We start from the raw sequence: 115343 nt of genomic DNA, 5'->3' as shown, positions 1-115343 counted from the left end.
GTCAGCGGCCCGGCTTGTTCTTCCGGCGCCGAGGGGCGGGTATCGGCGGGCGCGCGGGCGAGCAGCCGCAGCAGGTCCCATTCGGTTTCGGAGACCCGCCGGCCGATGGTCGCCAGCTCCACCGAGCGGGTCTGCCCGCTCAGGTGCCGTTCGGCCTGGTAGCGGCAGATGATTCCCCAGCGCAGCGTGCCCAGCACCAGCCACCAGTCGAACCGCCGGCGGTCGACCACCGTGCCGGAGGCGTGCTGGTAGGCGGTCAAAAACTCCTCGATGGCGCCCAGCCCGCCGGCGGCACGCTCGGGCGGGGCGCCGAAACGCCAGGCGCGTTGGCAGAACCAGGCCAGGTCCTCGCAGCCGTCGCCGAGATGCACCAGCTCCCAGTCCAGCACCGCCGCCAGGTCGGCACCATCGACGATCAGGTTGCCCATCCGGAAGTCGCCGTGCACCAGCTGTGGCTGCGCCGGCGGTGGACGGTGGGCGGCCAGCCACCGAAACGCCCACTCGAACACGGCGGTGGTGTCGTGCATGGCGTCCAGCTGGGCGCGGCAGGCGGCGAGTTGGTCCTCGTCGCTCAGCGCCATATCGGCCGGATCGGCGCGATGGATGGCGGCCAGCGCCTGCGCGCATTGCCGCAACAGGGCGTCACGCCCGGGGTCATCGAGCTGACGTTCGATGCGTCGGACCACCGTCTCGCCCGCGATCTCATCGCAGATCAGGAACGGATTACCCAGTGCCGCCGGAGAATTATCGGCGATAAGGACGGTCGGTACCGGAGCCCCGGCGGTGCGCGCGGCGCGCTGGGCGTGGGCTTCCAGCTCCATGCTGGCGTGGACCTCATCGGGGGGGCCGGTACGCAGGATCAGCGGGCGGCGCCCCGAGCCGCCGACGGCGTCGAACGCCCAGGTGACCCGGCTGGCCCCGCCGGTCAGCGCGCGCAGGCCCTCGACGGTCACCGGACCCAGCACCGGGGCCAGCACCGCCGAAAGCCGGTCGGCCAGTTGGTCGGCGGTCATCGGCGACGGTCGAATCCGAACAGTCGCTGCGCGACTCGTCGGATCTGGATCTCCTCGGCGCCTTCGGTGATCCGGTAGCGGCGGTGATGCCGGTAGATGTGCTCGAACGGTTCGTGGCGGGTGTATCCGATCCCGCCGAAGGTCTGGATGGCACGGTCGGCGGCCTCGCACACCAGTCGGTTGGCACGGTAGTTGGCCATCGACACCTTGTCGGAGACCTCCAGGTGGTGGTCGCGGTCGAGGTGCCAGGCCGCGTAGTTCACCAGCAGCCGAACCATCTGCGCCTCGGTCTGCAATTCGGCCAGCGGCCACTGGACAGCCTGGTTGACCGAGAGCGGCTTGCCGAACACCACGCGTTTGGTGGCGTATTCGGCAGCCCGGTCGATGCAGTACTGGGCGGCACCCAGACTGGAGGCCGCCTGGCGGATCCGGTTCTCGTGCAGGAAGGTCTGGGCGACCTCCAGGCCGCGGTCCACCTCGCCGAGCACCGCATCGGCGGGCACCCGCACGTCGGTGAGTTCGACCTCGCCGTGGTCGCTGGGCATGTTGAACGTCCACCAGTAGAACGGGACGCGGAATCCCGGTGTATCGGTGGGAACCAGGAAAGCGGTGATGCCACGCGCCGAGCCGGCCTCGCCGGAGGTGCGTGCGAAGATCAGGTCATGGGTGGCGCGATGCACCCCGGTGTTGAACCGTTTGGCACCGTTGATCACCCAACCGCCGTCGGCGGGTTCGGCGCGGGTCTCCAGCCAGGTCGCATCCGAGCCGTGGTCCGGTTCGGTCAGCCCGAACGCCATCGACCGCTCACCGGTGATCAGGGCCTCCGACCAATCGCGGCGCTGCTCATCGGTGCCGAACCGCTCCATCATGATGACCTGCGGAAAGTTGCCGACGATCGAGGACTCGTCCTGCAGGTCGTTGTGCAAACCGAGCCCTTTGTGCGCCAAGTGCTCCCGGATCACCGCCATATCGACGTTGCTGCCGCCCCGGCCGCCCAGCGACGAGGGCAGCCCATAGCGCAGCCAGCCGGCGGCGTCGGCGCGGCGGCGCATCTCGGCCAGTAGGTCCTCCCAGTCCCGGTTCGGGATGCCGCCGTTCTCCACGTCGGTGCGGGCGAACTCCCGGCGGTGGTCGAAGTACTGCATGTTCGCGGCCTGCAGCGGCGCGATCTCGCGCTCGATGAAGTCGTCCATTTCGGCGAGCAGCGCCGGAAGGTGTTCGGGCAATGTGAAATCCATGGCAAGTCCTCCGTGTTCAGCGGCCGTACAGGGTCTTCCTCCAGATCGTCGACAGCGTCGCGATGGCATCGCTGTCGCTGATTCGCCAGCCCGGTCCGGAGGGGCCGACGAAGACGACGGTGAAGTTCTCGAACAACAGCGCGATCGCCGCCGCGATGTGGTCGGGTTCGAGGTCGAGGCCGTGCCCCTGTTGCTGGGCGCGCCGAACCGAGGCGGCGACGATCTCCATGCCGAATCGGCGGAATTCGTTCTGCAGCACCGCGAATCGTTGGCTGGTGGCCGCGAGCTGGGCGACGGCGATCATGATCCCGATGTTCTGCTTGAACATGGACCAGTAGGCGCCGACCACCGAGGTGAAGAATTCGGTGTCCTGCGGGGAGTCGGGCAACCGCATCTTCAGCCGGGAAGGCTCGACGACGTCGGACAGGAATGACTCCGCCAGCGCTGCCAGCAGATCCTCTTTGTCCTGGAAGTACCGGTAGAGCACCGCTGTGGACTTGCCGGCCGCCGACGTGATGTCGGCAAGCGTGGTGCCGTGAAAGCCGCGCTCTGCGAACAGCTCCCGGGCGGCCTGCTCGATGGCCTGGCGCGTCTGGCGGCCCTTGGAGCTGAGCTCACGCTGGCTGGACATCGTGGTGGTCAGTTCCGTTTCCGGTCTCCGGCGGCCAACAGCGCGCTGGGCAGACCATGGCCGACGACCGAGCTGGCCACGCCTGCGGCGGCGATGGCGGCCTCGAGGTCGATGCCGGTGTCGATCCCGCAGTCGCCCAGCAGGTAGACCAGATCTTCGGTGGCGATGTTGCCGGTGGCGCCGGGTGCGAACGGGCAGCCCCCCAGGCCGCCGGCCGACGCGTCGAGCCGGGTGATGCCCGCCTGAACCGCAGCGTAGGCGCATGCCAGACCGGCGCCACGGGTGTTGTGGAAGTGCGCCCCCAGCGGTGTGGCGCCGACGATCGGCCGCACCGCGGCGATCAGGTCGGTGACCCGACGCGGGGTGGCGGTGCCTATGGTGTCGGCGATCGCCAGCCGGTCGATGCCGACCGCGACCGCCGATTCGGCGATGTCGGTGACGCGCCGCGCCGGCGTCGGTCCGTCGAACGGGCAGTCCCACGCGGTGGCGATGATGACCTCGATGGACCCGCCGGCGTCATGGGCGATGCCGGCGATGTCGCCGATCGCCGCCGCGGCGTCGGCGGTCGGGCGGCCCACGTTGGCCGAACTGAACGAATCCGAGGCGCACACCACGTACTCGATCGAGGTCAGGCCCGCGGCGACTGCGCGGGCGGCGCCACCCGGGCTGGCGACCAGTGCGGAGAACTCCAGGTCGGGGTAGCGCCACAGCTCGGCGGCGAGTTCGGCGGCATCAGCCAGTGCGGGGACCTTGGTGGGGGACACGAACGAGGTCACCTCTACCTCGCGCACTCCGGTCGCCGCGACCGCGGTGAGCAGTTCGAGCTTGGCGCGCAACGGGATCGGCTGCTCGATCTGCAGCCCGTCGCGCAGCGCCACCTCGCGAATCTCGACCTTGTCGGGTATCACAACACCCCCTCGGCGCGTAGGGCATCCAGTTCGGCGGCGGTCTTGCCCAACAGTTCGCCGTAGACCTCGTCGTTGTGTTGCCCCGGCCGAGCCGACCCGGCAGTACGGATCCGGCCCGGGGTGTCCGAGAGCACCGGAACGATGCCGGGGCCCAGCACCGTACGCTCGGCGCCTTCGTCCCAGTGCTCGGCGAGCATGCCGCGGGCCCGCAGTTGCGGGTCGTTGACCACCTCGGCGACGGTGTTGATCGGCCCGGAGATCACCCCGGCGTCGCTCAGCGTCGCGATGATGTCGTCGGGCTTACGCTGTGCGGCCCATTCGCCGATGATCGCGTCCAGCTCGTCCTGATTGCGGCCGCGGGCCACGTGGTCGGCGAACCGCGGGTCGGTCGCCAGTTCGGACCGGCCCATCGCCTGACACAGTCGGGCGAACACACTGTCCTGGTTGGCGGCGATCACCACCCAGCTGCCGTCGGCCGACTGATAGATGTTCGACGGCGCGATGCCCTCCAGGCGGGTGCCGGACGGCCCGCGCACCACGCCGCCGACGTCGTAGTCGGGGATGGTGGATTCCTGGATGGCCAAGCAGGATTCGGTCAGGGCCACATCGACCACCTGGCCTTCGCCGGTGACCGTGCGCCGGTAGAGGGCGGCGAGTGCGCCTTGGGCGGCGAACATGCCGGCCAGGCTGTCGCCCAGTGAGAGCGCCAGCCGCGGCGGGGGACCACCCGGGAAGCCGTTCATGTGCCGCAGCCCGCTGGCCGCCTCGGCGACCGAGGCGTACCCGGCCTTGTGGGCGTCCGGCCCGGTCTGTCCGTAGCCGGAGACCCGCACCAGGATGATGCCGTTGTTGCGCTGACGCAGCACGTCAAAGCCCAGACCCCAGCGTTCCAGCGTGCCGGGACGGAAGTTCTCCACGACGATGTCGGCGTTGTCGATCAGCTCCAGGAACAGCTCGCGCCCGCGGTCGGTGCGCAGGTCCAGCGTGACGGCCTTCTTGTTGCGGGCGTGCACGGTCCAGAAGAAGTGGCGCCCGTCGAGTTCGGCCTGCCCCCAGGTGCGCAGCGGGTCGGGCTTGCCGGGCAGCTCGACCTTGATGACCTCGGCGCCCATGTCGCCGAGCAGGCGCCCGGCGAACGGCCCGGAGATCAGCGTGCCGAGCTCGATGACCCGGATGCCGTCAAGTGCGCCTGCGGGTGTGGTCATGCCGACGAGCCTACGAAGTCATGCCGGCTCAGCCAATCGGTGACGATGTCCACCGCCCGACGCAGCGCGTCGCGCTGGTCCGGGCCGGCGTAGTAATGGTTGGCACCGGCGATTTCGTGGATCTCCTTGTCCGGGTGCCCGATGGCCTCGAACAGCCGGCGGGTGTGGCTGGGGGTGCAGGCGTCATCGGCGGAGTTGCCGATCACCAGCGCGGGCACCGCGATGTCACGGCCGCAGTCCAGGCCGTCACCGTTGGCGTCGTCGTAGCTCCACTGCGACAGCCAGCTGCGCAGCGTACAGAACCGCGCCAGACCGACCGGGCTCATGTTCACCACCTGCGGATCGCCCAGATAGCAGCTGCCGGGGGTGCGGTCGTTGGGGTCCACCGCCGGATCCAGCCAGCGCGGGTCGGCCATGGTGCCGTGCACCACGAACGCGAACTCGTCGTCGGGGCGGCCGCTGCTTTGAAGTCCGGCCAGTTTCGCCTTGACCCAGGCGGTGATCCGGCGGTTCCGCTCGATCTGGGCCTGGCGGTAGCGGTCCAGGAATTCTCCGGTGTAGGGCGGCTGGTTGGGATTGTCCGGGTTGTAGAGATCCAGCTCCGGATCACGCTTGGTGGGGTCGGATTCGTCGAGGATCGAGGCGTCGAGCCATTCGGTCATGGTGCCGTGCCGGCTGATGTGGGCGGCCAGCAGCATGATCCCGTCGGCGGGGATCAGGCCGAGCCTGGTCAGGTCGGGGCCGTCGCCGGACGGGCTGGCGGTCACCGTCGGATGCTGCGCCTGCTGTTGGTAGAACAGCGACAGTGAGCCGCCGCCGCTCCACCCGGCCAGCACCACCTTGGAATAGCCGAGCCGGTTCTTGGCGTCTTTGAGGCATTCGCCGAGATCCTCGACCACCTTCTCCATCAGCAGTGCCGAGTCGGTGCCGCGGAATCGGCTGTTGCAGTAGATGACGTGGTGTCCGGCGCGCGCGAGTGCGTTGACCATCGGCAGGTAGGCGCCACCGCCGATGGGGTGCATGAACACCAGCACGGTGTCACTCGGGCTTTCTTTGGGGCGCAGCAGGTAGCTCTCCAGCACCACCAGTTCGGCCACGCCGCCGTAGACGTCACGGACACCGGAATTATTCTGGTAGGCAATGAGATACGGGATGCGTTCGTAGTCGTGCTTGGCGGTCATGCGTGCTGTCCTAGGTCGGCGGCGAGAACTTGCGGTGACGGGGTGAGGCGGCGCCGGGTGTCGATGGCGATGACCTGCCAGTCGACACGCTGGTAGTCGTCGAATTTGCGCCGAGCGCGCTCGCGGGCTTTTTCTGGGGCACCGTGGTGCACGCCTTGCGGCGCGTGACTGATCAGTCCTGGCGGCATCGGAATCCCGTAGAGCGATCCGCCGTGGAAGAAGGCGATCTCGTCGTAGTCGACGTTGCGGTGATACCAGGGGGTGCGCTCGGTGCCCGGTACACCCTCGGCGGGCTTGGGCAGGAAGTTCATCACGTACACCCCGGTGGCCTGCATGAACAGGTGCACCGTCGGGGGCAGGTGGAGGCTGTCGGAGGTGACGACGTTGTAATCGGCGATGTTGAAGGTGAACGCGAAATTGTCGCCGCGCCAGCCCGCCACATCGATCGGATTGTGTTGGTAGTACAGCGTTGTCGGACCGCCCTCGTGGATCAGCCGGACTTCGTACTCGTCGCGTCCGTCTCGGAAGGGGTCGGGGTCGATGGGGGCCGGTTCGGGGATGACTGCCTGGGACGGGTCGAATGGGAAGTGCCGGCCCAGCGGACCAGGCGGTGGCACCCGGAACTCGTCGGAGGCCTGAATCATCAGCAGTGTGGTCTCGGTGGCGGGCAGCTGGCGCCAGGTGGTCGCCTTCGGCAGATAAACCCAGTCGCCCTCGCGGTAGTCCAGCGGTCCGAACTCGGTCTCCAGCCGTCCGGAGCCGGCGTGCACGAAGCACAGCAGGTCGCCGTCGACGTAGCGGACATGAAACGGCATCTCGGCGGAGCGCCGCGACAGCGAGATGGCGCAGTCGTCATTGTGGAACAGCCGCAGCGGCCCTCCGGCGGGGTCGGCGGCGTCGGCCGGTTCGAGTTGGGGGGCCAGCACGTCGACGGGCCGCAGCGGGCCCTCGGCGCGATAGGCGGTCGGATCATGGCGCCGGTACATGTTGGCGGTGCGGCCGGTGAAGCCGCCGCGGCCGAGCTCGTCGTCCTTCAACCCATCCAGATCAGCGTGGACCCGCTTGGGCGTGACGCCTTTGCGCAGGTGAACAAAGGATTCCATCGGCGGCCCCAATCCGTCGCGCAAAAAGTAAAAGCAACATTACTTTTTGTTCTGAGCCGAGGCAAGGGCCGTCTTGACGTCGCGAGCAGACGCGAAAGCCCCCAAATCCGGGTGGAAATGGGGGCCTTGGCGTCTGCTCGCCGTAGGGCTACTTCAGCTCAGACGATGACAGGCCCAGCAGGCGACGGGCCACCACCAGCAGCTGGATCTGCTGGGTGCCCTCGAAGATGTCGAGGATCTTCGAGTCGCGGCTCCACTTCTCGAGCAGGGTCTGCTCGGAGTAGCCCACCGTGCCGGCCAGCTCGACGACCTTCAGCGTGATCTCGGTGGCCATCCGGCCGGCCTTTGCCTTGGCCATCGACGCCTCTTTGGAGTTCGGGATCGAGTTGTCGGCCTGCCAGGCCGCCCGTAGCGTCAGCAGGTTCGCCGATTCCCAGTCGGCCTCCATGCGCAAGAACTCCGCAGCGGCGGCGTGCTGGACGTGGGCGGGCTTGTCGTAGTCGATCTCCACCCCGGCCTTGGTCAGGATGTTGCGCAGTTCCTCCAGCGCGGCACGGGCCACCCCGACGGCCATCGCCGCCACCACCGGTCGGGTGTTGTCGAAGGTCTCCATGACCCCCGAGAAGCTCTTCTCGGTGTTGATCTCCGGGCTGCCGAGCAGGTTTCCGGCCGGAATCCGGGCATTGTCGAACCGGATCACCGCGGTGTCGGAACCCTTGATGCCGAGCTTGTGCTCGAGGCGCTCGACGATGACGCCGGGGTGCTCACGCGGCACGATGAACGACTTGATCGCCGCGCGGCCCTGGCTTTTGTCCAGCGTCGCCCACACCACGATGTGGCTGGCCCGGGATCCGGCGGTCACGAAGATCTTCTCGCCGTTGAGCACGTACTCGTCACCATCCAGCTTGGCCGTGGTCGTCACCGCCGCCGAGTCCGAGCCGAAGCTCGGTTCGGTGATCGCCATCGCCGCCCACACCTTGCCGAGCCGCTTGAGCTGCTCGTCGGTGGCCACTCCGGAGATCGCCGCATTGCCCAGGCCCTGGTAGGGGATGGACAGCATCAACGCGACATCGCCCCAGCTCATCTCCAGCACCTGCAGCAGCGCCGCCATGTTGGCGCCGTTGCGGTTCCCGGCCGCCTCATCGCCGCTGCGGAAAGCCTCGGTGGCACTGGCCATCCCGGAGTTGTCCACCGAGGAGACGCCGTCGAACAGCGTCTCCAGGGTGTCCAGCTCCACCGGGTAGGCGTGCTCGGCCAGGTCGTACTTGCGCGAGATCGGGCGCAGCATCTCCGCGGCGCCGGCGTGCGTCATCTCGACGATCGCCTGCAACTTCTTGGGGAGTTCCAAATTGATTGCCATGACAAGTCTTTCGGATCGGTAGTCGAAGTATTGGGGCTAGATGACCAGGACGCCTTCGGCGACACCGAGTGCGCGTAGGTCGCGGTACCACCGTTCGACCGGGTGCTCCTTGGTGTAACCGTGGCCGCCGAGTAGCTGCACGCCGTCGGAGCCGATCTGCATGCCCTTGTCGGCGGCGATCCGCTTGGCCAGCGCGGCCTCCCGGATGAACGGCAGCCCCTGTTCGGCACGGGCAGCGCCGCGCCAGGTGATCAGCCGCAGCCCGTCGAGTTCGATGGCGATGTTGGCGCACATGAACGCCACAGACTGACGGCGGGCGATCGGCTCGCCGAACGCCTCGCGCTCCTTGATGTAGGGCATCACGTAGTCGAGCACCGCGTGGCTGGTGCCGACCGCCAGCGCCGCCCAGCCCAACCGCGACAGCGCGATCGCCTCTGAATAGTCCTGCGCGTACTCGGCCTCGGCTCGGTCCTCGTCGCCCAGCCGGGCGCTCAGCGGCACCGACACGTTCTTCAGCTCGATCTGGCCCAGCGCGGCGGCCCGCACACCCATGCCCGGGTCGGGCTTGACGCTCAGGCCGTTGGCGGACGACTCCACCAGGAACAGCGCCGGCTTGCCGTTGAGCTGGGCGCCGATGATGAACAGTTCGGCGTTGGCGGCCGCCGGCACCAGCGACTTGACGCCGTCGAGCCGGTAGCCGCTGGGGGTGCGCACCGCCGTCGTCTTCAGCGCGGTGGGGTCGAACAACGGCTGCGGCTCGGCGATCGCCACACAGGCCTGCGGCACGTTCTCACCTGCGAACTCCGGCAGGTAGGTGGCCTGCTGGCTGGCGCTGCCCCAATGGGTCAATGCCGCGGCCACGCCGCCCGGCGCCAGGATCGGCAGCGCCAAACCCATGTCGCCGTAGGCCAGCGCCTCGGCGACCAGCACATTGGTGACCGCAGAACGGTGCGCGGCGATGCCGTCGAAGTCCTCCGGGATGTTGATCGCGGTGATGCCCAGTTCGGCGGCCTTGCCGATCAGCTCACGCGGGTAGTCCACGGCCTCGTCGGCGTCGTGGGCGGCCGGGCGCAGGATCTCGGCGGCGAACTCGCCGACCGTGTCGACGATCATCTGCTGCTCGTCGTCGGGAGTCAGATCGAAGTAGTCGGCGCCGCTGGCCTTGAGCCGCACCGGCGACTTGCCCAAGTGTTGCACCGCCTTGAACTGGCGGGTGGCCGCGCCGGCCGTCGAGAACACCGCCTTGACGCCGTAGTTCAGGCTGCGGTTGAGCGGGTCGCGCAGGTTGTGCCGGTCCAGAAAGGGCTGGCTGACCAGCGGAGTGACCAGGGCCAGGGCGGCGGCGATCGGGGTGCGCTTCGGCTTGTCCAGTCCGATGGCACTCGATCGTCCGGACCGCTTGCTCTTCGAGCCGGGCGCGGCGGATGCAGTGTCAGTCATGTCAGAGCCTCACTGAAAAGGGAAGAATCGATAACACCACCTTACTCCGAAGTAAGATGACTCGACAGTAAGGTGTGACGAAGTCCTCAATGGCCCCGGCGGGGCGCGGGCTATCCGGGGGTCAAGGCGGCCAGCACCTGCGCGTGCAGGGCAGGGTTGGCCGCCACGGCGCAGTTGCCGTGCGGTCCCGGGTTGCCCGACAGGTCGGTGAACACCCCACCCGCCTCGCGCACCAGGATGTCGACGGCGGCCAGATCCCACACCGACACCGCGGGCTCGACGGCGACGTCCACAGCCCCCTCGGCGACCAGGCAGTACGCCCAGAAATCGCCGTAGGAGCGGGCCCGCCACACCGACTCGGTAAGACCCAGGAACTGCTCCCGCAGGCCGCGCGCCGCCCACAGGTTCAGCCCGGCGAACGTCAGGCTCGCCGAGTCCACATCGGTTACCGAGGACACCGATAGCCGTCGCTGCGGGCCGCCGGCCACCGACCCGAATGCGCCCCGGCCGCTGGTGGCCCACCACCGCCGTTGCAGCGCCGGAGCGCTGACGACGCCCAGGACCGGCACGCCGTCGGTGAGCAACGCGATCAGGGTGGCCCATATCGGCACCCCGCGCACGAAGTTCTTGGTGCCGTCGATCGGGTCGATGATCCATTGACGTCCCGCGAACGAAGCGCTGCCGCCGAACTCCTCGCCGAGGATCTCGTCGTCGGGGCGCTCGGCGGCGAGCACCTCGCGCAGCGCCGTCTCGGCCGCCTGATCGGCATCGGTCACCGGGGTGAGGTCCGGCTTGGTGTCGACGCGAAGGTCGAGCGCACCGAACCGCGCCAGGGTGATCGCATCCGCCCGGTCTGCCAGGGTCAGTGCCAGAGTCAGGTCGTCGTGGAGCCGGGAGTCGAGATTGTCGTTGATCTGCGCCATGGCGAAAGTCCTACCATGAGCTGATGTGGGAGATCTGGGCGCTGCTGTTGCTGCTGGCGATCTTGGCGGTTTTCGTGGCGCCGCGGTTCTTCCGGCCGGGCCCCGGCAGCGAAGCGCAACAGGGGACCTTGCTGATCACCGGCGTCAGCCCCCGGCCTGACGCCGTCGGGATGCAGTACGTCACGATCACCGGCGTCATCACCGGACCCACGGTGGCCGAGCACGAGGTCTACCAGCGCCGCGCCGTCGACGTCGACAACTGGCCGACGGTGGGCGAGCTGCTGCCGGTGGTGTACTCGCCACGCAATCCCGACAACTGGAATCTGACCGAACCGGCCAGCTGATTCCGGCGAGGCGCCGCGGTCGGCTCAGCGGTGGCCGACCCGCAGCATCTCGGCGACGTCGACCAGCTTGATGCGGGGCCGGCCGTGCGGCTCACCGGTGGACCGCTCGTGGGCGTCGATCAGTTGCCAGTGCTCGTCGGTGACCAGCGCGGGCTGGCGCGACAGCAGCCACTGCTGAAGCTGCACGTCGTAGTCGGCATCGACCTCGGGAAGCTCGGCGGCCGCGACCCGGGAGGCCAGGTCCGCGGCGAGGGTGTCGACGGTGGCCTGCGAGTCGCTCTTGTTCGAACCGATCACCCCCGACGGCCCGCGTTTGATCCACCCGACCACGTACTGATTGCGGGTGCCCTCGATACGGCCGTCGGTGTGCGGAATGGTGCAGCTGCGCTCGTCGAACGGCAGCCCCGCCGTGGGCACCCCGCGGTAGCCGACCGCCCGCACCACCAGGTCCACCGGCAGCACCTCGCGCTCCCCGGTGTCGCGGGCACTGACTCTGCCCGTCTCGTCGGTGACGAGCTCGTTGCGGCCCAATACGATCTCCTGGACCCGGCCCTCGCCGCGAATCTCGATCGGCGACGTGCAGAACCGGAATACGATGCGGCGATTACCCGCATGCTGCTCGCGGCCGACGTAGCCACTGAGCACCTTGAAGTTCGCCCTGGGATGCTTGGCTGCCGCTTCGACGTCGGCATCGGTGATCCCGGCCAGCTCTTCGGGAGCGATCACCACATCGACGTTCGTCAGGCTCTTCATCTCGCCCAGTTCACGTAGTTCCGGACTGGTGAAGGTGGCCTGCAGTACGCCGCGCCGGCCGATGATCACCACCTCCTCGACACCGCGCGGGTCGAGCAACTCCAGCGCATGGTCGGCGATGTCGGTGCCGCGCAGTTCTGCCGGATCGCTGACCAGGATCCGGGCCACGTCCAGTGCCACATTGCCGTTGCCGATCACCACCGCGCGCTTACCGGTCAGGTCCGGCGTCACGTCTTTGAAGTGCGGGTGGCAGTTGTACCAGCCGACGAAGTCGACGGCCGCGACGCTGCCGGGCAGGTCTTCGCCCGGAATGCCCAGGTGCCGATCGGACTGGGCGCCCACGGCGTAGATCACCGCGTCGTAGCGTTCGGCGAGTTCCGCGGGCTGTACGTGCTCGCCGACGGTGATGTTGCCGAAGAACCGGAAGCGCGGATCGGCCGCCGTCTTCTCGAACTGCGCGCTGATCGATTTGATCTTCGGATGATCCGGCGCGACACCGGAGCGCACCAGACCCCATGGCGTGGGCAGCATCTCCAGCATGTCGATGCGCACGTCGACCTCACCGCCCGACGCCAGTTTGAGCAGGGATGCCGCGGCGAAATACCCGGATGGCCCAGAGCCGACGATCGCGACGTGGTAGGGCCGCATCCTCGAACCTTCTTTCCTGTCGGGAAAACATGCACGCAGGCGCGTATCCCCGATGCTAGAGGTCGACTCGCAACGGGCGCCGGTAACCTCGATAAACGTGGAACCCGACCGCCAGCCCGACATCGCCGCCCTGGAAGCCACCTTGACCACGGTGGAGCGGGTGCTAGACGTCGATGGCCTGCGCAGCCGCATCGACAAACTCGAACACGAGGCGTCCGACCCCAATCTCTGGGACGACCAGACCCGCGCCCAGCGGGTGACCAGTGAGCTGTCGCATGCTCAGGGCGAGTTGCGGCGGGTGGAGGGGCTGCGCAGCCGCCTCGATGATCTGCCGGTGCTCTACGAGCTGGCGGCCGAGGAGGAGGGCCAGGCCGCCGCGGACGCGCAGGCCGAGGCCGACGCCGAGCTGGTGTCGCTGCGGGCGGACATCGAGGCGATGGAGGTCCGCACACTGCTGTCCGGCGAGTACGACGAACGCGAGGCGTTGGTCACCATCCGCTCCGGAGCGGGCGGGGTGGATGCTGCCGACTGGGCCGAGATGCTGATGCGGATGTACATCCGGTGGGCCGAGCAGCACAACTACGGCGTCGAGGTGTTCGACACCTCCTACGCCGAAGAGGCCGGGATCAAGAGTGCGACCTTCGCCGTGCACGCCCCGTTCGCCTACGGCACGCTGTCGGTGGAGCAGGGTACCCACCGGCTGGTGCGGATCAGCCCGTTCGACAATCAGAGCCGCCGGCAGACGTCGTTCGCCGAGGTCGAGGTGCTGCCGGTGGTGGAGACCACCGACCACATCGACATTCCCGAAGGTGATGTCCGCGTCGACGTGTATCGCTCCAGCGGGCCGGGCGGGCAGTCGGTCAACACCACCGACTCCGCGGTCCGCCTGACCCACGTGCCCACCGGCATCGTCGTCACCTGCCAGAACGAGAAGTCGCAGCTGCAGAACAAGGTGGCTGCGATGCGGGTGCTGCAGGCAAAGCTGTTGGAACGCAAGCGTTCCGAGGAGCGCGCCGAGATGGATGCGCTCAAGGGCGACGGCGGCAGTTCGTGGGGCAACCAGATGCGGTCCTACGTGCTGCACCCCTACCAGATGGTCAAGGACCTGCGCACCGAATATGAGGTCGGCAACCCGGCCGCGGTGCTCGACGGCGACATCGATGGGTTCCTGGAGGCCGGAATCCGGTGGCGCAACTCCCCGGATGGCGACTGAACCGATGGTTTCGGCCTTCTCCCCGGGACAGCGCTGGCACGACGCGTGGAGCGGTGAGATCGGCCAGTGGGTCATCGACAAGGGGTTGCGGATCGTCCTGCTGCTGATCGGGGCGGTGCTGGCATCGCGGTTGATCACCTGGGCGGCGCGCCGGGTCACCCGACGGCTGGAACTGGGCTTCCAGACCAGTGACGCGCTGGTGCGCTCGGAGGCATCCAAGCATCGCCAGGCGGTGGCCTCGGTGATCTCCTGGGTGTCGGTGGTGATGCTGTGCGTGGTGGTGGCCGTACAGATCACCGGGATACTCGACATCCCGATCGGATCGCTGGTGGGGCCGGCCGCGGTGATCGGCGGCGCGATCGGTTTCGGCGCCCAGAAACTGGTGCAGGACCTGCTCAGCGGATTTTTCATCATCACCGAGCGGCAGTACGGGTTCGGTGACCTGGTGCAGCTGAGCATGATCGGGGCGTCGGTGGAGGCGCTGGGCACCGTCGAGGACGTGACGCTGCGGGTGACCAAACTGCGCACCGCCGACGGCGAGGTGTTCACGGTGCCCAACGGCAATATCGTCCGGTCGCTGAACCTGTCCAAGGACTGGGCGCGCGCCGTCGTCGACATTCCGGTGCCCACCAGCGCCGACCTGAACCGGGTCAACGAGGTGCTGCACCAGGTCTGTGAGAACGCCATGGAGGCCGACGCGCCGCTGCGAGACCTGCTGTTGGACACGCCGTCGATCATGGGGGTGGAGAGCATCGAACTCGGTGTCGTCAATCTGCGGATGGTGGCTCGCACGCTGCCCGGCAAACAGTTCGAGGTGGGTCGCCGGCTGCGCATCCAGGTGGTGCGGGCGCTCGCCTCGGCCGGTGTCGTCACGGCCGGTGAGGTGCAGCCGGTGGAGACGCCGTGACGGCCCGCCAGTCCGAACCGCAGGCCGCCCAGCCCGACGGCCGGCGGTGGCGCTGGCCGGCGCAGCTGTTCAATGGCCGCGTCCGCACCTCCACCGTGCTGTTGATCATCGCGTTCGTGGCGGTGTGGTGGGTGTATGACACCTACCGCCCGCAGCCGACGCCGCCGGCCGCCCCCCAGGTGGTGCCGCCCGGCTTCATCCCCGACCCGGCATACACCTGGGTGCCGCGCACCAGGGTGCAGCAACCGACGACGACCGTCAGCGAGACCCCGGCGCCGACCACCGAGACGCCCACTCCGACCGAACCGCCCGGCGAACCGCCCGGCGAACCGCCCGGCGAACCGCCCACCCCGACGCCGGAACCCGGGTTCCCGTTCTGCCCGCCGCTGTGTCCGCCGCCGGCGCCGACCCCGCCGGAGCCACCCGGTCAGAGTCCGCCACCGGGATCACCGCCGGCTCCGGTGACGCCCGGCGTGCCCACGCCCTCGGCTTCGCCCGGGCCGGCGACCTCGCAGCCGGCGGCGCCCTAGCACGTGGCCTGACCGGGGACACCGCACCGCACGGCTACACTGCGTGCCGTGATGATCACGCTCGACCATGTCACCAAGCAGTACAAATCGTCGGCCCGTCCGGCACTGGACAATGTCAGCGTCAAGATCGACAAGGGTGAGTTCGTCTTCCTGATCGGACCGTCCGGTTCGGGCAAGTCGACGTTCATGCGGCTGCTGCTGGCCGAGGAGACCCCCACCAAGGGCGACATTCAGGTGTCGAAGTTCCACGTCAACAAACTGCCCGGCCGCCACATCCCGAGCCTGCGGCAGGTGCTCGGCTGTGTGTTCCAGGATTTCCGGCTGCTGCAACAGAAGACGGTGTTCGAGAACGTCGCGTTCGCGCTCGAGGTGATCGGCAAGAAGCCGGAGATGATCAACCGGGTGGTCCCCGAGGTGTTGGAGATGGTCGGATTGTCCGGCAAGGCCAACCGACTGCCCGGCGAGCTGTCCGGCGGTGAGCAGCAGCGGGTGGCGATCGCCCGCGCGTTCGTCAACCGGCCGCTGGTGCTGCTGGCCGACGAGCCGACCGGCAACCTCGACCCGGAGACCAGTGAGGACATCATGGATCTGCTGGAGCGCATCAACCGAACCGGGACGACGGTGCTGATGGCGACCCACGACCACCACATCGTCGACTCGATGCGCCAGCGCGTCGTCGAGCTGTCACTGGGCCGGCTGGTCCGCGACGAACAGCGCGGTGTCTACGGGATGGATCGCTGACGTGCGCTTCGGGTTTCTCTTCAATGAGGTCCTGACCGGCCTGCGCCGCAACGTCACCATGACGGTCGCGATGATCCTGACCACGGCGATCTCGATCGGGCTGTTCGGCGGCGGCCTGCTGGTGGTGCGGCTGGCCGACCAGTCCCGCAACATCTACCTGGACCGGGTCGAATCGCAGGTGTTCTTGAACGCCGACGTCGCTGCCGACGACCCGAACTGCGAAGCGCAGGCCTGCAAGGCGCTGCGGGAGCGGATCGAGAACCGCGACGACGTGAAGTCGGTGCGCTATCTGAACTCCGACGACGCCTACGCCGACGCGATCCGCAAGTTCCCGGAGTTCAAGGATGTGGCGAGCAAGGACTCCTTCCCGGCGTCGTTCATCGTCAAGCTGGAAAACCCCGAGCAGAGCACGGATTTCGACGCCGCGATGACCGACCAGCCGGGTGTGCTCAGCGTGCTCAACCAGAAGAAGCTGATCGACCGGTTGTTCGCCGTGCTGGACGGGCTGTCCAGCGCGGCGTTCGCCATCGCCCTGGTGCAGGCGGTGGGGGCGGTGCTGCTGATCGCGAATATGGTTCAGGTCGCCGCCTACACCCGGCGTACCGAGGTGTCGATCATGCGTCTGGTGGGGGCCAGTCGCTGGTACACGCAGTTGCCGTTCCTGCTGGAGGCGGTGCTGGCTGCCACCGTGGGCGTGATCATCGCGGTGGTCGGATTGATCGTGGTGCGGGCGCTGTTCCTCGACAGCGCGCTCAGCCAGTTCTATCAAGCGCATCTGATCGCCCGTATCGACTACGCCGACATCCTCTACATCTCACCGATCCTGCTGTTGCTGGGAGCGGCGATGGCCGGGGCGACCGCGTACGTGACGCTGCGCCTGTACGTCCGGCGGTAGCCCGTGGCCAAGAAGCCGGGGGGCAAGGACGCCAAGAAGCAGGCCGCCAAACAGATCGTTGCCTCGAACCGCAAAGCGCGGCACAACTATTCGATTCTCGACGTGTACGAGGCCGGGGTGGTGCTGCTGGGAACCGAGGTGAAGAGTCTGCGGGCCGGCCAGGCGTCGCTGGTCGACGCCTTCGCCACCGTCGACGACGGTGAGGTTTGGCTGCGCAACATGCACATCCCGGAGTATCGGCACGGCAGCTGGACCAACCACGACCCCCGCCGCACCCGCAAACTGCTGTTGCACCGACGCCAGATCGACATGCTGATCGGCAAGATCCGTGACGGAAACCTCACGCTGGTGCCGCTGTCGGTGTACTTCTCCGAAGGCAAGGTGAAAGTCGAACTGGCGCTGGCGCGCGGTAAGCAGGCCCACGACAAGCGGCAGGACCTGGCCCGCCGCGACGCCCAGCGCGAGGTGACCCGGGCGCTGGGCCGCCGCGCCAAGGGTATGACCTGATCGGTTCGGCGCTGGCGCTGGTAGCGGCGGCCGGCTTCGGGATGGGCGACTTCGTCGGCGGCCTCGCGTCGCGGCGGGTCTCGCCGCTGCGGGTGCTGCTGGTCTCCACCCCGCTGGCGTTGGTAGGACTGACGGCGATCGCGGTTGTGACCGGTGGACCGATCCATCCGGGCGCTGTCGGCTGGGGTGCGGCCTGCGGTCTGGCGCTGGGCGTGGCCAGTTGGTGGTTCTACGCGGCACTGAGATCCGGTCCCATTTCGGTGGTTTCGCCGCTGTCCGCCGTGGTGACAGCCGGGGTACCGGTCACGGTGGGCCTGATCCGAGGTGAGCGGCCCGGTGCGGTCGCCGGCGTCGGCATCGTGCTGGCGCTGGTGGCGGTGGTCCTGGTGAGCCGGGAAGTCACCGACGAGGACGTACGACCGCACCGGTTCACCCCAAAGGTGGCGTGGCTGACCATCGGCGCCGGCGTGGGATTCGGGCTGAACTTCGTGTTCATCGAGAAGGCGCCGGTCGAGTCGGTGCTGTGGCCACTGATGTTCGCCAGGTTGGCGGCCACGGTGGTCGTCGTCATCATCGCGACAGGCGCCGGCGAACTGCGGCTGCCCTCCGGCGGGACGCTGAAGCTTGCGCTGCTGGCGGGGCTGGCCGATACCGGTGCCAACGTCGCTATGCTGCTCGCCCTGCGCGGCTCGCAATTGTCGCTGGCCAGCGTGCTGATCTCGCTGTTCCCGGCGGTGACGGTGATGCTAGCCATCGTGGTACTGCGCGAGCGGGTGCATCTTTGGCAGGTGGTCGGCATGGTGGCGGCCGTCGTCGCGGTAGCGATGATCACCGCGGGATGACGTGCCGGCAGCGGGGAATGAACGGGGGCCCGTTCGTCGTTGCAACCGCGTACTATGAAGTGTCCGCCGAGCGTCGGCGGAAAATACCCAGGACAGGGGGCTGAAAGGTTTCGACTGCGTGTGTCGAATCAAGGGAAGCGTGCCGGTGCAGGCAGGAGACCACCGTTAAGCGTCGCTGTAACCAAGTAAGCGCCAAGGTTGCACTTACTCCGGCTAAGGTCGCTCTTCAGAGCGACTTCGCTCTCGCTGCCTAAGCGATAGCGGGCCTGTCAGACCGGGAAAGCCCTCGGCCCGGACCCTGGCATCGACTAGAGGGATCCACCGATACGTCCGGTCGCGGGATTTATCGGGACACCAACAGCGACTGGGATCGTCATCTCGGCTAGTTCGCGTGACCGGGAGATCCGAGTAGAGGCATAGCGAACTGCGCACGGAGAAGCCTTGAGGGAATGCCGTAGGACCCGGGTTCGATTCCCGGCAGCTCCACACCTAGGTAGCCGGCCAGAGCGACAAGCTCTGGCCGGCTTTCCTTTTCCAGGCTCGAGTAGCGCTCAGTCTTGGACCTTCTCCTCGACACGATCCCAGGTCTCGGGCAGCAGCGGCATCACCGGGCCGGCCCCGAACCCGTCGTCGCGCAACCGGATCAGTCCCGTCGACCGGGTAACGGCGCGCTCAGCGGTTCCGGTGAAGCCCAGCGGACCGGCGCCGGTTGCGGAGCTGCCGCTGGCCGGATCGACGGGCGGCGCCGCGAACTCGGGGTCCACCACCATGGTGGCGTCGGCGTACTCCGTCATCGCCGCCCGCCGGCGCTTCCGCGACCGCAACGGCGCCCGCGCCGACGGTGCCTTGGCCGCACTGACGGCCGAAAGGCCGGCGGCCGGTGCGGTGGACTGGTCCCGGTCGATCAGGGTGGGGCCGAAGCCTTCGGAGTGGTTGCCGCCGACCAGATAGCCCAGCATCTCGGCGCCGCTGACCGGCATCGCCGGCGCGGTGGTGGCCGGCGCCGGCGCACCGGACGACGTCCCCGCCGATCCGGCGATACCGGGACCGATGCCGACCGCGACAGCGACCGGGTGGTCGACCGGGCGGGTTGCGACGATGTGGTGCGGCATGGGGGCGGGGCCGGGCTCAGCTGCGGGCTCCTCGACCACCGGTTCGGATTCCACCTGCATGGCCGCGATGAAGTCGTTGATCGCCATGATCATCAGCGGCAGCACGATCGGTATCCGAACCGGGATGGTCACGATGAACAGAAACGTCGACCAGAAGACGATGTTCCAAAAGATGAACCAGAACCAGCGGTTGGCCTCCTCGACCGGATCCGTCGGCTCATCGCCGCCGTCGGGTTCGGTCGGGCCGGTATCGGAGGTCAGTATCGGCGGTGCCGGGTCGGTAGCCGGCATTGACGCCAGCGCCGCGTCCGACACTGCGTCATAGGTCGCCATTACGGTGGCGGCCTGGACCCACATTCGCACGTAGTCGGCCTCGTTGAGTGCGATCGGGATGGTGTTGATGCCGAAGAAATTCGTTGCGGTCAGTACGCCGTGGACGGTGTGGTTGAGCGCCAACTCCGCCAGGGTGGGCATGGTCGCCAGGGCGGTGCTGTAGGCGGCCGCGGCGACCTCGTGTTGGGCGGCGGCGCGGGCGCTGTCGGCGCTGGCCCGGGCCAGCCAGTCCAGGTACGGCGCGTGCGCCGCGACGTAGCTGTCGGCGCTCAGACCCTGCCAGGCCGCCGACCGGGCGGCGCCGAGCACGGTGACGAGCTCCGTTGCCACGGCAGAGTATTCGGCACTCAGCGCCGACCAGGCGCCCGCAGCGGTCAACAGCACGCCCGGGCCGGGCCCGTTGGCCAGCAGCGCGGAATGCACCTCCGGTGGCGCTGCGATCCAGATCGAGGGCATCGGCGGCTAACGTCGCGGCGCGACTAGCGAACCTATCCGGTCGCTGTCCGCGGGACGGCACCGCAGTCCGCGAACCGGGACTTGACACATGTTCTCAAGGTAGCATTGCCTAATCTAACTTTGGAACCCTGCGCCGAGCTTGGTGACCGGCCGCACAGCTGCCCGAAAGTCTCCTCCGACGCAGGCCAGAGCCGCATGGTAAGAGCCGCTGACCGGCGATAACCTGGGGTATGGCCGCAAAAACCACCGTCCGCGTGGCCCGCGTCTACGACGAACCCCGGGCCGAAGACGGGCAACGGATTCTCGTCGACCGGGTCTGGCCCCGCGGATTCCGCAAGAATGACCCCCGCGTCGGGCGCTGGTTCAAAGATGCTGCGCCCTCTCGGGAACTGCGCAGCTGGTACGACCACCGGCCGGAGCGCTTCGATGAATTCGTCGCCCGCTACAAAGATGAACTGACTTCCCCGCAGGGCGCGGCCGCACTCGAAGAATTGCGCGAGCTGACCCGAGGCGCGAAGACCGTCACGCTGGTCACCGCGACCCGCGATGTGGACGGCAGTCAAGCGGCGGTACTGGCCGAGCTGCTCGCGTCGCGGTGACGCCGGGCCCGAACCGGGGAGCTAGCCCCGGCCTGCGGTGGTGATCAGCATCCCGATCGGGATACTTACGATCAGCGCTGCGATGAACAGCCGGTAGGCGAGCAACACCCAGCCGCGTCGTGCGGGGCGTCGCACACCGTAGAGCAGCCACGCCAGCACGGCCAACAGCAGCGCGGAGCCGAGGTCGAACACCACGATGTGGTCGGTGACGACACCGAGCACGATCGCGGCTCCGGAGACGTTGAACGCCACCGCCGTGGCCACCGCCGCGGTCGGTGTCAGCGGTTCGGCCGCCAACACGGCCCGACCCGCCCCCAGCACCAATTGGCCGACGCCGAGCACCAGCACCAGGTAGGCGACCGCCCAGACGCCATGGCGGGTCGGGGAGGGCGCTGCGATCGCGGCGGCCAGCACGCCGCCGCCCACCACCGCAGCGGCGCCGGCCACGCCGAACGGTGTGAACGCGGCCCGCTGTTCCCACAGCTGCAGCAGCCCCGGCTGTTGCGAGGGGTGGTTCGGGCTCGTGGTACGGGCCGTGCCGGCGACGTCGTTCATCGCCAGTCCCCGTCACCGTCGCGGTAATTCGTCATGATCAGGCCTCCGGGCCTGAGATTACCGGGGCGGTGGCCATGGCCCGGCCCACAGCGCTCCCTCACGTGGCGTGCAGGCCTGGTTGGGCCGATGACTAAAGTTATCGGGTGCCTTCCGACTCTTCAGCTGCCCGGACGCGGCTGCCGCGAGAGGTCGGGGTATTGCTCGGCGCGAACTTCCTGATCGCGCTCGGCTACGGCGTGGTGTCGCCGGTATTGCCGGTTTATGCCCGGCATTTCGGGGTGAGCATCTCCGCGACGACCTTCCTCATCACCGCGTTCGCGCTGATGCGATTGTGCTTCGCGCCGGTGAGCGGGCTGCTGGTCCAGCGGATCGGGGAGCGCCGGGTCTATGTGACCGGGCTGTTGATCGTCTCGGTGTCCACCACGGCGTGTGCGTTCGTTCAGACTTACTGGCAGCTCTTGTTTTTCCGAGCGCTCGGCGGCGTCGGGTCGACGATGTTCTTCATCGCCGCCGTGGGCCTGATGATCCGGGTCAGTCCGGCGGATGCTCGGGGGCGGGTGGCCGGGATGTTCGCGACGGCGTTTCTGCTGGGCACCGTCGGCGGGCCGGTACTGGGCAGTCTGACAGCGGGTTTCGGTCTGAGTGCGCCGTTTTTGTTCTACGGTTCGGTGCTGTTGGTAGCGGCCACCGGCGTGTTCGTCAGCCTGCGCAATTCGCATCTGGCCGAACCGGCCGGCTCGACGGGGCCGACGGTATCGGTACGGGCGGCGCTGGGCCATCGTGCCTACCGGTCGGCGCTGCTGTCGAACTTCGCCACCGGCTGGTCGGTGTTCGGTCTGCGAGTGGCGTTGGTGCCGCTGTTCATCACCGAAGTCCTGGAGCGCGGGCCCGCGGTCGCCGGTCTGGCGCTGGCCACGATCGGCATCGGCAACGTGTGCGCGGTGCTGCCCAGCGGCCACATGTCCGACCGGATCGGCCGACGCGGCCCGCTGATCATCGGGCTCGCGGTGGCCGGGGTCGCCACGATCTTGCTCGGCGCGAGCGGGTCGCTGGCGGTGTTCCTGATCGCCGCGTACCTGGCCGGGTTGGCCTCGGGCATGTACGGGGCGCCGCAGCAGGCCGTCATCGCCGACCTGGTCGGCAACCAGGCCCGGGCCGGGACCGCGGTGGCCGCCTACCAGATGATGGCCGATTTCGGGTCGATCGTGGGATCACTGGCGGTCGGGCAGATCGCCCAACGGCTGTCGTTCGAGTGGGGCTTCGCGATCAGCGGCGGCGTGCTGCTGGTCGCGGCCGTCGCCTGGGTGCTGGCGCCGGAGACCCGCGCGCGGGCCCCGATCGGCGAGATCACCGGTGCGACGTGGCTAGGCTCGGTTGATGGTGACGCTGGACCGGCTGGTCAACGTAGTGGGGAGCTACGGGGTTCGCCTGCGGTTCTGTTCCGTCCCGCGGACGACGACGCTGAGCAGCGTCGTGATGCACGAGGTGACCGGTGAGCGCACCGCCGTCGGCGATGTCCTGCTGGCTGTCGGCGCCCGCTCGGTAAAGGAGGCGGTGCGCTGGGCGGTGGCCGTCAAGGCCGTCGCCGTACTGGTGCGCGACGCCGAGGACAAGACCGCGTTCGCCGGCGAGGGCGAGTCGCTGGCGGTGCTGGTGGTGGATCCCGCGGTGTCCTGGAGCGAGCTGGCCGCGGTGGTCTACGGGTTGGTGCTCGAAGGCCGGGAAACCGAATCGGGTCGCGGCCCCACCGATCTGTTCGCGGTGGCCGACAGCCTCGCCGATGCCGTCGGCGGGGCGGTCACCGTCGAGGATCAGCTGGGTCGCGTGCTGGCCTACTCGCGCGGTCAGCGGCACGCCGATCCGGCGCGTTCGGCGACGATTCTGAACCGGCAGGAAGCCGAGCCGCTGCGGGAGTTGTTCGAGAAGCGGGGCGTCCTGGCGCATCTGGAAGGCCACGATGAACCGCTGTTCGTCGCCGCCGCCCCCGAGCACGGACTGACCGGCCGGATGGTGGCGGCGGTGCGGGTCGGCCGAGAGCTGCTGGGGGCGGTGTGGGTGGCCTGCCCCGCCCCGTTGAACGGCACCCGGCTGACGGCACTGGCCGACGGCGCCCGCACGGTGGCGCTGCACGTGTTGCGGTCGCGGGCCAGTGCGGATCTGGAACGCCAGGTCGAATCCGACTGGGTGAACCGGTTGCTGGACGGCCGGACCGACGCGGCCGAGGCCGCCGCCCTGGTCGCCAGGCTGGGTCTGCCGCAGGCGCCGCTGCGGGTGGTCGCCGTGCACACCCGGATCGCCACCCAACCGCACGCGGGCCTGTTGCTGGCGTTCGAGGCCGTCACCACCGGTTTCGGCTGGTCGCGGCCGGGCCGCAGTGCGCTGGCGGCCAACACCGTGTACACGGTGCTGCCCGCGCAGGATGCGGCGCAGGCCCGGCAATGGGTGCACGGACTGCGCTCGGTCCTGCCGCAACAGGCCAGCGTGCTGGCAGGGATCAGCGCCGTGGCAGGCGTGGCCGAGCTGCCCACGGCCCGCCGGGAGGCCGAGGAGTGCCTGGCGCTGCACGAAGCCGGGCCGCACGACATCGCGCCGCCGGCCTACGACGAGGCCTGGGACGAGATCGTGTTGCGACGGCTCTACACCGCGGCACGGTCCGGCCGGATACCGGCCCGCGGCCCCGTCGCCGAACTGCGTAACCACGACGCGGTGCACGGCACGCCCTATGTGGCCACGCTGCGGGCCTGGCTCGACGCCCAGGGCGATCTGGCGCGAGCCGCCGAGCGGCTGAGCGTGCATGAGAACACCATGCGGTACCGGCTGCGCAAGATGGCCGAGGTGACTCCGCTGGGTCTCGACGATGCCCGCGCCCGGCTCGCGGCGATGATCGAGCTGGCAGCCGGTGACCTGTCGGCTTTCGACAAACCCTGACGTCGTCGTTGTGCGAACCGGTTAAACCGCAGGTCGGGTGAGCGCCGCATCATGGACTAATGGGTGCCGACAACCGGATCGACGGCGCGCCACGGTCGGTGATCGTGGTGGGCGCCGGCATTGTCGGGTTGTCGACCGCGTGGTTCCTGCAGGAGCGCGGTGTCGAGGTCACGGTCGTCGACCGTGTCGGCGTCGCGGCCGGTTCCTCGTGGGCCAATGCCGGCTGGATTTCCCCGGCGCTGGCCATACCGCTCAACGAGCCCGCCAATCTGCGCTTCGGGCTGCGGTCGCTGTTCAGCCGGGCCGCGCCGCTGCAGGTTCCGCTCAACGCCGGGCCGGCGCTCTGGTCGTTTCTGGCGCGTTTCGCCGCCAACAGCCGGCCGTCGGCGTGGCGCCGCGCGGTGCGGGCCAACGCGCCGCTGAGCGCCGAGTGCATCGAGGCCTACGACGTACTGGTGGCCAACGGCGTCGACGCCCCGGTCACCGATGCCCCGATCACCGCGATCTTCCGCACCTCCGCCGACGCCGAGCGTCTGCTCGATGAGCTGCGGCGATTTTCTGAAGCAGGCCGGCCGGTGTTCTGCACCGAACTGACCGGTGCGGCGCTGCGCGAGCGCGTGCCGCTGGCGTCCTCGGCCGTCGCCGCTGCGGTGCAGATCGACGGCCAGCGGTTCCTCGACCCCGGCCGGTTCGTCACCGCGCTGGGTCGCGCGGTGGTCGAGCGCGGTGCCGCGCTGCACACCATGGACGTGACCGATGTGGCGCCGACGGGAGACGGCGCGGTGGTGACGGGCCGCGACGGTACGACGCTGACGGCGGCGGCCGCGGTGATCGCCAGCGGCGCCTGGCTGTCGCAGCTGACAACGCGCTGGATTCGGGTCCCGGTGCGGGCCGGCCGCGGCTACTCCTTCACGGTGCCGGTCGACGGGCCGGTCACCGGTCCGATCTACCTGCCGGATGCCCGGGTGGCCTGCACTCCGTTGAACGCCAAGCTGCGGGTCGCCGGGACCATGGAGTTCGGCGATCCGGACGCCCCGATAGTCCCTGCCCGCGTCGAGGCCATCGTCGCGGCAACACGCCCGCTGCTCGACGGCGTGCGCTGGGCGGAGCGCACCGATGTCTGGGTGGGCCCGCGTCCGGTCAGCCCGGACGGGCGCCCCTTGGTGGGGGAGGTGAGCCCGCGTACCGTCTACGTGGCGGGTGGCCACGGTATGTGGGGCCTGACGCACGGCCCGGTGACGGGCCGGCTGCTGGCGGAGCAGATCACCACCGGCAAGCAGTCCGCGGTATTGCGTGAACTCGATCCGTTGCGCTGAGCCCGGTAGTACTCCAAGCTGATTCCGTTCGTAAAGGAGATCGTCGATGACCGATTCGCAAGGTGTCTGGATGACACAGGAGACCAAGGACCGGCTGTTGGCCGAGTTGGCCGAGTTGTCCGAGCCACACATCGGTTCGGGCACCGCCGACATCAGCGAGCAACAGTCGCGCCAGGCGCGGATCCACCAGATCCACGACCTGTTGGCGGTCGCGGTCGTCGGCGAGGATCCGCCGGACGACGGGGTGGCCGAGCCGGGCATGGTGCTCACGGTCCGCTACGACGACGGCGACACCGAGACCTTCCTGCTGGGGGTTCGTGACGACGACCAGAGTGGGCTGGAGGTCTATTCCCCGCAGTCACCGCTCGGTAAGGCCATCACCGGCGCACGGCGCGGTGAGGAGCGCAGCTACCAGGTGCCCAGCGGTGCCAGCGTGACGGTCACCCTGCTCGACGCGGTGCCCTTCGGGCTGCATAAGACGCAGCACCCGGCCTGACCGGGTGGGTGATCGGCCAGGTGTTTTGAGCCTGGGCATGGCGGTGGTGTAGCTTCGATGAGCACGACATCGCGGGGCTATGGCGCAGCTGGTAGCGCACCACACTGGCAGTGTGGGGGTCAGGGGTTCGAGTCCCCTTAGCTCCACTCATTTGTTGAGTATTCTGTCCCGTCCGCGGTGACCGCACCAAAATGCGAAGCAGTTATCTGGGCCGACACCCAGCCAATGCGGCTGCCGATCCGCATCGGTACGGTAACGGATTAAATTGGGCGGCCGGGCAACTTACACCGTTGTGATACGGTTCGTTTGCAGTCATCAGATTGCGTGTCCGGGGGGCTGGATACTAACAATCGGAGTTCACGTTGAAGAGCCTCGGGAGACCCGGTATCGCGTTATTCGCCGGTATTGGCTTGTGTGCAAGTGCACTTATCTTCAGTGCCGGTGCGGCGGCTGCGCCATCGTCAGTGGCGCCGTTGCCGGTGGGTGGTCCGGTGTGTGCGGGCGGCGTGGTCGCTCTCACCTCCGGCGAGGCGGCGCCGGTTGCCGGTGCGGCCGATGCGGCGGTGCTGGCCGGCGCGGGGGTGCCCTGTGGTCCTGCTGCGGCTGACCTGACGACTCTCGCGGGGCCCGTGCCGATGGGGCTTCCCGGTCCGGTGCCTCCGGTGCCGATCGCCCCGATCCCGGTGCTGCCGGGAGCGCCCCCGCCGGTGCCCTTCGTCGCACCGGGGCCGGCCGGCGCCGCCGCGGCGAGCCCTATCGCGGCCGCGGCGACCGAAGCTATCGGTGCCCCCATCGGCCTGGCCGGCGGCACTAAATAGACGCATTTCGGTAAAGGGGCCTGCGACCGCCTGGTCGTAGGCCCCTTTCTGCCTACAAATATCGCGAATACCACCCGCGGAATATTTTGTCGAATTGTTATTACGAAGCGACTCATCTGTTACAGAATTATGTTGACCGTAGCTGAATAAAGAGTGTCTTTCAAATGGCCACAAGCCGTCGCGGAGTGCCCGCGCAGTAACCCGCGATGTCATCAACAATATCGCGGTAGAACAGGTCCATGCATTTCTCTGTGACATAACCCAGGTGCGGGGTGAGCACGGTGTTCTCCAGCGTCGTCAGGGGGTGTCCGGCCGGTAGCGGCTCCTGGGCGTAGACGTCGAGCCCTGCACCGCGAATCCGGTTCCCGCGTAGTGCCTCGATCAACGCCGCCTCGTCGATCAGCCCGCCGCGTGAGGTGTTGACCAGGATCGCGCTGGATTTCATCGCGGCGAGCTCGTCGCGGCCGATGACACCGCGGGTGGTCGCGGAGAGCACCAGGTGAATCGACACGACGTCGGCGGTCTCGAACAGGCTGCGCCGATCGAGCAGTTCGGCCTGCGCTTCGGCGGCGCGCTCCGCGGTCAGGTTCGGACTCCAGGCCACCACCCGCATACCGAAAGCGTGGCCCACCGCGGCGACCAGCCGGCCGATGCGGCCCAGCCCGACAAGTCCCAGCGTCGCCCCCGCGAGATCGGCGCCGACGGTCTGTTGCCAGTGGCCGGCACGCAGTGCCCGATCTTCCACGACCAGGTGGCGCTGCAGGGCGTGGATCAGCGCCCAGGTGAGTTCGACCGTCGGGGTGATGATGCCGCCGGTGCCACACACGGTGATCCCCAGCCGGTGGGCTGCCACGGTGTCGATAGCGGCGTTGAACGGCCCGGTGGTGACCAGCAGCCTCAGTGACGGCAGTCGGGCCAGCAGGTCGGCGCCGATGACGGTGCGCTCGCGCATCGCCACCACCACCTCGCGGTCGGCCAGCCGCGCGACGAGTTCGTCGCCGGGGGCGATGTGTTCGCGCAGTGCCAGCAGGTCGACGGGTCGCGGGATGGCCGACCAGTCCACGGTTTCGGCGATGCCCTGGTAGTCGTCGAGCACCGCGATTCGCAGCGGGGACGTGGTGGCGGCCATCAGAACGCGTCCGGGTCGCGCTGGACCGCTTCGGGAACCGGATGCTGATACAACCGAGAGGCGTTCTCCCAGGTCAACTTCCGGATCACGTCCGGGGCAAGATCGCCGATCTGCTCGTGGATGACCCGCTGGGTGTGCGGCCACGTCGAGTCGCAGTGCGGGTAGTCGGCTTCGAGCATGATGTGGTCGGTGCCGATGCGCTCATGCTGGCAGAACGACGACTGGTCTTCGACGGCACAGAACCAGAAGTTGCGCTGAAGCACTTCGGCGGGCGTCAGGGTCTCGCCGAGCGTCTTCCAGGTTCCGTACATCTCGTGATAGCTCAGCATGTGGTCGAGCCGGTCCAGCAGTCCGGCAACCCAGCCGATCCCGCCCTCGGACAGACAGATCTTCAGCTCGGGGAACCGGCTGGGCAGCCCGGAGTAGAGCCAATCGACCGCGGCGGAGATGGCGTAGGCGAAGAACAGCACGCCGGCGACATCGGGCGGCGCGTCGTCGGTGGTGGACGGCGCCGATCCGGACGATCCGATGTGCAGGTTGACCACGGTGCCGGTCTCGGCGCACGCGGCGATCATCGGATCCCAATGTCCGGAGTGGATGGTCGGCAACCCCAGCATGGCCGGGTTCTCGCTGAAAGTGACCGCGCGAAAACCTCTTCCGGCGTTCTCGTAGATCATGGCCGCCCCGAGCTCCGGGTCCAGCAGCCAGGGCAACTGGCAACCGATGATCCGGTCGGGGTACGAGCCGGCCCACACCTCGTGGTGCCAGTCGTTCCATGCCCGCACCGAGGCCAGCGCCAGCTCACCGTCATCGGTGGTCAGTTGTAGCCGCTGCCCGGCGAAACCGGGCAGGAATGACGGGAAGTTCAGTGAGGCGTAGACGCCGTTGAGGTCCATGTCCTTGACGCGTTCGTGGATGTCCCACGCGCCGCGGCGCATCTCGTCGAATCGGGCGGGCTCGAAACCGTACTCCGACACCGGCCGGCCGACGACGGCATTGAATCCCACATTGGGTAGTGACTGGCCGTCGTAGATCCAGGTCTGGCCGCCGTTCTCGGTCTCAACCACCTTGGGCGCCCGGTCGGCTAGTTTGCGCGGGACGCGGCCTTCGAAGGTGTCGGGCGGTTCGACGATGTGATCGTCGACCGAGATCACCGTGTAACGCCGCTGTGCGCGTGGCGGTTCCGGGAGGAAGGTCACGATGCGCTCGGCGCCGGCCTTGGCGGTGGTGAAGTTCGGGTCGGAGCTCAGTTCATCGATAGATTTCACTGACGGCCCTCTCGATTCCTTCTCAGTCCAGCACGTGTCAGTCCAGCACCTGGCGGTCGGCCTTGATGGTCATGCGCGCCGCTCCAGCCCAGTACACATCGGCGGCGCGCTCGATCAGCGATGCCCGCATGCCGGCCATGTCCGAACGCCTCATCGGTGAGGGCGTTCGGCCGGTCAGCATGACGTGGTAGGCCAGCTTGCAGACCCGTTCGATGGTCGCGGACCGATAGACCGCCTCGGCCAGGGTGCGTCCGGTGGCTACCACCCCGTGCGAAGCCAGGATCGCCAGATTCGCGCCGCCGATGCGCTCGACCAGCTCCGCAGCCCGGTCGGCGGAGTCGATTTCGCCGTCGTAGCTGTCGACGAAGCACAGGTCGTCGAGGAACAGCGACCCGGTCTGGTGGACGAGTTCGGGCGATGTCTGCAGCGAAGCCAGCAGGCTGACGTAGTACGGGTGGTTGTGGATCACCACGCGGGCGTCGGGACGGGCTCGGTGCAGTTCGGTGTGGATATGGATTGCCGGGGTGACATCCCAGCGGCCCGCGACGACACGAGCGTCCTCGTCCACGGTGCAGATATCGGACGCGGTCAGTTCGGCCCACCACAGGCCCCACGGGTTGACCAGCATCTCGGTCCGGCCGTCGGGCTGCCAGGTGATGTGGCCGGCCATGTTCTCCGCGAAGCCGATCTCGGCGAGGTGCCGGAACGCCACGGCCAGCGCCTGGGCATCGGTCAGCTCGACACCGATCGGCGGGACCACCGAGGGCGACCAGATCGCAGCGCCGCCGGGCCGGTGCTGCACGTCGACGGACTCCGTCATGAACAAATCATATGGAAATAAGGGCGGGGGTCAATGTGGTCGGCGGGCGGGTCAGGCGTCGTCGTCACGGAACGGGGACAGCCCGCGCGGACGGATCATGGCGGGATCGACCACACCCGACCGGCCCGGGTAGTGCTGGACATGCATCAGGTGCGCCGCGGCCAGGTCGCGGGCCCGCTGGGCATCGCCGACGTCGATCGCGTCGATCACCTGCCGATGGTCCTCCAGGACCGCGCGCCGTTCGGGCACCGGCACGGTCGAGTGATCGGTGACTTGGCTCGACCAACTTTGCTCGTGGGCCGACCACAAGGTTTCGAGTGCACCCGCCATCACGAGCATGGTGGTGTTGCCGCAGTGCGTGACGAGCGCCTCGTGGTAGCGGCGACTGGCCGAGGTTGCCTGCGGCAAGTCGTCGACCGCGGCTACCGATTCCTCGTGCAATCGTCGCAGAATGGGCACCACCGTACTCTTGCGGTCCGGCCGCCCCGCGCACAGCGCGGCGCAGGCCGGTTCAACCTGTAGTAGTGCGGTCGCGACGTCGGCGAGGCTGACCTGCCGCGAGCCCAGCACCAGGCCCATGGTGTAGGCGACGTTTGCTGGCGTGGGGCGATGGATGACCGCGCCACCGCGTTTGCCGCGGCGCACGGTCAGCAGCCCCTCGGCCTCCAGGATGCGCATGGCCTCACGCAGCGACGGCTTGCTGATGGCGAATTCGACCAGGAGTTCGTCCTCTTTGGGGAGCACGCTGTCATCGGTGAGCTCCCCGGCGAGAATGCGTCGGCGGAGCTCCTCGGCGACCTGTTCGGCGAGCCGGCGAAAACGGACGGTAGGTGCTGCCACGGATCGAGTGTGCCAGACCGATCCGCATTCATCCGGTTCGACGAATCAGTGAATTCCAAATGATTTGTGGCATACGATCCCCCTGCGAGAAGGGGACCACGGGCGTGCAGCACTGGACTGTCGGCGACGTTGACATCCATGCGGTCCTGCAGGCGATCATCCCGATCCCGGCATCGCGACTGTTCGCAGCGGCACCCGAACGCTTCGCGGACGACTCGCTGACGGACTATTGCGACGCCTCGGGCAACATCCTGATGGCGATCCAGTCCTTCCTGATCGTGTCCGGGCAGGACCGCGTTCTCGTCGACACCTGCTTCGGTGACAGCTTCCTGCGGTCCCGGCAGATACCGGACCGCTTTGCCGAGTCCCTGGCCGCCACCGGATTTCGCCCCGACGACATCACCGCGGTGGTATGCACCCACCTGCACCGCGACCACGCCGGGGGCAACACGGTGCAGCGGGCAGGGCAGTGGGTGCCCGCGTTCGCAGGTGCCGACTACCTGGTGACCGCGGTCGAGCACGAGCACTGGTGTGACTTCACCGGGGAGGACCGGGTGGCGCCGGAATGCGTTGCGCCGCTGCAACAATACGGCAGACTGCGGCTGATCGAGCCGGATCACCGGGTGACCGGCGACATCCGGCTGGTGCCGACCGCCGGACACACCCCGGGGCACGTGTCGGTGCGCATTGAGTCCGGCGGTTCAGCGAGGCTCGACGGAGGAGAGGTGAAGCTGGGACCGCCGCATGAGCGGGCCGGCGCTGTCGCCTACATCAGCGGCGACGTCATACATCACCCGGCGCAGATCGGCGATCCCGGAATCTGCGCGTTGCCCGACGCCGACCCGACCGCGGCTCGCGCCAGCCGACTCCAACTGCTGCGCCGTGTCGCCGACGAGCGGGCGCTGCTGCTCGGATCGCATTTCGCCGCCCCGTCCGGCGGCTACGTCAACAGCGCCGATGACCGACTGGCGTGGCAACCGCTGGTAGAGCGAGAGGGAGCACGATGACCGAGACACCGCACCTGCTGCCGGAGGGGTTCGACTTCACCGACCCCGCACTCATCGGGGAGCGGATCCCGCACGAGGAGTTCGCACTGCTGCGCAGAACCGAGCCGATCTGGTGGAACGCCCAGCCGTTCGGCGTCTCCGGCTACCCCGACGAGGGCTACTGGGTGGTGACCAAACACGCCGACGTACGGGCCGTGTCGCTGCAGGACGACGTGTTCTCCTCACACGAGAACACCTCGCTGATCCGGACGAACACCACCAGCAACCAAGACCTCCACGAGGCCAGCCGCGACAACATCATGCTGTTCCTCGACGGACCCAAGCACGCCAAGCTGCGCCGGATCGTCTCACGCGGATTCACCCCCCGTGTCGTTGCCGGCATGCGGGACTCACTCGACCGCCAGGCCCGCGAGATCGTCGCGGCCGCCGCCGAACACGACACCGGCGACTTCGTCACCGAGGTCGCCTCCCGCCTGCCGCTGGCGACCATCTGCGAGCTGATCGGTGTGCCGGCAGCTGAGCGCCAGCAGGTCTTCGACTGGAGCAATCGATTGGTGGGCGGCGGCAACGGCGATCCGCAGGCCGCCGCCGACGGGATGCAGGCCTCCGCTGAGCTGTTGGGCTACGCCTATCAGATGGCCGAAGACCGCAAGGCCCGCCCGCGCGACGACATCGCAACGGCCCTGGTCACCGCGACGATCGATGGAGAAGCGCTGACCGCGCTGGAGTTCGGCTACTACGTGATGATGCTGATGGTCGCCGGCAACGAGACCACCCGCAACGCCACCTCGCAGGGGATGGTGGCCTTCTTCGACCACCCCGACCAATGGCGGTTGTTCGTGGCAGAACGCCCGGCGACCATGGTCGACGAGGTGGTCCGGTGGGCCACGCCGGTGATCTCGTTTCAGCGCACCGCGTTGCGCGACGTCGAACTCGGTGGGGTGCACATCGCCAAGGGGCAGCGGGTCGGGATGTTCTACGGTTCGGCCAACTACGACGAAGAGGTGTTCGACGAGCCGTTCACCTTCGATATCCGGCGAAGCCCCAACCCGCATTTGGGATTCGGGGCGCCCGGCGCGCACTACTGCATCGGGGCGAATCTCGCCCGTATGCAGATCAACCTGATCTTCGGGGCGCTGGCGGACATCATGCCCGATATTCGCCGGCTGGACCGCGCCTCCCGATCCGTGCTGCCCTGGATCAACGGGATCGACGCGATGCCGGTGGAATTCGGTGGCGCTGCGATGTCTACGGGGTCGCGCTGACGCGCGGCGTCACTCCTTGATGATCACCGGGTCACCGATATTGACCCGGTCGAAGTACCATTCGGCGTCCGTCGGGCTCAGACCGATACAGCCGTGGCTGACGTTCTCCAGGCCCAGGGAGTGAAGCGCCCACGGCGCCGAGTGGACGTAGAGGCCCCGCCGGCTGATACGCACGGCCTGTTCGACGTCGAAGCGGTAACCTTCGGGGTCGTCGACCGGGATCCCGACGCTGCTGGAGTCCATCAGGACCTTCTTCTCCTTGGCCAGAACGGTGTAATGGCCTGTCGGCGTGGGGAATGCGGACTTGCCCATGGTGGCGGGCATCACCCCGTTCTCGCCCCAGTACGGGCGGTGGTGCGGTGCCGGCAGCGGGTCGGCTTCTACGTCGTCGACGCTCACGGTGAAGGTGTGCGCCGCTACGCTGGCGACCCCGACCACCTTCGCTCCGGTGCTGAAGTCGGCGGAGAGCTTGCCCACCGACAGCGCCACGGTGCTGTGCGACGGCCAGTAACGGTCGGGGACCCAGTGGACTTCGGTGTCGTCGAACCACTCATAGGTGCCGGTCATGGGCGGGTCCGTCCGCACCGGGATGGCGCGTTCGGCGGCCCGGCGGTCGAGCACCGGTGCGGCGAATCTCACCACCACGGGGTGCGCCACGCCGACGACGGCACCCGACGTCGGTTGGATCGACGCGATGCCCGAGGGTTGGCTGGCGGCAGCCGAACTCGTTCCCGGTGGCATCACCACCGTTGTCAGAGCCACTCCCACCACCACGACTGCAGTGCGTACCGATGTCCACATCTCCGGCGTACCTTCCCGACCAAAACTACCGGTGTTTACGAGGTTGATCGTAGGTAGACCGCACCCCCGATCCCGGGCGCACATGCGCACGAACGGGTCAAGGCTTCATCAAGTTTTGGCCACGGCCGGGTGCGGGCGCGCGAGCCTAGCCGGCGAAACCGGGCAGCAGTTCCAGCGCGAGCGCCCGAACCGGTACGTGTGCGTCCAACTGGGCCAGGATGCCGGCCGTCGTACCGATGACCCGCCCCAGCATCGCCAGGTTGGGCGGCAGGTCCAGTTGGCGGGCGGTCTTGATCTGGTGAATCGACTGGTCCAGTTGCGCGGCGGCCAGCGTCTGCAGCCAGTCGCGGCTGAAGTGGAAGACCTCGGGCGCCATCGGCTCGACGTAGCGGCGCAGCATGTCGTCGACGTCCTCGATCGAGATCTGTTCGCCGGGCTGGATGAAGCCGGCCTTCTCCAACGTGGGCAGCAGCAGATCGTAGTTGGCCTGGCCGGCGAACCGCAGCGCCATGCCCAGCTCCACCGGGAGGCCGTCGGGCAGTGGCGCCACCGCGCCGAAGTCGATGACGCCCATCCGGCCGTCGGCCAGCAGCATGAAATTACCGGGGTGGGCGTCACCGTGCAGCATGCCGACCCGGGCCGGCGCGTCGCCGATCAACTCGACCAGCCGGGTGCCCAGCAGGTCGCGCTGCGCGGCGGTGCCGTCGGCGATGATCTGCGACATCGCGATGCCGTCGAGCCACTCCTGGATCACCACCTTGGGGGCGCTGGCCACCACGTGCGGCACCGCGAAATGCGGGTGCCCGGTGTAGGCCTTGGCGAATGCGCGCTGGTTGTCGGCCTCGCGCCGGTAGTCCAGTTCCATATCGGCGCGCTCGATGAGCTCGTCGACGATGCCCTGCACATCGGCCCCGGGCGCCAGCGGCTTGAGCACCCCGGTCAGCCGCCGCAGCGTCTTCAGGTCGGCGCGCAGCGCCTCGTCGGCGCCGGGATACTGGATCTTGACGGCCACCGGGCGGCCGTCGGCCCACACCGCCTGGTGCACCTGGCCGATGCTGGCCGCAGCGACCGGATCGTCGTCAAAGGAGCTGAACCGCTCCCGCCACCGCGTGCCCAGTTGGGCGTCGAGCACCCGGTGCACCCTGGCCGCAGGCAGCGGCGGGGCGTCCTTCTGCAACTTGGTCAGTGCCTCGCGGTAGGGCTCGCCGAACTCCGCGGGCACCGCCGCCTCCAGGACCGAGAGCACCTGGCCGACCTTCATGGCGCCACCCTTGAGCTCGCCGAGGACGGTGAACATCTGCTCGGCCGCCTGCTCCATGAGCTCGGCGGTCACCTCGTCCTTGGACCTGCCGGCCAGCCGTTTGCCCAACCCGAGCGCGGCCCGGCCGGCGAAGCTCAGCGGCAGGCCCACCAGCTTGGCATTGCGCGCCGCCCCCCTGCGGGTGATGTCAGCCACCTGTCGATCATGCCCGATGAATGGCCTCAGCAGCACCGTCCGCCGGGATCGGCGTCGTAACGCCGCCGCCAGTAGTCCCGCTCGGAGAGCACCGGTTCGCCCGGATGAGCCCGGCGGCGGTATTCCAGATAACGGCGGTAGTGGTTGTCACCGAGCAGGGTCGCCCAGTACCAGCCGAACCGGCGAGCCGCCCGGGCTAGCCGGCTTGCCGAGCGTCCCACTGCGCCTGTACCTTTCGCTCGACCGCCGACGGGACCAGTCCGGCCGGTGCGAACCGGCGCGACAGCACCGGCGGCGGCTCGGTGGTCGACACGGCACCGCGAATCGCCGTGAACGACACCAGCACCCCGGTCACGAACACCACCGCGACCAGGGTGGCGAACACGATCGACAGGCTGCCCTGGATGAAGGTGTTGCGAACGACATCGTGCAACTGCGCCGCGTCGACCGCCGATCCGAACGAGGTCGCACCGGCCCGCTCGGCGGCCCGGTAGGCGAAGTGCTGCGTCCAGTAGCCCACTCGCGGATCGGACGAGAAGATCTTCTGCCACGACGCCGTCATGGTGACCGTCAGATCCCACAGCAGCGGAATGCCCGGTACCAGTGCCCATTTCAAGTCGGATCGGCGCCGGCTGCGCTTGATCACGATCACGGTCACCACGGTCAACGCGATCGCGGCCAGCAACTGGTTGGCGATGCCGAACAGCGGGTAGAGGGTGTTGATCCCGCCGAGCGGATCGGTCACCCCCATCAACAGAATCGAACCCCATCCGGCGACCACCGCCACGCTGCACGCCCACGCTCCGATTCGCCACCCCGGGTTGGCCAGCCGGTGCAACGGCCCGCCCAGGTTGCTCAACGCGTCGGAGAGCATGAAGCGGGCCACCCGGGTGCCGGCGTCGACGGTGGTCAAGATGAACAGCGCCTCGAACATGATCGCGAAGTGATACCAGAACGCCTTCAGGGCCGGCCCACCGAACACCTGTCCCAGCACCTCGGCCATGCCGAATGCCAGCGTGGGCGCCCCACCGGTGCGCGACACAATCGACTGTTCGCCGACGGCGGCGGCGGCCTCGGTGATCTGCTCACCGGTTACCGGTGACCCGCCCAGCCCGAGCCCGTTGACGTAGGCGGCGGCGGTTTCGGCGGTGCCGCCGGTCGCGGCGACCGGCACGTTGAGGGCGAAGAACAGGTGCTGGTCCAGAATCGATGCGGTGATCAGCGCCATCACCGCCACGAACGACTCAGTGAGCATGCCGCCGTAGCCGATCAGCCGCATCTGGCTCTCTTTTTCCAGCAGCTTCGGGGTGGTGCCCGAGGCGATCAGCGAATGGAATCCCGACAGCGCCCCGCAGGCGATGGTGATGAACAGGAAGGGGAACAGCGACCCGGCGAACACCGGCCCGTCGCCGGTGTGGGCGAAGGTCGAGACGGCGGGAGCCGCCATCAGCGGCTGGGCGATCACGATACCGACGGCCAGCAGGGCGATGGTGCCGACCTTCATGAACGTCGACAGATAGTCGCGCGGCGCCAGCAGCAGCCACACCGGCAGCACCGAGGCGGCGAAACCGTAGCCGATGACACACCACGACAGCGCCAGCGGCGAGAGCGTGAACCAGGACGCTCCCCAGGATGTCTCGGCGACCCACCGGCCCGAGGCGACGGCTGCCAGCAGCGCGACCACGCCGATCAGGGAGACCTCCGAAACCCGGCCCGGACGCAGATAACGCAGATAGACGCCCATGAACAGCGCGATCGGGATCGTCATCGCGATGGAGAACACCCCCCACGGGCTGACCGCCAGCGCCCGCACCACGATCAGCGCCAGCACCGCGATCAGGATGACCATGATCACCAGCACCCCGATGATCGCGGCGGCGCCGCCGACCGCGCCGAGTTCCTCGCGGGCCATCTGCCCCAAGGAGCGGCCCCGTCGCCGCACCGAACACCACAGCACCAGGTAGTCCTGCACGCAGCCGGCGAACACCGCGCCGATCACGATCCAGATGGTGCCCGGCAGATAACCCATCTGGGTGGCCAACACCGGTCCGACCAGCGGACCCGCGCCGGCGATCGCGGCGAAGTGGTGACCGAACAGCACCCGGCGATCGGTCGGCAGGTAGTCGGTGCCGTCTTCGAAGATCTCCGCGGGAGTGGCGTGCTCGTCGCGGGGCTTGACGACCTTGAGCTCGATAAGCCTTGCATAGCAACGGAACCCGATGATGTAGGTGCACAGCGCGGCGACCACGAACCACACCGCGTTCACCGACTCGCCGCGGACGAAGGCGATCAGTGCCCACGCCACCGCACCGGCGACGGCGAGCGCACCGAGCACCAGTTTCTGGCGCACCGAGATGGGGGAGCGGTCCACGACGGCGACCGGGGGCAGCGCGGCGTCGGTGTGCAGGTAGGTCACCGGACCGTCGCGTCGCTCGATCAGCTGCGGCGCGGTCGGTGCGGCCACGGGGTACCTCCTTGGGGCCTGCCGGATGCCCGAGTGGTAGCGGTTTCCGAGCGGAACGATAACTTGTTCCTGATACTCAAGTACTTGCTTAAGGGAGTTCGCATGGAGATCAGTGGCAAGAAGGTCGTCGTCGTCGGTGGCGCCTCGGGGATGGGTCGGGCAACCGCGGAGCTGCTCGCCGAAGGTGGCGCAGCAGTGGCGGTGCTCGACCGGGAGGGGTCGGAGGGCAAGGAGGTGGCGGCCAGTTTCGGGGGCGCCTTCCACCCGGTGGACATCACCGACTTCGCCGCCGCCGAGAAGACCCTGGCCGCAGCGGTCGAGGGCCTCGGTGGTCTGCACGTCATCGTCACCACCGCGGGCGGCGGCATCGCCAAGCGCACTTTGAGCAAGTCCGGGCCGCATGACCTGGAGTCGTTCCGCTCGGTGATCGACCTGAACCTGATCGCCACCTTCAACCTCAACCGGCTGGCCGCGGCGCAGATGAGCACCAACGAGCCCGAGGACGAGGAGCGCGGGGTCATCATCAACACCGCCTCGATCGCGGCGTTCGAGGGCCAGATCGGCCAGGTGGCCTACACCGCCGCCAAGGCCGGTGTCGCCGGCATGTGCCTGACCATGGCACGCGACCTCGGCTCGGTGGGCATCCGGGTGCTGGCGATCGCGCCGAGCCTGTTCGCCACCGGCCTGACCAAGGGCATCCCGGAGGAGTTCGCCAGTGCCCTGACCAAGGATGCCGCGTTCCCCAAGCGCCTCGGCCGGCCCGAGGAGTTCGCCAAGCTGGTCGCCGCCGTGGTCGACAACCCGATGCTCAACGGGCAGTGCCTGCGGTTGGACGCCGGGCAGCGGTTCGCCCCCAAGTAGTTACCGAACAGGAGACCTGCCATGGGCATCGCAGTAACCGACGACCACCGCGAACTGGCCGAGGTGGCCCGCGGATTCTTGACCGCGCAGCAGGCCCGCGCGGCGTCCCGTGCGCTGCTGGACGCCACCGAGGAGGGCCGGCCGCCGTTCTGGGGTGAGCTGGCATCGCTGGGCTGGCTGGGGCTGCATATCGCCGAGGAGCACGGCGGCTCGGGCTTCGGGCTGCCCGAATTGGTGGTGGTGGTCGAGGAACTGGGCCGTGCGGTGGCGCCGGGACCTTTCCTGCCGACGGTCATCGCCTCGGCGGTGATCGCCGCCGCCGGGACCCCCGAACAGCAGGCCCGGCTACTGCCCGGCCTGATCGACGGTTCGGTGACCGCCGGGGTGGGGATGGCCGGCGGCGTGGCCCTCGACGGCGGCGTGGCCTCCGGCGACGCCGGGATCGTGCTGGGCGCCGGGCTGGCCGATCTGCTGCTGCTGGCCGCCGGCGAGGACGTGCTGGTGCTCGAGCGAGATCGCGCCGGGGTCAACGTCGACGTACCCGGCAACCTCGACCCGACCCGGCGCTCCGGGCGGGTCACGCTGACCGGCGTCGGGATCAGCGCGGACGACACGCTGGCCGGTGGGCGTGAGTCGGCGCTGGCGCGGGCTCGGGTGCTGCTGGCCGCCGAAGCCGTCGGTGGGGCGGCCGACTGCACCGACTCGGCTGTCGAGTATGCCAAGGTGCGCGAACAGTTCGGCCGGACCATCGCGACCTTCCAGGCCATCAAGCACCACTGCGCCAACATGCTCGTCGGCGCGGAGTCGGCCACCGCGGCGGTGTGGGACGCCGCGCGCGCCGACGGTGAGGACGAGTACGCCTTCCGGCTGGCTGCCGCGGTCGCCGCCACCCTGGCGTTCCCCGCCTACGTGCGTAACGCCGAGCTGAACATCCAGGTGCACGGCGGCATCGGCTACACCTGGGAACACGACGCTCACCTGCAGTTGCGCCGGGCCCTGACGGTGCAGGCGCTGTTCGGCGGCGACGCACCGGCGCTGGCCGTGTTCGAGAGTGCCGCGGCCGGCATCACCAGGACCAACAGTCTGGATCTGCCGCCCGAAGCCGAGGAGCTGCGCACCCAGATCCACGCCGACGCGCTCGAGATCGCCGCGTTGAGCGGCGAGGAGCAGCTGGACCGGCTGATCGCGACCGGCTATGTGATGCCGCACTGGCCCAAGCCGTGGGGCCGAGCCGCCGACGCTGTCGAGCAACTGGTGATCGAGCAGGAGTTCAGCGCCGCCGGGGTGCAGCGACCCGACTACTCGATCACCGGCTGGGTGATCCTGACGCTGATCCAGCAGGGCACCGACTGGCAGATCGAGCGGTTCGTGGAGAAGGCGTTGCGCCAGGAGGAGATCTGGTGCCAGCTGTTCTCCGAGCCGGCTGCCGGCTCGGATGCGGCCGCGGTCAAGACCAAGGCGACCCGGGTCGATGGCGGCTGGAAGATCAACGGCCAGAAGGTGTGGACGTCCGGTGCGCACCTGTGCCGGCGTGGGCTGGCCACCGTTCGCACCGACTTCGACGTTCCCAAGCACGCCGGCATCACCATGGTGATCGTCGACATGGAGGCACCCGGTGTCGAGGTCCGGCCGCTGCGTCAGATCACCGGCGGTTCGGAGTTCAACGAGGTGTTCTTCAACGATGTCTTCGTGCCGGACGATGACGTCGTCGGCGAGGTCAACGAAGGCTGGAAGGTCGCCCGCGCGACGCTGGGCAACGAGCGGGTCAGCATCGGCGGCGGTGGTTCCTTCACCGCCGGCATCGACCAGAAGCTGATCGCGCTGACCCAGCAGCACCGGCAGTCGGTGGCCGACGCCGCGGTGCGGGTGGGCCGCTTCATCGCCGACGAGCACGCGTTGCGGCTGCTGAACCTGCGCCGGGTGGCGCGCAGCATCGCCGGCGCCGGGCCCGGACCGGAGGGCAACGTCACCAAGCTCAAGCTCGCCGAGCACATGGGCGACGGCGCGGCCATCGGGGCGGCGCTGCTGGGCCCGGACGTCGCACTCGACGACGGGCCGGGCGCGATGGCCGGCCGGATGGTGATGGGTGCGCGCGGCATCGCGATCGCCGGCGGCACCTCGGAGGTGACCCGTAACCAGATCGCCGAGCGCATTCTGGGGATGCCCCGCGACCCGCTGATCAAGTAGCGTCTCCTTCACCGCACTTTTTGCGCGAGCGTGCGCGTCCCCGGTCGACACGCCGAGGTCGGAACCGTTTTTGCGCACGCTCGCGCCGGGAAGGGGAGCGCGAAATGGCAACCGTCGCCGACCATGTCATCGCCGCCCTGAAACGGAGCGGCGTGCACCGGGTCTACGGGATACCCGGCGACAGCCTCAACGGCTTCACCGACGCGATCCGCCGGGCCGGCGACTTCGGCTGGGAACAGGTGCGTCACGAGGAGACCGCGGCCTTCGCCGCCGCCGCCGAGGCCGCGATGACCGGCCGCCTGGCGGTGTGCGCCGGCAGTTGCGGGCCCGGCAACCTGCACCTGATCAACGGCCTGTTCGACGCGCACCGCAGCCGGGTGCCGGTGTTGGCGATCGCCGCCCACATCCCGCTGGCCGAGATCGGCTCCGACTACTTCCAGGAAACCCACCCGCAGAACCTGTTTCGCGAGTGCAGTGTCTACTGCGAACTGGTCAGCACCGCCGAACAGGCGCCCCGCATCCTGGAGATGGCGATGCGCACCGCGGTCGAGGAGAACGGTGTCGCCGTCGTCGTCGTGCCGGGCGAGATCTTGTCCGACCGCGTCGACGCCACCGACTGGGGATCGCGACCGGTGACAGCCGCCGGGGTGGTGTGCCGCCCCGATGAACGCGGTCTGGCCGCGGCGGCGGGCATGCTCAACGACGCCTCCCGGGTCACCATCCTGGCCGGGGCGGGTGTGGCCGGCGCCCACGGTCAGGTCATCGAACTCGCGGGCACACTGGCGGCCCCGATCGTGCATGCGTTGCGCGGCAAGGAGTACATCGAGCACGACAACCCCCACGACGTCGGTATGACGGGGCTGCTCGGCTTCGCATCCGGTTACAAGGCGATCGCCGAAGCCGATGTGCTGCTGATGCTCGGCACCGATTTCCCCTACCAGCAGTTCTATCCCGAGCGCGCGCAGATCATCCAGGTCGACATCCGGGGCCGAAACCTGGGCCGGCGCGCCCCGATCGATCTCGGACTCGTGGGCACGGTGGCCGACACCCTCGCCGCGTTGCGTCCGATGTTGACCGCCAAGGACGACCGCACCCATCTGGAGCGGTCGCTGAAGCACTATCGCAAGACCCGCAAGCGGCTGGATTCGCTGGCCTCCAATGATCGCGACCGGACTCCGATTCGCCCCGAATACGTTGCCGCGGTAGCGAATCAGCTGGCTGCCGACGACGCGGTGTTCACCGTCGACGTCGGATCCCCAGTGGTGTGGGCGGCGCGCTACCTGACGATGAACGGGCGGCGACGGCTAATCGGGTCGTTCAACCACGGCACCATGGCGTGCGCGCTGCCGCACGCGATCGGCGCCCAGACCGTCGACCGGGAGCGTCAAGTCGTCGCCTTCGCCGGCGACGGCGGGCTGGCGATGCTGTTCGGCGAGCTGTTGACGCTGACGCAGAATCGGTTGCCGGTCAAGGTGATCGTGTTCAACAATTCGTCGCTGAACTTCGTCGAACTGGAGATGAAGGCCGCCGGCATCGTCAACTTCGGCACCGAGTTGCAGAACCCGGACTTCGGCGCCGTCGCGGCCGCGCTGGGGATGTTCGGGCGGCGGGTGGAGCGGCCCGGTGACCTGGAACCGGCCCTGACCGCGGCGTTCGACCATGACGGGCCGGCCGTGATCGACGTCGTCACCGCCCGCCAGGAACTGTCGATCCCGCCGGCGATCACCGCCGAACAGGCCAAGGGATTCTCGCTCTACGCGATCAGGACCATCCTCGCCGGCCGCGCCGACGAACTGCTCGACCTGGTGACCACCAACGTGGCCCGGCGCATCCTGGATTGACGCAAATAATCGCTTGCACACCGACCGGAGCGGGATTAACCTGGCTGAATCATGCGTCATCTGCTTGTAGTAGCGGTCACCCGCAGCGGGGTCTGATCCAGACCGACCCCCGCTGTGGGTCGGAAGCTACTACCCGTCGGTCGCTCCCCTCGAGCAGAAGAGACCGAGACATGACCAACACCTCGTTTCAAGACCGATTCGACACCACCCGGTTGCCGCGTGAGCTGCGTGACGTGGCCGCACAGTTGACCTGGGATCGCTTCGTGGCCACCTACGGGCGAGCCGCCGGACCGCTGCGGGTCGGTCGGTGGCGTTGTCTGGACCCCGACCGGCCCGCCGCACGGCTGGGGCCGCAGGGCCGGAGGTATCAGGCGACGATCGCCGTCGGCGAGCGGAAGGGCACCTGCACCGCGGCGGCGCACGGGCCGCTGGCCGCGCTCACCACCATGCTCCACGACTGCGGAATCACCTTGGAAATTCTGGGTTTCCACCAGCTTCGGTGCGGCGACGAGACCGCCACGTTCATCCACGGTTCCAACGGCCGCACCACGGCGTGGGCGGTCGGCTTTTCCGTCGACGCCGGACGGTCCGCGGTGCAGGCGGTCACCACCTGTGCCAACCGGCTGCTGATGGCAGAGTGACCTGCGGGCGCGAGCGTGCGCGAAAACGGTGCGTCCCCCGGCGTGTTGGCCGGCGACGCGCACGCTCGCGGGAGAAGCACGGGCTAGAGCGGGCGCAGCACGATCGGCATGCCGTCCATCGGAATCGGCATGCCGCCGTAGTCCCAGCGCGTCCGGTAGCCCGGGTGAGGCAACTCCAACCGGTACCGGCGTAGCAACCGGTGCAGGATCGCCTTGACTTCGAGGCGGCCGAACGTCATCCCGATGCACTTGTGCGCCCCGCCGCCGAACGGATTGAACGCATACCGGTGCCGCTTGTGCTCATTACGCGGTTCGGTGAACCGTTCTGGGTCGAATTTCATTGGATCCGTCCACAATTCGGGAAGACGGTGATTCACCCCGGGGTAGGCGATGACATTGGTGCCCTTGGGGATGTAGTAGCCCAGCAGGTCGGTGTCGCGGACCGTCTGGCGCATCGCCCACTGTACCGGCGTCACCAGGCGGATCGATTCGTCCATGACCAGATCGAGCGATTCCAGCTTCTCCAGCGATTCGATATCGAGCGGTCCGTCGCCCAAGCGATCCGATTCGTCGCGGCAGCGCTGCTGCCATTCCGAATTGCCCGCGAGGTTGTAGGCCATCGATGTGGCCGTCGACGTCGACGTGTCGTGGGCGGCCATCATCAAAAAGATCATGTGGTTGACGATGTCAGCGTCGGTGAACCGGTTGCCGTCCTCGTCCTCGGCGTAGCACAGCGCTGTGAGCAGGTCGTTGCCCTCCTTGCCGCGGTGCTCCCGGACCCGGGCGGTGAAGTAGCTCTCCAGCAGCTCACGCGCCTTGAGGCCACGCCACCAGGTGAAGGGCGGCACGCTGGTGCGGATCACTGCGTTGCCGGCGCGGGTCGTCGTGGTGAACGCCTTATTGACCTTTGTGACCAGCTCGCGATCGGTGCCGGGTTCGTGCCCCATGAACACCAGCGCGGCGATGTCGAGGGTGAGTTCCTTCATCGCGGGGTAGAGCAAAAAGCGCGGGTCGTTGCTGACCCAGTCGTTGGCGATCACCTGGGACGCGACCAAGTCGATCTGCTCGACGTAGCCGACGAGGCGGGGCCGTACGAACGCCTGCTGCATGATCCTGCGGTGGAACATGTGTTCCTCGAAATCCAGCAGCATCAAGCCGCGTTTGAAGAACGGCCCGATCACCGGGACCCAGCCCTGCTGCGAGTAGTCCTTGTCGCGGTTGGCGTAGATGACCTGCGTCGCATCGGGGCCCAGCGCCGCGACGGCGGGCAGCACGGGCGAATCCCCGAATAGCACCGGGCCGTGGGTGTGGTACATGCGCATCAGATAGTCCGGCCCGCCGCGCAGCATCTCGATCATGTGCCCGAGGATCGGTAGCCCGGCGTCGCCGAGGACCGGCTTGAGTCCACTGCCCGGGGGCGGCTCGGCGAGTTGCTTCTCGGGGAACTCCATGGTCAGCAGGCGCTTTTCCAGGGCCGCCATGCCCGGAAAGTTGTTGAACGACGGGGTGAACCGGCGTTTGGCCTGGTCGATCAGGTAGCGCGGGGTGCTGATCGTGGTCACGGACGCTCCTTTGACAGGCCGGGCAAGCAGTGACGGACGTCACTTGATCCCAATACTTGGGCCAAGTTTGACGCCTGTCAACCAGGCCTGGTGCTGGGTTCCGCGGTGCGCGCCGAGGGCGGTGAGTGAATCAGATCGGGCGCAACACGATCGGCATGCCGTCCATCGGCAGCGGCATGCCGGCGTAGTCCCACTTCGGTCGGTAGCCGGGCCGCGACAGCTCCAGCCGGTAGCGGCGCAGCAGCCGGTGCATGACGGTCTTGACTTCCAGCCGCCCATAGACCATCCCGATGCACTTGTGCGCCCCGCCGCCGAACGGTGCGAACGCATAGCGGTGCTTCTTGTGCTCCGAACGCGGCTCCAGGAACCGTTCGGGGTCGAACTGGCGGGGGTTGGTGTACAACTCGGGAAGCCAGTGGTTCATCCCCGGCCACAGCGTGACGTTCGTCCCGGCCGGAACGTAGTGCCCGAGCAACTCGGTGTCGCGCACGGCTTGACGCATGTTGAACGGCAGCGGGGTGACCAGCCGCAGCGACTCGTCCATCACCAGGTCGAGGGTCTCCAGCTTTTCCAGCGCCTCGATGTCCAGCGGGCTGTCGCCGAGCCGCGCCGACTCTTCGCGCGCCCGTTCCTGCCATTCCGGATTGGCCGCCAGGTGGTAGGCCATGGTGGTCAGGGTCGAGGTCGTGGTGTCGTGGGCGGCCATCATCAAGAAGATCATGTGGTTGACGATGTCGGCGTCGCTGAAGGTGTTGCCATCCTCGTCGGCGGTGTGGCACAACACCGTCAGCATGTCGGTGCCCTCGACGTTGCGGCGCTCGCGCACCCGCTGGGTGAAGTAGTCCTCGAGCACCTGGCGGCCCTGCAGACCGCGCCACCACTTGAACGGTGGCACCGACGTGCGGATGATCGCGCCACCGGCCCGGGTGGTCTGCTCGAATGCGTGGTTGACCTTCGCCACGGTCTTCTGGTCGTCGCGCAGGTCCATGCCCATGAACACCACCGAGGCCACATCCAGCGTCAATTCCTTGACCGCCGGGTAGAACAGGAATCGGGGGTCGTTGGTGGGCCATTTCGCCACCAGCGCGCTGGCGACCCGGTCCATGTCCTCGACGTAGCTGGCCAGCCGCGGGCGGGTGAACGCACCCTGCATGATCCGCTTGTGCGCCAAGTGCTCCTCGAAGTCCAGCAGCATCAGCCCGCGGTTGAAGAACGGGCCGATCACCGGGATCCACCCGGTGGTGGAGTAGTCCTTCTTGCGGTTGGCGAAGACGGTCTCGGTGGCGTCGGGACCCAGCGCGACGACCGAGGACAGGATCGGCGATTCGGCGAAGTACACCGGACCGTGCTTACGGTAGATGTGCATCGCAAAGTCCGGGCCGCCCCGGAACATCTCGACGATGTGGCCCAACACCGGCAGCCCGGAGTCGCCGACGATCGGCTTGAGCCCGCTACCGGCCGGGGGCTCCGCCAGCGTCTTTTGCTTCCAGTCCACGGTGAGCAGCCGCTTCTCGATGGCGCCCATCCCGGGGATGGTGTTCAGCGTCGGGGTGAACCGGCGCCGGGCCTGGTCGAGGAGATACTGCGGGGTGGTCATGGTGGTCATCGGATGACTACCTCTCGTTCGCGGACGTCAGGTGCGCAGCGGCTATGACGGTCTGTGGCGACCGTCACGTAACCACATCTTCAGATCAAAATTGACGGGTGTCAAGTTTGAATACGGCGCGGCGTGGTGCAAGGTGCAAGGGTGAGCACCCAGCACGACCCGGCCGGCCCGACTCCCGACGATCTGCCGCTGCGGCGGGGGGACAAGCAACGCCAGGCGATCGTGCAGGCAGTGCGGGAGTTACTGGAGGAAAAACCGTTCGCGGAGCTGTCCGTCAGCACCATCAGCGACCGGGCCGGGGTTGCACGGTCGGGCTTCTATTTCTACTTCGATTCCAAATACGCCGTACTGGCGCACATCCTCGCCGAGGCGAGCCAGGAGCTCGAAGAACTGACCCAGTACTTCGCGCCGCGCGGCGCCGAGGAATCGCCGGCGGCATTCGCCGAACGCATGGTGGGCAGCGCGGCGGCGGTCTTTGCCCACAACGATCCGGTGATGTCGGCGTGCAACATGGCACGCAACAGCGACGCCGAGATCCGGGAACTGCTCGACGCCCAGATCGACGCGGTGATCCACCAGATCGTCGGCGTGGTCAACGACGAGATCGCCGCGGGCACTGCGGATCCGATCAGCGAAGACATCCCCGCCCTGGTGCGGACACTGGCTGCCACCACGGGCTACATGCTGTCCGGGGACACCGCCTTCCTGGGGACCGACGGTGACGTGGGGCGCGGGGTACGGGTGCTCGAGGCGCTGTGGCTCACCGCGCTGTGGGGCGGGGACGCAGCGCGGGGTTGAATCATCGGCCGCCGGTGCCGCGACCCGGACGGTAGGGTCTGCACCCATGACACGCGTGGCGCAGTACTACCGGGGCAAGCGGTGCTTCATCACCGGAGCGGCGAGCGGCATCGGCCGGGCCACCGCGTTACGGCTCGCCGAGGCCGGCGCCGAGCTGTATCTGACCGACCGCAACGCCGAAGGACTGGCCGAAACCGTCGCCGACGCGCGCGCCCTGGGAGCCCAGGTCCCCGAACATCGGGTGATCGACATCGCCGACTACGACGACGTCGCCGCGTTCGCCGCCGACATCCATTCCCGGCACGAGCCGATGGACGTCGTGATGAACATCGCGGGCGTGTCGGCCTGGGGGACCGTCGACCGGTTGACCCACGAGCAGTGGCGCAAGATGGTCGACATCAACCTGATGGGCCCCATCCACGTCATCGAGACGTTCCTGCCGCCGATGGTCGCCGCGGGCCGCGGCGGGCACCTGGTCAACGTGTCCTCGGCCGCCGGGTTGGTCGCGCTGCCCTGGCATGCCGCCTACAGCGCCAGCAAGTACGGGCTGCGCGGGGTATCGGAAGTGCTGCGCTTCGACCTGGCCCGGCACCGCATCGGGGTGTCGGTGGTGGTGCCCGGTGCGGTCAAGACCGGGCTGGTCAACACCGTCGAGATCGCCGGCGTCGACCGCGAGGACCCGCAGGTGGAGAAATGGGTGGGCCGGTTCGCCGGCCACGCCGTGTCGCCGGAGAAGGCCGCGGAGAAGATCCTGGCCGGGGTGGCCCGCAACCGCTACCTGGTCTACACCTCCGGTGACATCCGGGCGCTGTACGCGTTCAAGCGGCTGGCCTGGCTGCCCTACAGCGCGGCGATGCGCCAGGCCAACCGGCTATTCAGCCGGGCCCTGTTGCCCTCGCAAAAATCCCTGACGAGGTGAGCCGCGAGATCACGGTATTGGCGTTGGTCGGCAGCCTGCGCACGGCATCGGTCAACCGCCAGATCGCGCAGTTGGCGGCCGAGGCCGCCCCGGCAGGGGTTCGCGTGGCGATCTGCGAGGGGCTCGGCGAGCTGCCGTTCTACAACGAGGACCTCGACACGCCCGCGACCGTGCCGGCGGGGGTGACCGCCCTGCGGGCGGTGGCCGCCGACGCCGACGCGACCCTGGTGGTCACCCCGGAGTACAACGGCACCATCCCCGGCGTGCTCAAGAACGCCATCGACTGGCTGTCGCGCCCGTTCGGCGACAGTGCGCTCAAGGGGAAGCCGCTGGCGGTGATCGGTGCGGCGCTGGGCCGGTATGGCGGAGTGTGGGCCCACGACGAGACCCGCAAGTCCTTCGGCCTCGCCGGGCCGCGCGTGGTCGATGAGATCAAGTTGTCGGTGCCGATAGGCACGCTGGAGGGAAAGCATCCCCGCGAGCACGCGCAGCTGGTGTCCGCCGTGCGCGATGTCGTAGCCAAACTGGCGGTCGAGGCGGGCTGAGCGCCACCGGCGAAGTCTTTGCTGGAAACCGGACGCGGGTCCGGTGTCGGGGCGTGGTCGTCGGTGATCGGTGGTAGACCTGTCGCCATGGGGCACCGCGGGAATTTTTGTGACGTGCGACACGCCGAGGCGGCAACGGCGACAGGCTTACAACCTGCGAATTTCAAGAATGTTGTTCGGAACATCTTGTATGGCTTCTCAAGGCGACCCACTAGGTGTAGTGTTTCAAGCACCGCCAGACCCCGGATCATCGGGCTGACCGAACTGCGGCGAAGGGTATCGAATCATTGCCCGGAGCTGCGGTGGAGACCGGAGATTCAAGGCCTTGGCGGCCCGCTGAGAGTAGTACCTGATCCGTCATCTGTTCGTTGTCGACGATTCGCTGAGGAGTCTGCGCCCATGAGCATCACCGTCTACACCAAGCCCGCATGCGTGCAGTGCAACGCCACCTACAAGGCGCTGGACAACCAAGGCATCGCCTACGAGGTCGTGGACATCAGCCTCGACTCCGATGCGCGGGACTACGTGATGGCGCTGGGTTACCTGCAGGCCCCGGTCGTCGTCGCCGGCGACGAGCACTGGTCGGGTTTCCGTCCGGACCGCATCAAGGCGCTGGCGCAGACCGCGCTGAGCGCGTAAGCGGCCGCCGCATCGGGTACGGGTGGAGTCTGACTGAGAGCTGAAGGGGGTCGCCGTGTCTGCGGATGTCGAGTGCAGCCTGGTGTATTTCTCCTCGGTGTCGGAGAACACCCACCGCTTCGTGCAGAAGCTGCAGCTGCCGGCCATCCGGATTCCGCTGCACGGGCGCATCGAGGTGGACCACCCCTACGTGCTGGTGCTGCCGACCTACGGCGGTGGCCGCGGCACCCCCAACATCACCGATGACACCGCGGGCGGCTACGTGCCCAAGCAGGTCATCGCCTTTTTGAACAACGAACACAATCGGAACCTGCTGCGCGGCGTGATCGCCGCCGGCAACACCAACTTCGGTGCGGAGTTCTGCTACGCGGGCGACGTGGTCGCCCGCAAGTGCGGGGTGCCGTACCTGTACCGATTCGAATTGATGGGAACCGACGAGGACGTGAAAGCCGTCCGCGCGGGCTTAGCCGATTTCTGGAAGGACGAGGCATGCCACCTACCGCTGCAACTGCAGAGCAGGTAACAGCAACCACCCGCAGCGCTCCGGTGGGCGAGCTGGACTTCCACGCGCTCAACGCGATGCTCAACTTGTACGACAGCGACGGCAAGATCCAGTTCGACAAGGATGTGCTGGCGGCCCGTCAGTACTTCTTGGAGCACGTCAACCAGAACACGGTGTTCTTCCACAATCAGGACGAGAAGCTCGACTACCTGATCCAGAAGGACTACTACGAGCGCGAGGTGCTCGACCAGTACTCGCGCAACTTCGTCAAGTCGCTGCTGGATCGCGCCTACGCCAAGAAGTTCCGGTTCCCGACATTTTTGGGCGCGTTCAAGTACTACACCTCCTACACGCTGAAGACCTTCGACGGCAAGCGCTATCTGGAACGCTTCGAGGACCGGGTGTGCATGGTGGCGCTGACGCTGGCCGCCGGCGACACCAAGCTGGCGGAGCAACTGGTCGACGAGATCATCGACGGCCGTTTTCAACCCGCCACCCCGACGTTCCTGAACTCCGGTAAGAAGCAGCGCGGCGAGGCGGTCAGCTGCTTTTTGCTGCGCATCGAGGACAACATGGAGTCGATCGGCCGCTCGATCAACTCCGCGCTGCAGCTGTCCAAGCGTGGCGGCGGAGTGGCGTTGCTGCTGACCAACATTCGTGAACACGGCGCCCCGATCAAGAACATCGAGAATCAGTCCTCCGGGGTCATCCCGATCATGAAGCTGCTGGAGGACTCGTTCTCCTACGCCAATCAGCTCGGCGCCCGCCAGGGAGCCGGCGCGGTCTACCTGCACGCCCACCACCCCGACATCTACCGGTTCCTGGACACCAAGCGGGAGAACGCCGACGAGAAGATCCGGATCAAGACGCTGAGCCTGGGCGTGGTGATTCCCGACATCACCTTCGAGCTGGCCAAGAAGAACGAGGACATGTACCTGTTCTCGCCGTATGACGTCGAACGGGTCTACGGCGTCCCGTTCGCCGACATCTCGGTCAGCGAGAAGTACTACGAGATGGTCGACAACTCGGCCATCCGCAAGACCAAGATCAAGGCACGCGAGTTCTTCCAGACCGTGGCCGAGCTGCAGTTCGAGTCCGGTTACCCGTACGTGATGTTCGAAGATACGGTCAATCGAGCTAATCCCATCGCCGGCAAGATCACCCACTCGAACCTGTGCTCGGAGATCCTGCAGGTCTCCACCCCGTCGGAGTACAACGACGACTTGAGCTACGCCAAGGTGGGCAAGGACATCTCCTGCAACCTGGGCTCGCTCAACATCGCCAAGGCGATGGACTCCCCGGACTTCGGCCAGACCATCGAGGTCGCCATCCGGGCGCTGACCGCAGTGAGCGATCAGACCCACATCAACTCGGTGCCCTCGATCGAGCACGGCAACAACGAGTCGCACGCCATCGGGCTGGGCCAGATGAACCTGCACGGCTACCTGGCCCGAGAGAGCATCCACTACGGCTCCGAAGAGGGCATCGACTTCACCAACATCTACTTCTATACCGTGCTGTATCACGCGCTGCGGGCATCGAATCGTCTTGCGCTGGAACGAGGTAGATCCTTCGTAGGTTTCGAGAAGTCCAAGTACGCGTCCGGGGAGTTCTTCGACAAGTACATCAACCAGGTGTGGGAGCCCAAGACCGTCAGGGTGCGGCAGCTCTTCGCCGACGCCGGTATCCGGATCCCGGAACAAAGCGACTGGCAGCGGCTGAAGGAATCCGTTGCCGCCCACGGTATCTACAACCAGAACCTGCAGGCGGTTCCGCCGACCGGGTCGATCTCCTACATCAACCACTCGACGTCGTCGATCCACCCGATCGTGTCGAAGATCGAGATCCGCAAGGAAGGCAAGATCGGCCGGGTCTACTATCCGGCGCCGTACATGACCAACGACAACCTGGAGTACTACTCCGACGCCTACGAGATCGGCTACGAGAAGATCATCGACACCTACGCCGCGGCCACCCAACACGTGGACCAGGGGCTGAGCCTGACGCTGTTCTTCAAGGACACCGCCACCACCCGCGACGTGAACCGCGCGCAGATCTATGCCTGGCGCAAGGGAATCAAGACGCTGTACTACATCCGGCTACGCCAGATGGCGCTGGAGGGCACTGAGGTGGAGGGCTGCGTCAGCTGCATGTTGTAGCGCCGCGGACGCGCGCCCTGACCCGACGTCAGCCGGCGTTGGCTGCGGATCCGGTGATCAGGTCCGTGTCGGGCAGCAGGATCGACGGCACCGCGATCGATCCTGCCGCCGGGGTGCGGAGCACGGTGAGCGTGCCCGTGCGTCGAATCGACCGGAGTCCCGAACGCGAGATCAGCATCGTCACCGCCGGTGTGTCGATCCGGATCGCGTGATCGTTGATGCCGGACGCCCACTGTGCCCCCGCCGCGAGTACCCGCCGGTTGGTCAGGTGCACCACGGCCAGCATGATTCCGATCGCCAGCGCCGTGTAGCCGATGAGCAGGATCCCGAACATCGTCAGGGCGGCCACCCAGTAATCGCCCTTGGCCTGAACCACGGTGACAACCGCCGCCGTGACCAACGCGATGGCCGTAACGCCGAGCCACACCTTCGCCGACTTCAAGCTCGACAGCGTTGCTCGGCGGGCGTCACCCCGCTGTGCGGTCCATTCGATGGTCGTCTCGGGGATCGGGTGTACGTCTCGACTCAACTTGGCTCCTCGCTTCTGGCGGGGCGTCGCCCGCCGATCGGATGGGATCGCGCGGTCAGCTCTCGCCGGCGCGCTCCGCGCGCAACGCTTTCAAGCGCCGCTCTTCGCGAAGCACCGCCTGGTAGCTCTCCCGTTCGGCGACCAGCCACGGCGGGTTCTCCTCGAGAAGCTGTTGGATCTGCTCGGTGGTGAGCGCGTTCTCGACGCCGCCCCGCGCCAGCGCCGCGATTGAGACGCCCAGCTTGGCCGCCACCAGATTCTTCGGGTGCGGTCCGTTCTTGCGAAGGTCCTTGAGCCACTGCGGCGGATCGGCCTGCAAGGCGGTGATCTCGTCGCGGGTGATCGGGTTCTGCTGGAACTCCGCCGGCGTGGCGGGCAGGTACACATCCAGCTTCTTTGCCGCGGTGGCGGGTTTCATGGACTGCGCGTTCGGCCTGCTCATTCCGATGACCTTATCGGTAGCCTGATGCGGTGACCCGGCCTTCCCTGACCCTCGGGTACGTCCCTGGCGGGACGCCGGCGAAGTGGGCTCGGATCTGGGCGCAGCGCCGTCCCGACGTCCCGCTGCAGCTGCGCAGCGTGGCCGCGGCAGACGCGGTCGCAGCGGTGCGGGCCGGCGCCGTCGACGTGGCGTTGCTGCGGCCGCCGACCGACACCTCCGGGTTGGCCGTCATTCCGCTCTACGACGAGACGACCGTGGCCGTGGTGCCGACGGACCACGTGCTGTCCGCCGCCGACGAGATCACCGCCGCCGACCTGCGCGGCGAGCCGATCCTGCTCCCACTCGACGACGTGGTCGCCTGGGCGGAAGCACCCGGCGACCCGATCGATCACCGGCCCGAAACCACCAAGGATGCAATAGAACTCGTCGCCGCAGGACTGGGCGTGCTGATCGTTCCTCAATCCTTGGCCCGGCTCTATCACCGCAAGGACCTCACCTACCGCCCGATCACCGATGCGCCCACCTGCCCGGTGGCACTCGCCTTCCTCGAAAGCCGGCAGCCGCAGCTGGTCGAAGAGTTCGTCGGTATCGTGCGGGGCCGCAAGCCCGGTTCCTCACGCGGCCAAGCGGAACCGCCGCCGAAACGCACCGCGCGGGAGAAGACCCTGGCCAAGCAGGCCGCGCGGGCCGCCGCGGGCAAAGTCGCCCGCAAACCGCGCCGCGCCGAGCGCGGTCGACGCTGACACCGGCTCAGTGCTTGTGGTCCGGGCGCCCCTCGGATTTGGCGTACAAGCGGTTGAGCATCAGCTCGCGGAAGCGCGCATTGTCGAGCAGTTTGAGGCCGGCATTGGCCAGCGCGGGCCGACCTGCCAATTTGTGAAAGAACCGGCCGCGCTTGTACTCCCGGCCCCAGGCCGCTTGCATCCGCTGGGCGTAGTTGGTGAAGTCATCGGGCCCACCGTTGGTCAGCGCCGCGACGGCGCACTCACCGGCGGCCAACCCCGATTCCAGCGCCTTGGAGATCCCGGCGCCGGAGGTCGGCCGGCCCGCACCCAGCGAGTCGCCGACGAACAACACACCGGGACGCCACGGCGGCCACGCGGTGAAGCCCATCGGCAGCCGCCAGGCCCGCACCGTCTTGGACTGCTTCAGCTCGGTGATCGACGGCAGCTCCCACTCGCGCGGGAGGGTCTCCAGGAATTCGCCGAGGAAGTGTGTGGCGTTGATGGCCTGCCAGTTCTTATAACTGTTGACATAGCCCAGCCCGATGTTGACCCGCCCGTCGCCCAGTGGGAATACCCAGCCGTAGCCGGGCAGCTGGTCGCCTTCGAACACCAGCTTCAGGTAGATGTCGAGTGAATCGACGTCGGGACGCACCGCCGGCATCTCGGCGCGGATCGCGATCGCGGAGTAGCCGTTGTAGTCCGAGTCCAGTTTCAGTGCGCGTTTGATCGGTGAGTAGGCGCCGTCGGCGGCGATCACCGCGTCGGCCAGCACCTGCTCGCCGCTCTTGAGTAACACCCCGGTGACCCGGCCGGAATCGTCGAGAATCGGCGCGCTGGCCTCGGCCGATTGACGGACTTCGGCGCCGGCGGACTCGGCGTGCTTGAGCAGCAGGGTGTCCAGCTCGGGCCGGCGCGCGACGTAGCCGTGGTCGGGCATTCCGGGGCGGCGCGGAAATGACAGTTCCCACTCGCTGGGGCTGAACACCTTCACCCGGTTGACCTGGTGGAACCTGTCGACCTGTTCGGCCAGCCCCATCTTCTGCAGATAGCTGACCGCGCGCGCGGTCAGCCCATCGCCGCAGGGCTTGTCACGGGGGAAATCGGCCTTGTCCACGATGACGACGCTCGCGCCGGCCTGACGTGCCTGCCAGGCCGCTGCCGATCCCGCCGGGCCGCCGCCGACGATGGCCAGGTCGAATCGTTGGGTCACTACATCTCGTCTCAAATATGCGCGTTATCGCGCCGCGGGAACTGTCTATCGATGCTAACGGACCAGGTCACCGCGCGGTCTCCCCAGGTCAGCCGCGGCAACGCGGTAAGGTGCTTGACGTGCGCGGAACGAGCAGGTCCAAGCCGGCCGACAACGGCGGGCAGAAGGTCGATGCGCGCAGTGAGCGGTGGCGCGAACACCGCAAGAAGGTCCGCGGCGAGATCGTCGAGGCCGCCTTCCGCGCGATCGACCGGCTCGGGCCCGATCTGAGCGTGCGGCAGATCGCGGAGGAAGCCGGCACGGCCAAGCCCAAGATCTACCGGCACTTCACCGACAAGGACGACCTGTTCGAGGCGGTCGGGACCCGGTTGCGCGACGATCTGTGGGCGGCGATCTTCGCCTCCATCGACGTCGCCACCAATTCGCTGCGCGAGATCGTGCAGCGCAGTGTCGACGAGTACGTCGCCCTGGTCGACGAGCACCCCAATGTGTTGCGGTTCTTCATCCAGGGACGGGTGCGCGCACAGTCCGAGTCGACGATGCGGACGCTCAACGAAGGCCGGACGATCACGCTCGCCATGGCCGAGATGTTCCGCAACGAACTGCGGGATCTCGACCTCAACGGCGGCACGCTGGAACTGGCGGCCTTCGCGGCGTTCGGTACGGCGACGTCGGCCACCGACTGGTGGCTGGGGCCGGAACTGGACAGCCCGCGGCGGATGCCCCGCGACACCTTCGTGGGCTACCTGACGACCATCATGATCAGCGTCGTCGAAGGCACCGCGGAGAGCCTCGGGATCGCGATGGACCCCGATCAGCCCATCCATGACGCTGTGCGACGCCGGCCGGTCGCCTGACCGTCGACCCGGGTGCGTTGACACCTACCCCTACCGTGGCGACACTGGAAAATACCCAGTACCGGCGTTCCCGGAAAAGTGGTGTGACATGTCCGTTGTCAAGCAGGAAGCCGATCGTCGGGCGCGTGAAGCCGTCGGCGACAAGCCCGTGCACACCCGGGCGCTCATCATCGGAACCGGGTTCTCCGGCTTGGGCATGGGCATTGCGCTGCAGAAGCAGGGCGTGGAGTTCCTCATTCTGGAGAAGGCTGACGACATCGGCGGGACGTGGCGGGACAACACCTACCCCGGCTGCGCCTGCGACGTCCCGTCGCACCTGTACTCCTTCTCCTTCGCGCCGAAGGCGACCTGGAGCAAACTGTTCTCGCCGCAGCCGGAGATCCTGGATTACCTGCGGGGCGTCGCTGACAAGCACGGACTGCTCCGCCACATCCGGTTCGGTTCGCAGGTCGACCGGGCGCACTGGGACGACGACGAGTTCCGCTGGCATGTGTTCACCACCGCCGGCCAGGAGTTCGTCGCCCAGTTCTTGATCTCCGGGGCCGGAGCCCTGCATATCCCGCGGTTGCCCGACATCGACGGTATGGACGAATTCGCCGGGGCGGCTTTCCATTCCGCGCAGTGGGATCACGGCGTCGACCTGACCGGCAAGCGAGTCGCGGTGATCGGCACCGGTGCCAGCGCCATCCAGATCGTGCCCGAGCTGGTTCGCGATGACGCGAAAGTGGCCCAGCTGCAGTTGTACCAGCGCACCCCGCCGTGGGTGGTGCCGCGGCCCAACAGCCCGTTTCCCAAGGCGCTGCTGACCGCGTTCGCGACCGTCCCGGGCCTGCGACGTGCGGTGCGCGCCGGGATCTACTGCTGGCTGGAGGGGCTGGGCTATGCCATGACCAGGCGACCCGGCCTGTTGCGGGCGGTCGAGCTGGTCGGCCGCTGGAACATCCGCCGCAACGTCGGCGACGAGGAACTGCGCCGCAAGCTCACCCCGAGCTATCGGGCAGGCTGTAAACGAATCCTCTATGCGCCCAACTATTACCAGGCGGTCGCCAACCCGAAGGCGAAGCTGATCACCGAGCGCATCGAGAAGATCACCGCCGACGGCATCGTCACCGCCGGCGGCGTCGAGCACCGCTGTGACGTCATCGTCTACGCCACCGGCTTCCACGTCACCGACTCCTACACCTACGTCGACATCAAGGGACCGGGCGGCGAGGATCTGGTGGACCGCTGGAACACCGAAGGGGTGGTGGCGCATCGGGGCATCGCGGTCGCCGACATGCCCAACCTGTTCTTTCTGCTGGGCCCCAACACCGGCCTGGGGCACACCTCGGTGGTGATCATGATCGAGTCGCAGATCCACTATGTCGCCGAAGCGATCGCGGCGGTGGACGCCGTCGGGGCGCAGGCGCTGGCGCCGACCCGCGCCGCCCAGGACCGTTTCAACGACGAGCTGCAGCAGCAGTTGGGCGGGTCGGTGTGGAACACCGGCGGCTGCCGCAGCTGGTACCTCGACGAGCACGGCGTCAACCGGACGTTGTGGAGCGGCATGACATGGCAATATCGCCGGGCCACCCGCAAGCTGCGCCCGGATGAGTACCGCTTCTCCGGGGCCGGCTGACGCGACACGCAGACACAAGTTCTTGTGTTGCCACCGGTTGTCGGCCCCCAGGGGTAGTGTCAGTGGCCTATAGCGGCCTAGCTTTCCGAGGGTGAAATGGGGTTCTGGTGAGCGAAAAACTGAAGCTGATCGACCGGGTGTCAGCGATCAACTGGAACCGGGTGCAAGACGACAAGGACATCGAGGTCTGGGATCGCTTGACCGGAAACTTCTGGCTACCTGAAAAGGTGCCGGTCTCCAACGACCTGCCCTCCTGGGGGACGCTCACCGACGAGGAGAAGCAGCTCACCATGCGGGTCTTCACCGGCCTGACGCTGCTGGACACCATCCAGGGCACCGTCGGTGCCGTCAGCCTGATCCCCGACGCGCTGACCCCGCACGAGGAAGCGGTCTACACCAACATCGCGTTCATGGAGTCGGTGCACGCCAAGAGCTACAGCCAGATCTTCTCCACGCTGTGCTCGACCAATGAGATCGACGAGGCGTTCCGCTGGTCGGAGGAGAACGGCAACCTGCAGCGCAAGGCCGCCATCGTCATGCAGTACTACCGCGGCGACGAGCCGCTGAAACGCAAGGTGGCCTCCACGCTGCTGGAAAGCTTCTTGTTCTACTCCGGCTTCTACCTGCCGATGTACTGGTCGAGCCGGGGCAAGCTGACCAACACCGCCGACGTGATCCGGCTGATCATCCGCGACGAGGCGGTGCACGGCTACTACATCGGCTACAAGTTCCAGCGGGGGCTGGCCATGCAGGACGAGGCCAAGCGCGCCGAGCTCAAGGACTACACCTACGAGCTGCTCTTCGAGCTCTACGACAACGAGGTCGAATACACCCAGGATCTCTACGACGGGGTGGGTTTGACCGAGGACGTCAAGAAGTTCTTGCGCTACAACGCCAACAAGGCGCTGATGAACCTCGGCTACGAGGCGCTGTTCCCGCGCGACGAGACCGACGTCAACCCGGCGATCCTGTCGGCGCTGAGCCCCAACGGCGACGAGAACCACGACTTCTTCTCCGGGTCGGGCTCGTCGTACGTGATCGGCAAGGCGGTCATCACCGAAGACGAGGACTGGGAGTTCTAGTCCGCTGGTGGCGAGGCGAAGGCAGTTCATCAACCTGCTCCTGGCCACCTGGGTGTCGGTGATCTGCTTCTGGGCGTGGAACCTGGTCGGACCGCTCTCGACGCAGTACGCCACCCGGATGTCGTTGAGCTCCAACCAGCAGGCGCTGCTGGTGGCGACACCGATCCTGATCGGGGCGCTGGGCCGGATCGTCACCGGGCCGATGACCGACCGCTTCGGGGGCCGCACCATGTTCGTCGCGGTGTCGCTGGCCTCGATTCCGCCGGTGCTCGTGGTCGGCTATGCGGCACACATCGGCTCGTATCCGCTGATGCTTGCCGCCGCGTTCTTCCTCGGAGTGGCCGGAACGGTGTTCGCCATCGGAATCCCGTTCGCCAACAACTGGTTTGCTCCGCAGCGCCGCGGCTTCGCCACCGGAGTGTTCGGCATGGGGATGGTCGGAACCGCGGTGTCGGCGTTCGTCACCCCGCGGTTGGTGGCGTCGGTCGGCCTGTTCGCCACCCACCTGATCGTCGCTGCGGCCCTGGCGATCTCGGTGCTGCTGTGCGTGGTGCTGATGCGCAACGGCCCGCGTTTCGTGCCCAACACCACCGCGGTGCTGCCGAAGCTCAAAGCGGCGGCCCGGTTGCGGATGACCTGGGAGATGTCGCTGCTCTACGGCCTGGTGTTCGGCGGCTTCGTGGCGTTCTCCAGCTACCTGCCCATCTACATCAAGGCGGTCTACCAGTTCTCGCAGGTCGGGGCGGGGGAGCGCACCGCGGCGTTCGCGCTGGCCGCCGTGCTGGCCCGGTTGCTCGGCGGGACACTGGCCGACCGCATCGCACCCAAGTATGTGGTGCTGGCCTCGCTGGCCGGTATCGCGGTGCAGACCCTGATCTCGGTGTTCAAGCCACCGGCCGACATCTGGTCGGGCCTGACGTTCCTGCCGTTGGCGGTGGCGCTGGGCATCGGCACCGGCGGGGTGTTCGCCTGGGTGTCCCGCCGGGCCCCGGCCGGCTCGGTCGGTTCGGTGACCGGGATCGTCGCGGCGTTCGGGGGGCTGGGCGGCTATTTCCCGCCGCTGGTGATGGGCGCGACCTACGACCCGGTTCGAAACAGTTACGCGGTGGGGTTGATGCTGCTGGTCGCCACCGCGGTGCTGCTGTTCATCTACACCGCGGTGTTCCTGCGCGCCCGCGAACCCACCGCCGCGACAACCGCTTAGCCTGACGGTAGTCACCTTCAACGTCAGGGGTTTCACGATGACGACAGACATCGATGGCACTACACGTCCCCGCACCTGGATGGCCGGAGCCGTGCTCACGGCGTTGCTCGGGTTGTTCTTCGCCTTCGACGCCATTCCCAAGATCCTCGGCGTGCCCTTCGCCCGCGAAGGCACCGAAGCGCTCGGTTTCTCCCCGGACAAGACCGCGGTCATCGGCTGGGTGCTGCTGGTGTGCCTGGCCGTCTTCTTGCTCCCTCGCACCGCGGTGCTGGGCGCCCTGGGCTTGACCGCCTACCTGGGTGGGGCCGTGACCATGAACCTGCACGCCGACAAGCCCCTGGCCGGTTTCGTGCTGTCCGGCGTGTACGTCGGCGTGCTGGTCTGGATCGCTCTCATCCTGCGCCGGCCGGAACTGCTACGGGTGCTGGGAGTTCGGCGCCGTTGACGGGTTCGGTCTTCGCGGCTAATTGTCGCGCAGCGACGCGGTGTCGATGACGAAGCGGTAGCGCACGTCCGAGGCCAGCACCCGCTCGTAGGCGGTGTTGACGTACTCGGGTTCGATCACCTCGATCTCGGGCCGCACGCCGTGTTCGGCGCAGAAGTCCAGCATCTCCTGGGTCTCGGCGATCCCGCCGATCAGCGACCCGGACACACTGCGCCGCATCCGGACCAGCGGACCCGGCGGCACCGCCAGGGATTTCTCGGGCATGCCCAACTCGACCAGGGTGCCGTCGAGGGCGAGCAGGCCCAGGTAGGCGCCCAGGTCCAGGCTCGCCGAGACGGTGTTGAGGATGACGTCGAAGTTGCCGCGCAGTTTCTTGAACGTCTCGGGGTCGCTGGTGGCGTAGTAGTGTTCGGCGCCCAACCGCAGTCCGTCCTCCATCTTCTTCAGGGATTGGGACAACACGGTCACCTCGGCGCCCATCGCGGTCCCCAGCTTCACGGCCATATGACCCAGGCCGCCCAGTCCGACGACCGCAATCCGCTTGCCCGGACCGACCTTCCAGTGGCGCAGCGGTGAGTAGGTGGTGACCCCGGCGCACAGCAGCGGGGCGGCGGCATCCAGCGGGATCTCATCGGGGATGCGCAGCACGTAGTTCTCGTCGACGACGATCGCGCCGCTGTAGCCGCCCTGGGTGGGCTGGCCGTCGCGGCCGACACCGGCATACGTGCCCACCATGCCGCCACCGGTGCAGTACTGCTCGTGGCCGGCCTGACAGCTGGGGCATTCGCGGCAGGAGTCGACGAAGCAGCCGACGCCGACGCGGTCACCGACGGTGAACTTGGTCACCTGCGCGCCGACCGCGGTGACCACGCCGGCGATCTCATGACCCGGCACCAGGGGGTAGGGCGGGCGGCCCCACTCGGCTTTGACGGTGTGGATGTCGGAGTGGCAGATGCCGGCGAACGCGATGTCGAAGGCGACGTCGTGCGGGCCGGGCTCGCGGCGGGTGATGGTGGTCTTGGTCAGTGGATCGGTCGGCGACGTGGCGGCGTAGGCGGAAACGGTGCTCATCGGGGATATCTCTCTTCGCAACTCGGCGTTTTTATATAGTCTAGCGAAGTAAATTGTGTGTGGTCGTCCGCTGCTCAGCCCAAGTGCGATAGCGACGCTTGTTTGCCCAGCGTGACGGCGGCACCGGGGCCGCTACGTAATCCTTGACACATTCATGTGCGGCGGGTGGTCAGCGCGATGCGAGCGGCCGCGCGAAGGAGCCATGGTGTCTGCCGTGCCATCACGGCGACGGCACGGTCCGAGCGGCGCATCGAGGCCTGCGGGCCGGGGGTCGGCGTCGACGCCAGCTCAGCCTCGGCCGATCCGGCCGGCGGGCCGTTGCGATTGACCGCCAAAAGTTGCCAGTGGCCGGGAACGCCGCGGAGTTCGACGCTGCCGCGGTCCTCGAAGCCGGTGCCCGATCCGACGACCAGGTCGCGCACCGTGCGCGAGACCAGGATTTCGCCGGGGCCCGCCTGGCCGACGATCCGCGCCGCGATGTGCACGGCCATGCCGGCGATGTCGTTGTCGATCAGTTCGCATTCACCGGTGTGGATGCCGACCCGGATCTCGATGCCCAGTGCGTCGGCGTCGGACTGCAATGCCTCGGCACAGCGGATCGCCTGGGTCGGGCCGTCGAACGTGGCGAGGTGGCCGTCGCCGGTGCTCTTCACCACCGCGCCGCTGAAACGATTCGTGAGTTCGGCGGTGACTTCACCGAAGCGCTGCAACACTGCTCGCCACCGCTCGTCGCCAGTCACCGCGGCGTGCTGCGTGGACGCGACGATGTCGGTGAACAACACGGTGCGCAGGGCGCGATGCGACTGCGCCGGCGCCGCATGGCTGCCGGTGAGGAATTCCTCGATCTCCGTCAGGATCTTGTCGGGCTCGGTCAGAAAGGGTGCGTGGTCCCTACCTTCGACTTCCAGGTATCGCGCTCCGGGGATATGCGCGGCGAGGTACCGGCCGCCCTGCACCGGCACCGCGTGGTCGTCGCGGGCATGGATGACCAGGGTTGGCGCGGTGAGCGTCGGCAAGATCGGCCGCACATCGATCAGAAACGCCGCTTCAAACGACGCCCGCGCCATACCCGGGCTCGCACTCATGCGCTCGCACGTCGCGAGCTGGCGTAGCGACCGGACCGATGGGGCACTGATGCTGGCGGTCTCGCCGCTGCCCCACTCGGAGCGCACCGTGCGGCCGGCTTGCTGGAAGCGGGCGAGCTGCTCGATCGACGGTGTGTAGTCCTCACCCAGTTCGGCGAGGAAGCGCCCCCGCAGCTCGGCCGGGTCGCGATCCAGGTCGTCCCAGCCCTCGAAGCCCCAATACGCAACGGTGCCGGAAAGGATCAGCGCCCGCGTTCGCGTCGGCTGGGTGGTCGCGAACATGATGGCGACCGGCCCGCCGTCACTCAGACCGCACACCACGGCCTGTCCGAAACCGACGGTGTCCATGACCGCTTCGATCTCGGTCGCTCGTTCCTCCAGCGTGCGAACTTTCGGCACCGGGTCCGACAGCCCGACACCGGCCTTGTCGAACCAGGCGACGCGACAGAACGTGCCGAGCTGGTCGACGAACGCCTTGAATTGGGGGAGGGTCCAGGCCAGCTCGATGTGGCTGACGAACGGTCCCACGACGACCAGCTCGATCGGCCCATCACCGAATAGCTGATAGGCCAGGCTGAGGTCGCCACACTTGGCGTATGACGTTTCCGGCACGGAATGAGCGTACTGCCGCCGGGGTTTGCCGTCGCCGAAAACGGAGTGGCCCGATGCCAGCCGATCACACCGGCAACCACCGGGGCCCCGACGAGAAACGTCAGCCGAAGGAAAGACTTGCGATGCAGCAGGTTTCCGTTGCCGCGAACCCGAAGAGACGAGTGCGTCAGCGGATGCGTGCGACTAATCGCTGTGAAGTTCAGCGGAAAGGCTGAGAGTTCGCTGCAATGTTGACGATGGTGCAATTTCCGATTGTCCGCTTACACCTTGCAAAGCGATGTCGGTGCCGCGCGCTACGGTGCGCCAATGGTTACTCGCCCCAAAGTTGATCGGCTCGTCCTCTACAAACACGGGGTGGCCTTCGTCAGTCGCAGCGGCCCGGTCGACGGCGACTTCGAACTGACATTCCGTCGCGACGATATGAAGGACGTACTGAAGTCGCTGACTGTCCACGCCGCCGCGGGCGGTGCATCGGCGGGTGCCGTGTGCTTCGACACCCCGGCCGATCCACGCACCGAGTTGGCCGATCGCAACCTGCTGCTGGACTCCGGCGAGGCACTGGTCGACCTGCTCGACGCGCTGCGCGGCCGCGCCGTCGAGGTGCTCGCCGGCGAACAGACGCACCGCGGTGAGGTGATCGGCGTGGATGACCTCGCCGGTGAGCCGGCCCGGCGGCTGCTGGTGCTTCGGGCCGATGCCGGTGCGGTCAGCCTGGTCGACCTGAGCGACGCCCGTCGCATCGAACTGCTGGAGGCAACGTCCAAAGACGACCTGGAATACCTCATCGACCGGTCCCGCACCGCCACCGCGGGCCGCAACTGCGACGTCACGGTGCAGATCCGTGGCGCCGCCGAGGACGTGCGGGTGTCCTACATCGTCGCTGCGCCGATGTGGCGGGTGTCTTATCGGGCGATCCGCGACGGCGACACGGTGACGCTGATCGCGACCGGCATCATCCACAACCCGATCGATGAGGATCTGGCCGACGTCGCGGTGACTTTGACCACCGGCCAGCCGATCTCGTTCGACATCGATCTCTACCACGGCCGCCAGGTGCAGCGGGTGATCGTGGCCGAAAGTGAGCGCGCGGCGGCGCCGCGACAGCTGCGCAGCGCCATGCCGTTCGACTCAGCGATGCCCGACGGAATGCTGTTGCCGACGGGCGCCTACGACGCGGCCGCGGCCGACGTCGAAACCGGCGACCGCGGTGAGTATTTCGAATACCGGCTGGCCGCGCCGCTGTCGCTGAAACGGGGCGGGGCGGCGATGGTGCCGTTGGCGGCGGCACCCGTCGATGCGGTGCGTCGGGAGGTGGTGTGGCGCGAGGACCGCGGACCCGCCCCCGACATCGTGCTGGCGTTCACCAATACCACCGGCCTGGTGCTCGAAGAGGGCCCGGCCGTCGTCTACGAGCAGGGCGGCTATGCCGGAGAAGCCATGCTGGACTTCACCGCTCGCGGCGCCGACGTGCGGCTTGCCTTCGCCAAAGATCTCGCGGTGCGCTGCCGCAGCGAAACGGCCGCCCAGAACGTCACCACCCGGATCCGGCTGACGGCCGACGCCGTTGTCGAGGAGCAGCGCTGCGAGCGGTGGCATACCTTGAGCGCCGAGAACGACCACGACGACCCGGTCGACGTCGTCTTCGAGTTGGGGGTGTCGCCGGACCACACCGTGACCGCGCAGAATGGTGCGACCGAAGTCGGCCGAGATGGCTGGTGGCGCCGGTTCAGCGTCACGGTTGGCGGGCACCAGACAGCCGAGGCGACGGTGCTGGAGACCTGGCCGATCTGGTCGGAGATCGACTACGAGGACCTGGAACCGGGCCGGCTGGAGGACTGGCTGGCGGGCCGCTCCCTGGGCGGCGAGACGGTCGAGGCGCTCGGGCGGGTCTTGGCGCATCAGAACACCGCTCGCCGACTCGACGAGCAGTGCGACGAGGCCGAAGAGCAGCGCGACGCGCTCTACACCGCGCAGAGCCGCATCGCCGAACAGTTGCGGGTGCTGGGCACCGACGGCGCCGAAGGCGAGCTGCGGGCCCGGCACGTGCGTGAGCTGGACGCCCTGGCGGACCGGGCCGGTGCGCTCGATGCGGAGGTGCGCCGCCTCCGCGACGAAGCAGCCGACGCCCGCCGGCAGGCGGCGGCCGAACTGCGGCGGGTGATCGGGGAGCGGCCGCTTAATTGATGGGGGCATTCAACCAGCGCAGGTCGTCGACCACGCCGAGGGCGGCGATCGGTCCCTGCCCGGTCTGCCACACCTCGTTGTTGACCACGAACACCCGGCTGTCACGGTTGGCCGCCAGCCGGCGCCAGGACACGCTGTCGAACACCGCGGCGGCCCGTGCCTTGGCCGCCGGCGAGGCGAACGAGACGTAGACGATGTCACCGTCGGCCGCCGACAAGTCCGCCCGGCCGGCCAGGTCGGCGTCGCTCGCCGCGATCTCGACGTAGGGCTGGTCGGTGAACCGCTGTGACGGCGGCCGGTCCACACCGACGGCCTTGAGCACACTGGCAGCGAAGTTGGCCGCCCCGTACACCCGCACACCGGCGTCGGTGAGCGCAACGACCGAAGCCTGGAAGTGGGTGGCGTCGGCGGCCTCGCCGGTTTCAGCGGCGGCCCGGCCGAACTTGTCGAGCACCACGTCGGTCGCGCCGCTGCGCGCGGTGGCGGCGCCGACGCCACGCAGGTTGTCCTCCCACGCTGCGCCCGGTGCCCCGGTGAAAACGGTCGGGGCGATCGACGCCAGCTCCGAATAGCCGGGCGTCAGGCCCTGGGCACCCAAGATCAGGTCCGGGTGCAGCGCGGCGATCGCGTCGATGTCCGGCGTGCTGCGGCTGCCCACCGCCGGCAGGCCGTGCACCACGGCGCCCAGGTATGACGGCTGGTGCTTCGAGTCATCCGGCAGCGCGGCTCCGACGACGCGGGACTGCAGTCCCAGGGCGCACAGCGCATCGAGCTGATCACCGGAGAGCACCACGATGCGTTCCGGCTCCTCGGGGACCTCGACGCCGGGTGGTTCCACGCCTTCCGCGTTGTGAACCGAGCGCATCGCTGGTCCCGGATCCGCGCGGGCCGGCTCCGGCGCGCACGACTCATCGGGCCGGCGGTCGTTGCCGAGCACGCCGGCACCGGCGACCATGGTCGTGGTGGTGGACGTCGGGGCCGTCTCGGCGCTCTTGCCGGCGCACCCCGAGGCCGCGACCAGCAGCATGGCCAGTGCTGCCGCCGCCGCCCGCCGGTCCGCCCTCATCACGCGGTGACGGTAACACCGACCGGCGCCGCCCCGTCGGTGAGACGAATACGACGTTTTGTAGGAGGCCTATACCGGCGGGGCGACGCTCGGGGTTAGGATTCGACCCAAGTCCCCGGGATGCCCATGTTTGGAGGAATCTTGACCGCAGAAGCACCCCCGCGCGCAGAACTCGAGCCCAGTCGGCCGTTCCCGCCGCGGCTGGGCCCCAAGGGCAGCCTGCTGTACAAGATGGTCACGACCACCGATCACAAGCTGATCGGCATCATGTACTGCGTCGCCTGCATGGTCTTCTTCTTCATCGGCGGCCTGCTGGCGCTGCTGATGCGCACCGAGCTGGTGGCGCCGGGCCTGCAGTTCCTGTCCAACGAGCAGTTCAACCAGCTGTTCACCATGCACGGCACGATCATGCTGCTGTTCTACGCCACCCCGATCGTGTTCGGCTTCGCCAACCTGGTGCTGCCGCTGCAGATCGGTGCGCCGGACGTGGCGTTCCCGCGGCTCAACGCGTTCTCGTTCTGGCTGTTCGTGTTCGGCGCGACGATCGCGCTGGCCGGTTTCATCACCCCTGGCGGTGCGGCCGATTTCGGCTGGACCGGCTACACCCCGTTGAGCAACGCGGTGCACTCACCGGGCGCCGGAGCTGACCTGTGGATCATGGGCCTGGCCGTCGCCGGTCTGGGCACCATCCTGGGCGGGGTCAACATGATCACCACGGTGGCCTGCATGCGGGCCCCCGGGATGACGATGTTCCGGATGCCGATCTTCACCTGGAACATCCTGGTCACCTCGATCATGGTGCTGATCGTCTTCCCGCTGCTGACCGCGGCGCTGCTGGGCCTGGCCGTCGACCGGCACCTGGGTGGGCATATCTATGACTCCGCCAACGGCGGCGAGTTGCTATGGCAACACCTGTTCTGGTTCTTCGGCCATCCGGAGGTCTATATCATCGCGCTGCCGTTCTTCGGCATCGTCAGCGAAGTCATCCCGGTGTTCGCCCGCAAGCCGATCTTCGGGTACGTCACCCTGGTGTACGCGACGATGAGCATCGCCGGGCTGTCGACGGCGGTGTGGGCGCACCACATGTACGCCACCGGGGCCGTGCTGCTGCCGTTCTTCGCGCTGCTGACCCTGATGATCGCCATCCCGACCGGACTGAAGTTCTTCAACTGGATCGGCACCATGTGGCGGGGTCAGATGACGTTCGAGACGCCGATGCTGTTCTCGCTCGGCTTCATCGTCACCTTCCTGGCCGGTGGCCTGACCGGTGTGATGCTGGCCAGCCCGCCGATCGACTTCCACGTCAGCGACAGCTACTTCTTGATCGCGCACTTCCACTACGTGCTGTTCGGCACCATCGTGTTCGCCACGTTCGCCGGCATCTACTTCTGGTTCCCGAAGATGACCGGCCGGCTGCTCGACGAGCGGCTGGGCAGGCTGCACTTCTGGCTGACGTTCATCGGCTTCCACACCACGTTCTTGATCCAGCACTGGCTGGGCAACATGGGGATGCCGCGCCGCTACGCCGACTACCTGCCCACCGACGGGTTCCAGCCGTTCAACATCGTCTCCACCGTCGGGGCGTTCATCCTGGGTGCCTCGATGCTCGCCTTCACCTGGAACGTGTTCAAGAGCTGGCGTTACGGCGAGGTCGTCACCGTCGATGACCCGTGGGGCTACGGCAACTCGCTGGAGTGGGCGACCAGCTGCCCGCCGCCGCGGCACAACTTCACCGAACTGCCCCGAATCCGTTCGGAGCGGCCGGCATTCGAACTGCACTACCCGCACATGATCGATCGGCTCCGCGCCGAGGCGCACGTCGGCCGTCACCCGGGCGACGAGCTGTACGAGCCCACGCCGGTCTGATGCGCCCGCTGGGGGTGAGGCGGCGCCGGGTCCGGTCGGCCAGCCGCCGCGGGTGAGCGTGCCCAAGGTGCCGGTGTTGATCACCGTCACAGGCGTGGATCAGCCGGGCGTGACGTCAGCGCTCTTCGAGGTGCTCTCGCAGTACCCGGTCGAGCTGCTCAATGTCGAACAGGTCGTGGTCCGCGGCCGGCTGACGCTGGGTGTGCTGGTGTCGGCGCCATCGGAGGTGGCTGACGGAACGAGGCTGGCCGCCGAGGTCACCGCAGCCATCCACGGCGTCGGCCTGGATGTCACGATCCAACGCGGCGACGACGCCCCGATCATCGCCGTGCCGTCCACGCACCGGATCGTGGTGCTGGGACGGCCGGTAGGGCCCGCTGCGCTGGGAGCACTCGCCCGTGAGATCGCCGAGATCGATGCCAATATCGACATGATCCGGGGCGTCTCGGACTACCCGGTGACCGGCCTGGAACTGCGGGTATCGGTGCCGGTCGGCGCCGCGGGCCGGTTGCAGTCGGCGCTGAGCCAGGTCGCCGCGCAGCAGCGGGTCGACGTGGCATTCCAAGATGCCAGCCTGTCGCGCCGGACCAAACGGCTGATCGTCTTCGACGTCGACTCCACCCTGATCCAGGGCGAGGTCATCGAAATGCTCGCCGCCCGCGCCGGCGCCGGCGATGCGGTCGCGGCGATCACCGAGGCCGCGATGCGCGGCGAACTCGATTTCGCCGAGTCGCTGCATCACCGGGTGGCCACCCTGGCGGGCCTGCCCGCCGATGTCATCGACGAGGTGTCCGAGCAGATCGAGCTCACCCCGGGCGCACGCACCACGTTGCGCACGCTGCGCCGGCTCGGTTTCAAATGTGGGGTCGTCTCCGGTGGCTTCCGGCAGGTGATCGCACCCCTGGCCGACGAACTGAAGCTGGACTTCGTGGCCGCCAACGAGTTGGAGATCGTCGACGGCACACTCACCGGCCGGGTGATCGGGCCGGTGGTGGATCGGGCCGGCAAGGCCGATGCGCTGCGGGAGTTCGCCGAGAAGGCCGGCGTGCCGCTGGAGCAGACCGTCGCGGTCGGCGACGGCGCCAACGACATCGACATGCTGGCCGCCGCCGGGTTGGGTGTGGCGTTCAACGCCAAACCGGCGTTGCGCGAGGTCGCCGATGCCTCGTTGAGCTACCCGTATCTGGACACCGTGCTGTTCCTGTTGGGCGTCACCCGCGCCGAGATCGAGGCGGCCGACGCGCACGACGGCGTGTTGCGCCGCGTTGAGATCCCGCCCGCGTAGCCGACCGGCTCAGAACAACGCGCCGACGATGATCAGCGGCAGCAGCCCGAGGTCGGCGGCCAGCGGAATGCCGATGGCGTCGAGCAGGTTGCCGTCGGCGAGTTCGGCGGCGAAGATCTCGTAGTTGTACTCGGGCAGGGTGAACAACACTGCGCTGAGCATGTCCAGCGGCGGAATGCCGGTGTGCGGCGGGAAGGTCTCGAAGAGATCCTGCCAGGTGGTGGGAACCATGGACAGCACCGAGAATTGGCTGCCCGCAATGAACTCCGCCTCGTTGAGCAGTTGCTGGGCCCAAGCCGGCAGCGAGTAGACATAGTTGTCCGGGTCGGCCAACCGGGCGAAGAAGTCGGTGATCCCCTGTTGCACACCGTCGGCGAGCGCTTGCGGAACCTGTTGCAGCACATGTGCGTCCGGCAGGAAACCCAGTCCGGTGGGGACATCGGCAAAGCCTGGACTCCAGCCGTTCTCGATGTTGCCGTAGCCCAGGTTCACCAGCACCCGCAGTGCCGGCTGCAGCAGGTCCACCAGCGGGTCGCCGATGAACGGCAACAGCTGTAGCGGGGCCAGCAGGGGAAGTGTCTCCGCCGGGATCATGTAGTAGTCGGTCAGCACGTCCGGGCCCGAGACCGGCAGCAACACCGCGTCGGCGATCTGCTCGGGGGTGAGCCCCAGGTAGGTGCTGTGCTGGAAGAGGATCCCCATCACGGCGTTGAGCACCGACAGGAAGTTGATCGGGTACTGCGGGAAGGAGGCGAACCCGTCGTACTCGTGGGTGTAGACGTCGGCCGGGAACAGCGTCGTCGGTTGGGCGCCGCTGAACGTCAGGCCCAGGCTGGGGATGGTCGGATTCGTCCCGAGCGGCAGATCGAAGCGGGCCAGCATGCCGCCGTTGGGAACGGTCTCATCACCGAGCAGCACGAAGTGGACGTAGTCGCTCGGTACACCCTGGTCGGCCAGTTGCTGCATGAGCTGTGCGGACATCACCGCGCTTTGCGACCACCCGAACACCACCACCGGGTTGTCGGCATCGACGTGGCCACCGGCGATCTGTTCGAGGATCGCCGCTTCGAGGACCTCGTTGCCCTGTACCAGTGATCGGTCCAGGGTCTCGCCGAACGGGCCCAGGAACGGGTACAGCCCCTGGGGTGTGGTCAGGATCTCGGTGGTGCCGGTGAAGCCGTGCGGTGCCAGATACAACTCGTTGACGAGATCGGCGTAGGCCTGGCTCGGCGTCGAGATGCCGCTGGGCCCCAGGATCAGCGCCGTACCGCCGCCCAGCGAGGAGGCGAGCCGAACCGGCTGCAGCTCGGCGGCGGTCGCCGGCGGGGCGGGGGAGCTGAGCAGGCAGGCGCCGGTGAGGACGACCGCGACCGCGCCGGAACCACGAACCATGGGGGCCCCCTGAACGATAGCCGAGACATGAATATGTGCTTACTGTGATGCAAGTTACAACATCTCACGCCGCTTCCTGCCAAGCCGGCCTTTTGCGTGCTCCCGGGCCCATCGGCACCCCGGTCGGTCGCCGAGGGAGCCGGGTACGGCACCATAGGGCCGTGCCCGACACCGGACGCCCCGGCCCCCGCGCAGCGGCCGATCAAGACCTGTTGATCCACTTCGAGGGGATTTCGCTGCGCCGTGACGGCCGAACCATGGTGGGTCCGCTGGACTGGTCGGTCGAACTCGACGAACGCTGGGTGGTCATCGGGCCGAACGGGGCCGGCAAGACGTCGCTGCTGCGGATCGCCGCTGCCACCGAACATCCGTCCTCCGGCGTCGCCTTCGTGCTCGGTGAACAGCTCGGGCGGGTCGACACCACCGAGCTGCGCGCCCGGGTCGGGTTGAGCTCCGCGGCGCTGGCCCAGCGGATACCGGACAATGAAACGGTCCTCGACCTGGTCATCTCGGCGGGCTACGCGGTGCTGGGGCGGTGGCGGGAGCGTTACGACGCCGTCGACCACGACCGCGCGATCGACCTGCTGGAAAGTCTCGGCGCCGAGCACTTGGCCGACCGCACCTACGGCACGTTGAGCGAAGGTGAGCGCAAGCGGGTGCTGATCGCCCGCGCGCTGATGACCGATCCGGAGCTGCTGCTGCTCGACGAACCGGCGGCGGGCCTCGACCTGGGCGGTCGCGAGGAACTGGTCGCCCGGCTGGCGGATCTGGCCGCGGACCCCGACGCCCCGGCGATCGTGCTGGTCACCCATCACGTCGAGGAGATCCCGATCGGATTCAGCCACTGCCTGCTGCTGGCCGAAGGCCGCACCGTCGCCGCCGGCCTGCTCAGCGATGTGCTGACCGCCGAGAATCTGTCGGCCGCGTTCGGCCAGTCGATCTCCCTGGACGTCATCGACGGGCGGTACTTCGCCCGCCGGACCCGCAGCCGGGCGGCGCATCGGAGGCGCGCATGAGCGCTCCGCAGCCGCCGCCGCTGCCGACGCGACCAGCCGCCACGGTGATGTTGGTGCGCAACGGGGAGAGCGGGCGCGGACCCCTGGACGTGTTCTTGATGCGCCGCCATGCCGCGATGGAGTTCGCCGCGGGCGTGATGGTGTTTCCCGGCGGCGGGGTCGACGAGCGGGATCGCAGTGCCGAGGTCGCCTGGTTCGGGCCGGAGCCGGCCTGGTGGGCGCAGCGCTTCGGCGTCGAGATCGATTTGGCCGCGGCGCTGGTGTGCGCGGCGGTGCGGGAGACGTTCGAGGAATCCGGTGTGCTGTTCGCCGGACCCGCCGACGACTCGCGGCGCGTGGTCGCCGATGCGTCGGTGTACGCCGACGCCCGTCGCGCACTGTCCGTCGGCGAGTTGTCGTTCGCCGACTTCCTGCGCACCGAGAACCTGGTGCTGCACGCCGAGTTGTTGCGGCCGTGGGCGAACTGGGTGACACCGGAGGCCGAGCGCACCCGGCGCTACGACACCTACTTCTTCGTGGCAGCACTGCCGGTCGGGCAGCGCGCCGACGGTGAGAACACCGAGTCCGACCGAGCCGGCTGGCTCACCCCGGAAGCCGCGATCGAAGATTTCGCGGCCGGTCGCAGCTTCCTGCTGCCGCCGACCTGGACTCAACTCGATTCGCTGGCGGGCCGCAGCGTCGAGGATGTGCTGGCGCTGGAACGCGAGATCGTGGTGACGCAGCCGGGGCTGGCTCGTGTCGGCGACAACTGGCAGATCGAATTCTTCAACTCGGAGCGATACAACGCGGCGCGCGGCAAACGGTGGCCCGGATGAGCGAATTCGTTTCCGTCCACACCGCATCGGATGCCCCCGGGATTGCCACCCTGGTGCTGTCGCGGCCGCCGACCAACGCCTTGACCCGGCAGGTCTACCGGGAGATCACCGAGGCCGCCGTGGCGGTGTCGACCCGTGACGATATCGCCGCGGTGGTGTTGTTCGGCGGGCACGAGATCTTCTGTGCCGGCGACGACGTGCCCGAGCTGCGCACCCTGATCGCCGCCGAGACCGAGCAGTTCGGCCGCGTCCGCCAGGAGGCCGTACAGGCCGTGGCGGCCATCGGCAAGCCGACGGTCGCGGCGGTCACCGGCTACGCGCTGGGCAGCGGCTTGGCGCTGGCACTGGCCGCGGACTGGCGGATCAGCGGCGACAACGCCAAGTTCGGCGCGACCGAGATTCTGGCCGGCCTCGTCCCCGAGGTGGCCGGGCTGGACCGGCTGGCCCACACCATCGGCGCGAGCCGCGCCAAGGAACTGGCGTACAGCGGACGGTTCTTCGATGCCGAAGAGGCGCTGGCGCTGGGCGTGGTCGAGGACATGGTGGCCCCCGATGGCGTCTATGACGCGGCGGTCAAATGGGCCGGACGCTTCGTCGACACCCCGTCGCAGGCATTGGCCGCGATCAAATCCGCGATCGACGGCCGCATCGGTCCGTCCTAGCCGCCGGAGCACCCGATGTGAGCTGGCTCACATCTAGTACGGGGCTGGGCGGCTGTGTGGCTCAAATTCCGGACCGGTTCGCCGGGCTCTTCACGCTTCGACGCTCACTGTGCGCCTTCGCGGAAAATGGTCTGCTTTCATGTTACTATCAGCCAACGTTTAAGTTGCGCGGACCCGTCCGCGGTGTCGCCGATAGGAAGACGTCAATGCAGCAAGGTGTCACCCGTCCCTGGATCGCCGGCGCCGTCGCGCTCGTCAGCGCGAGCGCCGTCGCGGCGGGTCCGGTGGTCAACCCGGTCGCGGTGCCGCTGACCATCCCCACCGCGGCCGAGATCCTGCTCGCCGCCCAGGACATCACGCTCGATCTGGTGCGCCACGGTGAGTCGGTGGACAACGCCGAGGACGTCCTGGGCACCATCCCGCCCGGCGCAGCACTGACGGCGCTCGGGCAGCAGCAGGCGGTCGACGTCGCACCCGGGATTCAGGCGGCGTTCCCGGACGGGATCGACGGCATCTACGCCTCGGAGTTTCTCCGTGCCCAGGACACCGCACAGCCGCTGGCGGACCTGCTGAACATGGACATCACCACGTTGGCCGGGCTCAACGAACTTCACGGCGGCTTTCTGGAAGGCGAGCCGCTCAACATCCTCACCCAGATCGGCTACATCTTCGCTCCGGTCATGTGGATCATGGGGCAGTACTGGATGCCGCAACTGGGGTCGACGATCGATGTCAACGGCGTGGTGTTCAACGACCGCGTCAGTGACGCGATCGAGGCCATCTACGGCAACACCATCGCCGACCCGGAGAGCCCGACGACGAGCGTGGCGTTCGCGCACGCCGGGACCATTGCGATCTGGACGCTGATGAACGTCAAGAACCCGGATCTGTGGCTGGTCATCAACGAGGGGATCAAGACCCTCAGTCCGTTGGCCAACGCCGCCCAGGTGGTCATCGAGGGCAACCCGACTGACGGCTGGACGCTGGTCAGCTGGGATGGCCACGAGGTGTCGGCGACCCCGGACCTGCTCACCGGCTTGTTCGTCGACTGGCGGGATCTGACCACGGCGCCGCAGATCGCTACCTGGCACATCCTGGAGGCGATCCAAGGCGGCGATCAAGCCGAGATCGCCGCCGCGCTGGAGACCGGGTTCGAACAGGTCGTCGCTGCTATCAGCGCGTTCCCGCAGGCAGTGGTCGACACCTTCACCGACGCCTTCGGCGGCTAGCTGCACCGTGCGGAAATTTCGAACCTCTTAAGCATTGACATAGGTAAATCGACGGGTTAACTTCAGCAACAGCATTGCGCTACGCGCCGGAGCGTAACGGATCTGATGGACTCGCTGAAGGAGAAGATCATCATGCGCCAAACCCGCCCGTGGATCACCGCCGGAGTCGCGCTCGTCGGCGCCGGCATGGTGGCCGCCGCCCCGGTCGTCCCGATCGCTGGACCGCTGCCGGACATCGCCGTGACCGACATCGAGCTGACCGCCGTCGACATGGTGCTCGACCTGGTGCGGCACGGCCAGTCCGAAGACAATGTGGAAGGCATCATCGGGACACTGCCCCCGGGGGCGCCGATCACGGCCGAAGGCGCCGAGCAGGCCGCCTTCCTCGCCGACCCCGACAACCCGCAGCACCTGGCCGACCCGGGCTTCTACGACGGGGTCTACGCCTCGGAGTTCATCCGAACCCAGCAGACCGCCGCCGACTGGCTGGCGGCAGCCGGTGCGCCGGACCACCCGCTGTCGATCCTGTCGGGGCTCAACGAACTCAACGCCGGGATCCTCGAGGGCACCTCGCAGGACAATCAGCTGATGGCGCTGCTGTACCTGGTGGGCCCGCTGTCGTGGATGTTCGGCCAGTACTGGGTGCCGCAGCTGGGCTCGACGATCGACCCCAACGGCATGGCGTTCCAGGACCGGTTCGGTGACGCCGTCGAGCAGATCTACAACAACGGCGCCACCGACGCCGACGGCGGCTTCAGCAGCGTGGCGTTCTCGCATGCCGCGTCGATCTCCACCTGGGTCATGATGAACGTCAAGAATCCGGACTTCGAGCTCTACTTCCAGTCGCTGCTGCAAGGCATTCTGCCCAACACCGGCCAGGTCGTGATCGAGGGCAACCCGACCGACGGCTGGACGCTGGTCAGCTGGAACGGAACCGAGGTGGCGGAGAACCCGGGCCTGCTCACCGGGCTGTTCGTGGACTTCCGCGACCTGATGGTCGCGCCGCAGATGGCCGGCTGGCACATCTGGGAGGCCATCCTGGGCGGCGACCCCGCCGACATCACCGCCGCGCTGCAGACCGGCTTCAACGATGTGTTAGCCGCGGTCACGGCGTTCCCGCAGGCGGTGATCGACACCATCACCGGAGCCATGGACGACACCGCCGGTAGCAGCGCAGCCGACGCGCTGGGCGACGCGCTGGCAGCCTTGGCGGGCTGAGGCACCCGAGAGTCCGGGCGCAGCGGTAACCCCGCTGCGCCCGGCTTCGTATCAGGACGGGCTGAACCGGAGCTGTCGAATTCGCCGAGAACAGGCATTGCTCAGCTGATCGCAACGTGAGTACCGTGAGAGCGGTCACATCGCTTCACTCCGGGGGGAGGCTGAGCATGCAGCGACTTATCAGCTATCGGTGGATCGGTGTGGGCATCGCATTGGCTGGTGCCGGGATCGTCACCGCGATACCGGTGGCGCCGCCGCCGTCCGCACGCGCCTTCGACATCGCGCTGGCCGCCGAGGACATCACGCTGGATCTGGTGCGGCACGGGCAATCGACCGACGATCTCAACAACATTCTCGGCACGCTGCCGCCCGGTGCTCACCTCACCGCGCTGGGCGAGCAGCAGGCGCACGACGTCGCCGCCGCCATCCAAAACGAGTTCCCCGGCGGTATCGCCGGCATCTACGCCTCAGAACTCGTCCGGACCCAGGAGTCCGCAGCCGCGCTGGCCCTGTTGCCGGGGATGCCGGATGTGCAGGTGCTCTCGGACCTCAACGAGATCCCCGCCGGGCTGTTCGAGGACCAGCCCCGCAATCTGATCACCGAAGCCTCCTTTTTCTTGCCGATGGCGTCGTGGATTCTGGGCAACCTCTTCGTCTCGGAGCCCGGCACCGCATACAACGGGGTGGTGTTCCAGGATCAGATCTCCAGCGCCGTCGACACGATCTACAACAACACCATTGCCGGCGATGGGCCGATGACCGACGTGGCATATTCCAGTGGCGGTGTTATCGCCATCTGGATTCTGATGAACGTCAAGAACCCGGATGTCTGGCCGATCATTCAGACGGTGCTCGAAAACGGCGGGCCGCCGCCCAACGGTGGCCAGGCCGTCCTCGAGGGCAACCCCACCGACGGTTGGACGCTGGTCAGCTGGGACGGCATAGCGGTGTCTGCGACCCCGGACCTGTTCACCGGGTTGTTCGTCGACTTCCGCGACCTGATCACCGCGCCGCAGATCGCGCTGTGGCACCTGTGGGAGGCCATCCAGGGCGGCGACTCGGCCGACATCACCGCCGCACTGCAGACCGGCTTCACCGACGTGGTCGCGGCGTTCACCGGGTTCCCACAGGCGGTGATCGACACCGTCACCGCAGCCATGGGCGACGCCACCGGCGGCAGCGCCGCGGACACCGGTGACGTCATCGGCGACGCGCTGGCGACCCTGGCGGGCTGAACCGCAGGCGGCGGGCCCCGGCGTGGCGGTGACCTCGCTGCGCCCGACTTCGCCGGTCCGGCAATCAGGCTTTAGGCTGACCGATCATGAGTACGGAACCGACGCCGAACCCGCACGCGACCGCCGAAGAGGTGGAGGCCGCCCGGCACGACAGCAAGCTCGCCCAGGTGCTCTACCACGACTGGGAAGCCGAGCAGTACGACGATAAGTGGTCGATCTCCTACGACGAGCGTTGCATCGACTACGCGCGCGGCCGCTTCGACGTGATCGTGCCCGCATCCGAGCGGTCGCGGCCGGAGCCGCTGTACGACCGGGCGCTGGAATTGGGTTGTGGCACCGGGTTCTTCCTGCTCAACCTGATGCAGTCCGGTGTGGCGCGGCGCGGATCGGTGACCGACCTGTCGCCGGGCATGGTCAAGGTCGCCACCCGCAACGGCAAGAACCTCGGCCTGGACGTCGACGGCCGAGTCGCCGACGCCGAGGGTATTCCCTACGAGGACAACACCTTCGACCTGGTGGTCGGCCACGCGGTGCTGCACCACATTCCCGACGTGGAGCTGTCGCTGCGCGAGGTGGTCCGGGTGCTCAAGCCCGGCGGCCGATTCGTCTTCGCCGGCGAGCCCACCACGGTCGGCAACTTCTACGCGCGCCGGCTGGCCGACCTGACCTGGAAGACCACGGTCGCCGCGATGAAGCTGCCCGGGATGGGCTCCTGGCGCCGGCCGCAGGAAGAACTCGACGAGAACTCGCGCGCGGCGGCCCTGGAATGGATCGTGGACCTGCACACCTTCGAACCGCGGGATTTGGAGCGGATGGCGGCCAATGCCGGAGCGGTGCAGGTGAGCACCGCCAGCGAAGAGTTCACCGCCGCCATGCTGGGCTGGCCGGTTCGAACCTTCGAGTCGACCGTCCCCCCGGGCAAGCTCGGCTGGGGCTGGGCGAGGTTCGCGTTCCGCAGCTGGACGACGCTGAGCTGGGTGGACGCCAACCTGCTGCGCCGGGTGGTGCCGAAGGGCTGGTTCTACAACGTGATGGTCACCGGGGTCAAACCGTCCTGAGTGCCGGCTTCTGCTTCGAAGCCGACGACGTCGGTTACCTCAGCTCGGCGGCCGGCAACGCCGACCTGGCCGAGGTCGCCGGGTTCGCGCTGACCGACGCCACCCGCGTCGCCGACACGGCCGCGCTGCGGTCCCGGTTCGGCGACCGCACCCCCGCCCTGGTCGAGACCACCCTGCTGCGCCGCCGGGCGGCGGCCAAGCTGGCCGAGCTGCCGGCGACGTCGCAGTGGCTGTTCAGTGACGAGGCGCTGCAGCAGGCCAGCGCCGCAGCGGTGGCGCGGCACCGGGCGCACCGGATCAACACCGTGGCGCCGGATGCCGTCGTGCACGACGTGACCTGTTCGATCGGCACCGAACTGGCAGCGCTGACCGAGCTGACCGATCGGGTGCTGGGCGGCGATCTCGATCCGGTGCGGCTGGCGATGGCGCGGCACAACCTCGGCGGTTCAGCGAGGCTCGACGGGGGAGAGGCGAAGCTGGGACCGCCGCATGGACTCGGCGGGATAGCCCTGGTTCGCGCCGACGCCCTGACGCCGGTCACCCGCGACGCGGTGGTGCTGGCCGACCCGGGCCGTCGCGGCGGCGGGCGCCGCCGCTTCGACCCGGCCGACTATCAGCCCGCCCTGGATCGATTGCTGGAGGTCTACGCCGGCCGGGACCTGGTTGTAAAGACTGCTCCCGGAATCGATTTCGACAAAATCAGGATGCTCGGGTTTCAGGGCGAAATCGAAGTCACCTCGTGGCGGGACTCGGTACGCGAGGCCTGCCTGTGGTCGCCCGGGCTGGCCGCGCCCGGCGTTCGTCGCCGCGCCACGATCCTGGACCGCGGCGAGCAGCTCACCGACGCCGACCCGGACGACTGCGACGTGCGGCCGGCGGGCCGCTGGATCATCGACCCGGACGGCGCGGTGGTGCGGGCCGGGCTGGTCCGCCAGTACGCAACCCGCCACGGGCTGTGGCAGCTCGATCCCGACATCGCCTACCTGTCCGGCGACCGGTTGCCGGACGGGATACGCGGGTTCGAGGTGCTCGAGGAACTGCCCTACAGCGAGAAACGTCTTCGTCAGACGCTGGTCGCACACGGCTGCGGCGCACTGGAGATCCTGGTGCGCGGCGTCCGTGACGTGCAAGCCGATCCCGATGGGCTACGGCGCCGGCTGCGGTTGCGCGGCCGGCTGCGGCTATCGGTCGTGATCACCCGGATCGGGTCGGGGACTGCGGCTCGGCCGATTGCGTTCGTCTGCCAGCCGTCCCGCTGACTGGCCCGGTAGGCTATCGACTTCGGGCCATTCCTGCTTGCCGCGGCAAGTCGACACAAAGCGAGACGAACCGAACAATGCGCATTCTGGTGGCCGCCCTATTGGCGGGCGGGGCGGTGGGCGGTTGGCTGGGCATGGCGAATATGCCGTCGGCGCTGGCGACCTCGTCCTGTGCCGAACTGGGCGGGTCGGTGGAGTCCGGGCAGCTGTGCCACGTCCACGCCTCGACCGCCAACTACACGCTGGACATGAAGTTTCCGATCGACTACCCCGATCAGCAGACGCTGACCGACTACCTGGTGCAGAACCGCGACGGGTTCCTGACGGTGGCCAAGTCGCCCGGCGGGCGCGACATGCCGTACGAGATGGACGCCATCTCCGAACAGCACCGTTCCGGCCAGCCGCCCAAGGGCACGCAGAGCGTCGTGCTGAAGATCTTCCAGGATCTCGGCGGCCCACAGCCTTCCACCTGGTATCAGTCCTTCAACTACGACCTGGCGGCGCGCAAGCCGATCACCTTCGACACGCTGTTCGCGCCGGGCAGCAAGCCGCTGGACACGATTTTTCCGGTGGTGCAACGAGACCTCGAGCGCCAGACCGGGGTGCCGGCGATCCTGATCTCCTCGGGTTCGGGGATGGACCCCGCGCACTACCAGAACTTCGCCATCACCAACGACGAGGTGATCTTCTACTTCGCGCCCGGCGAACTGCTGCCGATGAGCGCCGGCGCCACCTCGGTGAAGGTGCCGCGCACCGCGTTACCGGCGCTGGCGATCTGAGCGGCCGCTACACCGGGGCGAAGCTGAAGACCTGACCGGCACTGGTGGTAACCACCACCCGTTGGTCGCGGCCCACCGACACCCCGAGCGGGAAGCCGCGCGATTCGGGCAGCGGATAGCTGTTGACGCTGTGGCCGTCGTCGGGATCGAACACCAGCAGTGACAAGCCGGCCGGGCCGACGCTGGTGCCGGCGGCAACGGTGTACCCGACCTTTCCGGCCAGGCTCGACGACGACAGCGGCGTGACATCGTCACGGCGCCACACCTGCTCGGCGTAGTCACCGCGATCGGCGAAGGCGACCAGTTCGGTCTCCGGCCCGCCGCCCGCCACGATCAGCCCACCGGGGGTCACCGCCGGCGGTGTCTGGGCCAGGAACTTCAGCGGCACCGACCATTTCGCCTTGCCGTCGGCCGCGTTGATCGCCCACAGCCGCTGGTCGCGTCCGTTGATGTAGGCGGTGGCACCGTCGGCGGACAGCACCGGGCTGGCCAGCACCCCGGCGGCGACCGCATCGCTGGTCCACTCCTGGGTGAGCAATGGGGTGCCGCCCGGGTGGTACTTGATGCCCACCAGTCCGGACTCGTCGGCGCCCGGCTGCCACAGGCTCACCACCACGGTGTTGCTCGCCGCCGAGAAGGCGGGTGCGGCCGCGACCGGGCAGTCCGGCCGGGCGGCGTCGCAGTCCGACAGACCCCGGCGGAAGTCGGTGGGGTCAACGCCGTCCACCAGGTCCAGTGGCGTGCCGACGACGGCTCCGCGGTGGGCGTCGAACACCAACACCTGACCCAGGTGGGTCACCACCAGCAACAGACCGTCGCCGAGAATCCGCGGCGTCGAGGGCATCCCGATCACCGGGGCACGCCAGCGAATCCACTGGGTCGGCGGAAACGACAACATCGCCCCCGGCTGGCCGACGTAGACGTTGTCGAAGCCGTCGATGAGCGGACCGAAGAATCCGCCGCCCTGATGCAGCCGGGTGCACCAGCGCTGCCTGCCGTGCTCGGCGTTCTCCCACTGCATCAGCGAACAACCGTCCTCAGTCTGCGCGTTGAGCACCAGCCAGCCGTGAGCACCCACCGCGGGCCCGGCGCCCAACTCGCCCTTGACCGAGCGGGTCCAGTCCAGTTGCAGGTCGGTCGCCCCCGCGGTGGCGGTGTTGCTGCTGTTGGCGGCGTCGGCGTACTGGGCGGGCCAGCCCGCTGCCGGAGCAGCCTCCACCCACGAGTCGGTATTGGCGCAACCACCCAGCGCCGGTGTTGCCGCCGTCACCGCTGCCAGCATGGTCGCCAGGACACCACGTCGCCGCAACACAGTGGCAATCCCCAATCCCTGGTGAACGAGTCCAGGTGAGGGTAGCGCGTGAGCGGAACCACCTCGCGTAGGCTTTCCGGCCATGACGACCATGTGGGGTGCTCCGATCCACAAACGCTGGCGCGGTTCGCGCCTGCGGGATCCGCGTCAGGCCAAGTTCCTGACGCTGGCCTCGCTGCGCTGGGTGCTGGCCAACCGGGCCTACACGCCGTGGTATCTGGTGCGCTACTGGCGGTTGCTGAAGTTCAAGCTCGCCAACCCGCACATCATCACCCGCGGCATGGTCTTCCTCGGCAAGGGCGTGGAGATCCAGGCCACCCCGGAGATGTCGTACATGGAGATCGGCCGCTGGGTGCACATCGGCGACAAGAACACCATCCGCGCCCACGAAGGCTCGCTGCGCTTCGGTGACAAGGTGGTGCTGGGCCGCGACAACGTCATCAACACCTATCTGGACATCGAGCTCGGGGACTCGGTGCTGATGGCCGACTGGTGCTACGTCTGCGACTTCGACCACAAGATGGACGACATCAACGTGCCGATCAAGGACCAGGGCATCGTCAAGAGCCCGGTGCGGATCGGGCCGGACACCTGGATCGCCGCCAAGGTCACCATCCTGCGTGAGACCAGCATCGGCCGCGGCTGCGTGCTCGGTGCCCACGCGGTGGTCAAGGGTGTCATCCCGGACTACTCGATCGCGGTGGGAGCGCCGGCCAAGGTGGTCAAGAACCGCAAGCTGGCGTGGGAGACCTCGGCCGCCGAGCGGGCCGAGCTGGCCGCCGCGCTGGCCGACATCGAACGCAAGAAAGCGGCGCGCTGACGCTCGGCTGATCCGGCGGGATCGCCGGGATCGCCACCGTTTGGCGGCCGTCGGAGCTCGCCCGTGGTCGGCCGCGGGGCTCCGGGGCCCGCTGCCGGGGCGGGTGCGTACCCTCGCCCGGCAGGTACCGTGGATGCGAAAGCGCACGCAGCAAACCCGAAGTAATGGAGGGATTTTGCAGACTTCCGCGACGATCTCAGCTGAGCGGACCTCGGAAAAGCGCCGGAATCCGGACAAGGGCTATATCGCGTTACTCGGTTGGAGTTTGAACGCCATCGACGCGGTGGACCGTTTTGACCGTCGATACGTGGTCGTGGCGCCGGATTGGGCCGAAGAATACTGCCGACAACACGAGATTCCGTATATCGCCTGGAATTTCGAGCGGCTCAATGAGCGATCGATGGAGATCGCCGAAACGCTCAAGGAGCGCGGCGTCGACGTCGCGATCCCGCTCTTCGAGGAGACCGTCGAATGGGCGGGGGCCATCAACTCCGTCCTGCTGGACAATCCGCGACTGCTCGGCCAAGCCATGCTGTTGCGAGATAAATCGCTGATGAAGCGCCGTGCTCAACTGGGCGGGATCCGGGTCGGCATCTTCGAGGAGGCCCACGACCGCGATGACGTCATCCGGTTCCTCAAGCGGGTCAACCAGACGTTGCTCAAACTCGACGGCGACCCCAATGATCCCATCCATTTCAAGGCCTTCGACAAGGCCGGCTGCCTCGGGCACCGGGTGATTCGCGCCCCCGACGACATCGACTCGATTCCGGACGAGGAGTTCCCGGCGCTGATGGAATCGCATCTCGACGGCTGGGAATTCGCCGTCGAAGCGTGGGTGCACAATGGAAAGATCCGCTTTCTCAACATTTCGGAATATGTCACGCTCGGCTATTCGGTGTTTGTGCCGGCATCGCCGGAATTGGAACGCTACCGTCCCCAGATCACCGCTCAGATCGAGAAATTGATCAAGACGTTCGACATCGATTTCGGCTTCGTCCACCCCGAGTACTTCGTGACCAGTGACGGGGAGATGTACTTCGGTGAGGTCGCCTACCGGCCGCCGGGCTTCAAGGTCTTCGAACTGTTGGAGCGCGTCTACGGGTTCAACGGCTACCAGGCCCTGGTGCTGACGTTTGACCCGAAGACCACCGAGGACGAACTCGAGCAGTTCTTCCCGCGCGAAATCGTCGACGCCGACGGGCACGCGGGCTGTTTCGGGGTGTATCCGCGCCGCCGCGTGGTCAGCACGCTCGCGATCCCCGAGGAGACCGAGGATCACCAATACTTCGAATCGCACGAACTCACCGCACCGCTCGAAGAGACTGTCACCAAGCGCACCGCATTCGGCACCCACTGGGGTCTGGTCTACTTCTTCGGTGAGGATCCGTATGAGATGCGGCGGTTGCTCAAGCGACAAGAAGAGCTCGACTTCTACGTCTGACGCGGCGGCACGCACGTGAGGAACCCGTTGTGACTGGGAATTCACCCGAGGGCCGGACGAACGGCGAGGCAGCGACCCTGCAAAGCCGCCTGAGCAGGCTCGACGACGCGACCAGGGCGTTGGCGGAGGCCGGCACGGTGGGCAAGCCCGAGCGACTGCGCCGCGTCCTGGATGGGCTTCGGCTGGTGCTGTTGCAACCGGGCGGTTACGCCGCGGTACGGGCCCGTAGCGCGGCCCTGGAGGAGGCCGGGGTGTTCCTCGGCACGGACTGGGCGTCGCCGCGCACCCTGCTGCCGGTGCTGACCACCGGTTCGTTGCGTAGTACCAACCCGGACACCGTGGTGCTGGAGGCGGTCAACGAACTGCGCCTGCTGGCGGTCGCCAACGACGAATACGTTCATCCGCTGATCACCGCGGAACAGGCGCGCCATCATCTCGCGCAGGTGTTGGCGATCAACCTGTCGCTGCTGCTGACCCCGCCGACCGAAGCGGAGCGCGAACTGCAGGGCCGGATGGCGGGGCTGACCCGGGGACTGTTCGGTTATCTGGTCGACGAGATCGGTTATGAGGGCGTGCTCGACCGGCTGGTCGACGAGATCTGGCGGATCCTGCGGCAGCGGCCCATCCAGGTCGACCAGATCAAGGCGATGATCACCCAGATCTCGATCGTGCGCGCCGATCCGGGCATCGACCTCGGCAGCGGTGCGGTGGGAACCGACCGGCTGATCACCAGCTTGTACGGCACCACCGACGGCTGCCGCGAGGACCCCGGGGTGCAGGTGTATCGCAGCCGGCTGGAATCGATGGACGAACCGACCCTGCAGTACGAGGCCGCCGGCTTCGCGCGGTCGATGCACGACACCGGGTTGGTGTCGTCCTACCACGCGGTGCTGCTGCGTTTCCTGCTGGAGAAGAGCGACTACCTGATCGCCGAGGCCTTGGGCCTGTCCAGCACCGGCCGCGACAGCCTGCTGTGCTTCCACGACCTGGTGCACAGCCTGATCTCGGGCGCCGTGCATGTCGAGACCGCGCAGTGCATCTACGGGCTGGCACTGCTGCTGGAACGCGGCATCCTCTACCAGCCGCCGGTAGCACCGTCGCTGTGGCGCCAACTGGCGCTGCCGATCTCCAAACAGTCCCGGCAGCGGCTCACCCAGGTGTTCGGGCCGGCGCAGGATCCGCATACCTGGCTGCTGGCCGGGACGTTGTCGATGCTCGGGCTGCCGCTGGGTGTCGGGCAGGGCGACAACCCGACCTGCCAAGCGGCGCGTGCCCTGTCGATGTGGTCCTACAACGATCCCGATTATCTGCTGCAGACCATCGCATGGGCGGCGCGCGACGACGAGATCGTCATGCACTTCGAGGGACAGTCGATCTCGTCGAGCGACAGCGGTGAGGGAGTGGCCCCGCATCTTCCCGTCGACCTCGACCCGGTGTCGTTGCTGGTGGTGCCGCACCTGGACCGCATCTATGCGGAGATGTTCCGGCGCTGCGTCGGTCGCGACGGCGACCCGCACCGGTGGGTCAACCCGGAGTTCCACGGCTGGTGGTCGGGGCGGGGCTTTCGCATCAACGTCGATGTCGAGACCGGCAATCTGGTTGACCTGGACGGGTTTCTGCGGCACTTCTACGCCGCTTACCACCCGTTCTACAACGGCAACCAACCGCTGATCCACCCGCAGCCGGCCGGCATCGCCGTGACCGACAGCTCCGCACGCTTCGTGGGATGGCATGCGATCACCGTGCTGCGGGTGAGCCTGGACCCCGAGGGCACCATGCGCGTCTACTTCTACAACCCCAACAACGACAGCGGACAGGACTGGGGCGACGGCGTGGTGGTGAGCACCGCCGGACATGGTGAACGCTTCGGCGAGGCGTCGCTGCCGTTCGACCAGTTCGCGTCGCGGCTCTACATCTTCCACTTCGATCCGCTGGAACCCGGCGAGCGGGCCGCCGTCACCCAGACCGAATTGGATCGGGTACTGGGATATATCCAGCGCAGCTGGGGTGCTGACCGGCTCGGGGTGGCTGCACCCCAGGCCTGAGGCTCAGGACTCAGATATCAGCGTTGCAGCTCGGGCAGCACCTGCTCGACCAGCAGCCGCAGGCTCTCCCATCCCTCCTCGAGCGGCAGGCCGCCGATCAGCGGATGCAGGGTCACCCCTGGGCGTCCGTCGCGGCACTGCGCGATGAGTTCCTCCGGTGTCAACACCTCCACCGTGCCGGCCGCGCGCAACTCGGCGACGGTACCCGCCGGACTTTCGTTGGGGCGCGGCACTTCCGGCACGGCCCAGGAGCTGTATTCACGTGCTTCGTAGAGGAAGAAGTCACCGCAGCGGGCCCACGTCCGGTCCGGATCGGTGCTCAGATGCGTGACGGTGTTGCCGTTCTGGGGGCTGAAGACGAACCCCTGCTTGCCGTTTCGCGCCAACTCGGCCTGATAGACCGCGTCGAGCTCGGGCATCGGCATCGGCGGTGAGAACGGCAATCCGAACCGGGCCGCGCGCCGGGCAGCCGCGACGCTCATGCCGCCGACGAACAACACCGGGTGCGGCCGGGTGTACGGCTTGGGTGTCACATCGATCAGTCGGCCGTTGAACGGGAACGGATCGTCGCCCCACGCTTGTAACAGCACCGCCAAGCACTCGTCCATCAGCCGTCCGCGTCGCCGGAAATCCTTTCCGACGGCATGGTATTCGGCTGGGCGATAGCCGACTCCGGTCACGTAACTGACGCGTCCGGTGGACAGCTGGTCGAGGACCGCGATGTCCTCGGCGAGGCGGACCGGGTCGTACAGCGGCACCAGCAGTGCTCCGACGCTGATCCGGATCCGCTGTGTGCAACCGGCGACGGCGGCGGCCATCAGCAGCGGGGAGGGCAACCAGCCGGTTGCCGCGAGGTGATGCTCTTCGCAGCCGACCGCGGTCACCCCGTGGGCATCGGCGTAGGACGCCATCTCCAGTGCCGCCCGGTAGCGCTGGGCGTGCCCGGCGCCGGGGATATTGGTCATGTTCAGGCGCAGGGCGCTCAATAGCGGCATGGGACGGACCGGTCACCTCCTCGGCGTTACGGTAGCGCACGACATGATCACTCAATGGATTGCGCCGCTGCCGACTTCGATCGCCGTTCGCCGGGCGGTGCGCTGATGGGCGGGCCCCCCGACCCGCAGGTGCTCGCGGCGTTGCTGGCCCTGCGCGAAGACGCGCCCGATGTGCCGCCGCCGGCGGTCGGCGACGTCATGACCCGCCGGCGCAACGCGGGCCACATGTTCAACCAGGTGCTGGCGTCGCGGCCGCCGATCACCGGCGTCGTGACGCAAGAGTTCTCGGTGGATCACGATGGCACCGCGATCGGGCTGCGCTGGTATCGGCGGACCGGCGCCGACCAGCCGGGCAGTGCGGCGCTTTACCTGCATGGCGGCGGGATGATCCTGGACTGGGAGCGCCTCGGTGGGCTCTATGACGCGGTGGTGCGTGGCTACGTCGCCGCCTCCGGAGTACCGATGCTGGTCGTCGATTACCGGGTCGCCCCGGAATTCCCGCATCCGGTGCCGTTACAGGACTGCTATGCGGCACTGCGTTGGCTGACCGGCCACGCCGACGAACTGGGCGTCGATGCGTCCCGGTTGGCCGTGATGGGCGACAGTGCCGGTGGGGGGCTGGCGACGGGGGTGTGCCTGCTGGCGCGCGACCGCGGCGGGCCGTCGATCGCCGCCCAGCTGCTGATCTACCCGATGCTCGACGACCGGACCGGTGATGGCGGCTCGGCCGACGGCGCGCTGCTGACATGGAGCTACGACGACAACGCGACCGGCTGGAGTGCACTGCTGGCCGGTGGGGCCGCGGACGGCTATGCCGCGCCGGCTCGCGCCGATGATCTGACCGGTCTGCCGCCGGCCTACCTCGACGTCGGCGGGCTGGACATCTTCGCGCGGGAGGACGTCAGATACGCACAGCGGTTGCTGGCCGCAGGAGTGCCCGTCGAGTTGCACGTGTACCCGGGCTGCCCGCACGCGTTCGATCTGCTGGCACCCGATACCGATGTGTCGCAACGGGTTATCGCGGACCGGGTGCGGTATCTGGCGTCTTTGTAGACGCTGCGGGCATCGACGGCCACCAGATGCGGTCGCCGATCAGGCTGAACAGCGCCGGGATGACCAGGGTGCGGACCACGAAGGTGTCCAGCAGGATGCCGACGCCCACGATGATGCCCAACTGGGTCAGCACGATCAGCGGCAGCACACCGAGCACGCAGAACACCGCGGCCAGCACGATTCCCGCGCTGGTGATCACCCCACCGGTGGCGGCGACCGCGGCCACCATGCCCTCGCGGGTGCCCTGTCCGTCGGTCTCCTCCCGGGCGCGGGTCACCAGGAAGATGGTGTAGTCGACACCGAGTGCGACCAGGAACAGAAACGCGAACAGCGGGGTGCCGTTGTCGAGCGCGGGGAAGCCGAACAGGTGAATACCGGCCCAGCCGCCCAGGCCCAGTGCGGCCAGCGCGCTGAGCACGGTCGCGGCGACCAGGACCGGTGGGGCGAGCGCGGCCCGCAGCAGTACGTAGAGCACCACCAGCACCACCGTCAGGATCGCCGGGATCAGCACCCGACGGTCGCGGTCGGCGGCGTCGCGGATGTCGAGCGCCTGGGCGTCGGCGCCGCCGACCAGTGCCCCGGGGTCGGCGGCGCGGACCGAATCCCGCAGCGCCGTAACGGTGTCGAATGCCCGGGCGGTGGACGGTGCGGCGTCGATCACCACCGACCACCGGGTCAAACCGGCCGGCGACAGCCCGGTGGGAGCCGCCGACGTCACCCCGGCCACCCTGGTGATGGCCTCTCGCAGCGGTGCGGTGCGGGCGGTGGAACCGATGACGACCGTGGGGTCCGAGGCGCCGCCGGGGAAATGCTCCGCCAGCGTCTGAAAGCCGGTCACCGAGTCGGCGCGAACCCGGAACTGCTCGGTCTGCGACAGGCCGATCCGGGTACCGAGCAGCCCGGTGGTCAAGACCGCCAGCGCCACCACCGCGACCGCGCAGACCGGGACCGGCCGGCGGCCCACCGCCTCGGCGATCCGCCGCCAGCCGGTGGTGGCCGGGCCGTCGCCGATGCGGGGAATGAACGGCCAGAAGACGTTGCGCCCGCACAACGCCAGCAGCGGGGGAAGCACGAGCAGCACGAACACCGCCGCCACCACCAGCCCGCAGGCCGCGCAGATCCCCAGGCTGCGGGTGCTGGGAATGCTCGCCGCGATCAGGGTCAGCAGCGCCAGTACCACGGTGGCGTTGCTGGCAACGATCGCCGGGCCGGCGGCACGCACCGCGGCGCGCAGCGCAACACGGTGATCGGGTGCCAGCCGCAGCTCTTCGCGATACCGCGAGATCAGCAACAGCGCGTAGTTGGTACCGGCGCCGAACACCAGCACGCTGGTGATCCCGGACGTCGAGCCGTCGAAGCTCACCCTCGCCGCCTCGGCGATCACCCCGCCCGCTACGGTGGCGACCCGATCGGCGAACGCGACGGCCAGCAGCGGCAACAGCCACAGCACCGGTGAGCGGTAGGTGACGATCAACAGCACGGCGACCACCAGGGCGGTCACCGCCAGCAGTGTGACGTTGGCGCCGGAGAAGGCGTCGGCGATATCGGCGCCGAAGGCCGGACCACCGGTGACGTGGGCGGTGAGCTGACCGGGCAGTCCGTCGCTCACCGCCGACCGCAGCGCCTGCACTGCGTCGCGTAACTCGAAGCCCGACAGCGAGCTGCTGAGTTGCACGGTGGCGATCGCGGCGTGGCCGTCGGCGGAGACCGGCACCGGGGCGGCCCCGCCGGGCAGTGCCTGCGGGACCCGCTGCATCCGGTCGCGGGCCTGTCCGACGGCTGCCAGGTCGGCCGGTGTCAGGGCTGAACCGTCTTGGCGGGTGACAACAAGGATCGCGGCGGCCTGCTCGCCCTGCGGAAAGTCGTGCTGCGCCGCGGCGACGGCGGCGGACTCCGAGGAGCCGGGCAGCAGTTCCGGCGACGCGGTGGCGTCGGCGCTGTGGCCGCCCACCGCCATCAGCGCGGCCGATGCCGTGAGGATGACCAGCGCCAGCAGCCACGAACCACGGTGCGTGACTCCGGCCGAGATGCGGTCCCACACGCCGAGGGTTACCTGTCGGGGAGCGCGTGCTCGATGATCGGTCGGCGCGGCTGCGGCTCGCGCTCGCGGCGTTTGGCGGCCAGGTACACCTGTGCGGTCTCGTCGGCGACGGTGTGCCAGTCGAAGTCGGCGCTGAGGCGGTCGCGGGCGGCCATGGCGCGCTGCTGGGCCGCGGCCGGGTCATCGAGCACCGCGCACACCGCCGCCGCCAGCGCGGGCACGTCGCGCGGCGGGCACGACATCCCGGTGTCGCCGTCGATGACGGCCTCACCCAGCCCGCCGACGTTCGATGCGACCAGCGGGGTCCCGGCGGCCGCGGCCTCGAGCGCGGCCAGGCCGAACGGCTCGTAGTGGCTGGGCAGCACGGCTGCGTCGGCCCGGTGCAGCATGGCCAGCAATTCGTCGTGGTCCAACCGCCCCACGAACCGGGTTGCCTTGAGTACCCGATGTTTCCGGGCGCACTCGGTCAGCCAGTCCTGCTGGGTGCCGTCACCGGCGACGGTCAGCGTGGTGCCCGGGTGGGCCCGGCGGATCCGCGGCAGCGCCGCGATCGCGTCGTGTACGCCCTTCTCGTATTCGAGCCGCCCGACGAACAGCAGTTCCGGTGGTCTGGTGCGCGGCTCGCGGCGGGCGAACGGCCACCGCGCGGCGTCGATCCCGTTGCGGATCACGGTGGTTTCGGCTAGCCCGGGGCCGAACAGGTCGGTGATCTCGTCGCGCATCGAGGCCGAACAGGTGATCAGCGAGTCGGATTCACGGACCAGCCACGATTCCACCGCGTGCACCTGACGGCTCAGCGGACCGGACACCCAGCCGGAGTGGCGCCCGGCCTCCGTGGCGTGGATCGTGGAAACCAAAGGCACATCATAGAATTCCGCCAGCGCGATCGCGGGGTGGGCCACCAGCCAGTCGTGGGCATGCACCAGATCGGGTCGCCACAATGTTTGGCCGCCGTCGACCTTCAACGACAATCCGGCACGCACCATCGAATGCCCCATTGCCAGGGTCCAGGCCATCATGTCGTCGCCGAAGGAGAACTCGTGCGGGTCCTGGGCCGCGGCGACGACCCGTACGCCCTCGCTGATCTCGTCCGACGAGGGGTGGGTGCTCGGGTCGGTGTCCGACGGGCGCCTGGCCAGCACGACGACGTCGTGCCCGGCGGCGGCCAGCGCGGTGGACAGGTGGTGGACGTGCCGGCCCAGCCCGCCGATCACGACCGGCGGGTATTCCCACGACACCATCAGGATCTTCACGTGGCTTGTCCTCGTCGTTGAGGTCGGCGCGAGCGTGCGCAAAAACGGTCGTCTCGTGGCGTGTCGGGCCGGGGACACGCACGCGCGCGCGGGAGGGGGGTCACCGTGGCAGCCTACGGGCATCCAGCGCGCCGAACAGACCGTCGGCCCGATTCCAGCCCTCGGCCAGCCGTTCGGCCACGTCGCGGTGCCCGGATGCCAGCGCGTCGGCGATCTCCCGGGTGGCGTGGGCGTGCAACTGCGCGCGGTAGCGGGCGTACTCGGCGGCGGAGTCCTTGCTCACCATGAACGGCCAGTCGCTGGACACCGTCAGCAACGCCTCCCGCAGAATCTGGTCGGCGACGCGGTCGCGCGGACTCGGCCCCGACGGCGTGGCGGCAGCCGCCATGGCCTTGTCGACGGCGCCCAGCGCGGTCTCGACCACCTCGCTGTTGAGCTGCACCAGGTCGGCGACCTTCTCCCCGGACCACACCTGCCAGTCCTTGCCTGAGCCCCACGAGCTCGGCGGCAGCTCGACCGAGTCCCCGACGAACCCGGCGTCGATCGCGTCCGACAGTGTGCCGACGCGAATCCCGGCCTCCGGCAGCGCCCGCAACACCCGGGCCAGCCACTGCGGTCCCTCGTGCCACCAGTGGCCGAACAGCTCGGTGTCGAAGGCGGCGATCACATGGGCGGGCCGGCCGATTCGTTCCGATTCGTCCTGCAGCCGGGTGCGGACCACCTTGACGAAATCGGCGACGTGGGTGTCGACGGCGGCCTCGGCCCGCTGCGGGTCGTAGGGCGCCTTGTGTTCCGGGTCGACGTTGCGGCCGGTGACCCGTGACGGCTTCAGCCCGGTGCGATGGTCGTAGGTGTGGAAATCCCGGTAGGCGCCGTGGCCCGGATAGCCCGACTTGGGCGACCAGACCCGGTAGCTGACCTGCAGGTCGCGGCCGAACGCGATCACTCCCGAGTCACCGACCGGTCGGCCCAGCGCGGTGTCGCCGTGCAGCGACGGCCCGTCGACCATAAAGTGCGTCACTCCGGCCGCCGCGTAACCGGCCTCCATGCCGGGGGCATAGGCGCACTCCGGCGCCCAGATCCCGGTGGGGCGCTGCGCCAGCCGCGCCCGGGTGTCGGCCAAGCCCTCCCGCAGCGCGAACTCCCGCAACCGCGGCGCCAGCAGCGGCTGGAACGGGTGGGCCAGCGGGCCGCCCAGCATCTCGACGGTGCCGGCCTGGGTCAGCTCGCGCAGCAAGGGGCTGGCGCCGTGGCGCCACAGCAGCGCGAAATCGTCGAGCGCCTGCTCGGCCTTGGCGCACTCGTGCCGGCCGAAGTCACGCAGATCCGGCAGCGTCGTGGCCTGGGTGGCGCGCAGCTGCCAGTTCGCCAGCCAATGGTGCATGCCGTCGAGGCAGTACGGGTCGTCGAGCTGGGCCGCGACCACCGGCGTCACCCCGAGGGTGAGCAGGTTGCGGCGGCCTTCGGCGGCCAGCGTCCGCAGCACCCGCATCAGCGGCAGGTAGGCCGCCGACCAGGACTGGTAGAGCCACTCCTCGCCGACCGGCCAGCGGCCGTGGTGGGCCAGCCAGGGTAGATGGGTGTGCAGCACCAGGGTGAACAGACCCGGCACCGAAGGCTTTTCGGTCACGGCCTCACCGCGATCGCGACCAGATCCAGGCTGTCATCGATCTCGCGTTCGGTGGCGTTGAGGATGTCGAAGTCTGCGCTGGTGACGCTGGCGACATCGGCCAGCAGCCCGGCCGGCCAGGGCGCGCCTGCGACGGCGCGCTCGATCTGGGCGTCGATGATCGAACCGCCGTGGCGGGCGTCCATCTGCTGCAGCGCCGGCCCGTGAAACACACCGAACATCCCGTCCATCACGAACCCGCCGTCGACCAGCAGTTCGGTCAGCTCGGCGGCGTTGAGCTCGCGGGTGTGGAACGGATTGATCGGGGTGTCGCGACCGGGGGAGAAGGTGATCCGGTTGGGCGTCGAGATCATCAACAGCCCGCCGGGCCGCAGCACCCGCGCACATTCGGCGATGAACTGCGCCTGGTCCCACAGGTGCTCGATGACCTGAAAGTTGACGACGACGTCCACGGCGGCGTCGGGCAACGGCAACTCGGCGAGGTTGCCCTGCACCGCTTCCACCCGCGGGTACCGGGCGGTTACGTGCGCCACCGCCGCGTCGTCGTAGTCCAGTCCGATCACCCGCTTGGCCAGCTGCGCGATCAGGTCGGCGCCGTACCCCTCGCCGCACCCGGCCTCGAGTACCTCGCGGCGGGTGCAGCGCGGCGCCAGCTGCTCATAGACCACCTCGTGGCGGCGAAACCAGTAGTTCTCGATGTCGAGCCCGGGGATGGTGCGTTCGCCGGTCAACATCAACGTGGCGTCGCCGGACGGGGTGCCGGCAGGGTCCCCGGCGGGTTTCGTGGATTTCATCGCACAGGCAGGCTAACGCGAACGCCACGGTCCGCGAACCGGCTACCCCGCAGTGGCCCTATCACGACCCGCTACTCTGTACAGGCGAACCGCATTAAGTTACCCATGAGTAACTCATCTGTGCGGCTGCGTGAATCGTGACCCAAGTCTTGTGGCCCGCCGCCGCAGGACCCCTTCGAGGAGGACGAACCACACTCATGACGAACATCGTGGTCCTGATCAAACAGGTCCCAGACACCTGGTCGGAGCGCAAGCTCAGCGACGGTGACTTCACGCTGGACCGTGACGCCGCCGACGCCGTGCTGGACGAGATCAACGAGCGGGCCGTCGAAGAGGCGCTGCTGCTCCGCGAGAAGGAAGGCGCCGAAGGCACCGTGACCGTGCTGACCGCCGGCCCCGAGCGGGCCACCGAGGCGATCCGCAAGGCGCTGTCGATGGGGGCCGACAAGGCCGTGCACATCCTCGACGACGGCATGAAGGGCTCCGACGTCTTGCAGACCGCCTGGGCGCTGGCCCGGGCACTGGGTCAGATCGAAGGCACCGAGCTGGTCATCGCCGGCAACGAGTCCACCGACGGTGTCGGCGGCGCGGTTCCGGCGATCATCGCCGAGTACCTGGGATTGCCGCAGCTGACCCACCTGCGCAAGCTGACCGTCGCCGACGGCAAGGTCACCGGCGAGCGCGAGACCGACGACGGCGTGTTCACCCTGGAGGCCTCGCTGCCGGCGGTGGTGAGCGTCAACGAGAAGATCAACGAGCCGCGCTTCCCGTCCTTCAAGGGCATCATGGCCGCCAAGAAGAAGGAAGTCACCGTTTACACGCTGGCCGAGATCGGGGTCGAGCCCGACGAGGTCGGTGTCGCCAACGCCGGTTCCAAGGTCACCGCGACGACGCCGAAGCCGCCGAAGACCGCCGGTGAGAAGGTGACCGACGAGGGCGATGGCGGCACCAAGATCGCCGAGTACCTGGTTGCCCAGAAGCTGATCTAGCGACATCGAAGACTTAGAGGGAAGACAAACATGGCTGAAGTACTGGTGCTCGTTGAGCACGCCGACGGAGCGCTGAAGAAGGTCAGCTCCGAATTGATCACCGCCGCGCGGGTGCTCGGCGAACCGTCCGCGGTCGTGGTGGGCGCCCCCGGCGCCGCCGCGCCGCTGGTCGACGGACTGAAGGAAGCCGGCGCCGCCAAGATCTACGTCGCCGAATCCGACGTGGTGGAGGGCTACCTGCTCACCCCGACGGTCGACGTGCTGGCCGCGCTGACCGAGTCGGCCGCCCCGGCGGCGGTGCTGATCGCCGCCAACGCCGACGGCAAAGAGGTGGCCGGCCGGCTGGCCGCCCGGATCGGATCCGGTCTGCTGGTCGACGTGGTCGAGGTCAAAGAAGGCGCCAAGGTGGTGCACTCCATCTTCGGTGGCGCCTACACCGTCGACGCCGAGCCCACCGGCGACACCCCGGTGATCACCGTGCGGGCGGGTGCCGTGGAGCCGGCGCCGGCCGCCGGAGCGGGCGAGCAGGTCACCGTGGAGGTGCCCGCCGCCGAGGAGAACGCCACCAAGGTCACCTCGCGGGAGCCGGCGGTGGCCGGTGACCGTCCGGAGCTCACCGAGGCCCCCATCGTGGTGGCCGGCGGTCGTGGCGTCGGCAGCGCGGAGAGCTTCTCGGTGGTCGAAGAGCTGGCCGACTCGCTCGGTGCCGCCGTGGGCGCCTCGCGTGCCGCGGTGGACTCGGGCTACTACCCGGGCCAGTTCCAGATCGGCCAGACCGGTAAGACCGTCTCGCCGCAGCTGTACATCGCGCTGGGCATCTCCGGCGCGATCCAGCACCGCGCCGGGATGCAGACCTCCAAGACCATCGTTGTGGTCAACAAGGACGAGGAAGCGCCGATCTTCGAGATCGCCGATTACGGCATCGTCGGGGACCTGTTCAAGGTCGCCCCGCAGTTGACCGAGGCGGTCAAGGCCCGCAAGGGTTAATTTCTTCTGCGTGAGCAGTCCCGGCAACGGCCCCCGCACGCCTGGCGTGTCGGGGGCTTTTGCGTCGGGTGACGGGCTGGTCGGCCGGGACGGCGAGCAGACACAGCTTCGGGACCTAATAGCGCGGGCCCGCAACGGCGACAGCCAGGTGCTGGTGCTGCGGGGCGAGGCCGGTATCGGCAAGACCGCGCTGCTGGATTATCTGGCCGGCAGTGCGACCGGCTTCCGGGTGATCGGCACCGCCGGGGTGGAGTCGGATATGGAGCTGGCCTTCGCCGGCCTGCAGCAGGTGTGCGCCCCGCTGATGAATTTCGCCGGCGCGCTCCCTGATCCGCAACGCGAGGCGCTGCATATCGCCTTCGGGCTGAGTTCGGGACCGGCCCCCGACCGCTTTCTGGTCGGGCTCGCGGTGCTGGGCCTGCTGGCCGCGGCCGCCGCCGAGCACCCGGTGCTGTGCCTGGTGGACGACGCCCAGTGGCTGGACCGGGTAACGGCGCAGACGCTGGGTTTTGTGGCGCGCCGCCTGGTGGCCGAACCGGTGGCCCTGGTGTTCGCGCTGCGGGAGCCGGTCGACGGATTGACCGGTCTGCCGAGGCTGGTGTTGCGGGGACTGGGCGACGCCGACGCCCGCGAACTGCTGGCCTCCGCCGTCGCCGGGCGCATCGACACCCAGGTGCGGGACCGCATCGTCGCCGAGACGCACGGCAACCCGCTGGCGCTGCTGGAGCTGCCCCGGGGGTTGTCGCCCGCCGAACTGGCCGGCGGCTACTACCGGCCCGACGTCCGGCCGGTCGCCGGCCAGCTCGAACGACACTTTCTCGCCCGGGTCCGGCTGCTGCCCGACGACACCCAGCGGCTGCTGCTGCTGGCCGCGGCCGAGCCGGTGGGGGACCCGACCTTGCTGCTGTCCGCGGCGCAACTGCTCGGTCTGCCCGCCGAGGCGTTGGCGCCGGCCGAGGCGGCCGGCCTTGCCGAGACCGGTCAGCGGGTGCGGTTCCGGCATCCGCTGGTGCGTTCGGCGGTATACCGCGCCGCGGACCCGGCGCAGCGCCGGCAGGCCCATCGCGCGCTGGCCGAAGCCACCGATGCGGCGCATGACCCCGACCGCCGCGCCTGGCATGCCGCCCACGCCGCGGCCGCCCCGGATGAAGCGGTGGCAGCCGAATTGGAGCACTCCGCCGGGCGGGCCCAGCTTCGCGGCGGAACCGCCGCGGCGGCGGCGTTTCTGGCGCGGGCCACCGAGCTGACTCCGGACGCCGCCCGTCGCGGTGGCCGCGCCCTGGATGCGGCCGAGGCGATGCGAGCGGCCGCCGAGCTCGACGCGGCCGACGCACTGTTGGACACCGCGGAGATGGCACCGCTGGACGCCGTGCAGCGTGCCAGGGCGGCGCGGACCCGCGCGATGTTGATGTTCACCCGGGGCCGCGGCAGCGGAGACGCTCCGACCCTGAACCTGTCGGTACGGCAATTGTTCGACGCCGCAGCGGCTTTGGAGCGCCACGACACCGACCTGGGCCAGGACGCACTGTTGGAGGCGGTCAGCGCGGCGATGTACACCGGGCGCCTGTTCGGTCAGGATGCGCGCTTCGCCACCGCGGTGTCGCTCGCGGATCGGGTGCGGGCGGACCCGAGCCGGCCCGCCGGTCTGCTGCTGCACGGCCTGGTCAGCCGGGTGCTCGGCGGGTGCGCCGCCGCGGCGGACCCACTGCGGGCCGCGATCGCGGCGATCACCCCGGAAGCCTGGTCGTGGCAGGCCTTTCCGATCGCCCACGAGGCGGTGGTGCACGAATTGTGGGACGACCAATCGTGGTATCGGATCGCCACCGACGCGGTGCGGGTCGCCACCGATACGGGTGCGCTGGCGGTGTTGCCGATGGCGTTGACGACGCTGGCCGGCGTGCACGTCCAGGCCGGCGAATTCGCCTCGGCCCGGGCATTGATCGCCGACGCCGGCACCCTGTCGGCCGCCGCCGGCCAGACACCGGTGCGTTATCACGAGTTGGTGCTGGCCGCCTGGGTGGGCGACGAAGCCGAGGCGACCGGGCTGCTCGACGCGGCGGTGCGCTACGGAACGGCGCGCGGCGAGGGACGGCTGAGCGCGCTGGCAGGGTACGCCGGTGCGGTGCTGAACAACGGCCTGGGGCGCTATCAGGCGGCCTGTGACGTGCTCGGCCGGGCCTGCGAATACGAGGACCTGGGGCTCTACGGGTGGAACCTGGCGGAACTGGTGGAGGCCGCCGCGCGAACCGACCAACGCGCCTGGGCCACCGACGCCCTGGCGCAGCTCGACGACCGGACCCGGGCCGCCGGAACCGACTGGGCGCTGGGGGTGCGGGCCAGGTCGGCGGCGCTGCTCAGCGACGGCGACACCGCGGAAAGCGGGTACACCGAGGCGATCGAACGACTGACGAGAACCCGGATCGCCGTGCAACTGGCGCGCAGCCACCTGCTCTACGGGGAGTGGCTGCGCCGGGAGAACCGCCGCAGTGACGCACGGACCCAACTGCGGCTCGCCCACGCGATGTTCAGCGACTTCGGGGCCCGGGCGTTCGCCGCGCGCAGTCACCGCGAGCTGCAGGCGACCGGGGAGAAGGTCCGCAGGCGGCCGGTCGCCACCGGTGACGCGCTGACCGCGCAGGAAGAGCAGATCGCCGAGCTGGCCGGCGCGGGCCTGACCAATGCCGAGATCGGTGTGCAGTTGTTCATCAGCGCCCACACCGTCGAATGGCACCTGCGCAAGGTCTTCGCCAAGCTGGGCGTCCGGTCGCGCCGCGAGCTGCGCGATCGCCCATGGCGCCGCTCCGCCCCGGGGTGAGACCACGGACTTTCCGGGGTTCGGCCCTGCCTTGCGCGGTGGCAGTGTCGATAGCGGACACGCAGCCGGCAAATGGGAGGTCGAGCGAGATGAAAATCACCGTGATGGGTGCCAGCGGACAGATCGGTTCGAAGGTGGTCGCGTTGCTGGCCGCCGCCGGGCATGAGCCGGTGGCGGCCTCGCGCGACACCGGCGCCGACGTGCTCACCGGCCGGGGGCTGGCCGAGGCGCTCTCCGGCGCCGACGTGCTCGTCGACGTGGTCAACTCACCGGACTTCGGCGACGACCCGGTCATGGACTTCTTCACCCGCTCGACGACCAACCAGGTGGCGGCGGCCGAAAAAGCCGACGTCAGCCACTACGTGGTGTTGTCGATCGTGGGTTGCGACGGGTTGCCCGACAGCGGCTACATGCGGGCCAAGGTGGCTCAGGAGCGGATCATCACCGAGTCGGGGCTGCCCTACACCATCGTGCGTGCCACCCAGTTCCACGAGTTCGCCGACGCGATCACCGCCTCACTGACCGTCGACGGTGTGGTGCGGGTTCCCGAGGGGCTCATCCAGCCGATCGCCGGCGCCGACGTCGCCGCCGCGGTGGCCAAAGCCGCGCAGGCGGCGCCGGTCGACGGGATCATCGACATCGGCGGCCCGCAGAAGATGACCTTCGCCGAACTGGCGGCCGCGGCGCTGGCGCACCGCGGTGAAACCCTGCCGATCGTCGTCGACCCGGCGGCGGTGTACTTCGGCACCAAGGTCGGCGACACCGGACTGGTCACCGGTGCCGACGCGACGTTGTCTCAGACCCGCCTGACGGATTGGCTGGCGACCCGGTGAACGAGCTGAGGGGCCAGACCGCGCTGGTGACCGGCGGGACCGCCGGCATCGGACTGGAATCCGCGCGGCTGTTGGCGCGCCATGGCGCCGCGGTGATCATCACCGGCCGGTCGGCCGACCGCGGCGCCGCCGCGGTCGCCGACATCGGGGCCGGGGTACGGTTCGTGGCCGCCGACCTGTCCGACCTCGACTCGGTGAAATCCCTTGTCCGGCAATGCGGCGAAGCCGGTGTCGATATCGTGGTCAACAACGCCGCCAGCTTCCCGGGCGCGCTGACGGTCGACCAGGACGTGTCGTCGTTCGAGTCGACGTTCGACACCAACGTGCGCGGCGCCTACTTCCTGGTCGCGGCGCTGGCGCCGAAGATGATGCGGCGCGGACACGGCAGCATCGTCAACGTCACCAGCATGGTCGCCTTCAAGGGTGTCCCGGGAGCGTCGAGCTACAGCGCGTCCAAGGCCGCACTGGAATCGCTGACGCGTACCTGGGCAGCCGAATTCTCCCCGCACGGGGTGCGGGTGAACAGCGTGGCGCCCGGCCCCACGGCCACGGCGGGGGTGGCTGCCGAATGGGGCGACGTAAACGATGAACTGGGCAAGGCGCTTCCGCTGGGCCGCACCGCACAGGCAGCCGAGATCGCCGAAGCCGTACTGTTTCTCGCCTCACCGCGTTCGAGCTTCATCACCGGCTCGACATTGCACGCCGACGGCGGCGGTGCTGCCGCCTGAGGTTGGCATATCGGGGCGTCATCAGGTCAGCCCGGCGCTGATCAGCCAGATGTGTTCGCACGTCTTCGATGCCCGTTGGAGTTCCTCGCGAGATTCGTGCGATGTGTGGTAAAAGGTGCGCTCGATCATCCAACACAACGTGCGCGCTATTGCAGGCGCCTGTTCGGGTTGCGTGCCGGTCTCAACGCCGGCTCGCTCCAGCACGGCGGTGATGGCCGCGATGAACAAGTCAGCGGTATGGCTCCACAGGCGGCCGATCTCCGGCACCGTCAACGACAGGTCGATCGCTGTGCGCATTACCAGGCCGTGCTCGTTCCACAGCTCGACTGTGCGCTGCATGGCCGCCGCGATCGCCTGGCGCGGGTCGTCGGTGGCTGCCGTGGCTCGGGACCGCTCCCACAAGTGTTCGACGGTGCGGGCGACGAGTGCGGTGACCACGTCTTGCTTCGACCCGAAGTAGAAGTACAAGGCGCCGCGGGTGATACCGGCGCCCTGGGCGACATCGGCGACCGTCATGGCATCGTAGCCCTTTTGCGCCAGCAGAGCCTCGCAGGTGTCCAATATGGCCTGCTCCCGGACATCGCCCTTGCGCAAGGTAGGGCGTCGGCTGCGTGCGGGGTGGTGACGGGGCATCAGAGGGCGGCGCCCTCTGCAAAATCGGTTGTACGGGAGAGGGTTTCCCATGCCCGAATCTCCTCGTCTACGGACATGCGCGCGGCGGTGATCAGCCGCAGCGCATCCGAGCCCAGGACGAGGTGGGCCGGCGGCCGGGCGAGCGACGCGATGTGCACGACAGCGTCCCCAGCTTTCGCCGGGTTGCCCAGCTGCCTGCCGCTGGCCTGCTTTCGATTCTCGCGGATGGGACCGAACAACTCGTCGTAGTCGGCGATGCTCCGCGCGGCACGTGTCATGGATCGTCCGGCCCAGTCGGTGCGGAAGGAGCCGGGTTCGATCGCTGTTACGTGGATCCCGAACTGTGCAACCTCTTTGCCGAGTGCTTCCAGGATGCCTTCGACAGCGAACTTGCTGCCGCAGTAGGCGGACATGCCGGGGACGGCCATGAGCCCGCCCATGGAGGTGACGGCCATCAGGTGTCCGCGGCGGCGCCGGCGCATCGGGGGCAGTGCGGCCTGCAGCGTGGCCACGGTCCCGAACACGTTGACCGCGAACTGTCGCCGCACCTCGGCCAGGGGTGTTTCCTCGAAGGTGCCCTCCAGGCCGTAGCCGGCATTGGCGACGACGACATCCAATGGGCCGATGCACTGCTCTACCTCGGTGAGCAGACTCGAAACGGCGTCATCGTCAGTCACATCCACGATGCGGCCGTGGGCGTACCCGGGTTTGAGCGCGCGGAAGGCCGCTAGGTCATCTGCGGACCGCACCGTCCCGACGACGGTGTGCCCGGCGGCCAAAGCCGCTTGGGCGAAGGCACGGCCCAGACCCGTGCTGACGCCGGTGATGAGCCACTGCTGTGTCGGCATTTGCACCCCCGTTGGGACCGAGAAAACGCGATCGAGCACTTTGCAGACAAAGTCTACACAACGTTGATTTTTATCGTCAGAATGTCGATTTCTCTCGAGTTGCCGCTGGCAGCGCGCGGACCGCCTGGAGGCTGCAACTCGTCACCGAGCGTGCATCGACATGTCACGCGGTGATTGCCTGGGCGTCGCATCACTGCGCGACTGTGCTCAGCGTGAGCACCGGTTCTGTACTCATCGCCCCCGAGCCCGCCACCACGACCGACACCCCCCGCTACTCGCTGCTGCTATCACGCGAGCCCGCGCTGATCGAAGCCGCCCAGCGGCTGCGCTACGAAGTGTTCAGTGCCGAGCCGGGATTCACCATGACCTACGCCCCCGATGGCCGCGACGCGGACAGCTTCGACGAATTCTGTGATCACCTGCTGGTGCGTGACGACACCTCCGGAGCGCTGGTCGGCTGCTACCGGATGCTGCCCCCGACCGGTGCCATCGCCGCCGGCGGCCTCTACAGCGCAGCCGAATTCGACGTCGCCGCACTCGATCCGTTGCGCCCGTCGCTGGTCGAGATGGGCCGCGCGGTGGTACGCCCGGGGCACCGCAACGGTGCCGTCGTGCTGTTGATGTGGGCCGGGATCCTGGCCTACCTGGATCGCTACCAATACGACTACATCACCGGCTGCGTCTCAGTGCCCATCCACGGCGAGGGCGCGCCCGGCAGCCAGCTCCGCGGCGTCCGCGACTTCGTGCGGCACCGTCACGCCTCACCGCACTGGGTGGTCCCGTATCGGCCGGTGGTGCTCGACGGTAAGAGCCTCGATGAGATCGTGCCGCCGGCCCGCCCGACACTGCCGCCGTTGTTGCGCGGCTACCTGCGGCTGGGTGCGCGGGTCTGCGGCGAACCGGCGCACGACCCGGCTTTCGGGGTCGGCGACTTCCCGGCGCTGCTGTGCCGAGGTGATGCCGACACGCGCTACCTGCACCGGCTGCGTTCGGTGGCGGCGGCGGCTGCGGTGTCGCCGGCGGCCAACGGCACCGCGGAAGCGTGAACGGTGCGGCCTCGCACCCCTGGGCGCCCCGCGGCTTCTGCACGCCGGCGTGCGTGCACGGCGGGGTCGAGCGGGTGCCGATAGCGGTGGTGGCACTGCGGTTGGCCCTGGCGGTGCTGCTGGTGCCGGTGTTACCACTGCTGGCGGTGCCGATACCCGCGCGCCTGCAGCGTGGGTGCTGCCGGTTGCTGCTGCGCTGCTTCGGGGTGCGGGTGGCGATCACGGGCGGGCCGGTGCGCAATCTGCGCGGCATGCTGGTGGTCAGCACGCATGCATCCTGGCTGGACGTGTTCGTCGTCGGCGCGGTGTCGCCGGGAACGTTCGTGGCGCGCGCCGACCTGATCAGCTGGCCCGGGATCGGGGCGCTGGCCCGGCTGATGCGGGTCATTCCGATCGATCGGGACAGCCTGCTCGGGCTGCCGTCGGTGGTCGAGGCGGTCGCGGCCCGGCTGCGGGCCGGGCGCACCGTGGTGGCCTTCCCGGAGGGCACCACCTGGTGCGGGCGGGCCCACGGCCGGTTCTACCCGGCGATGTTCCAGGCCGCGGTCGACGCGTCGCGGCCGGTGCAGCCGCTGCGGGTCGGCTATCGCCATCCCGATGGGTCGCGCTCGACGTTGCCGGCCTTCGTCGGCGACGACACCCTGGTGGCCTCGATGGGGCGCCTGATCACCGCGCGGCACACCGTCGCGCAGGTGCACGTCGCGTCGCTGCAGCTGCCGGGAAGCGATCGGCGCGAACTGGCCGCGCGTTGTCAGGCCGCGGTGGGGTGCCGGGCGCTGCCGAGCCGACCAGCCTGCATCTTCTGTTGAACCCGGCTGCTCGCCGCACCGCCGGGCCGCCCCGAGCTGCCCGGTATCCTGGGCGGGTCATGGTCTATCTGGATCACGCTGCCACCACCCCGATGCACCCCGAGGCCATCGAGGCGATGACGGCCGTGATGGGCACCGTCGGCAACGCCTCGTCGCTGCATTCCGCCGGCCGCGCCGCCAGACGCCGGATGGAGGAGTCCCGGGAGTCGATCGCCGCACGGCTGGGTGCACGACCGTCCGAGGTGGTATTCACCGCCGGTGGCACCGACGGCGACAACCTGGCGGTCAAGGGCATCTACTGGGCCCGCCGCGACGTCGACCCGCGCCGGCGCCGGATCATCACCACCGAGATCGAGCACCACGCGGTGCTCGATTCGGTCAGCTGGCTCGCCGACCATGAAGGCGCCGAGATCACCTGGCTGCCCACCGAGCCCGACGGTTCGGTGTCGCCGGCGGCGCTGCGTGAGGAACTGGATGCCGGCCGCGCTGACGATGTGGCGCTGGTATCGGTGATGTGGGCCAACAACGAAGTCGGCACCGTCCTGCCGATCGCCGAACTGGCCGCGGTCGCCGCGGAGTTCGGGGTGCCGATGCACTCCGATGCGGTGCAGGCCGTCGGGCAGTTGCCGGTCGACTTCGCCGCCAGCAAACTGTCGGCGCTGAGCCTGACCGCCCACAAGTTCGGTGGACCATGCGGCGTCGGCGCACTGCTGGTGCGCCGCGACGTGACGTGTGTTCCGCTCACACACGGCGGGGGACAGGAGCGCGATATTCGCTCCGGCACCCTCGATGTCGCGGGCGCGGTCGGCATGGCCACCGCGCTGCAGATCGCCGTCGGGTCACTGCAGGCCACCTCGGGCCGGGTCGCGGCGCTGCGCGACCGGCTCATCGACGGCGTGCTCGCCGCGATCGAGGACAGTTGCGTCAACGGCTCACGCACCGACCGGCTGCCGGGCAACGCGCACTTCACATTCGCCGACTGCGAAGGCGATTCCTTGCTGATGTTGTTGGACGCCAACGGCATCGAATGCTCCACCGGTTCGGCCTGCACCGCCGGGGTGGCACGGCCTTCGCATGTGCTGACCGCGATGGGCGCCGACCCGGTCGTCGCTCGTGGTTCGTTGCGACTGTCGTTGGGGCACACCAGCGTCGATGACGACGTCGATGCGGTGCTGGCGGTGCTTCCCGGCGCGGTGGAGCGGGCGCGCCACGCCATGCTGGCCGCCGCCGGGGCCGGCGCGATGAAGGTGGCCCGGTGAAGGTCGTAGCGGCCATGAGCGGCGGGGTGGACTCGTCGGTCGCGGCGGCCCGCATGGTCGACGCCGGACACGACGTGGTCGGCGTGCATCTGGCGCTGTCGCGCAATCCGGGCACGCTGCGCACCGGTTCGCGGGGGTGCTGCTCGCGGGAGGACTCCGACGACGCGCGGCGGGTCGCCGACGTGCTGGGCATCCCGTTTTATGTGTGGGACTTCTCCGAGCAGTTCCAAGCAGAGGTGATCGACGACTTCGTCGAGTCCTACGCGCGCGGCGAGACCCCGAACCCGTGCGTGCGCTGCAACGAGAAGATCAAGTTCTCCGCGGTGGCCGCCCGGGCTCTGGCGCTCGGCTTCGACATGGTGGCCACCGGCCACTACGCCCGGCTGGCCGACGGCCGGCTACGGCGGGCGGTCGACGCCGACAAGGACCAGTCCTACGTGCTGGCGGTGCTGACCGCCGAACAGCTGAGCCACGCGGCGTTCCCGGTCGGTGACACCCCCAAGCCGGCGATCCGCGCCGAAGCCGCCGAACGCGGGCTGGCGGTGGCGAGCAAACCCGACAGCCACGACATCTGCTTCATTCCGACCGGCGACACCCGCACCTTCCTGGGCAGCCACATCGGCGTCCGGCCCGGCGCCGTCGTCGACGCCGGTGGCGAGGTGCTGGCCGAACACGACGGCGTGCACGGCTTCACCATCGGCCAGCGCAAGGGCCTGGGCATCGCCGGTCCCGGACCGGACGGCCGACCCCGCTACGTGACCGGCATCGACGCCGCCACCGCTACCGTCACCGTGGGAACCGTCGCCGACCTGGACGTGCTGGAGTTGACCGGCCGGGCGCCGGTGTTCACCTCGGGTGGGGCCTGGCACGGGCCCGTCGAGTGCGAGATCCAGGTACGGGCCCACAGCGAGACCGTCGGCGCGGTCGCCGAACTGGTCGGCGAGGAACTACGGGTACGGCTGCGTGAACCGCTGCGCGGTGTGGCCCGCGGCCAGACCCTGGCCTGCTACCGCCCGGACCCCGCCGGCGACGAGGTGATCGCCAGCGCCACGATCGCCGGCACCGGGGTGTAGCGGCGGCCCGCAGCGCCGAACGTGGGAGCGCCGGTAACCAGAAGTACCACGCGAGGCCGAAGGTTCCACCGTCAGCGGCGAGGCACTTCGGGAACAGTTCGGGCTGCCACCGCGGTGACCAGATCCGTCGGCCCATATCGCGTCGAAGTCGACGGACCCGCCCAGCGTGACCTGCAGCGGCTCCCGCACAAGACTGCCGCCGCAATTGTGGAGTTCATCACCGGTGCGCTGGCTGATAACCCTGCTCGGCTCAGCAAGCCATTGCGTGCAGAACTGGCGAGATACCGAAGCGCTCGTCGTGGCGACTACCGAGTTTTGCTACGCATCGACGAAGACCGGCGGGTGGTCCTCGTTGTCGGGATCAAACACCGCGCCCACGCGTATCGCCCTCAGCCTTAACCGGGTATCCCCGCGGCCAGATTCGTCAGCACCAGATCGGCGATCGACTCCGAGAAGCCGCAGTGGGTGACCTCCAACAGCACCACCGACTTCAGCTGGTAGCCGCGACCGCAATCGCCGGCACGGGTGTGCAGGAACTGCTCGTCGGCCGTCTGATCGCCGACCAAACCCGGTCCGGCGGGGCTGTCGGCGCATTCGGCGACGGCCGCCACCACCGCGTCGAAGGCCCGCCGGGCCGACTCCGGGTCCGGGTAGGCCGCGGCAGCCTCGGAGATCAAGGCGCCCCGCGGCGGGTATTGGTAGGTGGTCTTGTGGAACTGCGTGTGCTCGGTGCCGAACACCGTGGTCTCGGCATAGATGAAGCGGCACGGTGGTGGCACGGTTGCGGCGAGCCCGTCGATGTCCACCGGGCCGGTGGAGTCCATGGTGGGAATGATCGTCAGCTCCTCGCCGGTGCCGGTGATGGCGCGCATCCGGGGGGTGTCGAGCATGAGCCTGCCGACGTGCACGGCGCCGTCGGGCACCAGCGGCGCGAGCGGCGGCAGAGCCGAACCGTCGATCAGCCGGGTGCAGCCCAGCACGACCGCGGCCGGGCCACAGATCAGGGCCCGCCGCCATGTTTTCACCGCTGAAAGGCTATCCCGATACGGTTGCCGGGTGAATGCCTTCGCCACCGCTATCGGCTCCTGGCCGGGCAGCTCCGCGCGGCAGGCGGCCGAGGTGGTCGTCGGCGAGCTGGGCGCAAGCCTGGCCCATCTGGTGGAGTTGCCGGCCCGCGGGGTGGGCGCCGACCTGATCGGCCGCTCCGGCGCGCTGCTGGTCGACATCGCCATCGACACCGCCCCGCGCGGCTACCGGCTGGCCGCGCGCCCCGGCGCGGTGACCCGGCGGGCGATCAGCCTGCTCGGCGAGGACACCGACGCCCTCGAAGAAGCCTGGGAGATCGGCGGCCTGCGCGGCAGCGGGCACCCGGTCAAGGTGCAGGCGCCCGGCCCACTCACGCTGGCCGCACAGCTGGAGTTGGGTAACGGGCACCGCGCCATCACCGATCCGGGCGCGCTGCGGGATCTGGCCGGCTCCCTGGGCGAGGGGCTGCGGGCGCACCGGGCCGAGCTGTGCCGCCGGCTCGACACCCAGGTGGTCGTGCAGCTCGACGAGCCGGCGCTGACCGCCGCGGTGACCGGACGTCTGGCCGGGGTCACCTCGCTGAGCCCGGTACCGGCGATCGATGAAGCGGTGGCCACCGCGCTGCTCGAAGGCTGCGCCGATACGGTGGGCGGCGAGGTGATCGTGCACAGCTGTGCGGCAGAGCTGCCGTGGAATGTGCTGCAGTCCAGCAGGATTGCCGCGGTATCGCTGGATTGCACGACGACGCCGGTCGACTATGACGGGATCGGCGCGTTCATCGAATCCGGTCGCACCGTGGTGTTCGGGCTGATTCCCGCGGTGCAGCCGACACGACGCCCCGCCGTCGAAGAACTTGCGGCCGCGGCCGCCGCGATCACCGACCGGATCGGCTTCGCCCGCTCGGTGCTGGCCGAACGGGTCGGCATCAGCCCGGTCTGCGGGCTGGCGGGCGCCACCGCGCAGTGGGCGCGCACCGCGATCGGGCTGGTTCGGCAGGTGGGCGAGGCACTGGCGGGTGACCCCGAGGCGATATGACGTCCCTGCGACGGCGGGGGATGTCGGAGGTCAGGCACCGTCCAGGAGCCGGACCAACCGCGCCGGCGCGGTCAGCCGAAACGACGCATCGACCAGCTCGGCGACTTCGTCCCAATCCACCTGGGCCGCAGCGAAATCCAGACCAAGCCAACCGAACGGTCCCAGGTACATCGGATAGAAGAAGCGGCTGTCCTGCTCCAGCGCCCGACGCTCGGACTCGTCGACCTTGACCAGCAACGCGTGCGGGTAGGCCACCATCGCGCCCGTCGCCTTGGAGTTGCCGCCGAAGATCGCGAACATCTTCGGAGCGCAGAACACCGGGCGGCCGTGGGAGATCTTCTCGAACGCCTCGGGAAAGCCCAGCGCGATGCTGCGCAGCTCCGTCAGGCCGGGGTCGTCGTCGCGGTACATGATCGGGTGCGGCATGCCGCCAGGGTAGTCAGCCGATAGCCTGCCAGGGTGAGTCCAGAGGCCGACAGCGTGAGCCCCGATATCCGGCGGCAGTGGTACGAACTGGCCGAAGAGGTGCGCGAACACCAGTTCCGCTACTACATCAAAGACGCGCCGATCATCACCGACGCCGAGTTCGACGACCTGTTCAACCGGCTGCTCGCGCTGGAAGACCGGTACCCGGAACTGCGTACCGCCGACTCGCCCACCCAGCTGGTGGGCGGCGCCGGGTTCACCACCGATTTCACACCCGCCGAGCACCTGGAGCGGATGCTATCGCTGGAAGACGTGTTCTCACCCGATGAGCTGACGGCCTGGGCGGGCCGGGTCGCCGGTGAGATCGGCGGTGACACGACCTATCTGTGCGAGCTCAAGGTCGACGGGGTGGCGCTGGGTCTGGTGTATCGCGGCGGCCGGTTGGTCAGCGGGGCCACCCGCGGCGACGGCCGGATCGGTGAGGATGTGACGCTCAACGCGCGCACGATCACCGATGTCCCCGAATACCTCAGCGCCGACAGCGAATTCCCGATCCCGGCGGTGCTGGAGGTGCGCGGTGAGGTGTACTTCCGGCTGGAGGACTTCGAAACCCTCAACGCCGGACTGGTCGCCGAGGGCAAGCCGCCGTTCGCCAACCCCCGCAACAGCGCGGCTGGCTCGCTGCGGCAGAAGAACCCGGCCGTCACCGCGCGGCGCAACCTGCGGATGGTCTGCCACGGCCTGGGCTACAGCGAGGGATTCAACCCCGACACGCTGCACGAGGCCTACACCGCGATGAAGGCCTGGGGGCTGCCGGTCTCGGCGCACACCGCGCGGGTCGAAGGCATGGCCGCGGTGGCCGAGCGCATCACCTACTGGGGCGAGCACCGCCACGACGTCGAACACGAAATCGACGGGGTGGTCGTCAAAGTCGACGACCGGGCGCTGCAGCGCCGGCTCGGCGCCACCTCCCGGGTGCCGCGCTGGGCGGTGGCCTACAAATACCCGCCCGAGGAGGCGCAGACCACGCTGGTCGACATTCGGGTCAGCGTCGGCCGCACCGGCCGCGTCACCCCGTTCGCCTACATGACCCCGGTCAAGGTCGCCGGCTCCACGGTGGGGCTGGCCACCTTGCACAACGCCTCGGAGGTCAAACGCAAAGGGGTGCTGATCGGCGACACGGTGATCATCCGCAAGGCCGGTGACGTGATCCCCGAGGTGCTCGGGCCGGTCGTCGATCTGCGCGATGGCAGCGAGCGTGAGTTCGTCATGCCGACCCACTGCCCAGAGTGCGGAACCCTGCTGGCGCCGGCCAAAGAGGCCGACGTCGACATCCGCTGCCCCAACGCCCGATCCTGCCCGGCGCAGCTGCGCGAGCGGGTCTTCCACGTCGCCGGCCGCGGCGCCTTCGATATCGAGGCGCTGGGCTACGAGGCGGCCACCGCGCTGCTGGGCGCCGGCGTCATCACCGACGAAGGCGACCTGTTCACCCTCACCGAAGACGACCTGCTGCGCACCGAGCTGTTCACCACCCAGAAGGGCGTGCTGTCCAAGAACGGCCGCCAACTGTTGACCAACCTCGACAAGGCCAAGTCCCAGCCGCTGTGGCGGGTGCTGGTGGCGTTGTCGATCCGCCACGTGGGCCCCACCGCGGCCCGGGCCCTGGCTACCGAATTCGGCAGCCTGGACGCGATCACCACGGCTTCCACCGAGCAGCTGGCGGCTGTCGAAGGTGTCGGGCCCACCATTGCCACCGCGGTCACCGAATGGTTCGACGTCGACTGGCACCGCGCGATCGTCGACAAGTGGCGGGCGGCCGGGGTGCGGATGGCCGATGAACGCGACGCGAGCATCCAGCGCACGCTGGAGGGCCTGAGCATCGTCGTGACCGGTTCGCTGGCCGGCTTCTCCCGCGATGCGGCCAAAGAGGCGATCATCGCGCGCGGCGGCCGGGCGGCCGGATCGGTGTCGAAGAAGACGGCCTACGTCGTCGCCGGTGACGCGCCGGGGTCGAAGTACGACAAGGCCGTCGAACTCGGCGTGCCGGTCCTCGACGAGGCGGGATTCGTCAAGCTGCTGGCCGAGGGACCGGCGGACGCCGAGCCGACGGATTAGCGGCGGCGGTTGCGAGCGCGGCGGAGCCGGGCGAAGTGGGCCGGCGCCATCAGCGCAGCAGCGTGGCCACGATCCCAGCGAGATAACCCAACCGCGCCACCTCGGCCGGCAGGAACGGCGGGCCGCCGGTGCGGCCCAGCACGATCGCGGTCTGCGGGTCCCCCAGCGGGGCGGCCAGTAGCGCGGTGTCCATCTCCCGCCACACCGCGGGCACCCAGTCGGCGGTGTTGTCCAAGACGGCGGCGCGCTCGAGCGGCAACCACGGCACCGCGCCGACTTCGGTCTCGGGAGTGCCCGGACTGCCCGCGAGCCGGCGGAACCCCCCGGCGGACCCGTCGCCGCGCAACACCGCACACCAGCTGACCCGCAGCACCCGAGGTGCTGCGTCGGCGAGCTTCTGCAGCTTGGCCTGACGGTCACCGGCCACCGCGACGCGGTCGATGAGTTCGAGCTCGCGGTGCGCCTCCAGCAGCCCGGTGTGCGGGCGAACGCTGTGCACCCGGATGCCCTCCAGCCGCTCCGCGGCGGTGATCAGCACGTCGGGCATGGCTCCGGGCGGCAGCTCGACCACCAAGTCATCGATCGCCGATCCGGAACCCCGCTCGATGACGTCCAGCGACAAGATGTCGGCTCCCACCGAGCCCAGCGCGACCGCCAGCGAGCCGAGGCTGCCGGGGCGGTCGTCGAGTTCGACGCGCAGCAGATAGGAAGACACCGCAAAACTGTCCCACAGTGGCCGCACCGAAACTGACGCCGACTAGTCTTGCCAGTCGTGCCCCAGATCTCCCGTGACGACGTCGCCCATCTGGCCCGGTTGGCCCGGCTGGCGCTGACCGACGCCGAGTTGGACGGTTTCGCCGGCCAGCTCGACGCGATCCTGACCCATGTCAGCACGATTGCGGCCGTAGACGTCACCGGCGTCGAGGCCACCGACAACCCGCTCAAGGCTGTCAACGTGACCCGGCCCGACCAGATGGTGACCAGCCTGACCCAGCAACAGGCGCTCGCGGCCGCCCCGCGTGCGGAAGACGGCCGCTTCGCGGTCCCGCAGATCCTCGGGGAGAGCCAGTGAGTGAAGCGTTCCGCCTCATAAGGTCAGACGCGGCCACCCTGGCGGCGCGGATCGCCGCCGGTGAGGTGTCCTCGGTAGAGGTGACCCAGGCCCATCTGGACCAGATCGCGGCCACCGACGAGCGTTACGGTGCCTTCCTGCACGTCGGCGCCGAGGAAGCGCTGGCCGCCGCGGCAGCCGCCGACAAGGCCATCGCCGCCGGCGAGGCACCGTCGCCGCTGGCGGGGGTGCCGCTGGCCCTCAAGGACGTGTTCACCACCGTGGACGCGCCCACCACGTGCGGATCGAAGATCCTGGAAGGCTGGCGGCCGCCCTACGACGCGACCGTCACCGCTCGGCTGCGCGCGGCCGGTATCCCGATCCTGGGCAAGACCAACATGGACGAGTTCGCGATGGGCTCCTCCACGGAGAACTCCGCCTACGGCCCCACCCGCAATCCGTGGGACGTCGAGCGGGTGCCCGGCGGGTCCGGCGGCGGCAGCGCCGCGGCACTGGCGGCATTTCAGGCACCGCTGGCCATCGGCACCGACACCGGCGGCTCGATCCGCCAGCCGGCCGCGCTGACCGCCACCGTCGGTGTCAAACCCACCTACGGCACCGTGAGCCGCTACGGGCTGGTGGCGTGCGCGTCGTCGCTCGACCAGGGCGGGCCGTGCGCGCGCACCGTGGCCGACACCGCGCTGCTGCATGCCGTGATCGCCGGACACGACCCGCGCGATTCCACCTCGCTGGACGCAGCAGTGCCCGATGTCGTCGCCGCCGCGAAGGCCGGCGCCGCCGGGGATCTGTCGGGCGTGCGGATCGGGGTGGTGCGCCAGCTGCACAGTGGGGAGGGCTACCAGCCCGGCGTGCTGGCGTCGTTCAACACCGCCGTCGAACAGTTGACCGCGCTGGGAGCCCAGATCTCCGAGGTGGACTGTCCGCACTTCGATTACGCACTGTCCGCCTACTATCTGATCCTGCCCTCGGAGGTGTCGTCCAACCTGGCGCGCTTCGACGCGATGCGCTTCGGGCTGCGGGTCGGCGACGACGGCACCCACAGCGCCGAGGAGGTGATGGCGCTGACCCGCGCCGCCGGCTTCGGTCCCGAGGTCAAGCGCCGCATCATGCTCGGCACCTACGCGCTGTCGGCGGGCTACTACGACGCCTACTACAACCAGGCGCAGAAGGTGCGCACCCTGATCGCCCGCGACCTTGACAGGGCCTATGAGTCCGTCGACGTGCTGATCTCGCCCACCACCCCCAGCACGGCGTTCCGGCTCGGCGAGAAGGCCGACGACCCGTTGGCGATGTACCTGTTCGACCTGTGCACCCTGCCGCTGAACCTGGCCGGGCACTGCGGTATGTCGGTGCCGTCGGGGCTGTCCGGCGACGACGGGATGCCAGTGGGTCTGCAGATCATGGCGCCGGCACTGGCCGATGACCGGCTCTACCGGGTGGGCGCGGCCTACGAGGCCGCTCGCGGCGTCCTGCCGACGCCGATCTGAGGGCGACTTTCTTCCGTATCCTGGGAATATGGCTGAAGAAACGATTCACGAGGAAGAACGGATGATGACCCGGGCGGAGGCCGCCGCGGACCTGCGGCGCCTGGCCGATGAACTGGAGGCCGGGAAGATCTCCTACGGGGCCGACCGCAGCCTCGAGGTGCCCGAGGCACTGGAGCGCGAGATCGAGATCGAGCGCGAGGACAAGGGCACGAACATCAAATACCAGGTCGAATTCGAGTTGGAGTGGTCTGTTCCCAAGGTCTGATCCGGGCAATGGGAAAACCGGTGGCCGCCCACCGGGCAAGATGGGGGCATGCGGATCGGAGTCCTCACCGGTGGCGGTGACTGTCCCGGGCTGAACGCGGTGATCAGGGCGGTGGTACGCACCTGCGATTCGCGCTACGGCTCGTCGGTGGTCGGCTTTCAGGACGGCTGGCGCGGCCTGCTGGAGAACCGGCGCATCCAGCTGGCCAACGACGACCGCAACGATCGGCTGCTGGCCAAGGGCGGCACCATGCTTGGCACCGCCCGGGTAAACCCGGACAAGTTGCGTGCCGGCCTGGACCAGGTCAAGGCGACCCTTGACGACAACGGCATCGACGTGCTCATCCCGATCGGTGGGGAGGGCACCCTGACCGCGGCGCACTGGCTGTCGCAGGAGAACGTCCCGGTGGTCGGGGTACCCAAGACCATCGACAACGACATCGACTGCACCGACGTCACTTTCGGGCACGACACCGCGCTGGAGGTCGCCACCGAGGCCATCGACCGGTTGCATTCGACCGCCGAATCCCACCAGCGGGTCATGCTGGTCGAGGTGATGGGACGCCACGCTGGCTGGATCGCCTTGAATGCCGGCCTGGCCAGCGGCGCGCACATGACGCTGATCCCCGAGCAGCCGTTCGATGTCGAAGAGGTGTGCCGGCTGGTCAAGCAGCGCTTCCAGCACGGCTCGTCGCACTTCATCTGCGTCGTCGCCGAAGGGGCCAAACCCGCGGCCGGGTCGATGGAGCTGCGCTCCGGCGGGATCGACGAGTTCGGCCACGAGCGGTTCACCGGGGTCGCCGCCCAGCTGGCCGTCGAGATCGAGCGGCGCGTCAAAAAGGAAGTGCGCACCACCGTGCTGGGCCACGTGCAGCGGGGCGGCACCCCGACCGCTTACGACCGGGTGCTGGCAACCCGGTTCGGCGTCAACGCCGCCGACGCCGCCCACGCCGGCGAGTACGGGATGATGGTGTCGCTTCGCGGCCAGGAGATCGGGCGGGTGGCGCTGGCCGACGCGGTGCGCCAGCTCAAGGTGGTGCCGCAGAGCCGCTACGACGACGCGGCGGCGTTCTTCGGATAGCCGGTGTTTGTACACGGCGTATTGGGGCAATAGTCGCCGGGTGTTCGGCGGACTACTGTTCGCTTGCCGGGTGGACGAAGGTTGGGGGGCCGGTATGGGAAAGCTGTCGCGGACGGCCACCGCGCTGGGGGCGCTGCCGATCGGGCTTGTCCTCGCCGCCCCGGCTCACGGTATCGGCGACGCGGTAAGCGATTACGTCGCCGATCACGGCGGGGAGGTCTGTGCGTTCATGGATGACCAGCCCAACCTGGCCGGGGTCAAAGGAGCGGTCAACCACATCCTGGCGACCAGCGGGTTGGCCGAGAACCAGACCGGACGGCTGCTGGCCGGCTCGGTGACCGCGGACTGTCCCGAATACGGCGGCCTGGTCGACGAATTCGTCCGGTATGTCCATCGCCGCCAGCAGCAGCAGAACGGCGGTATCGGCGCCGTGCTCGGCAACTAACGGTTCACAGCTCGCCCAGGTCATCTGGCACGTCAACGGCGTAGCCGCGCAACACATCCAGCGGAACCACGTCGAGGGTGCGTTCATGGGTGGCGGCCAGCACCACCGGGGCCGCACAGCTGTCTCGGTGTGCCCGCAGCCAGTTCAGCGCGGTGACACACCAGCGGTCACCGGGGGTCAGTCCAGGGAATCGGTAGGCGGGCATCGGCGTGGACAGGTCGTTGCCGATCGAGCGCTGGTGCTCAAGGAACTCAGCTGTGACCACCGCGCAGATGGTGTGCAGTCCGATGTCCTCCGGCCCCGACGAGCAGCAGCCGTCGCGGTAGAAGCCGGTCACGGGGTCGCTGCCGCACGGCTCCAGCGGGCCGCCCAGTACGTTGCGCTCAGCCATGGCCAAACGGTACCGCCCGGTTAGCCTGAGGCATGGCAGACCGTATGCGCGACGTGCTCGGGCGTGTCATTCCATCTGTGTAAGTCCGAGGTGGTCCATCATCGGACCGCCGTTGGGGCGGACAGAAGGAGTGTTTTGTGACCAAGTCCACGAAGGCGCCGGCTCAGGACAAGACGGCGGCCCGACGGTTGGCGGAGGCGTTCAGCGCCGACACACTGGATTCGCTGATCGCCGATGCAGTGAAATCGGGGACCCCGATCGACGGCGCGGACGGTTTGCTCAACGAGCTGACCAAGGCCGTGCTCGAGCGTGCCCTGAATTCGGAGTTGACCCATCACCTGGGTTACG

At 68.4% G+C, this 115343-nt stretch carries 107 protein-coding genes, 1 tRNA gene, 1 other RNA gene and 1 pseudogene (1 of these 110 running past the window's edge); 68 read left to right on the top strand and 42 right to left on the bottom strand.

All coding sequences use genetic code 11. The features are described 5' to 3' along the window. The 10 genes from BST10_RS00550 to hisN form a co-directional block, all read right to left on the bottom strand. Window positions 1-1013 carry the 5' portion of a phosphotransferase family protein gene (locus BST10_RS00550; protein ID WP_083035784.1) on the bottom strand. The gene continues 352 nt to the left of window position 1, outside the view, so the window shows 1013 of its 1365 coding nt (coding positions 1-1013); it begins with the start codon at window positions 1011-1013; its stop codon lies off the left edge, out of view. Beyond that, window positions 1010-2251, bottom strand: coding sequence for an acyl-CoA dehydrogenase family protein (locus BST10_RS00545; protein WP_083035781.1), 1242 nt, complete (start codon window positions 2249-2251; stop codon window positions 1010-1012). The genes BST10_RS00550 and BST10_RS00545 overlap by 4 nt, the downstream gene beginning before the upstream one ends. 16 nt (window positions 2252-2267) lie before the next feature. Further along, window positions 2268-2882: a TetR/AcrR family transcriptional regulator gene (locus BST10_RS00540; RefSeq protein WP_083035778.1), complete on the bottom strand. Its 615-nt coding sequence runs from the start codon at window positions 2880-2882 to the stop codon at window positions 2268-2270. 8 nt (window positions 2883-2890) lie between these two features. Beyond that, window positions 2891-3790, bottom strand: a complete 900-nt coding sequence (locus tag BST10_RS00535) for a hydroxymethylglutaryl-CoA lyase (RefSeq protein WP_083035776.1) — start codon at window positions 3788-3790, stop codon at window positions 2891-2893. Then, window positions 3787-4995, bottom strand: a complete 1209-nt coding sequence (locus BST10_RS00530; RefSeq protein ID WP_013829782.1) for a CaiB/BaiF CoA transferase family protein — start codon at window positions 4993-4995, stop codon at window positions 3787-3789. Before BST10_RS00530 ends, BST10_RS00535 begins: the two co-directional genes overlap by 4 nt. Next, window positions 4992-6176: an alpha/beta hydrolase gene (locus BST10_RS00525; RefSeq protein WP_083035773.1), complete on the bottom strand. Its 1185-nt coding sequence runs from the start codon at window positions 6174-6176 to the stop codon at window positions 4992-4994. Before BST10_RS00525 ends, BST10_RS00530 begins: the two co-directional genes overlap by 4 nt. Further along, window positions 6173-7279: a homogentisate 1,2-dioxygenase gene (locus tag BST10_RS00520; RefSeq protein ID WP_083035771.1), complete on the bottom strand. Its 1107-nt coding sequence runs from the start codon at window positions 7277-7279 to the stop codon at window positions 6173-6175. The genes BST10_RS00525 and BST10_RS00520 overlap by 4 nt, the downstream gene beginning before the upstream one ends. Window positions 7280-7427: 148 nt before the next feature. Next, window positions 7428-8639 (bottom strand): acyl-CoA dehydrogenase family protein, encoded by a 1212-nt coding sequence (locus BST10_RS00515; protein WP_083035769.1) that lies wholly within the window; start codon window positions 8637-8639, stop codon window positions 7428-7430. 36 nt (window positions 8640-8675) lie between these two features. Next, window positions 8676-10079, bottom strand: a complete 1404-nt coding sequence (locus BST10_RS00510) for an acyl-CoA dehydrogenase family protein (protein ID WP_083035767.1) — start codon at window positions 10077-10079, stop codon at window positions 8676-8678. Between the two features lie 110 nt (window positions 10080-10189). Continuing rightward, on the bottom strand, window positions 10190-11002 hold the full coding sequence (gene hisN / locus BST10_RS00505) for a histidinol-phosphatase (RefSeq protein WP_083035764.1): 813 nt from the start codon (window positions 11000-11002) through the stop codon (window positions 10190-10192). Window positions 11003-11025: 23 nt separating this feature from the next. On the opposite strand from hisN, the gene BST10_RS00500 reads away from it, so the two are divergent. Beyond that, window positions 11026-11346: a hypothetical protein gene (locus tag BST10_RS00500; RefSeq protein WP_013829776.1), complete on the top strand. Its 321-nt coding sequence runs from the start codon at window positions 11026-11028 to the stop codon at window positions 11344-11346. Between the two features lie 24 nt (window positions 11347-11370). Here BST10_RS00500 and BST10_RS00495 read toward each other — a convergent pair whose 3' ends face one another. Beyond that, the gene (locus tag BST10_RS00495; RefSeq protein ID WP_083035762.1) at window positions 11371-12747 is read right to left on the bottom strand and encodes an FAD-dependent oxidoreductase; all 1377 of its coding nucleotides are present in this window, start codon (window positions 12745-12747) and stop codon (window positions 11371-11373) included. A gap of 97 nt (window positions 12748-12844) precedes the next feature. Between BST10_RS00495 and prfB the strand changes: the two genes are divergently transcribed. From prfB to ssrA, 8 genes are all read left to right on the top strand, one after another. Then, on the top strand, window positions 12845-13960 hold the full coding sequence (gene prfB / locus BST10_RS00490) for a peptide chain release factor 2 (RefSeq protein ID WP_013829774.1): 1116 nt from the start codon (window positions 12845-12847) through the stop codon (window positions 13958-13960). Further along, the gene (locus BST10_RS00485) at window positions 13950-14867 is read left to right on the top strand and encodes a mechanosensitive ion channel family protein (RefSeq protein WP_083035760.1); all 918 of its coding nucleotides are present in this window, start codon (window positions 13950-13952) and stop codon (window positions 14865-14867) included. Before prfB ends, BST10_RS00485 begins: the two co-directional genes overlap by 11 nt. Beyond that, the gene (locus tag BST10_RS00480) at window positions 14864-15397 is read left to right on the top strand and encodes an Rv3103c family proline-rich protein (RefSeq protein WP_083035758.1); all 534 of its coding nucleotides are present in this window, start codon (window positions 14864-14866) and stop codon (window positions 15395-15397) included. Before BST10_RS00485 ends, BST10_RS00480 begins: the two co-directional genes overlap by 4 nt. A 51-nt stretch (window positions 15398-15448) precedes the next feature. Beyond that, window positions 15449-16138 carry a cell division ATP-binding protein FtsE gene (gene ftsE, locus BST10_RS00475; protein WP_041318390.1) on the top strand — a complete coding sequence of 230 codons (690 nt, stop codon included), beginning with the start codon at window positions 15449-15451 and terminating at the stop codon, window positions 16136-16138. 1 nt (window position 16139) lies between these two features. Next, window positions 16140-17033 (top strand): permease-like cell division protein FtsX, encoded by an 894-nt coding sequence (gene ftsX, locus BST10_RS00470; RefSeq protein WP_083035756.1) that lies wholly within the window; start codon window positions 16140-16142, stop codon window positions 17031-17033. 3 nt (window positions 17034-17036) lie between these two features. Next, entirely contained in the window at window positions 17037-17540 is a 504-nt protein-coding gene (smpB, locus tag BST10_RS00465; protein ID WP_083035754.1) for an SsrA-binding protein SmpB, read from the top strand. Next, a complete protein-coding gene (locus BST10_RS00460; protein ID WP_083035751.1) occupies window positions 17537-18382 on the top strand; it encodes a DMT family transporter in 846 nt (281 codons plus the stop codon). The genes smpB and BST10_RS00460 overlap by 4 nt, the downstream gene beginning before the upstream one ends. A 96-nt stretch (window positions 18383-18478) precedes the next feature. Then, window positions 18479-18871, top strand: a transfer-messenger RNA (tmRNA) gene (gene ssrA / locus BST10_RS00455). Window positions 18872-18933: 62 nt separating this feature from the next. Here the strand turns inward: ssrA and BST10_RS00450 are convergent. Beyond that, window positions 18934-20283, bottom strand: a complete 1350-nt coding sequence (locus BST10_RS00450; protein WP_083035748.1) for a PPE family protein — start codon at window positions 20281-20283, stop codon at window positions 18934-18936. Between the two features lie 230 nt (window positions 20284-20513). Here BST10_RS00450 and BST10_RS00445 point away from each other — a divergent pair, with 230 nt between their 5' ends. Continuing rightward, window positions 20514-20882 carry a DUF488 domain-containing protein gene (locus BST10_RS00445; protein WP_083035745.1) on the top strand — a complete coding sequence of 123 codons (369 nt, stop codon included), beginning with the start codon at window positions 20514-20516 and terminating at the stop codon, window positions 20880-20882. Window positions 20883-20903: 21 nt separating this feature from the next. Here the strand turns inward: BST10_RS00445 and BST10_RS00440 are convergent, their stop codons facing one another. Further along, the gene (locus tag BST10_RS00440) at window positions 20904-21437 is read right to left on the bottom strand and encodes a hypothetical protein (protein ID WP_083035743.1); all 534 of its coding nucleotides are present in this window, start codon (window positions 21435-21437) and stop codon (window positions 20904-20906) included. 143 nt (window positions 21438-21580) lie between these two features. On the opposite strand from BST10_RS00440, the gene BST10_RS00435 reads away from it, so the two are divergent. From BST10_RS00435 to BST10_RS00410, 6 genes are all read left to right on the top strand, one after another. Then, a complete protein-coding gene (locus BST10_RS00435) occupies window positions 21581-22933 on the top strand; it encodes an MFS transporter (protein WP_133054393.1) in 1353 nt (450 codons plus the stop codon). Next, window positions 22815-24365, top strand: a complete 1551-nt coding sequence (locus tag BST10_RS00430) for a PucR family transcriptional regulator (protein ID WP_041318366.1) — start codon at window positions 22815-22817, stop codon at window positions 24363-24365. Before BST10_RS00435 ends, BST10_RS00430 begins: the two co-directional genes overlap by 119 nt. A 59-nt stretch (window positions 24366-24424) precedes the next feature. Continuing rightward, a complete protein-coding gene (locus BST10_RS00425) occupies window positions 24425-25681 on the top strand; it encodes an NAD(P)/FAD-dependent oxidoreductase (RefSeq protein ID WP_083035741.1) in 1257 nt (418 codons plus the stop codon). 46 nt (window positions 25682-25727) lie between these two features. Further along, window positions 25728-26177, top strand: coding sequence for a GreA/GreB family elongation factor (locus tag BST10_RS00420; RefSeq protein ID WP_013829739.1), 450 nt, complete (start codon window positions 25728-25730; stop codon window positions 26175-26177). Window positions 26178-26250: 73 nt separating this feature from the next. Beyond that, window positions 26251-26323 (top strand) — tRNA-Ala (locus BST10_RS00415). Window positions 26324-26683: 360 nt separating this feature from the next. Beyond that, window positions 26684-26995 (top strand): hypothetical protein, encoded by a 312-nt coding sequence (locus BST10_RS00410; RefSeq protein WP_133054392.1) that lies wholly within the window; start codon window positions 26684-26686, stop codon window positions 26993-26995. A gap of 160 nt (window positions 26996-27155) precedes the next feature. Here the strand turns inward: BST10_RS00410 and BST10_RS00405 are convergent, their stop codons facing one another. From BST10_RS00405 to BST10_RS00390, 4 genes are read right to left on the bottom strand one after another with little or no spacing between them, the layout of a single operon-like run. Further along, the gene (locus tag BST10_RS00405) at window positions 27156-28124 is read right to left on the bottom strand and encodes a D-2-hydroxyacid dehydrogenase family protein (RefSeq protein ID WP_013829737.1); all 969 of its coding nucleotides are present in this window, start codon (window positions 28122-28124) and stop codon (window positions 27156-27158) included. Further along, complete coding sequence (locus tag BST10_RS00400; RefSeq protein WP_013829736.1) at window positions 28124-29392, bottom strand: amidohydrolase family protein; 1269 nt, start codon at window positions 29390-29392, stop codon at window positions 28124-28126. Before BST10_RS00400 ends, BST10_RS00405 begins: the two co-directional genes overlap by 1 nt. Before the next feature lie 37 nt (window positions 29393-29429). After that, entirely contained in the window at window positions 29430-30212 is a 783-nt protein-coding gene (locus BST10_RS00395) for a class II aldolase/adducin family protein (RefSeq protein WP_083035738.1), read from the bottom strand. 51 nt (window positions 30213-30263) lie between these two features. Next, window positions 30264-31052: a FadR/GntR family transcriptional regulator gene (locus tag BST10_RS00390; protein WP_041318363.1), complete on the bottom strand. Its 789-nt coding sequence runs from the start codon at window positions 31050-31052 to the stop codon at window positions 30264-30266. 104 nt (window positions 31053-31156) lie between these two features. Here BST10_RS00390 and BST10_RS00385 point away from each other — a divergent pair, with 104 nt between their 5' ends. Both BST10_RS00385 and BST10_RS00380 read left to right on the top strand, forming a co-directional pair. Continuing rightward, window positions 31157-32059 carry an MBL fold metallo-hydrolase gene (locus BST10_RS00385; protein ID WP_083035736.1) on the top strand — a complete coding sequence of 301 codons (903 nt, stop codon included), beginning with the start codon at window positions 31157-31159 and terminating at the stop codon, window positions 32057-32059. Next, the gene (locus tag BST10_RS00380) at window positions 32056-33324 is read left to right on the top strand and encodes a cytochrome P450 (protein WP_013829732.1); all 1269 of its coding nucleotides are present in this window, start codon (window positions 32056-32058) and stop codon (window positions 33322-33324) included. The genes BST10_RS00385 and BST10_RS00380 overlap by 4 nt, the downstream gene beginning before the upstream one ends. Before the next feature lie 9 nt (window positions 33325-33333). Here the strand turns inward: BST10_RS00380 and BST10_RS00375 are convergent, their stop codons facing one another. The 4 genes from BST10_RS00375 to BST10_RS00360 all read right to left on the bottom strand — a co-directional run bounded on the left by BST10_RS00375 (window position 33334) and on the right by BST10_RS00360 (window position 38045). Beyond that, window positions 33334-34125, bottom strand: a complete 792-nt coding sequence (locus tag BST10_RS00375; RefSeq protein WP_083035734.1) for a L,D-transpeptidase — start codon at window positions 34123-34125, stop codon at window positions 33334-33336. A 145-nt stretch (window positions 34126-34270) separates the two neighbouring features. Continuing rightward, complete coding sequence (locus BST10_RS00370) at window positions 34271-35581, bottom strand: macrolide-binding ATPase MABP-1 (protein ID WP_013829730.1); 1311 nt, start codon at window positions 35579-35581, stop codon at window positions 34271-34273. 26 nt (window positions 35582-35607) lie between these two features. Further along, window positions 35608-35802 (bottom strand): YbdD/YjiX family protein, encoded by a 195-nt coding sequence (locus BST10_RS00365; protein ID WP_013829729.1) that lies wholly within the window; start codon window positions 35800-35802, stop codon window positions 35608-35610. After that, a complete protein-coding gene (locus BST10_RS00360; protein ID WP_083035732.1) occupies window positions 35778-38045 on the bottom strand; it encodes a carbon starvation CstA family protein in 2268 nt (755 codons plus the stop codon). Before BST10_RS00360 ends, BST10_RS00365 begins: the two co-directional genes overlap by 25 nt. Window positions 38046-38147: 102 nt before the next feature. Between BST10_RS00360 and BST10_RS00355 the strand changes: the two genes are divergently transcribed. From BST10_RS00355 to BST10_RS00340, 4 genes are all read left to right on the top strand, one after another. Further along, a complete protein-coding gene (locus BST10_RS00355; RefSeq protein WP_083035730.1) occupies window positions 38148-38906 on the top strand; it encodes an SDR family NAD(P)-dependent oxidoreductase in 759 nt (252 codons plus the stop codon). A gap of 21 nt (window positions 38907-38927) precedes the next feature. Continuing rightward, a complete protein-coding gene (locus BST10_RS00350) occupies window positions 38928-41093 on the top strand; it encodes an acyl-CoA dehydrogenase family protein (RefSeq protein WP_083035727.1) in 2166 nt (721 codons plus the stop codon). Window positions 41094-41197: 104 nt separating this feature from the next. After that, a complete protein-coding gene (gene poxB / locus BST10_RS00345) occupies window positions 41198-42934 on the top strand; it encodes a ubiquinone-dependent pyruvate dehydrogenase (RefSeq protein ID WP_083035725.1) in 1737 nt (578 codons plus the stop codon). 170 nt (window positions 42935-43104) lie between these two features. Next, entirely contained in the window at window positions 43105-43575 is a 471-nt protein-coding gene (locus BST10_RS00340) for a 2-isopropylmalate synthase (protein WP_083035723.1), read from the top strand. 83 nt (window positions 43576-43658) lie between these two features. Here BST10_RS00340 and BST10_RS00335 read toward each other — a convergent pair whose 3' ends face one another. Both BST10_RS00335 and BST10_RS00330 read right to left on the bottom strand, forming a co-directional pair. Further along, complete coding sequence (locus BST10_RS00335) at window positions 43659-45137, bottom strand: cytochrome P450 (protein ID WP_083035721.1); 1479 nt, start codon at window positions 45135-45137, stop codon at window positions 43659-43661. A gap of 130 nt (window positions 45138-45267) precedes the next feature. Further along, window positions 45268-46743 carry a cytochrome P450 gene (locus BST10_RS00330; RefSeq protein ID WP_083035718.1) on the bottom strand — a complete coding sequence of 492 codons (1476 nt, stop codon included), beginning with the start codon at window positions 46741-46743 and terminating at the stop codon, window positions 45268-45270. A 141-nt stretch (window positions 46744-46884) separates the two neighbouring features. Here BST10_RS00330 and BST10_RS00325 point away from each other — a divergent pair, with 141 nt between their 5' ends. From BST10_RS00325 to nrdE, 6 genes are all read left to right on the top strand, one after another. Beyond that, window positions 46885-47541: a TetR/AcrR family transcriptional regulator gene (locus tag BST10_RS00325; protein ID WP_013829721.1), complete on the top strand. Its 657-nt coding sequence runs from the start codon at window positions 46885-46887 to the stop codon at window positions 47539-47541. Between the two features lie 46 nt (window positions 47542-47587). Next, complete coding sequence (locus BST10_RS00320; RefSeq protein ID WP_083035716.1) at window positions 47588-48460, top strand: SDR family oxidoreductase; 873 nt, start codon at window positions 47588-47590, stop codon at window positions 48458-48460. Beyond that, window positions 48457-49005 (top strand): NAD(P)H-dependent oxidoreductase, encoded by a 549-nt coding sequence (locus tag BST10_RS00315; RefSeq protein ID WP_083035714.1) that lies wholly within the window; start codon window positions 48457-48459, stop codon window positions 49003-49005. The genes BST10_RS00320 and BST10_RS00315 overlap by 4 nt, the downstream gene beginning before the upstream one ends. A 399-nt stretch (window positions 49006-49404) precedes the next feature. Beyond that, on the top strand, window positions 49405-49644 hold the full coding sequence (locus BST10_RS00310) for a redoxin NrdH (protein ID WP_013829718.1): 240 nt from the start codon (window positions 49405-49407) through the stop codon (window positions 49642-49644). A 55-nt stretch (window positions 49645-49699) separates the two neighbouring features. Beyond that, the gene (gene nrdI, locus BST10_RS00305) at window positions 49700-50167 is read left to right on the top strand and encodes a class Ib ribonucleoside-diphosphate reductase assembly flavoprotein NrdI (RefSeq protein WP_013829717.1); all 468 of its coding nucleotides are present in this window, start codon (window positions 49700-49702) and stop codon (window positions 50165-50167) included. After that, window positions 50134-52305, top strand: a complete 2172-nt coding sequence (gene nrdE / locus BST10_RS00300; RefSeq protein WP_041318353.1) for a class 1b ribonucleoside-diphosphate reductase subunit alpha — start codon at window positions 50134-50136, stop codon at window positions 52303-52305. Before nrdI ends, nrdE begins: the two co-directional genes overlap by 34 nt. 28 nt (window positions 52306-52333) lie before the next feature. On the opposite strand, the gene BST10_RS00295 is transcribed toward nrdE, so the two are convergent. Together BST10_RS00295 and BST10_RS00290 are read right to left on the bottom strand one after the other, a co-directional pair. Then, the gene (locus BST10_RS00295; protein WP_083035712.1) at window positions 52334-52834 is read right to left on the bottom strand and encodes a hypothetical protein; all 501 of its coding nucleotides are present in this window, start codon (window positions 52832-52834) and stop codon (window positions 52334-52336) included. 55 nt (window positions 52835-52889) lie between these two features. Beyond that, complete coding sequence (locus tag BST10_RS00290) at window positions 52890-53276, bottom strand: DUF5997 family protein (protein WP_083035710.1); 387 nt, start codon at window positions 53274-53276, stop codon at window positions 52890-52892. A 29-nt stretch (window positions 53277-53305) separates the two neighbouring features. Here BST10_RS00290 and BST10_RS00285 point away from each other — a divergent pair, with 29 nt between their 5' ends. Next, window positions 53306-54019, top strand: coding sequence for a LysR substrate-binding domain-containing protein (locus BST10_RS00285; RefSeq protein ID WP_083035708.1), 714 nt, complete (start codon window positions 53306-53308; stop codon window positions 54017-54019). Between the two features lie 7 nt (window positions 54020-54026). On the opposite strand, the gene BST10_RS00280 is transcribed toward BST10_RS00285, so the two are convergent. Then, entirely contained in the window at window positions 54027-55211 is a 1185-nt protein-coding gene (locus tag BST10_RS00280; protein WP_083035706.1) for an NAD(P)/FAD-dependent oxidoreductase, read from the bottom strand. A gap of 119 nt (window positions 55212-55330) precedes the next feature. Here BST10_RS00280 and BST10_RS00275 point away from each other — a divergent pair, with 119 nt between their 5' ends. The 5 genes from BST10_RS00275 (at window position 55331) to BST10_RS00255 (ending at window position 60417) form a co-directional block, all read left to right on the top strand. Continuing rightward, window positions 55331-56068: a TetR/AcrR family transcriptional regulator gene (locus tag BST10_RS00275; RefSeq protein WP_013829711.1), complete on the top strand. Its 738-nt coding sequence runs from the start codon at window positions 55331-55333 to the stop codon at window positions 56066-56068. 88 nt (window positions 56069-56156) lie between these two features. Next, window positions 56157-57686, top strand: a complete 1530-nt coding sequence (locus tag BST10_RS00270) for a flavin-containing monooxygenase (protein ID WP_083035704.1) — start codon at window positions 56157-56159, stop codon at window positions 57684-57686. A gap of 107 nt (window positions 57687-57793) precedes the next feature. Then, entirely contained in the window at window positions 57794-58768 is a 975-nt protein-coding gene (nrdF, locus tag BST10_RS00265; RefSeq protein WP_193465305.1) for a class 1b ribonucleoside-diphosphate reductase subunit beta, read from the top strand. A 7-nt stretch (window positions 58769-58775) separates the two neighbouring features. Beyond that, on the top strand, window positions 58776-59972 hold the full coding sequence (locus BST10_RS00260; RefSeq protein ID WP_235673623.1) for an MFS transporter: 1197 nt from the start codon (window positions 58776-58778) through the stop codon (window positions 59970-59972). A gap of 37 nt (window positions 59973-60009) precedes the next feature. Beyond that, window positions 60010-60417 carry a DoxX family protein gene (locus BST10_RS00255; RefSeq protein WP_041318341.1) on the top strand — a complete coding sequence of 136 codons (408 nt, stop codon included), beginning with the start codon at window positions 60010-60012 and terminating at the stop codon, window positions 60415-60417. An 18-nt stretch (window positions 60418-60435) separates the two neighbouring features. Here the strand turns inward: BST10_RS00255 and BST10_RS00250 are convergent, their stop codons facing one another. Together BST10_RS00250 and BST10_RS00245 are read right to left on the bottom strand one after the other, a co-directional pair. Beyond that, the gene (locus BST10_RS00250) at window positions 60436-61488 is read right to left on the bottom strand and encodes an NAD(P)-dependent alcohol dehydrogenase (protein WP_083035700.1); all 1053 of its coding nucleotides are present in this window, start codon (window positions 61486-61488) and stop codon (window positions 60436-60438) included. Window positions 61489-61640: 152 nt separating this feature from the next. Next, a complete protein-coding gene (locus BST10_RS00245) occupies window positions 61641-63185 on the bottom strand; it encodes an adenylate/guanylate cyclase domain-containing protein (RefSeq protein ID WP_083035698.1) in 1545 nt (514 codons plus the stop codon). 306 nt (window positions 63186-63491) lie between these two features. Between BST10_RS00245 and BST10_RS00240 the strand changes: the two genes are divergently transcribed. Next, window positions 63492-65369, top strand: a complete 1878-nt coding sequence (locus BST10_RS00240) for a hypothetical protein (RefSeq protein WP_083035696.1) — start codon at window positions 63492-63494, stop codon at window positions 65367-65369. On the opposite strand, the gene BST10_RS00235 is transcribed toward BST10_RS00240, so the two are convergent. After that, complete coding sequence (locus BST10_RS00235) at window positions 65362-66435, bottom strand: iron-siderophore ABC transporter substrate-binding protein (protein WP_083035693.1); 1074 nt, start codon at window positions 66433-66435, stop codon at window positions 65362-65364. The two genes, BST10_RS00240 and BST10_RS00235, sit on opposite strands and share 8 nt — an antisense overlap. 141 nt (window positions 66436-66576) lie before the next feature. Here BST10_RS00235 and ctaD point away from each other — a divergent pair, with 141 nt between their 5' ends. Both ctaD and serB read left to right on the top strand, forming a co-directional pair. Continuing rightward, window positions 66577-68301 (top strand): aa3-type cytochrome oxidase subunit I, encoded by a 1725-nt coding sequence (gene ctaD / locus BST10_RS00230; protein WP_041320019.1) that lies wholly within the window; start codon window positions 66577-66579, stop codon window positions 68299-68301. A gap of 58 nt (window positions 68302-68359) precedes the next feature. Further along, window positions 68360-69586 carry a phosphoserine phosphatase SerB gene (gene serB, locus BST10_RS00225; protein WP_013829699.1) on the top strand — a complete coding sequence of 409 codons (1227 nt, stop codon included), beginning with the start codon at window positions 68360-68362 and terminating at the stop codon, window positions 69584-69586. Window positions 69587-69595: 9 nt separating this feature from the next. Here the strand turns inward: serB and BST10_RS00220 are convergent, their stop codons facing one another. Continuing rightward, entirely contained in the window at window positions 69596-70978 is a 1383-nt protein-coding gene (locus tag BST10_RS00220) for a PE-PPE domain-containing protein (protein ID WP_083035691.1), read from the bottom strand. Between the two features lie 161 nt (window positions 70979-71139). On the opposite strand from BST10_RS00220, the gene BST10_RS00215 reads away from it, so the two are divergent. From BST10_RS00215 to BST10_RS00175, 9 genes are all read left to right on the top strand, one after another. Then, complete coding sequence (locus BST10_RS00215) at window positions 71140-71994, top strand: ABC transporter ATP-binding protein (protein ID WP_013829697.1); 855 nt, start codon at window positions 71140-71142, stop codon at window positions 71992-71994. Beyond that, window positions 71991-72809 (top strand): NUDIX hydrolase, encoded by an 819-nt coding sequence (locus BST10_RS00210; RefSeq protein ID WP_013829696.1) that lies wholly within the window; start codon window positions 71991-71993, stop codon window positions 72807-72809. Before BST10_RS00215 ends, BST10_RS00210 begins: the two co-directional genes overlap by 4 nt. Further along, window positions 72806-73471 (top strand): enoyl-CoA hydratase, encoded by a 666-nt coding sequence (locus tag BST10_RS00205; protein WP_083036093.1) that lies wholly within the window; start codon window positions 72806-72808, stop codon window positions 73469-73471. The genes BST10_RS00210 and BST10_RS00205 overlap by 4 nt, the downstream gene beginning before the upstream one ends. 206 nt (window positions 73472-73677) lie before the next feature. Then, window positions 73678-74700: a histidine phosphatase family protein gene (locus BST10_RS00200; protein ID WP_083035689.1), complete on the top strand. Its 1023-nt coding sequence runs from the start codon at window positions 73678-73680 to the stop codon at window positions 74698-74700. 105 nt (window positions 74701-74805) lie between these two features. After that, window positions 74806-75918 (top strand): histidine phosphatase family protein, encoded by a 1113-nt coding sequence (locus BST10_RS00195; protein ID WP_308214898.1) that lies wholly within the window; start codon window positions 74806-74808, stop codon window positions 75916-75918. Window positions 75919-76085: 167 nt separating this feature from the next. Beyond that, window positions 76086-77153: a histidine phosphatase family protein gene (locus BST10_RS00190; RefSeq protein ID WP_165757160.1), complete on the top strand. Its 1068-nt coding sequence runs from the start codon at window positions 76086-76088 to the stop codon at window positions 77151-77153. An 86-nt stretch (window positions 77154-77239) separates the two neighbouring features. Next, window positions 77240-78211 (top strand): class I SAM-dependent methyltransferase, encoded by a 972-nt coding sequence (locus tag BST10_RS00185; RefSeq protein ID WP_013829691.1) that lies wholly within the window; start codon window positions 77240-77242, stop codon window positions 78209-78211. Further along, window positions 78112-79470, top strand: coding sequence for a THUMP-like domain-containing protein (locus BST10_RS00180; RefSeq protein ID WP_235673738.1), 1359 nt, complete (start codon window positions 78112-78114; stop codon window positions 79468-79470). The genes BST10_RS00185 and BST10_RS00180 overlap by 100 nt, the downstream gene beginning before the upstream one ends. A gap of 77 nt (window positions 79471-79547) precedes the next feature. Then, the gene (locus BST10_RS00175) at window positions 79548-80249 is read left to right on the top strand and encodes an esterase (protein WP_013829689.1); all 702 of its coding nucleotides are present in this window, start codon (window positions 79548-79550) and stop codon (window positions 80247-80249) included. Between the two features lie 7 nt (window positions 80250-80256). On the opposite strand, the gene BST10_RS00170 is transcribed toward BST10_RS00175, so the two are convergent. Beyond that, the gene (locus BST10_RS00170; RefSeq protein ID WP_013829688.1) at window positions 80257-81531 is read right to left on the bottom strand and encodes an outer membrane protein assembly factor BamB; all 1275 of its coding nucleotides are present in this window, start codon (window positions 81529-81531) and stop codon (window positions 80257-80259) included. 112 nt (window positions 81532-81643) lie between these two features. Here BST10_RS00170 and BST10_RS00165 point away from each other — a divergent pair, with 112 nt between their 5' ends. The 3 genes from BST10_RS00165 to BST10_RS00155 all read left to right on the top strand — a co-directional run bounded on the left by BST10_RS00165 (window position 81644) and on the right by BST10_RS00155 (window position 85867). Beyond that, window positions 81644-82381, top strand: a complete 738-nt coding sequence (locus BST10_RS00165; RefSeq protein WP_013829687.1) for an acyltransferase — start codon at window positions 81644-81646, stop codon at window positions 82379-82381. A 400-nt stretch (window positions 82382-82781) separates the two neighbouring features. Beyond that, window positions 82782-83822, top strand: coding sequence for an ATP-grasp domain-containing protein (locus BST10_RS00160; protein ID WP_232062710.1), 1041 nt, complete (start codon window positions 82782-82784; stop codon window positions 83820-83822). Between the two features lie 29 nt (window positions 83823-83851). Next, entirely contained in the window at window positions 83852-85867 is a 2016-nt protein-coding gene (locus BST10_RS00155) for a hypothetical protein (protein ID WP_235673622.1), read from the top strand. A gap of 17 nt (window positions 85868-85884) precedes the next feature. Here BST10_RS00155 and BST10_RS00150 read toward each other — a convergent pair whose 3' ends face one another. Continuing rightward, window positions 85885-86862: an LLM class flavin-dependent oxidoreductase gene (locus tag BST10_RS00150; protein WP_083035686.1), complete on the bottom strand. Its 978-nt coding sequence runs from the start codon at window positions 86860-86862 to the stop codon at window positions 85885-85887. A gap of 54 nt (window positions 86863-86916) precedes the next feature. Here BST10_RS00150 and BST10_RS00145 point away from each other — a divergent pair, with 54 nt between their 5' ends. After that, on the top strand, window positions 86917-87915 hold the full coding sequence (locus tag BST10_RS00145; protein ID WP_013829683.1) for an alpha/beta hydrolase: 999 nt from the start codon (window positions 86917-86919) through the stop codon (window positions 87913-87915). On the opposite strand, the gene BST10_RS00140 is transcribed toward BST10_RS00145, so the two are convergent. From BST10_RS00140 to BST10_RS00125, 4 genes are all read right to left on the bottom strand, one after another. Beyond that, the gene (locus tag BST10_RS00140; protein ID WP_083035684.1) at window positions 87878-89956 is read right to left on the bottom strand and encodes an MMPL family transporter; all 2079 of its coding nucleotides are present in this window, start codon (window positions 89954-89956) and stop codon (window positions 87878-87880) included. The two genes, BST10_RS00145 and BST10_RS00140, sit on opposite strands and share 38 nt — an antisense overlap. 8 nt (window positions 89957-89964) lie before the next feature. Next, a complete protein-coding gene (locus tag BST10_RS00135) occupies window positions 89965-91209 on the bottom strand; it encodes a glycosyltransferase family 4 protein (protein ID WP_083035682.1) in 1245 nt (414 codons plus the stop codon). A gap of 100 nt (window positions 91210-91309) precedes the next feature. After that, entirely contained in the window at window positions 91310-92839 is a 1530-nt protein-coding gene (locus BST10_RS00130) for a 1,4-alpha-glucan branching protein domain-containing protein (RefSeq protein WP_083035680.1), read from the bottom strand. After that, the gene (locus BST10_RS00125; RefSeq protein ID WP_083035678.1) at window positions 92836-93633 is read right to left on the bottom strand and encodes a class I SAM-dependent methyltransferase; all 798 of its coding nucleotides are present in this window, start codon (window positions 93631-93633) and stop codon (window positions 92836-92838) included. The genes BST10_RS00130 and BST10_RS00125 overlap by 4 nt, the downstream gene beginning before the upstream one ends. 197 nt (window positions 93634-93830) lie before the next feature. Between BST10_RS00125 and BST10_RS00120 the strand changes: the two genes are divergently transcribed. The 5 genes from BST10_RS00120 (at window position 93831) to BST10_RS00100 (ending at window position 99985) form a co-directional block, all read left to right on the top strand. Next, window positions 93831-94622: an electron transfer flavoprotein subunit beta/FixA family protein gene (locus tag BST10_RS00120; RefSeq protein ID WP_013829678.1), complete on the top strand. Its 792-nt coding sequence runs from the start codon at window positions 93831-93833 to the stop codon at window positions 94620-94622. 30 nt (window positions 94623-94652) lie between these two features. After that, window positions 94653-95609 (top strand): electron transfer flavoprotein subunit alpha/FixB family protein, encoded by a 957-nt coding sequence (locus BST10_RS00115; protein ID WP_083035676.1) that lies wholly within the window; start codon window positions 94653-94655, stop codon window positions 95607-95609. 10 nt (window positions 95610-95619) lie between these two features. Beyond that, entirely contained in the window at window positions 95620-98424 is a 2805-nt protein-coding gene (locus tag BST10_RS00110) for an AAA family ATPase (protein WP_371869135.1), read from the top strand. Window positions 98425-98513: 89 nt separating this feature from the next. Continuing rightward, window positions 98514-99257, top strand: coding sequence for an SDR family oxidoreductase (locus tag BST10_RS00105; RefSeq protein ID WP_083035674.1), 744 nt, complete (start codon window positions 98514-98516; stop codon window positions 99255-99257). Further along, window positions 99254-99985, top strand: coding sequence for an SDR family NAD(P)-dependent oxidoreductase (locus tag BST10_RS00100; protein WP_083036082.1), 732 nt, complete (start codon window positions 99254-99256; stop codon window positions 99983-99985). Before BST10_RS00105 ends, BST10_RS00100 begins: the two co-directional genes overlap by 4 nt. 21 nt (window positions 99986-100006) lie before the next feature. Here the strand turns inward: BST10_RS00100 and BST10_RS00095 are convergent, their stop codons facing one another. Together BST10_RS00095 and BST10_RS00090 are read right to left on the bottom strand one after the other, a co-directional pair. Continuing rightward, entirely contained in the window at window positions 100007-100618 is a 612-nt protein-coding gene (locus BST10_RS00095) for a TetR/AcrR family transcriptional regulator (protein ID WP_083035672.1), read from the bottom strand. After that, window positions 100618-101505 carry an oxidoreductase gene (locus tag BST10_RS00090; protein ID WP_242665655.1) on the bottom strand — a complete coding sequence of 296 codons (888 nt, stop codon included), beginning with the start codon at window positions 101503-101505 and terminating at the stop codon, window positions 100618-100620. Before BST10_RS00090 ends, BST10_RS00095 begins: the two co-directional genes overlap by 1 nt. Before the next feature lie 173 nt (window positions 101506-101678). On the opposite strand from BST10_RS00090, the gene BST10_RS00085 reads away from it, so the two are divergent. From BST10_RS00085 to BST10_RS00065, 5 genes are all read left to right on the top strand, one after another. Then, entirely contained in the window at window positions 101679-102512 is an 834-nt protein-coding gene (locus tag BST10_RS00085) for a GNAT family N-acetyltransferase (protein WP_083036080.1), read from the top strand. Continuing rightward, complete coding sequence (locus BST10_RS00080) at window positions 102509-103321, top strand: lysophospholipid acyltransferase family protein (protein ID WP_083035667.1); 813 nt, start codon at window positions 102509-102511, stop codon at window positions 103319-103321. Before BST10_RS00085 ends, BST10_RS00080 begins: the two co-directional genes overlap by 4 nt. Window positions 103322-103380: 59 nt before the next feature. Then, entirely contained in the window at window positions 103381-104580 is a 1200-nt protein-coding gene (locus BST10_RS00075) for a cysteine desulfurase family protein (protein WP_083035665.1), read from the top strand. Continuing rightward, entirely contained in the window at window positions 104577-105653 is a 1077-nt protein-coding gene (mnmA, locus tag BST10_RS00070; protein ID WP_083035663.1) for a tRNA 2-thiouridine(34) synthase MnmA, read from the top strand. The genes BST10_RS00075 and mnmA overlap by 4 nt, the downstream gene beginning before the upstream one ends. A gap of 114 nt (window positions 105654-105767) precedes the next feature. Continuing rightward, entirely contained in the window at window positions 105768-106052 is a 285-nt protein-coding gene (locus tag BST10_RS00065) for a type II toxin-antitoxin system RelE family toxin (protein WP_083035660.1), read from the top strand. On the opposite strand, the gene BST10_RS00060 is transcribed toward BST10_RS00065, so the two are convergent. Beyond that, on the bottom strand, window positions 106049-106678 hold the full coding sequence (locus tag BST10_RS00060; protein WP_049792900.1) for a sensor domain-containing protein: 630 nt from the start codon (window positions 106676-106678) through the stop codon (window positions 106049-106051). The genes BST10_RS00065 and BST10_RS00060 overlap by 4 nt on opposite strands. 31 nt (window positions 106679-106709) lie before the next feature. Here BST10_RS00060 and BST10_RS00055 point away from each other — a divergent pair, with 31 nt between their 5' ends. Further along, entirely contained in the window at window positions 106710-107714 is a 1005-nt protein-coding gene (locus tag BST10_RS00055) for a uroporphyrinogen decarboxylase/cobalamine-independent methonine synthase family protein (RefSeq protein ID WP_083035658.1), read from the top strand. 30 nt (window positions 107715-107744) lie between these two features. Here the strand turns inward: BST10_RS00055 and BST10_RS00050 are convergent, their stop codons facing one another. Then, complete coding sequence (locus BST10_RS00050) at window positions 107745-108140, bottom strand: MmcQ/YjbR family DNA-binding protein (RefSeq protein WP_083035656.1); 396 nt, start codon at window positions 108138-108140, stop codon at window positions 107745-107747. 33 nt (window positions 108141-108173) lie between these two features. Between BST10_RS00050 and ligA the strand changes: the two genes are divergently transcribed. Then, a complete protein-coding gene (gene ligA, locus BST10_RS00045) occupies window positions 108174-110255 on the top strand; it encodes an NAD-dependent DNA ligase LigA (protein WP_083035654.1) in 2082 nt (693 codons plus the stop codon). A 49-nt stretch (window positions 110256-110304) separates the two neighbouring features. Here the strand turns inward: ligA and BST10_RS00040 are convergent, their stop codons facing one another. Next, entirely contained in the window at window positions 110305-110970 is a 666-nt protein-coding gene (locus BST10_RS00040) for an ACT domain-containing protein (RefSeq protein ID WP_109559342.1), read from the bottom strand. Window positions 110971-111027: 57 nt separating this feature from the next. Here BST10_RS00040 and gatC point away from each other — a divergent pair, with 57 nt between their 5' ends. The 5 genes from gatC to BST10_RS00015 all read left to right on the top strand — a co-directional run bounded on the left by gatC (window position 111028) and on the right by BST10_RS00015 (window position 114604). Continuing rightward, complete coding sequence (gene gatC, locus BST10_RS00035) at window positions 111028-111327, top strand: Asp-tRNA(Asn)/Glu-tRNA(Gln) amidotransferase subunit GatC (RefSeq protein ID WP_083035652.1); 300 nt, start codon at window positions 111028-111030, stop codon at window positions 111325-111327. Beyond that, a complete protein-coding gene (gatA, locus tag BST10_RS00030; protein ID WP_083035651.1) occupies window positions 111324-112814 on the top strand; it encodes an Asp-tRNA(Asn)/Glu-tRNA(Gln) amidotransferase subunit GatA in 1491 nt (496 codons plus the stop codon). The genes gatC and gatA overlap by 4 nt, the downstream gene beginning before the upstream one ends. A 28-nt stretch (window positions 112815-112842) precedes the next feature. Beyond that, on the top strand, window positions 112843-113079 hold the full coding sequence (locus BST10_RS00025; RefSeq protein WP_049792899.1) for an amphi-Trp domain-containing protein: 237 nt from the start codon (window positions 112843-112845) through the stop codon (window positions 113077-113079). Between the two features lie 48 nt (window positions 113080-113127). Further along, entirely contained in the window at window positions 113128-114159 is a 1032-nt protein-coding gene (locus BST10_RS00020; protein ID WP_013829661.1) for an ATP-dependent 6-phosphofructokinase, read from the top strand. Between the two features lie 94 nt (window positions 114160-114253). Continuing rightward, a complete protein-coding gene (locus tag BST10_RS00015) occupies window positions 114254-114604 on the top strand; it encodes a hypothetical protein (protein ID WP_083035647.1) in 351 nt (116 codons plus the stop codon). A gap of 4 nt (window positions 114605-114608) precedes the next feature. On the opposite strand, the gene BST10_RS00010 is transcribed toward BST10_RS00015, so the two are convergent. Continuing rightward, window positions 114609-114995: a DUF2237 family protein gene (locus tag BST10_RS00010; RefSeq protein ID WP_013829659.1), complete on the bottom strand. Its 387-nt coding sequence runs from the start codon at window positions 114993-114995 to the stop codon at window positions 114609-114611. A 188-nt stretch (window positions 114996-115183) separates the two neighbouring features. On the opposite strand from BST10_RS00010, the pseudogene BST10_RS00005 reads away from it, so the two are divergent. Next, a pseudogene (locus BST10_RS00005) lies at window positions 115184-115343 on the top strand (IS256 family transposase); the annotation flags it as partial.

The sequence above is a fragment of the Mycolicibacter algericus DSM 45454 genome (genome assembly GCF_002086455.1).
GTDB classification, from domain to species: domain Bacteria; phylum Actinomycetota; class Actinomycetes; order Mycobacteriales; family Mycobacteriaceae; genus Mycobacterium; species Mycobacterium algericum.
Note: the sequence above shows the minus strand (reverse complement) of the source record. Positions and strands in the feature narration are given on the sequence as shown.

Coding starts and splice junctions, on each gene's coding strand:
- BST10_RS00545 (WP_083035781.1), bottom strand. CDS start 2,251: ATGGATTTCACATTGCCCGAACACCTTCCGGCGCTGCTCGCCGAAATG.
- BST10_RS00540 (WP_083035778.1), bottom strand. CDS start 2,882: ATGTCCAGCCAGCGTGAGCTCAGCTCCAAGGGCCGCCAGACGCGCCAG.
- BST10_RS00530 (WP_013829782.1), bottom strand. CDS start 4,995: ATGACCACACCCGCAGGCGCACTTGACGGCATCCGGGTCATCGAGCTC.
- BST10_RS00525 (WP_083035773.1), bottom strand. CDS start 6,176: ATGACCGCCAAGCACGACTACGAACGCATCCCGTATCTCATTGCCTAC.
- BST10_RS00520 (WP_083035771.1), bottom strand. CDS start 7,279: ATGGAATCCTTTGTTCACCTGCGCAAAGGCGTCACGCCCAAGCGGGTC.
- BST10_RS00515 (WP_083035769.1), bottom strand. CDS start 8,639: ATGGCAATCAATTTGGAACTCCCCAAGAAGTTGCAGGCGATCGTCGAG.
- BST10_RS00510 (WP_083035767.1), bottom strand. CDS start 10,079: ATGACTGACACTGCATCCGCCGCGCCCGGCTCGAAGAGCAAGCGGTCC.
- hisN (WP_083035764.1), bottom strand. CDS start 11,002: ATGGCGCAGATCAACGACAATCTCGACTCCCGGCTCCACGACGACCTG.
- BST10_RS00500 (WP_013829776.1), top strand. CDS start 11,026: ATGTGGGAGATCTGGGCGCTGCTGTTGCTGCTGGCGATCTTGGCGGTT.
- BST10_RS00495 (WP_083035762.1), bottom strand. CDS start 12,747: ATGCGGCCCTACCACGTCGCGATCGTCGGCTCTGGGCCATCCGGGTAT.
- BST10_RS00485 (WP_083035760.1), top strand. CDS start 13,950: ATGGCGACTGAACCGATGGTTTCGGCCTTCTCCCCGGGACAGCGCTGG.
- ftsE (WP_041318390.1), top strand. CDS start 15,449: ATGATCACGCTCGACCATGTCACCAAGCAGTACAAATCGTCGGCCCGT.
- BST10_RS00450 (WP_083035748.1), bottom strand. CDS start 20,283: ATGCCCTCGATCTGGATCGCAGCGCCACCGGAGGTGCATTCCGCGCTG.
- BST10_RS00445 (WP_083035745.1), top strand. CDS start 20,514: ATGGCCGCAAAAACCACCGTCCGCGTGGCCCGCGTCTACGACGAACCC.
- BST10_RS00440 (WP_083035743.1), bottom strand. CDS start 21,437: ATGAACGACGTCGCCGGCACGGCCCGTACCACGAGCCCGAACCACCCC.
- BST10_RS00430 (WP_041318366.1), top strand. CDS start 22,815: ATGGTGACGCTGGACCGGCTGGTCAACGTAGTGGGGAGCTACGGGGTT.
- BST10_RS00425 (WP_083035741.1), top strand. CDS start 24,425: ATGGGTGCCGACAACCGGATCGACGGCGCGCCACGGTCGGTGATCGTG.
- BST10_RS00420 (WP_013829739.1), top strand. CDS start 25,728: ATGACCGATTCGCAAGGTGTCTGGATGACACAGGAGACCAAGGACCGG.
- BST10_RS00405 (WP_013829737.1), bottom strand. CDS start 28,124: ATGGCCGCCACCACGTCCCCGCTGCGAATCGCGGTGCTCGACGACTAC.
- BST10_RS00395 (WP_083035738.1), bottom strand. CDS start 30,212: ATGACGGAGTCCGTCGACGTGCAGCACCGGCCCGGCGGCGCTGCGATC.
- BST10_RS00380 (WP_013829732.1), top strand. CDS start 32,056: ATGACCGAGACACCGCACCTGCTGCCGGAGGGGTTCGACTTCACCGAC.
- BST10_RS00375 (WP_083035734.1), bottom strand. CDS start 34,125: ATGTGGACATCGGTACGCACTGCAGTCGTGGTGGTGGGAGTGGCTCTG.
- BST10_RS00355 (WP_083035730.1), top strand. CDS start 38,148: ATGGAGATCAGTGGCAAGAAGGTCGTCGTCGTCGGTGGCGCCTCGGGG.
- BST10_RS00350 (WP_083035727.1), top strand. CDS start 38,928: ATGGGCATCGCAGTAACCGACGACCACCGCGAACTGGCCGAGGTGGCC.
- poxB (WP_083035725.1), top strand. CDS start 41,198: ATGGCAACCGTCGCCGACCATGTCATCGCCGCCCTGAAACGGAGCGGC.
- BST10_RS00340 (WP_083035723.1), top strand. CDS start 43,105: ATGACCAACACCTCGTTTCAAGACCGATTCGACACCACCCGGTTGCCG.
- BST10_RS00330 (WP_083035718.1), bottom strand. CDS start 46,743: ATGACCACCATGACCACCCCGCAGTATCTCCTCGACCAGGCCCGGCGC.
- BST10_RS00320 (WP_083035716.1), top strand. CDS start 47,588: ATGACACGCGTGGCGCAGTACTACCGGGGCAAGCGGTGCTTCATCACC.
- BST10_RS00310 (WP_013829718.1), top strand. CDS start 49,405: ATGAGCATCACCGTCTACACCAAGCCCGCATGCGTGCAGTGCAACGCC.
- nrdE (WP_041318353.1), top strand. CDS start 50,134: ATGCCACCTACCGCTGCAACTGCAGAGCAGGTAACAGCAACCACCCGC.
- BST10_RS00290 (WP_083035710.1), bottom strand. CDS start 53,276: ATGAGCAGGCCGAACGCGCAGTCCATGAAACCCGCCACCGCGGCAAAG.
- BST10_RS00270 (WP_083035704.1), top strand. CDS start 56,157: ATGTCCGTTGTCAAGCAGGAAGCCGATCGTCGGGCGCGTGAAGCCGTC.
- BST10_RS00255 (WP_041318341.1), top strand. CDS start 60,010: ATGACGACAGACATCGATGGCACTACACGTCCCCGCACCTGGATGGCC.
- BST10_RS00250 (WP_083035700.1), bottom strand. CDS start 61,488: ATGAGCACCGTTTCCGCCTACGCCGCCACGTCGCCGACCGATCCACTG.
- BST10_RS00240 (WP_083035696.1), top strand. CDS start 63,492: ATGGTTACTCGCCCCAAAGTTGATCGGCTCGTCCTCTACAAACACGGG.
- BST10_RS00235 (WP_083035693.1), bottom strand. CDS start 66,435: ATGAGGGCGGACCGGCGGGCGGCGGCGGCAGCACTGGCCATGCTGCTG.
- BST10_RS00220 (WP_083035691.1), bottom strand. CDS start 70,978: ATGGTTCGTGGTTCCGGCGCGGTCGCGGTCGTCCTCACCGGCGCCTGC.
- BST10_RS00210 (WP_013829696.1), top strand. CDS start 71,991: ATGAGCGCTCCGCAGCCGCCGCCGCTGCCGACGCGACCAGCCGCCACG.
- BST10_RS00205 (WP_083036093.1), top strand. CDS start 72,806: ATGAGCGAATTCGTTTCCGTCCACACCGCATCGGATGCCCCCGGGATT.
- BST10_RS00200 (WP_083035689.1), top strand. CDS start 73,678: ATGCAGCAAGGTGTCACCCGTCCCTGGATCGCCGGCGCCGTCGCGCTC.
- BST10_RS00195 (WP_308214898.1), top strand. CDS start 74,806: ATGGACTCGCTGAAGGAGAAGATCATCATGCGCCAAACCCGCCCGTGG.
- BST10_RS00190 (WP_165757160.1), top strand. CDS start 76,086: ATGCAGCGACTTATCAGCTATCGGTGGATCGGTGTGGGCATCGCATTG.
- BST10_RS00185 (WP_013829691.1), top strand. CDS start 77,240: ATGAGTACGGAACCGACGCCGAACCCGCACGCGACCGCCGAAGAGGTG.
- BST10_RS00175 (WP_013829689.1), top strand. CDS start 79,548: ATGCGCATTCTGGTGGCCGCCCTATTGGCGGGCGGGGCGGTGGGCGGT.
- BST10_RS00170 (WP_013829688.1), bottom strand. CDS start 81,531: ATGCTGGCAGCGGTGACGGCGGCAACACCGGCGCTGGGTGGTTGCGCC.
- BST10_RS00165 (WP_013829687.1), top strand. CDS start 81,644: ATGACGACCATGTGGGGTGCTCCGATCCACAAACGCTGGCGCGGTTCG.
- BST10_RS00160 (WP_232062710.1), top strand. CDS start 82,782: ATGGAGATCGCCGAAACGCTCAAGGAGCGCGGCGTCGACGTCGCGATC.
- BST10_RS00150 (WP_083035686.1), bottom strand. CDS start 86,862: ATGCCGCTATTGAGCGCCCTGCGCCTGAACATGACCAATATCCCCGGC.
- BST10_RS00145 (WP_013829683.1), top strand. CDS start 86,917: ATGGATTGCGCCGCTGCCGACTTCGATCGCCGTTCGCCGGGCGGTGCG.
- BST10_RS00125 (WP_083035678.1), bottom strand. CDS start 93,633: ATGAAATCCACGAAACCCGCCGGGGACCCTGCCGGCACCCCGTCCGGC.
- BST10_RS00120 (WP_013829678.1), top strand. CDS start 93,831: ATGACGAACATCGTGGTCCTGATCAAACAGGTCCCAGACACCTGGTCG.
- BST10_RS00115 (WP_083035676.1), top strand. CDS start 94,653: ATGGCTGAAGTACTGGTGCTCGTTGAGCACGCCGACGGAGCGCTGAAG.
- BST10_RS00105 (WP_083035674.1), top strand. CDS start 98,514: ATGAAAATCACCGTGATGGGTGCCAGCGGACAGATCGGTTCGAAGGTG.
- BST10_RS00095 (WP_083035672.1), bottom strand. CDS start 100,618: ATGCCCCGTCACCACCCCGCACGCAGCCGACGCCCTACCTTGCGCAAG.
- BST10_RS00075 (WP_083035665.1), top strand. CDS start 103,381: ATGGTCTATCTGGATCACGCTGCCACCACCCCGATGCACCCCGAGGCC.
- BST10_RS00050 (WP_083035656.1), bottom strand. CDS start 108,140: ATGCCGCACCCGATCATGTACCGCGACGACGACCCCGGCCTGACGGAG.
- BST10_RS00025 (WP_049792899.1), top strand. CDS start 112,843: ATGGCTGAAGAAACGATTCACGAGGAAGAACGGATGATGACCCGGGCG.
- BST10_RS00020 (WP_013829661.1), top strand. CDS start 113,128: ATGCGGATCGGAGTCCTCACCGGTGGCGGTGACTGTCCCGGGCTGAAC.
- BST10_RS00015 (WP_083035647.1), top strand. CDS start 114,254: ATGGGAAAGCTGTCGCGGACGGCCACCGCGCTGGGGGCGCTGCCGATC.
- BST10_RS00010 (WP_013829659.1), bottom strand. CDS start 114,995: ATGGCTGAGCGCAACGTACTGGGCGGCCCGCTGGAGCCGTGCGGCAGC.